The organism is Fimbriimonadaceae bacterium, assembly GCA_019454125.1.
GTDB lineage: Bacteria > Armatimonadota > Fimbriimonadia > Fimbriimonadales > Fimbriimonadaceae > JALHNM01.
Map to the genome: position 1 here is coordinate 1,485,352 of CP075365.1, position 114,530 is coordinate 1,599,881.

At 64.4% G+C, this 114,530-nt stretch carries 113 protein-coding genes and 2 tRNA genes (1 of these 115 running past the window's edge); 67 read left to right on the top strand and 48 right to left on the bottom strand.

The window, feature by feature from the left end; all coding sequences use genetic code 11:
• Together KF733_07360 and KF733_07365 are read left to right on the top strand one after the other, a co-directional pair.
• Window positions 1–440, top strand: the 3' end of a protein-coding gene (locus tag KF733_07360; protein ID QYK54822.1) for an SLBB domain-containing protein. It extends 823 nt beyond the left edge of the window; only the last 440 of its 1,263 coding nucleotides appear in the window; its start codon lies beyond the left edge, outside the window; the stop codon is at window positions 438–440.
• 22 nt (window positions 441–462) lie between these two features.
• Complete coding sequence (locus tag KF733_07365; GenBank protein QYK54823.1) at window positions 463–1,224, top strand: enoyl-CoA hydratase/isomerase family protein; 762 nt, start codon at window positions 463–465, stop codon at window positions 1,222–1,224.
• On the opposite strand, the gene KF733_07370 is transcribed toward KF733_07365, so the two are convergent.
• On the bottom strand, window positions 1,221–2,561 hold the full coding sequence (locus tag KF733_07370; protein ID QYK54824.1) for a dihydroorotase: 1,341 nt from the start codon (window positions 2,559–2,561) through the stop codon (window positions 1,221–1,223). The genes KF733_07365 and KF733_07370 overlap by 4 nt on opposite strands.
• Window positions 2,562–2,608: 47 nt before the next feature.
• Between KF733_07370 and KF733_07375 the strand changes: the two genes are divergently transcribed.
• Complete coding sequence (locus KF733_07375; GenBank protein QYK54825.1) at window positions 2,609–3,313, top strand: glycosyltransferase family 2 protein; 705 nt, start codon at window positions 2,609–2,611, stop codon at window positions 3,311–3,313.
• Here the strand turns inward: KF733_07375 and KF733_07380 are convergent.
• Window positions 3,283–4,113, bottom strand: coding sequence for an LmeA family phospholipid-binding protein (locus KF733_07380; GenBank protein QYK54826.1), 831 nt, complete (start codon window positions 4,111–4,113; stop codon window positions 3,283–3,285). The genes KF733_07375 and KF733_07380 overlap by 31 nt on opposite strands.
• A 27-nt stretch (window positions 4,114–4,140) precedes the next feature.
• Between KF733_07380 and KF733_07385 the strand changes: the two genes are divergently transcribed.
• On the top strand, window positions 4,141–5,136 hold the full coding sequence (locus KF733_07385; GenBank protein ID QYK54827.1) for a hypothetical protein: 996 nt from the start codon (window positions 4,141–4,143) through the stop codon (window positions 5,134–5,136).
• On the opposite strand, the gene KF733_07390 is transcribed toward KF733_07385, so the two are convergent.
• Window positions 5,121–5,492: a TMEM14 family protein gene (locus KF733_07390; protein ID QYK54828.1), complete on the bottom strand. Its 372-nt coding sequence runs from the start codon at window positions 5,490–5,492 to the stop codon at window positions 5,121–5,123. The genes KF733_07385 and KF733_07390 overlap by 16 nt on opposite strands.
• Before the next feature lie 78 nt (window positions 5,493–5,570).
• Here KF733_07390 and purF point away from each other — a divergent pair, with 78 nt between their 5' ends.
• Complete coding sequence (gene purF / locus KF733_07395) at window positions 5,571–7,037, top strand: amidophosphoribosyltransferase (protein ID QYK54829.1); 1,467 nt, start codon at window positions 5,571–5,573, stop codon at window positions 7,035–7,037.
• 12 nt (window positions 7,038–7,049) lie between these two features.
• Here purF and KF733_07400 read toward each other — a convergent pair whose 3' ends face one another.
• Entirely contained in the window at window positions 7,050–7,544 is a 495-nt protein-coding gene (locus KF733_07400) for an NUDIX domain-containing protein (GenBank protein ID QYK54830.1), read from the bottom strand.
• Window positions 7,541–8,074 (bottom strand): hypothetical protein, encoded by a 534-nt coding sequence (locus KF733_07405; protein QYK54831.1) that lies wholly within the window; start codon window positions 8,072–8,074, stop codon window positions 7,541–7,543. The genes KF733_07400 and KF733_07405 overlap by 4 nt, the downstream gene beginning before the upstream one ends.
• Before the next feature lie 54 nt (window positions 8,075–8,128).
• Between KF733_07405 and KF733_07410 the strand changes: the two genes are divergently transcribed.
• On the top strand, window positions 8,129–8,665 hold the full coding sequence (locus KF733_07410) for a DUF4446 family protein (GenBank protein ID QYK54832.1): 537 nt from the start codon (window positions 8,129–8,131) through the stop codon (window positions 8,663–8,665).
• Entirely contained in the window at window positions 8,662–9,252 is a 591-nt protein-coding gene (locus KF733_07415) for a sigma-70 family RNA polymerase sigma factor (GenBank protein ID QYK54833.1), read from the top strand. The genes KF733_07410 and KF733_07415 overlap by 4 nt, the downstream gene beginning before the upstream one ends.
• Before the next feature lie 725 nt (window positions 9,253–9,977).
• Here the strand turns inward: KF733_07415 and KF733_07420 are convergent.
• Window positions 9,978–10,994 carry a hypothetical protein gene (locus KF733_07420; protein QYK54834.1) on the bottom strand — a complete coding sequence of 339 codons (1,017 nt, stop codon included), beginning with the start codon at window positions 10,992–10,994 and terminating at the stop codon, window positions 9,978–9,980.
• 87 nt (window positions 10,995–11,081) lie between these two features.
• On the opposite strand from KF733_07420, the gene KF733_07425 reads away from it, so the two are divergent.
• Together KF733_07425 and KF733_07430 are read left to right on the top strand one after the other, a co-directional pair.
• Entirely contained in the window at window positions 11,082–11,711 is a 630-nt protein-coding gene (locus tag KF733_07425) for a sigma-70 family RNA polymerase sigma factor (protein QYK54835.1), read from the top strand.
• Window positions 11,712–11,812: 101 nt separating this feature from the next.
• The gene (locus KF733_07430) at window positions 11,813–12,895 is read left to right on the top strand and encodes an Mrp/NBP35 family ATP-binding protein (protein ID QYK54836.1); all 1,083 of its coding nucleotides are present in this window, start codon (window positions 11,813–11,815) and stop codon (window positions 12,893–12,895) included.
• Between the two features lie 8 nt (window positions 12,896–12,903).
• On the opposite strand, the gene KF733_07435 is transcribed toward KF733_07430, so the two are convergent.
• On the bottom strand, window positions 12,904–13,734 hold the full coding sequence (locus KF733_07435; GenBank protein QYK54837.1) for a M48 family metalloprotease: 831 nt from the start codon (window positions 13,732–13,734) through the stop codon (window positions 12,904–12,906).
• A gap of 155 nt (window positions 13,735–13,889) precedes the next feature.
• Here KF733_07435 and KF733_07440 point away from each other — a divergent pair, with 155 nt between their 5' ends.
• The 8 genes from KF733_07440 to KF733_07475 all read left to right on the top strand — a co-directional run bounded on the left by KF733_07440 (window position 13,890) and on the right by KF733_07475 (window position 20,870).
• The gene (locus KF733_07440; GenBank protein QYK54838.1) at window positions 13,890–14,252 is read left to right on the top strand and encodes a prepilin-type N-terminal cleavage/methylation domain-containing protein; all 363 of its coding nucleotides are present in this window, start codon (window positions 13,890–13,892) and stop codon (window positions 14,250–14,252) included.
• 77 nt (window positions 14,253–14,329) lie between these two features.
• The gene (locus KF733_07445) at window positions 14,330–14,791 is read left to right on the top strand and encodes a hypothetical protein (GenBank protein ID QYK54839.1); all 462 of its coding nucleotides are present in this window, start codon (window positions 14,330–14,332) and stop codon (window positions 14,789–14,791) included.
• Window positions 14,792–14,832: 41 nt separating this feature from the next.
• Window positions 14,833–15,381: a hypothetical protein gene (locus KF733_07450; GenBank protein ID QYK54840.1), complete on the top strand. Its 549-nt coding sequence runs from the start codon at window positions 14,833–14,835 to the stop codon at window positions 15,379–15,381.
• 59 nt (window positions 15,382–15,440) lie between these two features.
• A complete protein-coding gene (locus tag KF733_07455) occupies window positions 15,441–17,303 on the top strand; it encodes a hypothetical protein (protein QYK54841.1) in 1,863 nt (620 codons plus the stop codon).
• Window positions 17,304–17,328: 25 nt separating this feature from the next.
• Complete coding sequence (locus KF733_07460; GenBank protein ID QYK54842.1) at window positions 17,329–17,754, top strand: hypothetical protein; 426 nt, start codon at window positions 17,329–17,331, stop codon at window positions 17,752–17,754.
• A 59-nt stretch (window positions 17,755–17,813) separates the two neighbouring features.
• Window positions 17,814–18,572 (top strand): EI24 domain-containing protein, encoded by a 759-nt coding sequence (locus KF733_07465; protein ID QYK54843.1) that lies wholly within the window; start codon window positions 17,814–17,816, stop codon window positions 18,570–18,572.
• Between the two features lie 9 nt (window positions 18,573–18,581).
• Window positions 18,582–19,781, top strand: a complete 1,200-nt coding sequence (trpB, locus tag KF733_07470) for a tryptophan synthase subunit beta (protein ID QYK54844.1) — start codon at window positions 18,582–18,584, stop codon at window positions 19,779–19,781.
• Window positions 19,782–19,832: 51 nt separating this feature from the next.
• Entirely contained in the window at window positions 19,833–20,870 is a 1,038-nt protein-coding gene (locus KF733_07475) for an aspartate-semialdehyde dehydrogenase (GenBank protein ID QYK54845.1), read from the top strand.
• On the opposite strand, the gene KF733_07480 is transcribed toward KF733_07475, so the two are convergent.
• From KF733_07480 to KF733_07495, 4 genes are all read right to left on the bottom strand, one after another.
• Window positions 20,867–22,162: a DUF1501 domain-containing protein gene (locus KF733_07480; protein ID QYK54846.1), complete on the bottom strand. Its 1,296-nt coding sequence runs from the start codon at window positions 22,160–22,162 to the stop codon at window positions 20,867–20,869. The two genes, KF733_07475 and KF733_07480, sit on opposite strands and share 4 nt — an antisense overlap.
• Entirely contained in the window at window positions 22,153–23,556 is a 1,404-nt protein-coding gene (locus tag KF733_07485; GenBank protein ID QYK54847.1) for a DUF1800 domain-containing protein, read from the bottom strand. Before KF733_07485 ends, KF733_07480 begins: the two co-directional genes overlap by 10 nt.
• Window positions 23,553–24,068 (bottom strand): hypothetical protein, encoded by a 516-nt coding sequence (locus tag KF733_07490; protein QYK54848.1) that lies wholly within the window; start codon window positions 24,066–24,068, stop codon window positions 23,553–23,555. The genes KF733_07485 and KF733_07490 overlap by 4 nt, the downstream gene beginning before the upstream one ends.
• Before the next feature lie 130 nt (window positions 24,069–24,198).
• Window positions 24,199–24,275 (bottom strand) — tRNA-Met (locus tag KF733_07495).
• Window positions 24,276–24,386: 111 nt separating this feature from the next.
• Here KF733_07495 and folB point away from each other — a divergent pair.
• Window positions 24,387–24,779 (top strand): dihydroneopterin aldolase, encoded by a 393-nt coding sequence (gene folB, locus KF733_07500; GenBank protein ID QYK54849.1) that lies wholly within the window; start codon window positions 24,387–24,389, stop codon window positions 24,777–24,779.
• A gap of 26 nt (window positions 24,780–24,805) precedes the next feature.
• Window positions 24,806–25,753 carry a 4-hydroxy-3-methylbut-2-enyl diphosphate reductase gene (gene ispH / locus KF733_07505; GenBank protein ID QYK54850.1) on the top strand — a complete coding sequence of 316 codons (948 nt, stop codon included), beginning with the start codon at window positions 24,806–24,808 and terminating at the stop codon, window positions 25,751–25,753.
• Between the two features lie 4 nt (window positions 25,754–25,757).
• Here ispH and KF733_07510 read toward each other — a convergent pair whose 3' ends face one another.
• Window positions 25,758–27,200: a proteasome accessory factor PafA2 family protein gene (locus KF733_07510; protein ID QYK54851.1), complete on the bottom strand. Its 1,443-nt coding sequence runs from the start codon at window positions 27,198–27,200 to the stop codon at window positions 25,758–25,760.
• A 128-nt stretch (window positions 27,201–27,328) separates the two neighbouring features.
• Between KF733_07510 and KF733_07515 the strand changes: the two genes are divergently transcribed.
• The 3 genes from KF733_07515 (at window position 27,329) to KF733_07525 (ending at window position 31,808) form a co-directional block, all read left to right on the top strand.
• Entirely contained in the window at window positions 27,329–28,780 is a 1,452-nt protein-coding gene (locus KF733_07515) for a hypothetical protein (GenBank protein QYK54852.1), read from the top strand.
• Window positions 28,781–28,836: 56 nt separating this feature from the next.
• On the top strand, window positions 28,837–29,751 hold the full coding sequence (locus tag KF733_07520) for a ParB/RepB/Spo0J family partition protein (GenBank protein QYK54853.1): 915 nt from the start codon (window positions 28,837–28,839) through the stop codon (window positions 29,749–29,751).
• Window positions 29,752–29,825: 74 nt separating this feature from the next.
• The gene (locus tag KF733_07525; GenBank protein QYK54854.1) at window positions 29,826–31,808 is read left to right on the top strand and encodes an ABC-F family ATP-binding cassette domain-containing protein; all 1,983 of its coding nucleotides are present in this window, start codon (window positions 29,826–29,828) and stop codon (window positions 31,806–31,808) included.
• On the opposite strand, the gene KF733_07530 is transcribed toward KF733_07525, so the two are convergent.
• Complete coding sequence (locus KF733_07530) at window positions 31,805–32,158, bottom strand: hypothetical protein (protein ID QYK54855.1); 354 nt, start codon at window positions 32,156–32,158, stop codon at window positions 31,805–31,807. The two genes, KF733_07525 and KF733_07530, sit on opposite strands and share 4 nt — an antisense overlap.
• Window positions 32,159–32,211: 53 nt before the next feature.
• Window positions 32,212–32,760, bottom strand: a complete 549-nt coding sequence (locus tag KF733_07535) for a bifunctional (p)ppGpp synthetase/guanosine-3',5'-bis(diphosphate) 3'-pyrophosphohydrolase (GenBank protein ID QYK54856.1) — start codon at window positions 32,758–32,760, stop codon at window positions 32,212–32,214.
• A gap of 73 nt (window positions 32,761–32,833) precedes the next feature.
• On the opposite strand from KF733_07535, the gene KF733_07540 reads away from it, so the two are divergent.
• From KF733_07540 to KF733_07555, 4 genes are all read left to right on the top strand, one after another.
• Complete coding sequence (locus tag KF733_07540; GenBank protein QYK54857.1) at window positions 32,834–33,742, top strand: hypothetical protein; 909 nt, start codon at window positions 32,834–32,836, stop codon at window positions 33,740–33,742.
• Window positions 33,730–35,802 carry a polyphosphate kinase 1 gene (gene ppk1 / locus KF733_07545; protein QYK54858.1) on the top strand — a complete coding sequence of 691 codons (2,073 nt, stop codon included), beginning with the start codon at window positions 33,730–33,732 and terminating at the stop codon, window positions 35,800–35,802. Before KF733_07540 ends, ppk1 begins: the two co-directional genes overlap by 13 nt.
• A gap of 678 nt (window positions 35,803–36,480) precedes the next feature.
• Entirely contained in the window at window positions 36,481–38,238 is a 1,758-nt protein-coding gene (locus KF733_07550; GenBank protein QYK54859.1) for a WD40 repeat domain-containing protein, read from the top strand.
• Window positions 38,239–38,435: 197 nt separating this feature from the next.
• On the top strand, window positions 38,436–40,508 hold the full coding sequence (locus KF733_07555; protein QYK54860.1) for an elongation factor G: 2,073 nt from the start codon (window positions 38,436–38,438) through the stop codon (window positions 40,506–40,508).
• A 77-nt stretch (window positions 40,509–40,585) separates the two neighbouring features.
• Here the strand turns inward: KF733_07555 and KF733_07560 are convergent, their stop codons facing one another.
• The gene (locus KF733_07560) at window positions 40,586–40,927 is read right to left on the bottom strand and encodes a hypothetical protein (protein QYK54861.1); all 342 of its coding nucleotides are present in this window, start codon (window positions 40,925–40,927) and stop codon (window positions 40,586–40,588) included.
• Window positions 40,928–42,134: 1,207 nt separating this feature from the next.
• On the opposite strand from KF733_07560, the gene guaA reads away from it, so the two are divergent.
• The 3 genes from guaA (at window position 42,135) to KF733_07575 (ending at window position 44,919) form a co-directional block, all read left to right on the top strand.
• Window positions 42,135–43,661, top strand: coding sequence for a glutamine-hydrolyzing GMP synthase (guaA, locus tag KF733_07565; GenBank protein QYK54862.1), 1,527 nt, complete (start codon window positions 42,135–42,137; stop codon window positions 43,659–43,661).
• A gap of 75 nt (window positions 43,662–43,736) precedes the next feature.
• Window positions 43,737–44,492: a hypothetical protein gene (locus tag KF733_07570; GenBank protein ID QYK54863.1), complete on the top strand. Its 756-nt coding sequence runs from the start codon at window positions 43,737–43,739 to the stop codon at window positions 44,490–44,492.
• A gap of 13 nt (window positions 44,493–44,505) precedes the next feature.
• Complete coding sequence (locus KF733_07575) at window positions 44,506–44,919, top strand: 6-pyruvoyl tetrahydropterin synthase family protein (GenBank protein QYK54864.1); 414 nt, start codon at window positions 44,506–44,508, stop codon at window positions 44,917–44,919.
• On the opposite strand, the gene KF733_07580 is transcribed toward KF733_07575, so the two are convergent.
• Window positions 44,916–45,605 (bottom strand): hypothetical protein, encoded by a 690-nt coding sequence (locus tag KF733_07580; protein ID QYK54865.1) that lies wholly within the window; start codon window positions 45,603–45,605, stop codon window positions 44,916–44,918. The genes KF733_07575 and KF733_07580 overlap by 4 nt on opposite strands.
• A gap of 105 nt (window positions 45,606–45,710) precedes the next feature.
• On the opposite strand from KF733_07580, the gene KF733_07585 reads away from it, so the two are divergent.
• The 3 genes from KF733_07585 to KF733_07595 all read left to right on the top strand — a co-directional run bounded on the left by KF733_07585 (window position 45,711) and on the right by KF733_07595 (window position 48,097).
• The gene (locus KF733_07585) at window positions 45,711–46,769 is read left to right on the top strand and encodes a hypothetical protein (GenBank protein ID QYK54866.1); all 1,059 of its coding nucleotides are present in this window, start codon (window positions 45,711–45,713) and stop codon (window positions 46,767–46,769) included.
• Between the two features lie 6 nt (window positions 46,770–46,775).
• Window positions 46,776–47,528, top strand: coding sequence for an ATP-binding cassette domain-containing protein (locus KF733_07590; protein ID QYK54867.1), 753 nt, complete (start codon window positions 46,776–46,778; stop codon window positions 47,526–47,528).
• A 62-nt stretch (window positions 47,529–47,590) separates the two neighbouring features.
• Window positions 47,591–48,097 carry a hypothetical protein gene (locus KF733_07595; protein QYK54868.1) on the top strand — a complete coding sequence of 169 codons (507 nt, stop codon included), beginning with the start codon at window positions 47,591–47,593 and terminating at the stop codon, window positions 48,095–48,097.
• A gap of 84 nt (window positions 48,098–48,181) precedes the next feature.
• On the opposite strand, the gene KF733_07600 is transcribed toward KF733_07595, so the two are convergent.
• Entirely contained in the window at window positions 48,182–48,862 is a 681-nt protein-coding gene (locus tag KF733_07600; protein ID QYK54869.1) for a GNAT family N-acetyltransferase, read from the bottom strand.
• Window positions 48,863–48,880: 18 nt separating this feature from the next.
• Here KF733_07600 and KF733_07605 point away from each other — a divergent pair, with 18 nt between their 5' ends.
• Window positions 48,881–51,919: a tetratricopeptide repeat protein gene (locus KF733_07605; GenBank protein QYK54870.1), complete on the top strand. Its 3,039-nt coding sequence runs from the start codon at window positions 48,881–48,883 to the stop codon at window positions 51,917–51,919.
• A 36-nt stretch (window positions 51,920–51,955) separates the two neighbouring features.
• Window positions 51,956–52,031 (top strand) — tRNA-Lys (locus tag KF733_07610).
• 29 nt (window positions 52,032–52,060) lie between these two features.
• On the opposite strand, the gene KF733_07615 is transcribed toward KF733_07610, so the two are convergent.
• The gene (locus KF733_07615; GenBank protein QYK54871.1) at window positions 52,061–53,200 is read right to left on the bottom strand and encodes a polysaccharide pyruvyl transferase family protein; all 1,140 of its coding nucleotides are present in this window, start codon (window positions 53,198–53,200) and stop codon (window positions 52,061–52,063) included.
• Between the two features lie 366 nt (window positions 53,201–53,566).
• Window positions 53,567–55,291 (bottom strand): redoxin domain-containing protein, encoded by a 1,725-nt coding sequence (locus KF733_07620; GenBank protein QYK54872.1) that lies wholly within the window; start codon window positions 55,289–55,291, stop codon window positions 53,567–53,569.
• A 51-nt stretch (window positions 55,292–55,342) separates the two neighbouring features.
• Here KF733_07620 and KF733_07625 point away from each other — a divergent pair, with 51 nt between their 5' ends.
• From KF733_07625 to KF733_07635, 3 genes are read left to right on the top strand one after another with little or no spacing between them, the layout of a single operon-like run.
• On the top strand, window positions 55,343–56,086 hold the full coding sequence (locus KF733_07625) for an SDR family oxidoreductase (GenBank protein QYK54873.1): 744 nt from the start codon (window positions 55,343–55,345) through the stop codon (window positions 56,084–56,086).
• Between the two features lie 43 nt (window positions 56,087–56,129).
• On the top strand, window positions 56,130–57,218 hold the full coding sequence (locus KF733_07630) for an insulinase family protein (GenBank protein QYK54874.1): 1,089 nt from the start codon (window positions 56,130–56,132) through the stop codon (window positions 57,216–57,218).
• A complete protein-coding gene (locus KF733_07635; protein ID QYK54875.1) occupies window positions 57,215–58,342 on the top strand; it encodes an insulinase family protein in 1,128 nt (375 codons plus the stop codon). The genes KF733_07630 and KF733_07635 overlap by 4 nt, the downstream gene beginning before the upstream one ends.
• Here KF733_07635 and KF733_07640 read toward each other — a convergent pair.
• The 9 genes from KF733_07640 to rpsB form a co-directional block, all read right to left on the bottom strand.
• Entirely contained in the window at window positions 58,339–59,046 is a 708-nt protein-coding gene (locus KF733_07640; protein ID QYK54876.1) for a tetratricopeptide repeat protein, read from the bottom strand. The two genes, KF733_07635 and KF733_07640, sit on opposite strands and share 4 nt — an antisense overlap.
• On the bottom strand, window positions 59,007–59,357 hold the full coding sequence (gene rsfS / locus KF733_07645; protein QYK54877.1) for a ribosome silencing factor: 351 nt from the start codon (window positions 59,355–59,357) through the stop codon (window positions 59,007–59,009). The genes KF733_07640 and rsfS overlap by 40 nt, the downstream gene beginning before the upstream one ends.
• Before the next feature lie 7 nt (window positions 59,358–59,364).
• Entirely contained in the window at window positions 59,365–59,955 is a 591-nt protein-coding gene (nadD, locus tag KF733_07650) for a nicotinate (nicotinamide) nucleotide adenylyltransferase (GenBank protein QYK54878.1), read from the bottom strand.
• Window positions 59,955–61,223 carry a GTPase ObgE gene (gene obgE, locus KF733_07655; protein ID QYK54879.1) on the bottom strand — a complete coding sequence of 423 codons (1,269 nt, stop codon included), beginning with the start codon at window positions 61,221–61,223 and terminating at the stop codon, window positions 59,955–59,957. The genes nadD and obgE overlap by 1 nt, the downstream gene beginning before the upstream one ends.
• On the bottom strand, window positions 61,220–61,744 hold the full coding sequence (gene rimM, locus KF733_07660) for a 16S rRNA processing protein RimM (protein ID QYK54880.1): 525 nt from the start codon (window positions 61,742–61,744) through the stop codon (window positions 61,220–61,222). The genes obgE and rimM overlap by 4 nt, the downstream gene beginning before the upstream one ends.
• Window positions 61,741–61,980, bottom strand: a complete 240-nt coding sequence (locus tag KF733_07665) for a KH domain-containing protein (GenBank protein ID QYK54881.1) — start codon at window positions 61,978–61,980, stop codon at window positions 61,741–61,743. Before KF733_07665 ends, rimM begins: the two co-directional genes overlap by 4 nt.
• A complete protein-coding gene (gene rpsP / locus KF733_07670) occupies window positions 61,977–62,465 on the bottom strand; it encodes a 30S ribosomal protein S16 (GenBank protein ID QYK54882.1) in 489 nt (162 codons plus the stop codon). Before rpsP ends, KF733_07665 begins: the two co-directional genes overlap by 4 nt.
• Before the next feature lie 180 nt (window positions 62,466–62,645).
• Window positions 62,646–63,491, bottom strand: a complete 846-nt coding sequence (gene tsf / locus KF733_07675) for a translation elongation factor Ts (GenBank protein QYK54883.1) — start codon at window positions 63,489–63,491, stop codon at window positions 62,646–62,648.
• 3 nt (window positions 63,492–63,494) lie between these two features.
• The gene (rpsB, locus tag KF733_07680) at window positions 63,495–64,520 is read right to left on the bottom strand and encodes a 30S ribosomal protein S2 (GenBank protein QYK54884.1); all 1,026 of its coding nucleotides are present in this window, start codon (window positions 64,518–64,520) and stop codon (window positions 63,495–63,497) included.
• A 238-nt stretch (window positions 64,521–64,758) separates the two neighbouring features.
• On the opposite strand from rpsB, the gene KF733_07685 reads away from it, so the two are divergent.
• Both KF733_07685 and KF733_07690 read left to right on the top strand, forming a co-directional pair.
• Entirely contained in the window at window positions 64,759–67,200 is a 2,442-nt protein-coding gene (locus KF733_07685) for a diguanylate cyclase (GenBank protein QYK54885.1), read from the top strand.
• 29 nt (window positions 67,201–67,229) lie between these two features.
• Window positions 67,230–67,631 (top strand): hypothetical protein, encoded by a 402-nt coding sequence (locus KF733_07690; GenBank protein QYK54886.1) that lies wholly within the window; start codon window positions 67,230–67,232, stop codon window positions 67,629–67,631.
• Here KF733_07690 and KF733_07695 read toward each other — a convergent pair.
• Complete coding sequence (locus KF733_07695; protein ID QYK54887.1) at window positions 67,628–68,041, bottom strand: hypothetical protein; 414 nt, start codon at window positions 68,039–68,041, stop codon at window positions 67,628–67,630. The two genes, KF733_07690 and KF733_07695, sit on opposite strands and share 4 nt — an antisense overlap.
• 44 nt (window positions 68,042–68,085) lie before the next feature.
• Between KF733_07695 and aat the strand changes: the two genes are divergently transcribed.
• The 3 genes from aat (at window position 68,086) to KF733_07710 (ending at window position 69,838) form a co-directional block, all read left to right on the top strand.
• Window positions 68,086–68,700, top strand: a complete 615-nt coding sequence (gene aat, locus KF733_07700) for a leucyl/phenylalanyl-tRNA--protein transferase (GenBank protein ID QYK54888.1) — start codon at window positions 68,086–68,088, stop codon at window positions 68,698–68,700.
• A gap of 72 nt (window positions 68,701–68,772) precedes the next feature.
• A complete protein-coding gene (locus KF733_07705; protein ID QYK54889.1) occupies window positions 68,773–68,976 on the top strand; it encodes a hypothetical protein in 204 nt (67 codons plus the stop codon).
• Between the two features lie 16 nt (window positions 68,977–68,992).
• Window positions 68,993–69,838, top strand: a complete 846-nt coding sequence (locus tag KF733_07710; protein QYK54890.1) for a metallophosphoesterase — start codon at window positions 68,993–68,995, stop codon at window positions 69,836–69,838.
• A gap of 17 nt (window positions 69,839–69,855) precedes the next feature.
• On the opposite strand, the gene KF733_07715 is transcribed toward KF733_07710, so the two are convergent.
• From KF733_07715 to leuB, 3 genes are all read right to left on the bottom strand, one after another.
• A complete protein-coding gene (locus KF733_07715; protein ID QYK54891.1) occupies window positions 69,856–70,098 on the bottom strand; it encodes a hypothetical protein in 243 nt (80 codons plus the stop codon).
• 185 nt (window positions 70,099–70,283) lie between these two features.
• Window positions 70,284–71,669, bottom strand: coding sequence for a methylenetetrahydrofolate--tRNA-(uracil(54)-C(5))-methyltransferase (FADH(2)-oxidizing) TrmFO (trmFO, locus tag KF733_07720; protein ID QYK54892.1), 1,386 nt, complete (start codon window positions 71,667–71,669; stop codon window positions 70,284–70,286).
• A 23-nt stretch (window positions 71,670–71,692) separates the two neighbouring features.
• Window positions 71,693–72,763: a 3-isopropylmalate dehydrogenase gene (gene leuB, locus KF733_07725; protein QYK54893.1), complete on the bottom strand. Its 1,071-nt coding sequence runs from the start codon at window positions 72,761–72,763 to the stop codon at window positions 71,693–71,695.
• Window positions 72,764–72,864: 101 nt separating this feature from the next.
• On the opposite strand from leuB, the gene KF733_07730 reads away from it, so the two are divergent.
• Entirely contained in the window at window positions 72,865–73,503 is a 639-nt protein-coding gene (locus KF733_07730; GenBank protein QYK54894.1) for an HAD family phosphatase, read from the top strand.
• Between the two features lie 73 nt (window positions 73,504–73,576).
• Here the strand turns inward: KF733_07730 and dnaK are convergent, their stop codons facing one another.
• The gene (gene dnaK / locus KF733_07735; GenBank protein ID QYK54895.1) at window positions 73,577–75,487 is read right to left on the bottom strand and encodes a molecular chaperone DnaK; all 1,911 of its coding nucleotides are present in this window, start codon (window positions 75,485–75,487) and stop codon (window positions 73,577–73,579) included.
• Between the two features lie 275 nt (window positions 75,488–75,762).
• Here dnaK and KF733_07740 point away from each other — a divergent pair, with 275 nt between their 5' ends.
• From KF733_07740 to lysS, 3 genes are all read left to right on the top strand, one after another.
• Window positions 75,763–76,260 carry a fasciclin domain-containing protein gene (locus tag KF733_07740; protein QYK54896.1) on the top strand — a complete coding sequence of 166 codons (498 nt, stop codon included), beginning with the start codon at window positions 75,763–75,765 and terminating at the stop codon, window positions 76,258–76,260.
• 108 nt (window positions 76,261–76,368) lie between these two features.
• Entirely contained in the window at window positions 76,369–76,899 is a 531-nt protein-coding gene (locus tag KF733_07745) for a fasciclin domain-containing protein (GenBank protein QYK54897.1), read from the top strand.
• A gap of 50 nt (window positions 76,900–76,949) precedes the next feature.
• The gene (gene lysS / locus KF733_07750) at window positions 76,950–78,470 is read left to right on the top strand and encodes a lysine--tRNA ligase (protein ID QYK54898.1); all 1,521 of its coding nucleotides are present in this window, start codon (window positions 76,950–76,952) and stop codon (window positions 78,468–78,470) included.
• Between the two features lie 28 nt (window positions 78,471–78,498).
• Here lysS and KF733_07755 read toward each other — a convergent pair whose 3' ends face one another.
• The 4 genes from KF733_07755 to KF733_07770 all read right to left on the bottom strand — a co-directional run bounded on the left by KF733_07755 (window position 78,499) and on the right by KF733_07770 (window position 80,937).
• Complete coding sequence (locus KF733_07755; GenBank protein QYK54899.1) at window positions 78,499–79,104, bottom strand: DUF192 domain-containing protein; 606 nt, start codon at window positions 79,102–79,104, stop codon at window positions 78,499–78,501.
• Window positions 79,105–79,145: 41 nt separating this feature from the next.
• Complete coding sequence (gene leuD / locus KF733_07760; protein QYK54900.1) at window positions 79,146–79,751, bottom strand: 3-isopropylmalate dehydratase small subunit; 606 nt, start codon at window positions 79,749–79,751, stop codon at window positions 79,146–79,148.
• 94 nt (window positions 79,752–79,845) lie between these two features.
• Window positions 79,846–80,244 (bottom strand): cell division protein SepF, encoded by a 399-nt coding sequence (locus KF733_07765; GenBank protein ID QYK54901.1) that lies wholly within the window; start codon window positions 80,242–80,244, stop codon window positions 79,846–79,848.
• Between the two features lie 24 nt (window positions 80,245–80,268).
• The gene (locus KF733_07770) at window positions 80,269–80,937 is read right to left on the bottom strand and encodes a YggS family pyridoxal phosphate-dependent enzyme (GenBank protein QYK54902.1); all 669 of its coding nucleotides are present in this window, start codon (window positions 80,935–80,937) and stop codon (window positions 80,269–80,271) included.
• 11 nt (window positions 80,938–80,948) lie between these two features.
• Between KF733_07770 and trpE the strand changes: the two genes are divergently transcribed.
• Window positions 80,949–82,409, top strand: coding sequence for an anthranilate synthase component I (gene trpE / locus KF733_07775; protein QYK54903.1), 1,461 nt, complete (start codon window positions 80,949–80,951; stop codon window positions 82,407–82,409).
• A 3-nt stretch (window positions 82,410–82,412) separates the two neighbouring features.
• On the opposite strand, the gene secD is transcribed toward trpE, so the two are convergent.
• Together secD and KF733_07785 are read right to left on the bottom strand one after the other, a co-directional pair.
• The gene (gene secD / locus KF733_07780) at window positions 82,413–84,968 is read right to left on the bottom strand and encodes a protein translocase subunit SecD (GenBank protein QYK54904.1); all 2,556 of its coding nucleotides are present in this window, start codon (window positions 84,966–84,968) and stop codon (window positions 82,413–82,415) included.
• A 93-nt stretch (window positions 84,969–85,061) separates the two neighbouring features.
• Window positions 85,062–86,045, bottom strand: coding sequence for a sugar phosphate isomerase/epimerase (locus tag KF733_07785; GenBank protein QYK54905.1), 984 nt, complete (start codon window positions 86,043–86,045; stop codon window positions 85,062–85,064).
• Window positions 86,046–86,130: 85 nt separating this feature from the next.
• Between KF733_07785 and KF733_07790 the strand changes: the two genes are divergently transcribed.
• The gene (locus KF733_07790) at window positions 86,131–87,807 is read left to right on the top strand and encodes a PQQ-like beta-propeller repeat protein (GenBank protein ID QYK54906.1); all 1,677 of its coding nucleotides are present in this window, start codon (window positions 86,131–86,133) and stop codon (window positions 87,805–87,807) included.
• 68 nt (window positions 87,808–87,875) lie between these two features.
• Here the strand turns inward: KF733_07790 and KF733_07795 are convergent, their stop codons facing one another.
• The gene (locus KF733_07795) at window positions 87,876–90,068 is read right to left on the bottom strand and encodes a hypothetical protein (protein ID QYK54907.1); all 2,193 of its coding nucleotides are present in this window, start codon (window positions 90,066–90,068) and stop codon (window positions 87,876–87,878) included.
• A gap of 122 nt (window positions 90,069–90,190) precedes the next feature.
• Between KF733_07795 and greA the strand changes: the two genes are divergently transcribed.
• From greA to KF733_07830, 7 genes are all read left to right on the top strand, one after another.
• A complete protein-coding gene (gene greA / locus KF733_07800; protein ID QYK54908.1) occupies window positions 90,191–90,676 on the top strand; it encodes a transcription elongation factor GreA in 486 nt (161 codons plus the stop codon).
• Window positions 90,677–90,993: 317 nt separating this feature from the next.
• Entirely contained in the window at window positions 90,994–91,461 is a 468-nt protein-coding gene (locus tag KF733_07805) for a hypothetical protein (protein QYK54909.1), read from the top strand.
• 105 nt (window positions 91,462–91,566) lie between these two features.
• The gene (locus KF733_07810; GenBank protein ID QYK54910.1) at window positions 91,567–93,099 is read left to right on the top strand and encodes a DUF1800 domain-containing protein; all 1,533 of its coding nucleotides are present in this window, start codon (window positions 91,567–91,569) and stop codon (window positions 93,097–93,099) included.
• Between the two features lie 13 nt (window positions 93,100–93,112).
• Window positions 93,113–94,390, top strand: a complete 1,278-nt coding sequence (locus KF733_07815; GenBank protein ID QYK54911.1) for a DUF1501 domain-containing protein — start codon at window positions 93,113–93,115, stop codon at window positions 94,388–94,390.
• Window positions 94,391–94,700: 310 nt separating this feature from the next.
• Window positions 94,701–95,651, top strand: a complete 951-nt coding sequence (locus KF733_07820) for a hypothetical protein (GenBank protein QYK54912.1) — start codon at window positions 94,701–94,703, stop codon at window positions 95,649–95,651.
• 136 nt (window positions 95,652–95,787) lie between these two features.
• Window positions 95,788–97,221 (top strand): (E)-4-hydroxy-3-methylbut-2-enyl-diphosphate synthase, encoded by a 1,434-nt coding sequence (ispG, locus tag KF733_07825; GenBank protein QYK54913.1) that lies wholly within the window; start codon window positions 95,788–95,790, stop codon window positions 97,219–97,221.
• 147 nt (window positions 97,222–97,368) lie between these two features.
• Entirely contained in the window at window positions 97,369–98,556 is a 1,188-nt protein-coding gene (locus tag KF733_07830) for a hypothetical protein (protein QYK54914.1), read from the top strand.
• Between the two features lie 63 nt (window positions 98,557–98,619).
• Here KF733_07830 and KF733_07835 read toward each other — a convergent pair whose 3' ends face one another.
• Window positions 98,620–99,729, bottom strand: a complete 1,110-nt coding sequence (locus KF733_07835; GenBank protein QYK54915.1) for a glycosyltransferase family 4 protein — start codon at window positions 99,727–99,729, stop codon at window positions 98,620–98,622.
• Complete coding sequence (locus KF733_07840; protein QYK54916.1) at window positions 99,693–100,430, bottom strand: polysaccharide deacetylase family protein; 738 nt, start codon at window positions 100,428–100,430, stop codon at window positions 99,693–99,695. The genes KF733_07835 and KF733_07840 overlap by 37 nt, the downstream gene beginning before the upstream one ends.
• A gap of 47 nt (window positions 100,431–100,477) precedes the next feature.
• Between KF733_07840 and KF733_07845 the strand changes: the two genes are divergently transcribed.
• Both KF733_07845 and KF733_07850 read left to right on the top strand, forming a co-directional pair.
• Entirely contained in the window at window positions 100,478–101,440 is a 963-nt protein-coding gene (locus KF733_07845) for a carbohydrate-binding family 9-like protein (GenBank protein ID QYK54917.1), read from the top strand.
• 51 nt (window positions 101,441–101,491) lie between these two features.
• Entirely contained in the window at window positions 101,492–102,235 is a 744-nt protein-coding gene (locus KF733_07850; GenBank protein QYK54918.1) for a L,D-transpeptidase family protein, read from the top strand.
• Here the strand turns inward: KF733_07850 and KF733_07855 are convergent.
• A complete protein-coding gene (locus KF733_07855) occupies window positions 102,232–102,393 on the bottom strand; it encodes a hypothetical protein (protein QYK54919.1) in 162 nt (53 codons plus the stop codon). The genes KF733_07850 and KF733_07855 overlap by 4 nt on opposite strands.
• Window positions 102,394–102,611: 218 nt before the next feature.
• Here KF733_07855 and KF733_07860 point away from each other — a divergent pair, with 218 nt between their 5' ends.
• Window positions 102,612–102,974 carry a hypothetical protein gene (locus KF733_07860; GenBank protein ID QYK54920.1) on the top strand — a complete coding sequence of 121 codons (363 nt, stop codon included), beginning with the start codon at window positions 102,612–102,614 and terminating at the stop codon, window positions 102,972–102,974.
• Here KF733_07860 and KF733_07865 read toward each other — a convergent pair.
• Both KF733_07865 and KF733_07870 read right to left on the bottom strand, forming a co-directional pair.
• Complete coding sequence (locus KF733_07865) at window positions 102,922–103,809, bottom strand: hypothetical protein (protein QYK54921.1); 888 nt, start codon at window positions 103,807–103,809, stop codon at window positions 102,922–102,924. The two genes, KF733_07860 and KF733_07865, sit on opposite strands and share 53 nt — an antisense overlap.
• A complete protein-coding gene (locus tag KF733_07870) occupies window positions 103,806–104,444 on the bottom strand; it encodes a GNAT family N-acetyltransferase (GenBank protein QYK54922.1) in 639 nt (212 codons plus the stop codon). Before KF733_07870 ends, KF733_07865 begins: the two co-directional genes overlap by 4 nt.
• Window positions 104,445–104,493: 49 nt before the next feature.
• On the opposite strand from KF733_07870, the gene KF733_07875 reads away from it, so the two are divergent.
• A complete protein-coding gene (locus KF733_07875) occupies window positions 104,494–105,057 on the top strand; it encodes a pseudouridine synthase (GenBank protein QYK54923.1) in 564 nt (187 codons plus the stop codon).
• Here the strand turns inward: KF733_07875 and KF733_07880 are convergent.
• Complete coding sequence (locus KF733_07880; GenBank protein ID QYK54924.1) at window positions 105,054–105,650, bottom strand: DUF4230 domain-containing protein; 597 nt, start codon at window positions 105,648–105,650, stop codon at window positions 105,054–105,056. The two genes, KF733_07875 and KF733_07880, sit on opposite strands and share 4 nt — an antisense overlap.
• Window positions 105,651–105,802: 152 nt before the next feature.
• On the opposite strand from KF733_07880, the gene KF733_07885 reads away from it, so the two are divergent.
• The 3 genes from KF733_07885 to KF733_07895 are packed head-to-tail and all read left to right on the top strand — an operon-like array spanning window position 105,803 to window position 108,545.
• Window positions 105,803–106,486, top strand: coding sequence for a hypothetical protein (locus KF733_07885; protein QYK54925.1), 684 nt, complete (start codon window positions 105,803–105,805; stop codon window positions 106,484–106,486).
• 50 nt (window positions 106,487–106,536) lie between these two features.
• Window positions 106,537–108,177 (top strand): amidase, encoded by a 1,641-nt coding sequence (locus KF733_07890; protein ID QYK54926.1) that lies wholly within the window; start codon window positions 106,537–106,539, stop codon window positions 108,175–108,177.
• Between the two features lie 53 nt (window positions 108,178–108,230).
• Window positions 108,231–108,545 (top strand): four-helix bundle copper-binding protein, encoded by a 315-nt coding sequence (locus KF733_07895; protein QYK54927.1) that lies wholly within the window; start codon window positions 108,231–108,233, stop codon window positions 108,543–108,545.
• A 98-nt stretch (window positions 108,546–108,643) separates the two neighbouring features.
• On the opposite strand, the gene KF733_07900 is transcribed toward KF733_07895, so the two are convergent.
• Window positions 108,644–109,018: a VOC family protein gene (locus KF733_07900; protein ID QYK54928.1), complete on the bottom strand. Its 375-nt coding sequence runs from the start codon at window positions 109,016–109,018 to the stop codon at window positions 108,644–108,646.
• 31 nt (window positions 109,019–109,049) lie between these two features.
• Between KF733_07900 and KF733_07905 the strand changes: the two genes are divergently transcribed.
• From KF733_07905 to KF733_07915, 3 genes are all read left to right on the top strand, one after another.
• Entirely contained in the window at window positions 109,050–109,535 is a 486-nt protein-coding gene (locus tag KF733_07905) for a hypothetical protein (protein QYK54929.1), read from the top strand.
• Window positions 109,536–109,590: 55 nt separating this feature from the next.
• Window positions 109,591–109,812 carry a hypothetical protein gene (locus KF733_07910; protein QYK54930.1) on the top strand — a complete coding sequence of 74 codons (222 nt, stop codon included), beginning with the start codon at window positions 109,591–109,593 and terminating at the stop codon, window positions 109,810–109,812.
• A gap of 93 nt (window positions 109,813–109,905) precedes the next feature.
• Window positions 109,906–110,742, top strand: coding sequence for a hypothetical protein (locus KF733_07915; protein ID QYK54931.1), 837 nt, complete (start codon window positions 109,906–109,908; stop codon window positions 110,740–110,742).
• On the opposite strand, the gene KF733_07920 is transcribed toward KF733_07915, so the two are convergent.
• Entirely contained in the window at window positions 110,739–111,974 is a 1,236-nt protein-coding gene (locus KF733_07920) for an acyl-CoA dehydrogenase family protein (GenBank protein QYK54932.1), read from the bottom strand. The two genes, KF733_07915 and KF733_07920, sit on opposite strands and share 4 nt — an antisense overlap.
• Window positions 111,975–112,222: 248 nt before the next feature.
• Between KF733_07920 and KF733_07925 the strand changes: the two genes are divergently transcribed.
• The gene (locus KF733_07925) at window positions 112,223–113,128 is read left to right on the top strand and encodes an SRPBCC domain-containing protein (protein ID QYK54933.1); all 906 of its coding nucleotides are present in this window, start codon (window positions 112,223–112,225) and stop codon (window positions 113,126–113,128) included.
• A 74-nt stretch (window positions 113,129–113,202) separates the two neighbouring features.
• Window positions 113,203–114,384, top strand: a complete 1,182-nt coding sequence (locus KF733_07930; protein QYK54934.1) for a hypothetical protein — start codon at window positions 113,203–113,205, stop codon at window positions 114,382–114,384.
• Window positions 114,385–114,530 lie beyond the last annotated feature (146 nt).

Sequence of the window (114,530 nt, forward strand, 5' to 3'; positions counted from 1 at the left end):
TGCCGATGGTGACGATCGAGCGGGACGGTCGCGTCGCCGAAACCATTGATATGAGCCTTCCCAACACCGACGCCCCGCTCACGCCCGACGACCGGATCGTGGTGCCGATGCGCGAGCCCCGGGCCTATGTCGAAGTGAAGGGAGCGGTCCGCAAGCCTGGCTACCTCGTGCTCCAGCCCGGCATGATGCTGAGCCAGGCCATCCGCGCGGCGGGCGGGCTTTCCACCAAGGCGCGGCCCGACCGGGTCCAGATCATCTCCGCCACAGAAGGGGAGAAGCCGCGCACCGTGAACTTTGCGGAGATACAGCAAGGCTACATGGGCGACATTCCGCTCAAGCCCGGCGAGCAGGTCGTCGTGGCCGGGCCGCCGACCCGCAACGGGACGCCGCTCGCCATCATCGCCGGTGCGGGCGTGCTCTGGTACGTCATCGGTCGCTGACCGCGAAGGCCATACTGGAACGATGCTCCGTTCAGACCGACGCGGCCCCGTGCTGCACCTGACCCTCGACCGGCCCGAAGTCCGCAACGCATTTAACGACGAACTGATCGCGGCCCTTGCGGGCGCCTTCGATGGGCTGGATAGCGACGTCCGCGTCGTCGTCCTGGGCGGAGAAGGGAAGGCCTTCAGCGCGGGTGGCGACCTGGAGTGGATGCGTCGCGCGGCGGACTACACGGTCGAGCAGAACTATGCGGACGCCATGAAGCTCGGGGGCCTCTTTGAGGCTATCGCGGGATGTGCGGCGTTGGTGGTCGCCCGGGTCCACGGCGCGGCCTTCGGGGGCGGGTGTGGCCTGGTCGCGGCCGCAGACGTGGCCGTGGCGGCGGAAGGCACGCTCTTCGCCTTTAGCGAGGTCCGCCTCGGCCTAGTCCCGGCGACGATCTCAAAGTTTGTCGTGCCGAAGATCGGGGCGGGCCATGCGCGCGCGCTCTTCACCACGGGCGAGGCCTTCGACGCTGAGAGGGCGCTTCGCATCGGTCTTGTGCACCACGTCGCCGGATTGGACGAAATAGACGCACGGGTCGAAGAGGTCGTGAAGACGACGCTCAAGAACGGGCCGAGGGCCGTCGCCCAAGCCAAGCGTCTCGCCCAACAGTTGGGCGAAGCGGTCGAGATGGCGCCGCTGGCGCGTATGCTGGCCGAAGCGCGCGCCGGGGAGGAGGGCCGCGAGGGAGTCGCCGCCTTCCTGGATAAGCGCCCGGCGTCTTTCGTCGCGGAGGGCTAGCGGCCCTTCCACCCGAACTCGACCATGCGGCCGAGGCCGGGCTCCCCGAGCTCCCCCTCGCGCAGGGCAAAGCCTCCCCCGACGAGCGTGTGGACGGGGAGCCCCGTGAGTCGCCGTCCCTCGAAGGGGGACCAGCCGCACTTCGATTGCAGCCAACGCGCCTCCACTCCGAAGTCGGCCTTGAGGTCGACCGCGACGAGGTCTGCGTCGAACCCGGGGGCGATCTGGCCCTTGGTCGGGACTCCGAAGAGCCGCGCGGGGTTGAAACTCGTCATCGCGACGAGCCGCTCCAGAGTGAGCCCGCCATGGTGGACCGAATCGAGCAACACGGGCAGCATCGTCTGCACGCCGGGCATTCCGCTTGGTGAAGCGGGGTAAGGGCGCGCCTTCTCCTCGAGCGTATGAGGGGCGTGGTCGCTCCCGAAGACGTCGAAGAGCCCCTCTTGGACGGCCCTCCAGAGAGCCCGGCGGTGCCGCTCCTCGCGGATCGGCGTGTTCATTTGGATGCGCGAGCCGAGCCGCTCATAGTCCTCGGCGTTGAAGCTGAGGTGTTGAGGCGTCACTTCGCACGTCGTCCCCAGCCCGTCACGCTTTGCCTCGGCCAAGAGGGGGAGTTCCTCCTCTGTCGAGACGTGCAGCACGTGGATCGGCCGTCCCGTTTCGCGGCTGAGGCGAAGGATGCGCTCGGTGGCGAGCCGTGACGACTCGACGTCGCGCATGAGTGGATGCTCGCGGGCGTGGGTCGGCGTGCGCTCAGCCTTGATGCGCAGGAGCCGTTCCTCGTCCTCCGAATGGACCGCGACCGGCCGCGACCCATTCTGCAGGACCCGGCGAAGCGAGGCATCGTCCGCCACGAGCAAAGGGCCGGTAGAACTCCCCATAAAGACCTCGCCGATGCCCGGCGTGCCGGGCAACTGCTCTAACGCGGCCAGGTCGTCCAGGTTGTCCATCGAGGCCCCGACCCAGAAAGCGTAGTGGCACCAGGCACGGCCGGAGGCGCGAGCGAGCTTTTCTGAGAGCGCGGCGGCCGTCGTCGTCGTCGGGTCTGTGTTCGGCTCGTCAAAGATCGTCGTGACCCCGCCCGCGACCGCGGCGCGAGTGCCCGATTCCAAGTCCTCCTTGTGGGTCAACCCTGGCTCGCGAAAGTGGACCTGGCTGTCTATGACGCCCGGCAGAATGTGGAGCCCGGTGACATCGACGCGGTCAGCCGCCTCCGCTTGGCGCAAGTCCCCGACCGACGCGATCCGCCCGTCACGGATCCCAATGTCGGCCGCCCGGACACCGGTGGGGGAGGCAATGGCCCCCCCAAAAAGTAGGACGTCGAACCGGCCAGGCACCTCGCGAGGTTACCGAGAGTGGCAAGCTCATGTATCCTGTCGTGCCCATGGCGCAAGACCGCCCGGATGTGACCGTCATCATCCCCGCCCTCAACGAGGAGCGGACGATCGAGGAGGTGGTCCGGCGCGTGCTCGACGTGCCGATGACGAAGCAGGTCATCGTTGTGAACGACGGCAGCGACGACCGTACCCTGGAAATACTGCGGGAGTTCGGCCAGGAGATCGTGGTGCTCTCGAACAAGCGGCGGGGAGGTAAGGGCGCGGCGATCCGCCAAGCTTTGGGCTTTTCGACCGGCGTCGTCGTCGTGATCCAGGACGCAGATTTGGAGTACTTCCCGGAAGAGATCCCATCGCTAGTCGCGCCAATCTTGCGAGGCGAGGTCGGCGTCGTCTATGGGACAAGGTTTGCGAAAGGAATGCCTTCGGGAATGGCCCTTCCAAACCGCATCGTTAACAAGCTTCTCGTGTGGGCGGTGCGCATTCTATTTGGTCGAGAAATGACGGATGAGGCAACGTGTTACAAAGCGGTCCGGACGGATTTGCTTAAGAGCTTGGAGCTCGAATGCCAGCGGTTCGAGTTTTGTCCGGAGGTCACGGCAAAAGTGATCCGTTTGCGGGAGCAGATCCTCGAAGTGCCCGTAAAATATGTGCCGCGATCGGTCGAAGCGGGGAAGAAGATTCGGTGGACTGACGCCCCCGAGGCGTTCTACACACTTTGGCGCTATCGCAACTGGAAAGGGCCGGAGGATTGAGGGTCTACCGCCTTGGGGATGAGCGTCCTTCCGTTGAGGACGATCTTTCCGTCCTGCGTCGTCACTTTCTCGACGGTCAGCGCGCCGCCAAGCTGCAAATCCTTGTCAAAGTCCACGACCGGGTTCAGCGTGTCAAGCAGCGTTTTCGACGCGAACTCGTCGGCGGCAAGAAATCCGAAGAGGATCTTTGCGTCGGCAAGATAAAGCTTGGAACCGTCCTTTGCCACTAATCGGGCCACAACCTCGAAGTTCGTCTTGACGATGAGAAACTCACCGTAGCCCTTCACGCGAACGAAGCCATGGCGGGATTCGACCGTGACCTGCTTAATTTCCGGATATTTCCTTAAGATAAAAGAAGCCAGGTCTTTCTCATCGACCCTGACCCAACCTTGCCCCTCTCCGCTTCGGCTTAGCCGAAATTTTTTCTCTCGCCGAGCCAGCCCAAAATCGTAGCGACAAGCGGGGATTTGCGCCTCCAAGGCCTCCACCCGCAGACCCTTCAACTGGAAATTCTCGAGCCTTAGGACGAGCTGGGAACACCTGGCCGCCTGCGATCGCCACGGTTCCGTATAGAGGGGAAGCCCCTCGACCGAGAAGTCCCGCGCGGTGATCGTGGCGCGGTCCAGATGGCCCCACGGCCCGCCAAAGCCGTTCGGCTCGACGCGGACGTCCACCGATTTAGCGTCGCCTGAGAGCAACGACGCGATGTCCCGTCCGGCCGCGCGCTCGAAGACGTTGATCTCCCGCGAGCCCACGACCGATGCTCCTGCGAAAATCGCCAGTGCGACTAGGGGCCCCATGTTGCTGCCTTCATCTATTCACAATCGTTGGACACGCAGAAGGCGGCGCATATCGCGCCTTGCACGCTCATGCAGGCCTCCTCAATTTCTACGCCTCAAGGATACGACGAACTTCAGGGCTCTGCCGCGCTCGCCGAACCTAATTTGAAGCTGGTGACCCTCACCGGGGAAGACCGGAAGGGCTGGCTGCAAGGCCAGATCACCCAAGACTTGCTGCACTTTACGACCGGGTTCTCGGCCGACTCTTGCTTGGTCGCGCCCACGGGCCAGTTGCTGGGAATCCTGAGGCTTTGGGCCCTTCCTGACCGCATTGTTATCGTGACGGAGGCGCCCGAACCTTTGCTGGATCGGGCGAAGAAGTTCGTCGTGATGGAGGACGTGCGCGCGGAGCTTTCCGACTGGACGGTCGTGACCGTCCAGGGCCCACGCGCGACCGGAGTCCTGGGCGAGCTGGCCGCCCTGCCCGTGCAGGACGCGGGCGAGGCCGAGATCGAAGGGGAACGCACGCTGCTCCTTCGTTCGCGGCGGACTTTCGCGGGGGGCTGGGACGTGGCCCTGCCCGCCGGCTCGGCGGCGGAGAGGGCCCTGCGCGCGGCGCTTCCCGCCGCTTCGGAAGACGCGTGGTCGCTTGCCACCCTGGAAGGCGGGTTCCCCCTCTTCGGGGTGGACACCGACGCCAAGACCCTCCCGCCCGAGCTCGGGCACCGCTTCGAATCCCAACAAATTAGCTATACGAAGGGCTGTTACACCGGACAGGAGGTGCTCGCGAGGATCCACAGCCGCGGCCACACGAACCGGACTTGGGTCGGCCTCTTGCTGGAAGGCGAGGCCCGGCGGGGCGAGACGGTCTCCGTGCGTGACCGCCAAGACGCGGGCGTCGTCACCAGGGCTGCGCTCAGTCCGCGCTTCGGTTGGATCGCGGGGGCCATGGTGAGGAACGCCTACGCGGATCCCGGCACGATCGTGAAGGTCAACGGTCAAGAGGCCGAGGTCGTGGAGCCGCCGTTCTACGAGGCCGGGTGACTTGTCTCGCCTTCCGCGCGGCGCCGGCGCATCGCGGACATGTGCCCATAACCGAGAATCGCGATGACCGCCGCCGCAAGGGCGATGTTCATGCCGGAGATCATGACGGACTTGCCTTCGCCGGAAAGCTGGATGGTGCGGTAGATCCAGAAGATCAGGAGCAACAGGGAAAGGCCGGCCGCGCCGCGCATCCCGAAGCCGGGCTTCTCCTTCGAGACGATGCCCAACCCAAGCATGAGCAGCCCGGAGATGCCGCCCGTGAGGAGCGAGGCCATGCTCCCCGCCATGGCGTAGCCCATAACGCCACCAGCGATGAGGATGACGCCGTAGATCAAGATGACCGCCCTGTACAGCATTGCCCTATCCTATCGCGTCGCGGGAGGCGAACCTCTCGCATTCGGGACGAATGGGGAACGAACCGGTAGACTAGCAAGATGAAGGCAGGGCAACAAGAGTGGGTCGTCGACGACTCTCCCAAAGAGGAGTGCGGCGTTCTTGGGCTCTATATCCCAGGCACAGAGTCTGCGCGCCTCGCCTACTTCGCGCTCTATGCCCTGCAGCATCGGGGCCAGGAATCGGCAGGGCTTGCCGTTAGTGACGGGACCGTCGTGCGCATGCACAAGGGCATGGGTCTGGTCGGCCAAGTCTTCAACGAGGACATCCTGGGCACGCTTCGCGGCGAACTGGCGGTGGGCCATACCCGGTACAGCACGACCGGTCACAGCGAGCTCGACAACGCCCAGCCCGTTTTCTGCACGAGCGTGATCGGGGACGTCGCGGTCGCCCACAACGGCAACCTCGTAGACATCCACCTGTTGAAGGAAGACCTCCTCCGCAACGGCCACAGCTTCTATTCTTCCAGCGACTCGGAAGTGATCGCGCGGCTCCTCTCGAGCCACCTGGAGGAAGGGCCTCTGGCCGCCGTGCGAGCGACGATGGCGCAGATCCGCGGGGCCTACAGCGTCTGCGTCCTTGTGCGGAACAAGCTGCTCGCCTTCCGCGACCCGCACGGGGTCCGCCCCCTGGTCCTCGGCCGTGTCCGCGGCGGTTGGATGGTGGCGAGCGAGAGTTGCGCCCTCTCGCCCGTCGACGGAGAGTTCGTGCGCGAGATCCGGCCGGGCGAACTCGTTGTGATCGACGAGAACGGCCTGGAGTCGTTCCAGGCGATGGAGCCCGCAGCCCCCGCGCCGTGCCTCTTCGAGTTGATCTACTTCGCAAGGCCCGACAGCCGCATGGAGGGCAGCTCGGTGAGTGCGATCCGGACGCGGATGGGTGAGGAACTGGCGCGCGAGCACCCGGCCGAGGCCGACGTGGTGGTCCCCGTGCCGGACAGCGGCATCCCTGCCGCGCGGGGCTATAGCAAGGTCAGCGGCATCCCCTACGCGGACGGGATGATGAAGAACCGATATATCCACCGGACGTTCATCCAACCAGACCAAAGGATGCGGGAGATGGGCGTGCGTATGAAGCTCGCCCCCCTGCACGACGAGATCAACGGGAAGCGGATCGTGCTGGTCGACGACTCCATCGTCAGGGCTACGACGACAAAGCAGATTGTGCGGATGCTATTGGACCACGGGGCCGCCGAGGTCCACGTCCGCATCACCGCGCCGCCGATCAAGTGGCCGTGCTTCTATGGCATCGACATGGCTTCACGGAGCGAACTTGCCGCCGCGACCTTCACGGTCGACGAGATCCGGCGGCACATCGGCGCGACGAGCCTCGGCTATCTCTCCGTCAACGGCACGGTACAGGCGGCTGGGGGAGGCCCTCATTGCCTGGCCTGCTTCACAGGGAACTACCCGATCGATGTTTCGGAAGAGCACCGGATCGCAGCGGCCGCCCGCCCGCCGGACGTGGGCCAGATGACGACCGTCTCCTCGCCGGTGAAGGTGCTTTAAGCGCCGACACGCCTACGACTTTTCCAGCATGCCGAGAGTGGCCGCGTGGCGGCGAAGGACTTCGGCGGAGTAATCGAAGATCGCCTCGGTCAAGGGGTTCCAAAGGTGGTAGATCTCGGGGAGCTGGTCCACCGTGACGTACATCCGGCCCATGGACTCGAACTCGGCAGGGATGTCGACGAGTTCCTTGACCCGGGCCGCATAGACGTCGGCCCAGCGCACCTCGCCGCGCTCCGAGATGCGGTAGCAGCCGAGGTAAAGGATGTCCTGCAAGACAGCGCCGGCCTCTTCGCGGGCTTCGCGGGCGGCGGCCTCCAGGGACGTTTCGTTCGGCTCTACCCGCCCGCTGGGGATGCACCAGCCGCGGTCCTCGATGTTGCAAAGCAGCACCTCGTCGCCGCACCACGGGAAGACCAGGGCGGCAAAGGCGCGGAGCGGCGCTCGGAACGGAGCCGGGAAGAACTCGAGCAGCTGGCGGCCATACCTCCCGCTCGGGAACCGGCTCATCCGCTCTTCCCCCGGGAAGACCGGGCGAGCAAGGCTGGGATGGCGGCAAGGGCCAGACTGGTCCCGATCCAAGCGACACTGGTATAGACCAGCACGTCCACCCGGACGATCTTGCCGAGGACGGAGTCCTCCGGGAAGGGGCCGAGGACGCGGCTGTCCTCCGAGACCTCGCGATTGTCACCCACCAGGTAGATCATTCCCGCGGGAACCTTGTATTCGCCGTAGGCGAGGTTGTAATTGTCCGGCCGCAGGGCGAAGTCGAGCACGTCGCCGCCCATCCCCTTGATGCGCTTGATAAGAACGTCGCCGGTCTCCGGGTTCTTGGCGACGACGATGTCCTCCCGCTGGACGGGGCCGATTAGGGCGTAGGCGCTGCTCATAATCAGTCGCTGGCCCGGCTCGAACGTTCCCAGCATCGAGGAGCCCCTGACCTCCACGACTTGGAAATTCCGCCAAAGGAAAAATGCGAAGACCAAGACGGCGGCCAAAAAGAACCCGAAACCGGAAATCAGGGCGGTGCGCTTTCGCATGGGGTCCAGTAGTTCGTCGCGAGACAAACCAGGTTATACTTCATCATCGGTCGCTTGGCCGGTCTTTCAATGGATGGTCTCCTCCAGAACCTGAATCAGGCACCGGGCGCGGCGATCGGCGTCCTCGCTTGCGTGGTGCTGGTCCTCACCCTGGTGGTCGTGTTCCAGGCGGTGGCGAACAATGCCCTTCGCCGCCGGTGGTCTGGGCTCATGAAGGGATCGGACGGCGAGTCGATCGAGGGTGTCCTGGAACGGCACCTGGAAGAGCGGGAGCGCTTACGCGTCGAACTTGATGACGCAAGGGAGCGGGTAGACGTCTTAGAAAGGAAGATGCGCACGGCGAAGCGCTACATGGGCCTCGTCCGGTACGACGCCTTTGAAGACGTCGGTGGGGAACAGAGCTTTGCCCTCGCCCTCTACGACGAGGAAGGCAACGGCACCGTGCTGACCAGCCAGGTTGGCCGTACGGACTGCCGGGTCTATGCCAAGGCCATCGTCCATGGCCGCAACGACCGCCACCTTTCCTCTGAGGAGCAGTCCGCAATAGAAATTGCGGGTACACAGCGCACCCAGCCTCGAATCCATCCATGAGCCACGCCAGCGACGACGTCCTGATCCGCCAGTGCCAAAAAGGCGACCGAACCGCCTTCGACAGCCTGGTGAAGCTTTACGAGGAAAAGGCCTACCTTTACGCGTACCGGCTGACCCGTAACCAAGACGAAGCCGCGGACGTTGTCGCAGACGCCTTCGTGAGGGTCTATAACGCGATCGGCAACTTTAGGAGCCAAGCCGCGTTTGGCACTTGGCTGTACCGGATTCTCACTAACTGTTATCTGGACCTCAAAAAGAAGGACAAGAGCAAATACCACACCAGTCTAGAGGCCACTATCCCTGTGGAAGGGGGCGAGGTCGAGAGGCAGGTGATCGACGAGAGGCCGGGGCCTGACGAGGAAGCGGAGCGGAACGCGAGGGAAGCGGCCGTGCAAGACGCCCTCACTAGGATGCCGGAATACCAACGGGCAATGCTTGTGATGTACCACGTCGACAACCTGAGTTACGAGGAGATTTCTGAGGCCCTGGACCTGCCGATCGGCACCGTGAAGAGCCGCCTGAACCGGGCCCGATTGGCCCTGCGGGAACATCTTGCCCCAAACCAGGAACTTTTTCAAATTGGGTGAAGTCCAAGTCGGACAGGAAAGACTATGACTGCGGAAAAGGCGAGAGACCTGTTCTCTGACTACCTAGAAGGAGCGCTCGATGCCGGGCTGAAAGCCCAGTTCGAGCGCGCTTTGGCGTCAGACGGAGCCCTCCGTGAGGAGTACCGGCAGTTCGAAGCCGTCATCCGGCAGTTCGAATCCTTGCGGGACGAGGAGATCCCGGTGCCGTACGGCCTTCACGAGCGGATCATGGGCAACCTTGACCGCCATCTTGCCGAGGTCAAGTCGCGCCGGACCTTCTGGGACGTGGTGAACCAGTTCCGCATGCCCCTTATCGGCGGCGTCGCGGTCGCGGCGGTCGCCGCGTCGATCTGGGCGATCCTCCCCAGGACGGGCCCCCAGCCCGGCCCAGGGACCGTGGCCCAGGCGGGGATCGGCCCGGAAGTCCGCCCGCCGTCCTTCTCAGTCTTGCTCATCGAGGGGACCCTCCACGTGCGCCACGACCGCGAAGCGGGCGCCAAGGTGGAGATCGTCCGCGAGGCGGACGGCAAGGTCGTCCAGACGTTCGACGTTTCCAAGCGGTCGCTGGACGCCCCGCTCCGAAACACGGCTGAAGTCGCCCAGACCCTGAGCGCGAGGGCCGGTGGCAAGACCATCGTCGTGGCGTTGCCGGGCACCGGGCAGACGGCACCGGAACTAGTAGGGAAGGGGACCGTGATCGACTTTGCCGCTAAGGTCGCGGACGCTTATCGGACCGTGGTGTTCGTCGAAGTACCGGACGCCACGAAGAAAGTGGGCTGGACGATCGACTTGCGCGACCCGCTCGCCGTCAAATGCGAGCCGCCGCTCAGCATCGAGAGGCGCGACGACGGTTCGCTCTTCTTGTCCGAGTAGCCGAAACTGGCTTCCAAAGTCGAGAGGCGGTCGTAGAGCGCCTGTTCGGCATAACCGGCCATCCGCAAGTTTGAACTGATCGGAACCAAGTCGCCTGCACTCGCGCCGGCGACGTGGGCCACCTGTCGAGTCGCCTCGATCTGCTTGACGCCGGGGTTCCGGCCCGCAGTCACCAAGATTTGGTAGCTCTTCGCCAGGGAGGGGTCATAGACGTCCCCGCCGAACTCGATCAGTCGCCGGTAATGGGTCCGACGAATGTGGCAGATGATGGTTTCGAGCGACGGTCGCCGGGAGAAGCCTTTGCGCAGGACCGTGACGACCCCCTCGCGTTCTTCGGCTGTGAGCTCCGGCGCGATGCTGATAAGCTCGTCCACCATGCGGCCCTGGAAGCTGCCGAAAAAGTGCACGGCGGAAAAGTCGCAGTACTTCCCGATCTGGGCGACTGCGATCGCCTTCGCGAGGTTCCGGGCCGCTTGATAGGAACGCCCGGCCTTCCGCTCCTTACGGGCGAGGTGCACTCCGGCTTCCATGATCTTGCGTTTCGCCGACTTGATGTCCGCGGCCACACCCACGTTCGAAGAGGCCTGGAACTGCGGGTTGAGAATGTCGTGGAGCTTGCCGTCCTGATAATCGGCGATCCAAGCGTCTGCCACTTGGTCGAACTCGGCGACGGTGGGGTTCGGCTTCGCACCGAGCTCCATGGCATGGCGGACCGGCTTGATATAGGCGCGGATCCAGGCGTTGCCGACCGTCCCGTAGTCGTCGTTCGGGTCGGGCGGGGTGCCGATCCGCCCCAGGATCGCCACTCCAAGAAGGAAGAGGACCGGGCCACCGGCCATCATTCGATAAGCAAGCCTCCTTGCCGCCATGTCCCCTGGTTTTCGGCAGGGTTTTGCAGAAGGCTCAGGGTGGACATTTACGAGGGCCGGTCATGCTGACTTCAAAATATCTGAGGCATGGTCTTAGATATTTCGTCCTGGGACTGGGTGAACATTGCATATCATGAAGGCGTGGGCAAAATCCACTTAGAAGATCGGATTCCGGTATGGGAAGAACACTTGGTTCGACGCGCCCAGGCGGGCGAGTCGGTCGCCTTGGAAATGCTTCTGGACCAATACCGGCCTGCGGTACGTGCTCAGGCGATGCGGATGCTCCGAGACGCGGACGACGCTTCTGACGCGGTGCAAGAGACCTTCGTCAAAGCAGTCCGGGCCCTCGGAACGTTCGACCCTGAACGCCCCCTGCTTCCTTGGCTGATGCGAATCTGTTCGAACTGCTGCGTCGACCTGATGCGGGACCGACGCAAGGTCGGGGAGTCGCTAGAACCGCACGAGCACTCGCTGACCGACGACGGGGTCGACATCCAGCGCGGGGCGGAACGGGACCACGAGCGGGCCATCGTCGAGGGCGCCGTCACCCGGTTGCCGGAGCGCTACCGAGATATCATCGTAATGCGGCATTACCGGCACATGGACGTCAACGAAATCGCTACCGCCCTGGATAAACCAGAGGGGACGATCAAGAGTTGGCTGTTCAGGGCGCGGGCGCTGCTCCGGAAGGATTTGGACGTGGCATGCCTGGGGTAAACGTAAGCGTGACTTCGGCAAGAAGGCCCGTGCCATGGGGATCCACCCAGCACGGGCCTTTCGTTTGCGGGACTTCGCTCCAGGTTTGACAGAATGGTCTCATGGCGATAAGCCCGGAGGCCGTCCTGCAAGCGCTGAGGACCGTCCAAGACCCCGACCTTCACCGAGACATCGTTGCCCTCGGCTTCGTGAAGGACCTGGAGATCGAGGGCGAATCCGTGAAGTTCAAGGTCGAGCTGACGACTCCCGCGTGCCCTGTGAAAGAAGATTTGAAACGGGAGTGCGAGGAAGCGGTCGGGGCGTTGCCGGGCGTGGGCCGGGTCGAGGTAGAGATGACCGCGCAAGTCCGGTCGCGACCGGAGACCGCCCAAGACCTCATCCCAGGCGTGCGCCAATGCATCGCCATCGCCAGCGGCAAGGGAGGGGTGGGCAAGAGCACAGTGGCTGTGAACGTGGCCGTGGCGCTCGCGCAAGAAGGCGCCCGGGTCGGGTTGATGGACGCGGACGTCTACGGGCCGAGCGTACCCCTGATGATGGGGATTCCTGATGAACGCCCCATGGCCCGCGGCCAGCGCATCATTCCCATTGAGCGATTCGGTGTCCGAATCATGTCGCTTGGGTTGCTCTTGGAGGAGGGCCAGGCCGTCCTCTGGAGGGGGCCGATGGTGGCCGGCACGGTGCGGCAGCTCTTGGCCGATGTGGACTGGGGCGAGCTCGACTACCTCTTGGTCGACCTGCCCCCGGGGACGGGCGACGCTCCCATGTCCCTGGCGCAGCTTGTGCCCCTGGCGGGGGTGGTCATCGTGACCACGCCGCACCACGTGGCCGCGAACATCGCGGGGAAGGCGGCCAGCCTCTTCCGTCGCTTGAACTCGACCGTGATCGGCGTGGTCGAGAATATGGCGACCCACGTCTGCCCAGGGTGCGGCCGCGTCTCGCGGCTCTTCGCCGGGGCGACCGGCGAGGAGCTGGCGGCCTCGCTTGATGTGCCGTTCCTTGGGTCAATCCCGTTGGACGAGGCAGTAGGGGCCGCCTCCCTCGAGGGCCTTCCTTCGATCTTGGCGAGCCCGAACCGTCCCCAGGCGAACGCCTTCCGCCAGATCGCCCGCCAGGTCGCGGCGGGATCCAGCGTGCTCGCCATGGAACGCGAGGCGCGGGACGCAGCGAAAGCCGGAGGAGGCTAGAGCCCCCGCTACTTCTTGACCTTTTTCTTGGCTGCCTGGGCCTCTTCCTCGCTTGCCGAGATGGTCAGGATCGCCGAGGACCGCGAGGTCATCGGGGGCAGGTTGGCCTCGTTCGCGACCCGCTTCTTTAACTCATCGATGCGGTGGCCCGTGTTCGGGTGGGTGCTGAGGAACTCGGGCGTCCCGCCCCCGCCTCCTTTGCGCAGAACCTCGAAGGCATCGACCATGCCCCCCGGGTTGAACCCGGCCTTCTTGGTGAGGTCGTAGCCCCACTTGTCAGCCTCGGTCTCGTGCTTTCGACTATAGGGGAGGGTGTAGATGAGGGTGTCCGCCACGCTTGCGACGTCGAAGGCGGTGTCCCCAGCCCCGAGGAGGGTCAAGACGACCCCGATACCCAGGCGCCGCTTCTGGTTGTCGGCATAAGCGCTGGCCCAGTGCTGGTTGCGGACGTGGGTGATCTCGTGGGCGAGCACGCCGGCCACTTCGTCCTCGGTCTTAAACTTGTTGAGTAGGCCCGTATAGAAGAAGATCGGCCCGCCCGGCATCGCGAATGCGTTCAGGTCTGGGCTGTCGATCACGTCGAACGTGTATTCGAACGGGCGCTTTTTCTTCTCGTCCTGCGGAATAAGACCGACAAGCTTGTTGCCGATCCGCCGGAGCTCTTGCACCCGGGGGTCGGAGTCGCCGAGAACCTTCTCTTTCTTGCGGACGTCCGCCGCCCCTCGCTTGCCGAGGGCAATCTGGTCCTTGATGCTGGGACGGAAGAGGTCCGCCTGCGCTGGACCCGCCATCCCGATTGAAAGGGCGGTGGTACAGACGATCAGTCTCGATAGGGTCATAAGTAGGAAGACGATCTTCGCCAAGTCTATGTTTCCCCCAGGTCCTCCCCAATTACGGCATTCCTGCGGGTTAGACCGGCCGTTTGAAGTGGAACGACCGCCCCAGGAGGCTTTGGCCCCCAAACGGATCAAAAGTCCGGAGGATCTAACTAGATATGACTAAGCGCTCGAGCAAGCGAAAGGGTTTCACCCTCGTCGAGATCATGATCGTGGTCTTGATCATCGGCATCCTTCTGGCAATCGCCGTGCCGAACTTCATCACGGCCCGACAGAACAGCCGCGCCCAGACCATCATCGCCACGCTGCGACAGGTCGAGGCCGCCAAGGACCAGTGTGCCATGGACAAGGGCCTGACCACCGGTGACGACTGCGACGACACGGATATGGAAGAGTACATGAAGACTTATCCGCCGGAGTTCCCCGTCAACGGTACGTTCGAAAAGAACACGATCGGCAGCGATCCCACCTTCGAAAGCAAGACTGCTGACGAGTGGAAGACCGACAAGTCCGGCCTCTAATCTAGCGGCCAGTTCGACAACCACGGCGGACGGCCGGCCTCCAAGGGTCGCCGTCCGCCATGACCACTTATCCGACTATGAAACGTCTGCTGCGTAAGCGTCAAAAAGGCAGTGCCCTCATCGAGGCGATGTTCGCGATCTTCCTCGCGCTCGTCTGTGCCGTGATCTTCGCCGCGACGATGCCGACGGCAAACCGGAGCCGCGCGAAGGCCGACCTCAACAACCTTGCCCTGGGCCTGGCCCAGAAGCAAATGGAGGCCCTGAAAGGCGTCGATGCCGCCTTAAGCCCAGAGGCCCTCTTTGCGGCGCGCCTGATCGACAGCAAAGACCCGGTCGCCCCTAACACCTATAGTTTTACGAACGTCGACAGCGGCGTCTCGGACAGCCCATCCAGTGTTCTTCCCAATGGAACCGGACGCCTAAGGGTGGAAACCGTCGCCATAGAGCTCCGAAGGGTCACAGTGGAAGTCAACTGGACCGAGGAAGGACAGCCCAAGACCGTCCGACTTGGCACGCTTATCGCAGACCTGAACAACTAATGCCCGTGAAACGCCAGATACCCAGACGGCTGAGAGCCGGTATGACCCTGATCGAGGTGGTGACAGCGACGGCGGTGTCGTCGCTCGTTGTGCTGAGCGCGACGACCGTCTTTGTGACGGGAATGGCCACCTGGATGCGTGGGCAGCACAAGATCGAAGCCGAGACCCAGACTCTGCGGGCTGTCCGCACGATCAGCGACGAACTGCGCGAGGCGATGTCGGTCACAGTCGACAACGACGGCCTCGGCCTCACATTTGTCAAGCCCGACGTCGACGAGAACGGTGATTTTCGGGCCGACGGACTCGGCCAGCCGATTCCGGATGGCGTGAACCGCCGAATCGAGTTCGTGAACGGCTCCCTGATCTATCGGGACGGGGTTGGAGACCGCGTGATCGGACGCGACGTCGTGACGAACGACCCAGAGAACAACAACCAGCGGTACCGGATTTTCACGCCCGGGGCTGGAGCCGTCGTACGGCAGGTCGCCGTCCAGGTCGTCACGTCCACGCTAGACGATAAGGGCGTTGAGACCTACTCGCGAAAGCGAGAAGTTATCTACATGCGGAACCTAATGGAGACTACGCGTTAAGGAGGCGTAAAAAGTTGCGAACGAAAGCGAGAAAGAAGAAACTAGACAAGGGATCGGCATTGGTCACGACGTTCGGCGTCATGACTCTTCTTGCCGTGGCGGCAGCCAGCTATGTCGAGAGCTCCTCGGCGACGATCCGACAGTCTCGGCACGCCCAGCGCGACTTACAGACCACGCACCTTTGCGAAGCGGGCGTCATGTCCGTGCAGCGTGTTCTTTGGCGCCCCTTCCGACTGTCGCAGAAATTCACGGAGATCTCCGAGGCGTGCGCAGGCGCCAGCCTAGGCGACGAAAAGGCGGTCCAGTCCGGAGAGATCGCGTCCGTGGGCCGCTTCGTGGCCGGCGTCGTGGACTACCAGCAGGCCACCCCCTATCTGGCGGTGGTCACGATCCGCGCCGTGGGTTATCTGGACACCAACAAAAACGGCCAGCTCGACGAGAACGAGCCCTTCAAGGAAGTCCGCGCGGTGACCAGGTACGAACTGGCAAGAAGCAAGGTTTTCGATTACACCTACTTCATCAACAATTACGGGTGGATGGACGGCTTCAGGGAGACGGACCTTATCGTGAACGGCGATATGCGGGCCAATGGTAACTTCGACTTCTTGAACGGGTCGCCAACCGTCAACGGCTCGGTCTACGCAGCCGCGAACGAGAGGTTGGACCCGCCCGCTTCCGGCTTCATCAATACGCCGCCGGTCAAGTGGACCGACAACACCTATTCCAACGCCAGGAACAACAACGGCACTGCGTTCCGCGAGCGGTGGCGCCCGGTCTATAGCTCCGGTTCGCACGGAAGCCCAGGTGAAGCGAAGTTCGAGAAGTACCGCGACATGGTCTTCAAGTCGCAAGCCGCCATGCTCTCGAGCTACGAGGTGAACGGGGCCATGGTCGCTCCCGGCGCCTTCGGCGCGGTGGTCGCGGACGCTCGCGGTACGAGCGCCTGGAACCGCACTTCGACGAACTCCGACATCACCAAGACGGTGCTCGACTCGAAACCCACCAACGAGATCGCCATGCCCGATCTTTCCGACATCTCGCGGTACCAAGAGCTGAGCCAGAAGTTCAGCACGGAGCCTGGCACCTACCAGAAGCCGACTTATGCCGACGGCACGGCGAACCCGAACTACGGCCAGCCCGCTTACGTCGAGGTCTGGAACTCTTCGACCAATGCCTACCAGAGGCTGAGCAACTCCAACGGTCGCATCGCGGGTTCCGCGGTTTTGGTCGGGACGTCCGACCGCCCGATCAAGATCTACGGTCCGGTGACGGTAGACCAGGACGTCGTGATCAAGGGGTTCGTCCAAGGTCAAGGCACTCTCTACACGGGTCGGAACGTGCACGTCGTCGGTTCGGTCCGCTATAAGAACGGCCCGAACTTCCTGGGAGACCCCGAGGCGGCTGACCTGGCGAACGAGAAGCGCGACATGCTCGGCCTGGCTGCCCGAGGCTCCGTCATCATGGGCGATAGTACGCGGTTCCAGAACCCGTACCCGCTCTACTACATGATGCCGCCCTTCACCAAGGGCCGCTACGACGAGAACAACAACTACATCCCGCCCTATAACGCGATGGACCGCGATTCCACGGGCCGCATGAAGTACCAGAGCGTCGTCAGCGACGAGACGATCCGTAACTTGACCGAAGGCGTCAACCAGGTCGACGCGATCATGTATACGAACTTCGTCGGAGGAGGCAACGTCGGCATGAGCGGCGGAGGCTTCGCCTTGAATGGCACGATCGTCAGCAAGGACGAGGCCATCGTCGGCTGGAGCCTGCCCATCCGAATGAACTACGACAACCGCATCCGAGAGCGGGGCCCTGACCAGCCGCCGCTCATCGACCTGAACTTGCCGCGCCAGCCAACAACCTTGCGCAGCACGTGGCAGGACCGCGGGTTCCACGATGGAAGAGAAAGCTAAGGGGAGAACAAGGGAGGTGAATGCCATGAAGAACACCAAGATCCAGGCTCTATTGGCCGTGATAGTGCTGGCGGCGAGCGCGAGCGCGTTCGTCGAAGACAAGCCGAAAGGTGCCCAGTTCCAGCCGGAGCACAGCCAGGAGGCCGTCGCACAACAGCAGAAACTGACCGGCACCGTGCCGATCGTCGGCGAAGTGGGCGGGGAAGTCAGCTCGGAGTATGTCCTCGAACCTGACGCGGGCTTCGGTGCCGCGGACCTGAACAAGGCGGGCAACGAAACGGACAAGGCGACCTTGAAGAAGGCGCAGAACCGGGCGAAGCCGCAAGGCGGCCCCCCCGTATGGTTGGGGTTCATCGCCCTCGGCGTCAGCCTCACGGCCGTGTTCGCCTTCCGACACTATGCCAACCGCGTCGTGCCAGAAGTCGCTCGACGCCGGACGCGGAACAAGTAGGGGCCTGGTCGGCCCGATAGGCGAGCCTCGCCCTGGGAGCAGAATCCAGGGCGAGCTTTTTGTTCGCGCCCTGCGTAACGCCCGCCGCCCCCGTCCTGTACCTGCCAAGAGAGATGCCGACCATGCTGCGCGCCTTCCTGCTGGTCTACCAAGACCGGACCCTGCGCTCTTATGTCTGGCGCCCCCTCCTATTCTCGGCCCTTGCCTACTTGGCCCTGTTGCTCGCCGGATTTGCGGTGCTGGTGCCTTGGCTCGCACACCTGGCCGAGACCTCCGGCCTGCCTGGCGCCGTCGGTTGGATCGGAGGCACGGTCGTGCTCGGGGTGGCGTGGTTCTTCCTTTCCGGGCCGATCTTCTTAGTGATGGCGAACTTGTTCTCGGCCTTTCTTTGGGAACCGCTCAGCCGTCGCGTGGAGGAGAGGCTCTATGGCCGGGCGGAAGGTGCCGCCCCGACTTGGCCGATGCTCCTTCAAGACCTTGCCTTCCGGATGCCGACCACGGTCATGGCGGCTTTGGCGGTGGCCGTCTTCGGCACAGGCTGCTTCGGCCTGGTGGCGGTCGTGGTCGCAGGTTGGATGGGTCTGAACGATTACACTTCGCCGGCCTTTGCCCGGCGGGGGGTGGTCTTCCCGCGGCAGGCGTTCGCCGCCCTGCGCTGCCAGAACTCCTGGACTCTCTGGCTGCTCGGCGGGGCGTCGAGCCTCCTGCCGTTCCTGAACGTCTTGCTCGTCCCTGGCTGGGTCGCGATGGGCACGGTGATGTGCCGAGAGTCGGCCAACCCCGCAAGTCGGCCGCCCGTCCTCCCGCCAAGGCCGTAAAATCGGGCTATGTTCGAAGGCGAGCCCCTGAACGGAAGGTTTGGCGAGTTTGGCGGGCGGTATGTGCCCGAGACCCTCGTGCCTGCCCTAGAGGAGCTTGCCGAGGCCTTCAGGAAGGCCTGGAACGACACGGGCTTCCGGGCCGAGTTCGACCGGCTGGCCCACGACTACGTTGGTCGTCCGACGCCCCTCACCGAAGCCCCCCGCATCAGCGAGGCCACCGGTCTGCAGGTCTCCGTGAAAAGGGAAGACCTCTGCCACACCGGCGCCCACAAAATCAACAACGCGGTCGGCCAGTGCCTCCTGGCGAAGCGAATGGGCAAGAAGCGGATCATCGCGGAGACCGGGGCAGGGCAGCACGGCGTCGCCACGGCCACGGTCTGTGCCCTCTTCGGGCTCCAGTGCGAGGTCTACATGGGCGAGGAGGACTGTGCCCGGCAGGAGCTCAACGTCTTCCGCATGCGGCTCTTAGGGGCCGAGGTCGTGCCGGTCTCGAGCGGCACCAAGACCCTCAAGGACGCCCTCAACGAAGCGATGCGTGATTGGGTGACCAACGTTCGGGACACCCACTACGTCATCGGGACGGCCGCCGGGCCCCACCCTTACCCCTGGATGGTCCGGGAGTTCCAGGCCGTGATTGGGAACGAGGCCCGCGCCCAGTACCTGGAGCGTCACGGCCGGCTCCCGGATGTCGGGATCGCCTGCGTCGGGGGCGGCTCGAACGCGATCGGCTTCTACCACGCCTTCGTGCCGGACCCCGTCCGGCTTCTGGGCATCGAGGCTGGAGGGCTCGGGGTCGCCACCGGCAGCCACGCCGCGCCCCTGACCGCGGGCTCCCCCGGCGTGCTCCACGGCTCCTACAGCTACATCATGCAGGATGAAGACGGCCAGATCCTGCCCACCCACAGCGTCTCCGCCGGCTTGGACTACCCCGGGGTCGGGCCGGAGCACTCGCACCTGCGCGATACCGGCCGGGTGGAGTACTCGGCGGTCACCGACGAGGAAGCGCTCGACGCCTTCCAGCGGGTGGCGCGGCTAGAAGGCCTCATCCCAGCGTTCGAATCCTCCCATGCCTTCGCCCCCCTTTTCCGCCCCGGCTTCTTGCCCGCAGGCAGCCGCGTCCTCGTCAACCTGAGCGGGAGAGGCGACAAGGACATGGAACGCGCGGCCCAGCTTCTCGGCTACGGGCACTCCAAACGGGCCGACTAATCCCGCATTCGGTTTCCACGAATTGGGTATCCCCGCAGGGTGCAGGCGGGTTTGGACGTCGCCGTCCTTGGCGTGACGGGTGCGGTCGGTCGAGAGTTTCTCGAATTGTTCGAAAGACGACGTTTCCCTCTTCGGAGGCTGGTGCCGCTCGCCAGCGCCCGTTCTGCGGGATCGAAAGTGACCTGCGCGGGGCAGGAGTGGACCGTCCAAGAGCCATCTGCAGAGGCGTTTCGCGGCATCGACGTGGGCTTCTTCTCGGCGGGGGCGTCCCGCTCCCGTGAGTGGGCGCCGGTCGCGGTGGGGGAGGGGGCGACCATCGTCGACAACTCCAGCGCCTTCCGCATGGAACCGGATGTTCCGCTGGTCGTGCCGGAAGTCAACTTCTGCGCGATACCCGATGGTTGCCGACTCATCGCAAACCCGAATTGTTGCACCATCGTGCTCCTTATGGCGGTGGCCCCGCTTTGCCAACTCGGCCAGGTTCAACGGCTCGTCGTGAGCACCTATCAGAGCGCTAGCGGGGGCGGCGCGGCCATGATGGAGGACCTCGTTTCCCAAACCCGAAGGAGCCTTGACGGTGTGGATTCCACACCGAGTTTCACCCGCCATCCCTATGCCTTCAACCTCTTCAGCCACGACTCCGCAGTCCGGCCGGACGGCGAGAACGAAGAGGAAGCGAAGATCGTCGCGGAGACTCAGAAGATTTTGGGCCGCCCCGACCTTGGCGTCAACGTGACGTGCGTCCGCGTTCCAGTGCTCCGCGCCCACACGGAGTCCGTCACGGTCGAGTTTGCCGAGCCTGGCCCTACTGAGGACCAGGTTCGCGAGTGCCTGCAGAACGCGCCGGGAGTCCGCATCGTGGACGACCGTGAGAGAAACCACTTCCCAATGCCGGTGGAAGCGAGCGGGATCGACGAGGTCTTGGTCGGCCGTATTCGGCGCGATCCCAGCCATCCCTCCGCGATGCGTTTCTTGGTGTCGGGCGACCAACTCCTGAAGGGTGCCGCCCTGAACGCAGTCCAGATCGCCGAAAGGCTCCTGGCCGAGGGCCGGCTCCGGTCGGGCGCGCTTAGCGGGCAGGGAAGCTAGGCGAGCAGGCCGATAGGCTTCGGATCGAGCCCGGGGAAGACGGTCTGCATTGGCACAGGCCGTAACCTGCCCCGGACGACCTCGGCGAGCACGTCCCGATAGTCGGTCGTCACCAGCAGGTCTCCCGGCTCAGTCTGTCGGCTCTTGGCCAGCCCCGGCCAGGTCCCATGCACGCGCCCCCCGGCCAATCGGTCGCCGAAGAGCAGCATGCAGCCCCCGCGCCCGTGGTCGGTTCCAAAGCCGGAGTTCTCCTCGATCCTGCGGCCGAACTCCGACATCACCACCGTTGTGACCCGGATCGATTCCCCTCCAAGATCCTTGTGGAAGGCGGCAAGCGAGGTTCCGACGTCCTTTAGGAGTCCGAACAGCCAGCCCTCCGATGTGCCTTGAGTGATGTGGCTGTCCCAGCCGAGGGACTCCAGACAGGCGACCTCCAGCCCGAGCCGGTTCTTGACCAGGAACGCGACCTGTTTGAAGGCGCGGCCGAGGTCGGTTTCTGGGTACGGCGCCTCGGGCCGATAACCGTGGGGATCGGCCGCGCGCAGGGCGTCCAGAACCGCTAACGTTTCTCGGCCCGCCTCCGAGATGGCATCGCTGCCCATGGCATAAAGTCCACTGAGGGCCTTCAGAAGGCGTGTGCGGTCCACACCCTCCGGCGTCGCCATGCCGTATTCGGCGAGGTTCGGGATGGTGACCGCAGAAGGCGCGCCGGCAAGCATGTCGGGCCGCGTGCCCGAGAACGCGACCGCCCGCAAAGGCGAGTCTGAACCTCGGGTGGACTCAAGGTATCGGGCGATCCAGCCGCCGCGAGCCGAGTCCGCGTTCGCGAAACTGCCGCTTTCCATGAGGCTCATCGCCTCGAAATGGGAGTGGGTCGAATCGCCCGAGCCTGCCGCGTGGACCACCGCCATGCGCCCTTCACGAAACTCAGGGAGCAGGGGCTCCAACGCCCGGTTCATCCCGAAGAATCCGTCCAGGTCCAGCAGCCGTTCGCCTTCCGCGTGGCCCCGGTCATTCGGGTTCCTAAGGGCCAGCGACGGCCTCGCGCGGAAGTACTCGTCGTCACCATAGGGAGCGATGACGTTGAGCGCGTCGGCCCCGCCCCGAAGGAAGAGGACGACGAGGACATGGCCCTCTTCGCCACCCTTGCGGAAGGCGGCCTGGGCGAGCCCGCTTCGGGCCGTGAACAAAGTCAGGCCGGTCAGGCCGAGGGCAAGCATGTCGCGACGGGCCAGAACGGGGCGGTCCAGCCGTCCATAACCGTCGCAATAGCAGGGGCCGCCTATTTCCATTGGAACTCCGGTGAGGCGAGGCAAAGGGCCACGGCCTCGGCGTCAGCCAGGCCGTGGGAGGAGAGATCGACCGCGGCGTCTGGCCCCAGGATAAGGTCGGTCCAGGGAGCGTGGCCCGTCCGCCGGGCGAGCCGTGTCAAGTCCACCGAGCAACCCGCCACTTTGCCATGGGCGAGCTCGATCGCGAAGTTCCAACGGGCGAGGAGCGTCCCGCTCCAGGAACCGGTGTCCAAGGGGTAGCCGTCTGGCATAGGCCAAAGGAATGGCGACTGCCCCATCTTGGCCAGGTGGTCGAGTGCAGCGGTGCCCTCGACCGAAGCGTCGAGAGAGCGCAATGCGCTCGCGACGTAGTCGAAAGGCCGCTTCAATACGGGCATCGCCGACCAGAAAGGTTCCGAGTCATAGACCGCGCGGACCAGGGCCTTGGTGTCGCCGTCCGACCGCAAGAACGCCTTCTCCACAGCAGGGGCCACCTCTGGCCAGGCATCCCCGCAGAAGTAGCGGGCGAACTTCCGGGAGACGTTGCGGGCCGTGGCGGGGTGGCGCACCAGGATCTCGAGGACGCGGTCGCCATCGGCGATGCCACCTCCGGCGGGAACCACCTCGCCCAGAACGCGCTTCTCGCCGTCGTCATGGAGGGCTTCGTCGAACTTGAACGCGCCCTTGGGGCGGAGGAACCCGCGCTCTTCGGTCCAGCCCGTGAAGCACCGGGCGACCTCCATGACGTCGCGCTGCGTATAGCCGCCGTCGACGCCGAGCGTGTGGAGCTCAAGCAGTTCGCGGGCGTAGTTCTCGTTGGGGTGGCGCGCGTTGCTGGCTTGTTGGTCCAGGTAGACCAGCATCGCGGAGCTGCGGGCGCTGGCCCGGAGGAGGTTCCCGAAGCTGCCCAGCGCGTTCTCCCGGACCACCGTCCGATCGTCAAGAGGCTTGCGATAGGCGCCGAGGCCCTTGTCCGCATTGATGTTGAAGTGGTCGCTCCAGAACTCGGCGAGCCTTTCTCGGAGCTGCCAGGGCGAGTGGACGGCCCGCACCAGGGCGGCGTATTGCATCTGTTGCAGGATCCGCTTCTTGGGCCAGTCGCGAAGCTCCCAGGGGCCAAGGTGGAAGATCTCCAGCCGACCGATCCGTTCCGCGACGGCGCCCTCGTCGCCCAGGGGCGCGGCAAGTTGCCCCTCGAGCCACGCCTTTTCACCGCCCTTACGCATTGCTGCCAGCTCGCCTGGACGTGCGCCAAACCCGAACCTGTTGGCGAGACGGACGGCGCGGTCGTCTTCCCGGGTCGGTGGCTTGAGGGGCGTCTCCGCCGTAAGCCATTCGCCGGCGCGGCCACAGCCCGCCGCGAGCAGCCCTGCGCCGCCGAGCGTGGCCAGTGCCTGCCGCCGAGAAAGGCTCAACTCGCCTCCGGGACCGTTCCTATGGCCGAGACTTTCGGCACAAGCAAGGCCTTCAAAGCGGCTCCCACGCCTAAGAAGAGCATGAACGGGGTGAGGAGCATCCAGCCAATGAAGGGAACGCCGAGCGCGCCGATCAGGGCCGACCCGGCGATGACGGTCGCGCCCAGGGGCGAGAGTCCAGGGTTGGCGCCCCGCACCCGGGCCGCCACGACCCGGACCAGGCCGCTCAGGCCGAAGACGGCGAGCAGGAACCAGCCGATAACCAGGGCAGCGCCCAACGCGCGGGCGACCGGCAAGGGCAGGTTCGCCACGACGATAGAGAGCAGAAGCAGCGGACCGCCCACCAGCAGGCCGGTGAAGAAGGTCTGCCAAGGCCTGTTCTCCATGGCTTGGGCAGCCACGGCCGTCCGGGCAGGGGCAAGGAGCGTCGCGGCGACGAAGGCCGCCAACAGGGTCGCGGCGGTGCCGAGGATCAGCAGCGCGGTTGCGAAAACGTCGCCAAGGGTCAACATCGGTTTGGCTCCTTAACGAACGTGATATGCGACCTGGACCGCGCCAGCAAGACCCAATCGTGCGCAATGGGCCGGTTGGAAGCCGAAATCGGGCCGAGGGGCCCAGGCCGCATCCCGGAGGGGAAGGGAGTGGTAGCGACGCGCGGACTTGAACCGCGGACCTACCGGGTATGAACCGGTCGCTCTAACCAACTGAGCTACGTCGCCTTGCCGAGCCCTTCATTGTGACACGGGGACTGGAATCTCATTTCGGTCCCTCCCGCGGGTTCACGGGCAAGGACTGCCTCGCCGCACGGTCGCGACGACCATAATGGGGCGGTGGCAGAGGTCTTCGTCCGCGGTCTTGAGTTTTATGCGTTCCACGGCGTCAGTGGGGCAGAACAGGCGATCGGCCACCGGTTCCGGGCGGCGGTGAGCGTGAAGTTGGAACCGAACGCGGCCGTGAGCGACGACGTTCGGGAGACGGTGGACTACGGGGCCCTTGCCGCCTTTGCCTTGAAGTTGAGCGCGGAGAGCCGTTTCCGAACCCTTGAAGCCTTCGCCAACGCCTATTGCGACGCGGTCCTGGAGGCTTTTCCCGCCGTCGAGGAGGTCGACATCGAGATTGAAAAAGTCGCCCCGCCCCTGCCCGTCATCGCCGAATCGGTAGGGATTCGGATGGGGAAAAAGCGGCAACAAGCCCGCCCGCAGGTGCCGGACGACATCGTATGAGCTTCGCGGCACGTAAAGGAAGGGGAGTGGGCAAGATTCTGCTGGCGGCGCCGAGGGGCTTTTGTGCCGGGGTGTCCTACGCGATCGAGATCGTGGATTTGGCCTTGAAGGCACACGGCGCGCCGATCTATGTGCGGCACGCGATCGTCCACAACGAATGGGTCGTGCGCTCGTTTGAACAGCGCGGGGTCGTCTTCGTCGAGGACATCGGCGAGGTTCCTCCCGGGGCCGTCGTGGTCTTTTCCGCCCATGGCGTCTCGCCCACCGTCCGACAGGAAGCGCAAGAGCGCGGCCTGAACATCATCGACGCCACCTGCCCGCTCGTCACGAAGGTCCACAACGAGGCGCGGCGCTTCGCGGAGAAGGGCTACCTGATGGTCTATATCGGCCACGCGGGCCACGTTGAGGCGGAGGGGACAATGGGCGAGGCCCCCGACCGCATGGTGCTGGTCGAAACCCCTGAGGATGCCGAACGGTTAGTGCTGCCTCCCCACGACCGGCTCGCCGTCGTCACCCAAACGACCCTGAGCGTGGACGAGGTGGACGCGACGATGGCCGTCCTTCGCCGCCGATTCCCGCACATCGAGACTCCCGGCAAGGAGGATATCTGCTACGCGACCACAAACCGCCAAGCCGCGGTGAAGGCCCTGGCCCAGGAATGCGGGCTCGTCGTGGTCGTGGGATCCCAAACGTCTTCGAATTCGAACCGGCTTCGCGAGGTGGCGATGCAGTGCGGCGCGGAGGCGGTCCTCATCATGCAGCCGGACGAGCTTCAGCCCGAACTGGTGGCGCGGCACGAGGTGATCGGCGTGACGAGCGGGGCCTCGACGCCCGAGTCCCTGGTCGAAGCCATCGTCGGGCGGCTCATGGAACTGAAGCCGGGCTCGGAGCTTGGCGTGCTGGAAACGGTTCGAGAAGAAGTCGAGTTCCGCCCTCAACGAACGCTGGTCCAGCTCGCGATGGCTAAGAGCTAAAGGCTTAGACCTCGGTATAGGTCTCGAACGGATCGGGCATCTCGATGTAAACGTGCCGGTCCAGGGCCACGCCCGACCAGTCGAACATATAGACTTTTCCCGGCCCGCGTTCTAGCACGCGCTTGACCAGTTTTGCCCTTCCCGCGGCACGCGTGTCCTTTGGAGGTTCCACCATGCCGTCCAGGATGTCGAGGTCTTCGATAAAGCGCTTGCCGGGTTGGGCGTAAAAGAGCGACTTGTCAGGGTCAATGTTGTGGTATTCCAGGTCGACCGAGTGCAGGGCGTCGTCGCCCCATTCCAGCCCTTCTTGCTTCCGGTATTCCTCGACGATCGAAAGCTTGTTGACCCAGTCGATGCGGTCGGCAAGGTCCAGCGGATTTTTCTCGAGCCCATCGAGGATCGAGGCCCACTCGTCCAGCGTCCAGTCCGTGTCGTCACTGTCGCCCCGGTAGCGCTCGGCCATCTCCAAGTAGCGGCGTTGGACTTCGATGGCCGTCGTGGCGGATCCGTCGCACATCGTGACGGGCCACTCGTAGTCCTGGTCGCGGCTCACTTCCCGCAGGGCCGAGACCGGATCGGCCAATTGCCAATCCTCAGGGACCAGCCCGTCTTCGACGAGCCGCAAGACCAACGAGGTCGTGCCGACCTTTAGGGCATAAGCAAACTCGTTCTGGTTCGATTCGCCGAACAAGATGTGGAGTCGGTGCATTCCCTCGTGAGCATAGAAGTGTTCCCACTTTGGATTGATGATTGCGCGGTTAAATCGCACGCGCGAAGCAATCGTTTTTAAGATATGGTCGGCCCGCTGGCTTAACTGGAAACGGATCCCCGAGTCGCTATAGACGTTATAGACTTGGCTGACCCAAATGTAGTCGATCGGGTTCTCGTTCATATCCCGGACTTTCGGCCGTCCTCCCGGCGAAAGCACGTGGCCCCCGACCCGCCCGACGCCCGCGAAGATTTGGCGGGTCACAAGGAAGGCGTAAAGAAGCGGGGCCTTGTGGCTAAAAAAGTCCTCGCTCATCCGAACGAGATAGTTCTCGTGGCACCCGAAGGTATGGCCTCCGAAGTGGTCCACCGAGTTGTTGTAGACGTCCACCTCGTCCTGCAGTCCCGTCTCGCGGACGGCCCGCACGATGATCCGCTGGCCCGCGCGGTCGTTGGCGACGATGTCCTTCAGTCGTCGGCACTCGGCCGTCGCATATTCCAGGTGCGAGCCGACCGCATCGATATAAAGCCGCCCGCCGTTCAGAAGGAAGCCGCCGGACTCCGCCGGCTCGAAGACCTCGTCCCTCGAATGGAGGTCGATGGCCCCAAGCCGCTGTTCGAAGAAAACGTGGTCCTTGACGGCTTCGACGACGGTCTCATAGGTCCCGACGCTCGACGCGGCCAGGGTCCCGAACTCCGTCTCCACGCCGAAAATTCGGTCGCCAGGGCGCCACCCCATCTAGCCTATTCTACGTCGGATCGCCGGAGAGGTGCGAGAGAACACGGCTATTGTTCTTTCCACATTCCGCCGAAAATCTCCCTAGCCTAGGGGCTTTATGCCTCTATCTTAACCTGGAGACAACGACCGTGAGCCTTCGGATCAACACGAACATCCCTGCTCTGACCGCCATGCGCCACCTCGGGATGACGGACGCCATGATGCAGGATTCCGTCACTCGACTTTCGACGGGGCTTCGGATCAACTCGGCCGGGGACGACCCTGCCGGGCTCATCATCAGCGAAGGTCTGCGCACGCAAATCAAGAGCATCGAACAAGCAGCGAGGAACACCCAGGACGCCGTAAACATGACTCGGACGGCCGAGGCGGCGATGGAAGAAATCTCGACGCTGTTGCGGGACATCCGCTCCCTGGCCGTCCACGCGTCCAACACGGCGACCGTCGACGCCGCGCAGCTAGAAGCCGACCAGAGTCAGATTCGCTCGACCATCGATTCGATCAACCGCATCGCCAGCCAAACCTCTTGGGGCACGAAGAAGCTGCTGAACGGCAGTGCGGGCATTAGTACGAACGTGGTCCGGAACGACCTCGTTTCGAGCCTCTATATCGGCAGCGAGTTCGGTGGGGAAGTGGTGCGGACGGGCGTGGTCAACATGAACCAGACGACCGCGGCCTCGCAGACCACGACCGGCCCGCTTTCCCAGACCTTCGCCGGCACGGGCTCGACGCTCGCCGCAGGCACGTTCGTCATCAACGGCTATGGCTTCAACGTGCAAAACGGGGATACGCTCTCGAACGTCGTGGCCATGATCAACGTGGCAAGTAATAATACGGGTGTCTCGGCCTCGCTAGGCGCTGGTAACGCGGTCGTCCTGACCTCGACCAAGTTTGGCTCAAGATTCCCGATCAACTTCATGGACGCCAGTCCCGGCCTGCTGAACGGAGGCAACAGCGCAACCCCCGCGGTCGGAGCCGACGCGGTCTATGACGTGACGGTCCCGATCGAACCCACGGGCACGAAGACGGAGACCTTCACAGGCGGCCTTGGCACCCTAGACGACGGCCTTACGCTCACCTCGCCGTCTGGAAACCGAATGGTCGTCACTCCTGCGGGGAACGCGACCGCAGCCGCGACCGACATCGGCCAAGTCTATGTCGGCAGTATGCGCTTCCAAATCGGGGCGAACGCCAGCCAAGGCGTCACGTTCTCGATCCCGAACGTCGCCGCCGACCGCCTCGGGGTCGGCATCTTTTCCGGTGAGAGCCTCGCCACCCTGGACGTCCGTAGCCAGCAAGGCGCCCAGCGGGCGATGCAGATTATCGACACGGCCATTCAGCAGCTTGCCTCGCTGCGCGGCGATCTCGGTTCGTTCCAGAAGAACTTTCTGGAGTCGACCACGCGGTCCCTTGCGGTCTCGAAGGAGAACGTGACGGCGAGCGAAAGCGAGATCCGCGACGCGGACATCGCGAAGGAGATGACCGAGTTCACGAAGGTCCAGATCCTGCGCCAGAGCGGCATCTCCGTCCTCGCGCAGGCCTCGCGCGCGCCCCAGAGCGTCCTCCAGTTGCTGCAGCAGTAACCGCCGAAATCCCCGCACGAGACCGTTAGCGTTCCGTATAATGGACGTGTGGTCGCGTGGGGGGATTTTTCGTGAGAAGGGCTCTGGGCAAGGGCCTTTCCCAATGGCTGGAAGAAGAGCCGAGGCAAAAGGCAAAGCCCGCCAGTCCAAAGAAGAAGCCCGCGACAGAACAGGTTAACTCGGCAAACGAAGTATCCGTAGACCTTATTAAACCCAACCCTCGCCAGCCTCGGCACCACTTTGACGAGGCGGCGCTGCTGGAGCTCGCTTCTTCGATAAAGGAGCACGGAGTGGTTCAACCGCTCATCGTGCGGCCGATGCCGGAAGGCAAGTTCGAGCTCATTGCGGGCGAGCGCCGTCTGCGTGCGGCGCGTCTCGCGGGCCTCACTCGGGTGCCCGTGGTCACTCGCACGGCGGACGCCAAGCAGTCCCTCGAGATCGCCCTGATCGAGAACGTCCAACGTGAGGACGTGAACGCGATGGAGTGCGCCCGCGCCTACTACCAACTCGTCAACGAGTTCGGTCTGACCCAAGAGCAGGTCGGGCAGCGCATCGGCAAGACGCGTGCCGCGGTCGCGAACACTCTGCGCCTCTTCAAATTGCCGCCCGAGATCCAGCAGGCCATCGAGGCTGGGACGGTCAGCGAGGGGCACGCCCGGGCCTTGCTCATGGTGGAATCCCCCCTGCGCCAGGCCGCCCTCTTTCGGAGGATCGTCGCGGAAGGGCTGAGCGTGCGCCAGGCGGAACGGCTCGCCCGGGGCGAAGCCGAGCCTCCGACCGAACCAAGGGCCCCAAAGCCGCGGTCGGGCAGCTCGGCCGAATGGGTCGCCTTAGAAGGGGGCCTGCGGGAGTACTTCGGCGCCCCTGTGAACCTGGAGTCGAAAGAAGTCGGGGGCCGGCTGGTGGTCGAGTTCTACTCGGACGACGACCTTGCCCGCATCCTGGACATCCTCGGGCTCTCCTTGCCATGAGCCTCGGCATGGGCCGCAACGAGCGGGCCGGGCGTTAGGACGCCCGCCCGGCGGGGGCATACTCACAAGTCCCCGTGCTGCTCGGCGTCAACAACGTCCGCAAGCTTTTCGCCGCCGAAATCGTGCTCGACGGCGTGTCCTTTCGCATCGACCGGAAGGCGAAGGTGGCCTTGGTGGGTCGCAACGGGACGGGCAAGACAACGCTCCTCAAGATCATCACGGGCCAGTACGAACCGGACGGCGGTTCGGTGCATTTGGCACGGGGCGCGAAAGTCGGCTACCTGCGGCAGGAGCACGCGGTCGACGAAACGCGGACCGTGATCGAAGAAGCGCAGTCCGGCATCGCTGACCGTCTTGCCATGAAGGCCCGCCTGGAGGAACTGGAGGAGAGAATGGAGGGCGGCGCCAGCGAAGAGGACCTCGAAGAATACGCCCTGCTCCACGAGCACTTCCTGGAGAGCGAGGGTTACTCGGCGGAGACCGACGTCCGTGTGGTGCTCCAGCGCATGGGCTTCGAGGAGGCCGATTTTGACCGCAGCACGGCGGGACTGAGCGGGGGGGAGAAGACACGCCTCGCGATCGCACGGCTCCTCCTGGAAGAGCCCGACCTCCTGATCTTGGACGAGCCCACGAACCACCTGGACCTGCAGGCGACGGAATGGCTCGAGAGTTGGATCCGCCGCTATCACGGCGCTGTCCTGCTTGTGAGCCACGACCGCACATTCTTGGAGAACACGGCGGACGAAGTGGTCGAGATGCGGGACGGAAGGACCAAGCACTATCCCGCTGACTTCAAGAAGTACCTCCAGCTGCGGGCGGAGGACGAGGCGCGCCAGGCAGAAGTCGCGGCGCGGCAAGCCCAGGAGATCGCCAAGCTCGACGAATATGTCCGGCGGTTCATGAACAGCCAGCGCACGGCCCAGGCGCGCGGGCGGCTCAAGCAGATGGAGAAGCTGGCCGCCAACCAGGTCCACGCCCCGAAGCAGGAGAAGGGCATGGCGGCGGGCTTCGGCGCCACCCGGCGCTCGGGCGACGTCGCCATGGAGGCCAAGAACCTCGCCGTCGGCTTTCCGGGCGTGCAGCTCTATGGCGGCCTGGACTGGACGGTCCGATGGGGCGAGCGGTGGGGCGTGGTGGGCGAGAACGGGGCAGGGAAGTCGACCCTTATCAGAACCATGCTCGGGCTCCACGAGCCTTTAGGCGGCGAGTGCCGCCTCGGGGCGAACGTCGTCGTCGGTTACTTCCACCAGGACGTGAGCGACCTCGACGTCGAGATGACGCCGCTCGAGTTCATGGTCTATGAGTGCGGGATGGAGAGCCAGCCCGCGCGGGACCTGCTGGGCCGTTTCCTCTTCAGCGGGGACGACGTGATGCGCCCGATCCGTACCTTGAGCGGCGGAGAGAAGAACAAGCTGGTGCTCGCGCGGCTCACTCGCCTGAACCCGAATTTACTCGTCCTTGACGAGCCCACGAACCACTTGGACATGGCGAGCCGAGAGGCGCTGGCCGAGATCCTGCAGGAGTACAAGGGCACCCTGGTCCTCATCAGCCACGACCGGTGGCTGCTCACCCACGTGGCGGACCGCATTTTGGACGTTCGGCGGTCGGGGCCGCTGCTTTACCCGGGCGGCTTCGCCGATTATCGCAAGAAATCCCCCCTCCCCAAGCTTGGGGAGGGGGCAGGGGGAGGGGTTCGGAAAGCCCCCTCCCCTGGCAGGGGGGAGGGGGCTGGGAGTGGGAGTTCGGGTCTTACCACCGAACCGGACGCTCCGCGGCAGTTAACCCCCCGCGAGCTGAGCAAAGAGATCGCGCGGCTCGAGAAACTCGTCTCCGAGCTCGAAGACCAGGTGGCAGAAGACGAGACCGAGCTGAAGTCCATCGAGAAGCAACTCGCCGACTTGCCACCGACCGCCGACGTCTTCGACCTCTCCCGTCGGTACGAATCGCAGACAGAGCGGGTGGCGGCCAGCCTCTCCGCGTGGGAGGAGCAGTCCGTGCGCCTAGAGGCGTTGAAGGAGCAACAGGGCGTCGGCGTCAGCTTCCGGCCTCGGGACTAGCTCCCTTCGACGATTCCGAAGTACGCCTTGACTTCGGGCTTGAACCACGCGGCAAGGAGAGGGATGCAGACGGGGGCCAAGACGAGGCTCGCCGCTCCGAAGGCGATGTTCGCCATGTGGACCGACCAAGATTTCTTCGTCGCGGGGAGCCGCGGCAGGAAGAGCGTGGTGAATCCGAAGAAGAGGCCGACCGGCACGAACACCGCCCCGGTCAAGGCGGCGACAATCTGGGTCTGCGTCTCGAAGCCCTTGTTCTGGTAGACCACCAGCACTCCGATGGCGACGAGGGCGAAGTTCAGCGCCGCCAAGAGCACGCAATACGCTCGGTACCATCGGACGGCGGCAGGCACGGCCATAGTTTATCGTCGGCCCAGGGCTTCTAGCGCCTCTTTTTTCGGGGCCCTTAGCCTTGTTCCATCTCTCGGACCGTCCGCTCCAGTTCTTGCCACAGGGGCCGGTTGACGGAGGCCGGGATGGCTTCCAGAATGCGGCGGGACTGGCGGACGTAGCGGTCGAGCTTCTTTCCTTTCTTCGCCGTCTTGGCCTCGAGCAGGTTCGAGATCCGGTCGCTAAGCTTCACCTGTTGCGCCCGGTCGCTCATCTCTTTGACTTCCGCGAGAAGCATGTCCGCCCGGAGCTGCCACACCTCGTCCTTCGTGAGGCCGTCGGTCTGCCCGGGGCCGGGCTCTTCGCGCGTAAGCTCGCGGACGAGGTCGGAGACATCGCGACCGAACCTTGCTTCGATCTCCTCGTGGCTGGTCTCGGTCGCTTCGACCACGTCATGGAGCGCGGCGGCGCAGAGCAACGCCTCGTCCGTGACCCCGCCCGTGTGGCGCAACCGCCGCAGCACGTCGATCGGGTGCTCAAGGTAAGGAAGCGGGGTTTCACCGTCCCGCCACTGGCCAAAGTGCCTTTCTGCGGCAAAACGCACGGCTTCTTGAAGACGATCCATCCTGAGCTAAGCTTACGAGGGTCGCACGCCTCCGGGCGGGACGCATTTTGTTGCCGCCATACTCCAGCAAAGGATGCCCAAGATCCTGGCCGCGGCGGATATCGGCAGCAACACGGTCCACCTTCTGGTCGCGAGCGTGGGCGAGCGCGGCATTACGCGCCTCGACAACCTGAGCGAATGGATGAGCCTGGGGCAGGTCGTGAGCCGCGAGGGCCGCTTGCCCGACCCCCTGGTCGAAGCCCTAATTTCGACGATTATCGACTTCCGTCGCCGCGCAAGCGCAAGCGGAGCGCAGGGTCTCTACGTCTTTGCCACTGAGGCCATGCGTCGAGCGCAAAACCATGACGAGGCGATGCAAAGGATCCAGGAGCGGACCGGCGTCGAGATCCAGATTGTCCCTCCTTTGCGCGAGGCCGAGCTCGGGCTGCGCGGGGCGATGACGGATTGCGAGGTGGCCACTCCCTTCTACCTCGTGGAAGCGGGCGGGGGCAGCGTCCAGGTCTCGCTCTGCCACCGGGTCGAGGAGATCGGTTGCTCCGAGTCCCTCCCGCTCGGAACGGGAGTCCTTACCCAGAAGTGCGAGATCGAGCACCCCGTCGACAGTAAGACCTTGGAACGGGCGAGGAAGAAGATCGACAAGGAGCTGCGGCGGCTGGAACCAAAGAAGTCCGAGCGCATGGTCGCTTGCGGCGGCGTGGCGCGCGGCTTCCTCCGGGCGCTGCACCGCGACAGCGACCGGCTGGTCCACCGCCGGGAGTTGGAGTACCTGGTGTGGGCGACCGCCCGCCTCCCCGTGACGCTGGTCGAGTCGCGCTTCGGTGTCAGAATGAAGCGGGCAGTGACGCTTCTGCCCGGTGCACTGGTCTACCTTGCCATCATGGACAGACTTGGCCACGAAGAGATGCTCGTGAGCGAACACGGCGTCCGGGAAGGCGCGATCCTGGAAATGGCGGACGGAAGGATCCAACCGTGTCCGCTCTAAAGCCGCTCGCACCGGGCCTGACCTGGGTCCAGCACAGCCGCTACGTGAACCGGGAGTTCAGCTGGCTGCAGTTCAACGCCCGGGTCTTGGGCGAGGCGGAGAACAAGGCGAACCCGCTGCTGGACCGCGTCAAGTTCCTGGCGATCTTCGAGAGCAACCTCGACGAGTTCTACATGGTTCGGGTCTCGGGCCTGCACGAGCAGGAGGAGTCGAGCATCCAAGAGCCGACCCCGGACGGCCTCACGCCGAGCCAGCAGCTCGCCATGATCAGTGAGGTCGCCCGGCCCCTGCGTCAGAAGGCGAGCGACATCTGGCAGAACGACCTCGGCCCCGCCCTCGCGCGCCACGGCGTGCACGTCACGACGTTCAAGGAGCTCAGCCCCCGCGACCAGGCCGACCTCAGCGGCTATTTCGAGCGGTCGGTCTTCCCGCTTTGCACGCCGCTGATGATGTACCCCACCACCACCTTCCCGTTCATCTCGAACCGGTCGTTGAACCTGGCGGTCGAGCTTCGAGACGCGGGTGAGACGAGGTTCGCGCGGGTCAAGGTGCCGCCCAACCTCAACCGCGCCGTGCGGGTGCCGGGTTCGCGCGAGACCTTCATCCTTCTGGAAGACCTCATCGCCTCGCACCTGGACAAGCTGTTCCCAGGGGTGACCATCATCGGGGCGCACACTTTCCGCGTGATCCGCGACGCGGACATCGAGATCCTGGAGCTCGAGGCCGCCGACTTGATCCAAGCCGTGGAGCAATCGTTGCGCCTGCGCCGCATGGGCGACCCCGTGTTGCTCGAGGTGTCCTCGGGCTTGGGGGCGGGGCCGACGAGGATCATCCGCCGCGGCCTAAACCTGGACGAGCAGGACGTCATCAGCATCTCCGGCCTGCTCGGCATGGACGTCATGTGGGAGCTCGCGCGTCTGGAGAGGCCCGCCCTCAAGCACGTCCCATTCGTTCCCTTCAGCAACGAGAAGCTGGCCCACCACGGCACCCTCTTTCCCGAGATCGCCAGCCGCGACGTCTTGGTCCATCATCCCTACGACAGCTTCCGCTCCGTCGAAGAGTTTGTGGCCTCGGCCGCGGAAGACCCCCGCGTCATCGGGATCAAGCAGACGCTCTACCGCGTCGGGACGGAGTCACCGATCGTCCAGAGCCTGCTGCGCGCCGCCGAAGCGGGGAAGCAGGTCGCCGTCATGGTCGAGCTGAAGGCGCGGTTCGACGAGAGCAACAACCTCCTTTGGGCGCGGGAGTTGGAGCGCGCGGGCGTCCACGTCACGTACGGCTTCTCGGACATGAAGGTGCACTGCAAGCTGTGCCTGCTCGTCCGCGACGAGCCCACCGGCATCCGCACCTACGCCCACATCGGCACGGGGAACTACAACCCGGACACGGCCCGCCTCTATACCGACCTTGGCCTCTTCACCTGCGACCCCGAGGTGTGCCAGGACATCACCGAGCTTTTCAACTACCTCACCGGATATAGCCGCCAGACCAGCTACCGCAAGCTCCTCGTCGCGCCGCTGAACCTGCGGGAGGCGATCCTGGAACGCATCCGGCGAGAGACCGCCGCCCACCAGGTGCACGGCAACGGCCGCATCCTCTTCAAGCTGAACTCACTGGTCGACCCCGAGGTGATCGACGCGCTCTACGAGGCGAACCAAGCCGGGGTGGAGATCGGGCTCGGCGTGCGGGGCATCTGCTGCCTGCGGCCGGGGGTGCGCCGGGTCAGCCAGAACATCCGCGTCGTCAGCATCGTCGGACGCTTTCTGGAGCACAGCCGCGCTTACTATTTCGAGAACGGGGGAGAGCCGGAATGCCTCATCGGCAGCGCGGACATGATGCGCCGCAACCTCGACCGCCGCATCGAGGTGCTCACCCCGCTCCGCGACCCTGCGCATATCGAGTACGTCCGGGAGAAGGTGTTGCTGGCGAGCTTCCGCGACAACCAGAAGGCGTGGAGCCTGCAACCAAACGGCACCTACAGGCGCGTTCGCCCCAAACCGGGCGAAGAGCCCATGGAGCTGCAAGCCTGGCTCATGCGCCACCCCGCTTCGTTCGATTGAGCCGGAGTTCGTCTAACTCCTGGCATCCCCCCTCCCCAGGCTTGGGGAGGGGGCTAGGGGGAGGGGTTTGCGCCCGCCCGCCAGGCCCGGGAACGTTTGTGGCTCCTGGCCCTTCTCCCCCCTCCCCAGGCTTGGGGAGGGGGCCAGGGGGAGGGTCGGCGCAGGCTCCCTCTCAGCACGGGGAACGATCCCCCTCCGCCCCTGCGGGGCACCTCCCCCGAAGCAGCGGGGGAGGGGGTTAGGGGGAGGGTCGGCGCAGGCTCCCTCTCAGCACGGGGACCGATCCCCCTCCGCCCCTGCGGGGCACCTCCCCCGAAGCAGCGGGGGAGGGGGCTAGGGGGAGGGTCGGCGCAGGCTCCCTCTCAGCACGGGGAACGATCCCCCTCCGCCCCTGCGGGGCACCTCCCCCGAAGCAGCGGGGGAGGGGGCCAGGGGGAGGGTCGGCGCAGGCTCCCTCTCAGCACGGGGAACGATCCCCCTCCGCCCCTGCGGGGCACCTCCCCCGAAGCAGCGGGGGAGGGACGGCGGTCGTGCTTCGCGGGGGCTAGGGAGAGGGGTTGGCGCCGCCATGTGCCGCCTGTGAGACCCGCCCTGTGCCGCTCCAAGACTGCCGGATCGTGTCCTAACTTTCTGGAAAACAACCGTCTCGATCCGCAGTTTAGGCGTGTAAGCTAAGACATGCCTAAGGCAATCACTCCCATCATACTCATCCTTTGCGGAGCTTCGGGCGCGTTCGCCCAGCGCGTCGTCCAGCACGCCTGGGCGGTCGCGAACCAAAGCCTGATCGTCGACCTAGCCCAGGGCCTGGACGGCAAAATCCTTGTTCCAGGCACACGCTCGCTGAAGGCCTTCGACCGCGACGGCGTCTTTCAGTGGGCCTCCCCCCGCCAAGGCGCCAAGCGTGCCGCCGTCAGCCCGGACGGCAAGGTCTATTCCTCTGCCGAACCTCGGTTCGTCACCGAACAAGACGGCGAAACTGGCGCCACCGTGCGGCGGATCGGCCCCTTCGACTCGCCGATCAACGGAACGGCGGTCAGCCCGGACGGGAAGGTCCTCATTGTCGGGTTACGGACGGGCTATTCCTTCGTCGACGTGGCAACCGGGTTCCCCTTCGCCGCGTGGTCGTCGGAAGGGTTTTCGGAGTGGTTCCGCCATGCGTTCGCGCCGGACGGTTCCGTCTTCCTGGCAAACAATGCCTCGCTAAGGCATTTCGAAGTTTCTAGCGGCCGACTTCTGGAGACCGTGGATACCGAACCCGTCGTGGAGGTCGGCTTGTCCTCGGACGGGAGCCGGCTCTACTATGCCCGGAGCGGCCACGACAATCCCCAACTCCGTTGCCTCGACACGGCCACGCGTCAAGTTGTCTGGAGCGACCCCAGTTTCGTCGAGAGCCTGCGGTTGGGCGCGAACGGCGACAGCCTGGTCGCTGGGGGCTACGCCATCTATCGGTTCGACCCCCAAACGGGCGCGCGCGAGGAGTACGCCTCGTCGAGTCTCGCACCCATCTGCGGCCTAACGGAGACCGGCGGCGGCAAGGTCCTCTTCGGCTACATGGACGGCCAAGCCGAGTACCGGCAACTCGACGACCTTAGCCGTCCGGTCGGGCGACTCATGCCCGGCAGCGCCGCCTACGAGGTCATCGGCTATTGCCGGGATGCCGCCTCCTGGGTGGTGAGGACCCTCCCGGACAAAGCGATCTCGCTGCTCGATGCTGAAACGGGCCGGTTCGGTGCGACCTTGAGCGTCCCAGGTGAGTTTGACTTCTCGCTCTCCCCGAACGGCCGGTACCTCGCCTCCCGCAAGGACGGCACGGTACGGCTCTACGACCTCGTGTCCAAGACGCTCGTTGGCCAAGCAGCCTATAACGGCACGCCCGTGCCGTTGAACGATGGCCGGCGGGTCATCGTGTGCTCCAACAACACGATCGAGGTCGACGTGCCCACGGGAACGATCTTGCGGTCCATGACCCCGACTGGCGGGCCCCAGTTGAGCGAGGACGGCGAAAGGCTGGTCTTGAGCAAGTTCGACCGAGTCCTCGTTTACCGCACTTCGGACTTCGTCTTGCTCGGAGGTTTTATCCACGCGTCCGGAGTGGAAAGGGCGGTTTCGCCCAGCGGCGATTACATGGCGATCGTCGAGAGCCGGGTCGTCAAGGTCTATGAGTCGAGGACCGGCCGTCTCGTCGGCGCGATCGCTTGGCCCGTGGCCGCGGCGAAGTCCACGTCCCTGCAAAGGTGGAACTGGGTGTCGGGCGACCTGCTGGCGATGGTCGCCTATCAACCGGTGGTCCGGCTGGTGACCCCGAGCGGGCAACAGGTCGATTCCTTCCGGACGGAATGGCCCGAAAACCCGCAGTCGCTTGCCGCTTCTCCGGACGGGTCGCGCTGGCTGATGTCGGCGGCGGACGCCTCGCTGGTCTCGCTCCGCGTACGCTAGGGGCCCTCCCACCCTGCCTGCAAGCGCCAGCTTGTAGGCAGGCGGGGAAGGGCACGGGGAAGCGGCGACGAGGGCCAGCGCGGGCGTGATCGTGCAAGAGAGGGGCGCGTCGAACCTGCAGACCGTGCTATCCTGGATGGATTCGGCCCTAGCGGGCCAACCCGGCCCAGACACCGCTGTCTGGAAGGTACGCGCAGGTGAAGAACTACACCCCCGACCAGATTCGAAACGTTGCCATCGTCGGCCATGGAGGGTCCGGCAAGACCATGCTTGTGGAGCACCTGCTCTACACCGCCGGTGCCACAGACCGGGTCGGCACGGTCGAAGCCGGGAACACGCAGAGCGACCACGACCCGCTCGAAGTGCGCCGCAAGATCAGCGTCAGTGCATCGATCCTCTCCCTTGAGTGGCACGACCACAAGATCAACTTGATCGACGTCCCGGGTTATCCGGATTTCATCGGCGACCTGCACGCGGTGGCCCGCGTCGTGGACGCCATGGTCATCGTCTGCGAGGCGAAGAAAGACCTCGACGTGGGCTTTGACCTCGCCTGGGAGGTCGCGGAGAAAGCCGGGCTCGCCCGTTGCATCTTCGTCAACAAGCTTGAGCGCGACAACGCCGATTTCCCCGGTTTCATGGAGACGCTGCACGAGCGCTTCAGCAACCGCGTGGTGGAATGCCAAATCCCGATCGGCCATCAGGCCGCCTTCAGCGGCGTCCTCGACCTGCTGAACATGAAGGTCTATAAGGGCAAAGACCGTGGCGTCGAGATCGAAGAGATCCCCTCGGGCTACACCGAGGAGGCGGAGAGGCTCCACGACAAGATGATGGACGCCGCCGCAGAAGGCGACGACGAGCTCATGGAGAAGTACCTCGGTGGGGAACAGCTCACCGAAGAGGAAGTGGAGCACGGCCTGATGTTCGGCGTCAAGGAAGGCCGCGTGGTGCCGGTCTTGATCGGCTCGGCGGCGAGCGGCATCGGCGTCGCCACTCTGCTGGACCGCATCGTTGGCGAGCTGCCGTCGCCGGTCTACCACCCGTTCACGACCGTTGAGGGCACGAAAATGGAGGAGGACCCCAACGGGCCGCTCGTCGGCTTCGTCTTCAAGACCACCGCCGACCCCTATGTCGGCAAGATCAACTATGTGCGCATTTTCAGCGGGTCGCTGAAGGCGGACGACCACGTCCTGAACGTGAACCACGAGAAGGACGAGCGCGTCCACAACCTCTTCTTCCCCCACGGCAAGGCGCAGGAGGCCGCGACCCTCGTGCAGGCGGGCGACTTCTGCGCGATCGCCAAGCTCCAAGACACCCACACGGGCGACACCCTGACGACGGCCAAGGACCGGATCCAACTCCCGCCGATCGACTTCCCCGAGCCGATCTACCGCGTGGCCGTGAAGCCCGCGACCAAGGCCGACGAGGACAAGCTCGGCGGCGCGATCCAGCGGCTGCTGGAGGAAGACCCGACCCTCCACTACACGCGCGACACGGTCATGCACCAGGAGCTGCTCGAGGGAATGGGCGACATTCACATCGAGACGGCGGTCGAGAAGCTGAGGTCCCGATTCGGGGTGAACGTGGAGCTGGTCGAAGCGAAAGTCCCTTACAAGGAGACGGTTCGCGTGAAGGGCGAGGCGCAGGGCCGGCACAAGCGCCAGACGGGCGGCAAGGGCCAGTTTGGCGACTGCTGGCTCCGACTGGAGCCGCTCCCCCGGGGCACGGGCTTCGAGTTCGGCAGCGAGGTCGTCGGGGGCGCCATCCCCAAGAACTTTATCCCCGCGATCGAAAAGGGCGTGCGCGAGACGATGGTCTCCGGCTTTCTCGCCGGCTATCCCGTCGTGGACGTGAAGTGCGTGGTCTATGACGGCAGCTACCACGACGTGGACTCCAGCGAGCAGGCCTTCAAGACGGCCGCCCGCATCGGGTTCAAAGCTGCCGCTGAGAAGGCTCAGCCGACCATCCTGGAACCCGTGCTCAAGCTCGAGGTCGACGTGCCGGACGAGGCGGTGGGCGACGTGGTGGGCGACCTGAACACCCGCCGCGCCCATATGCAGGGCATGGAGCCTTGTGCGCCGGGGAAGACCCGCATCAGCGCCACCGTCCCGATGGCGACCATGATGCGCTACGCGCTGGACCTGCGGTCTATAACCAAGGGCCGCGGCCTCTTCCGCGCCAATGTCTCGCACTACGACGAAGTGCCGCAGAACGAGCAACAGAACCTTATCAAGGAGTACCAGGCGCACCGCAAGGAGGACGAGGACCACTAGCGTGGAACGGGCCCAGGGTTCAGGCTCCTGGGCCACCGCCTGTGCCGGACAGGAGAGCCTGGCCCTAACTGAGCGGTTTAGGGGCAGGGGACTTCACGGCTGCCGTAGGGTACGTCGGCCTCTATCTTCCAGACCGCTTCGGGCATCGGCGCGTCCGTGAGGAGCGGCCAGATGAAGGAATAGCCGACCATGTGTCCCTCCCGGTCCAGATAGCACTTTTCGGTCATGTTGCGATTGACGACCGATCCACTCTTTAGGGCTACCAAGACCTTGCCCTTGCGGTTGAACAAGGGCGACGACGGCCCTCTCGTGTGCACCGTGTGCATCAGGCAATAGACCACACCATGGTTAGGGTCGGCGTTCTGAAGCGCTTCGAGATACTTCCCGTCGCCTTCGCTTGGGACGGGCCAGTAACTCACCGAAAACTTTGAATAGCGCGTAGCTGCTTCGTTAGCGCCCTTGGCGTAATTGTCTTCCGGACATTTCAGAACGCGGGAATCCCCTGTGTAGCGTGCCAGGACGGACCAATCCGTCAAGAGAGTCTTTGGATAGGCGTCCCCGCCGTTGTCTGTGTTGTATTGCTCCAGCGCGGCAGAAATCTGATGGAGGTTTGATCTGCACACGGTTTCCTTTGAGGATCGAAGACTGGGCCCGAGAACCGAGAACACGATGCCCATCAGAACAAGCACGATGCCCACCGCGACCAGCAGCTCAACGAAGGCTTAATCCGCGCGAGAGAGAACGAGACGTTCTCAACCTTGTTCCCCCAAGTACGCATGGATTTTCGATCCTATGGCACCGACGGCCGTCCCGACCAGAAGACCCTGCACCGTCCCCATTATCAGCGGGGCCACGTTCCCCCCGAAGAAGGCCAGCGCTGAGCCAAAGTAGCACAGAAACGCAGACAAGAAATAGAGGTGGGAGGGTTTCATAGAACCACTTTTTTGACGCCCTAGTGTTACGATCAACCAGGACAGCAGGCCAGCAGCCATACAGACCGTCAACCAGAAAGAACTCGAATAAGTGTTCACGACGCTCGTCAGCCAACGATCCATGGGGCCGGGCCCGCCGGAAGAACCCTCTCGGCCCGCTGAACCCCCTCCGCCCCTGCCGGGGCACCTCCCCCGAAGCATCGGGGGAGGAGTGGCTGTCGTGCTTCGACGAAAGCCCCTCCCCAGGCTTGGGGAGGGGGGCAGGGGGAGGGGTGGCGCAGGTTCCCTCCCGGTACAGGAAACCCCCTCCGCCCCTGCGGGGCACCTCCCCCGAAGAATCGGGGGAGGAGTGGCCGTCGTGCTTCGACGAAAACCCCTCCCCAGGCTTGGGGAGGGGGCAGGGGGGAGGGGTGGCGCAGGTTCCCGCCCGGTGCAGGGAAACCCCCTCCGCCCCTGCGGGGCACCTCCCCCGAAGCATCGGGGGAGGGGTGGGTTCCCTGTCTCGGCCCGGGAGCACCCCCTCCGCCCCTTCGGGGCACCTCCCCCGAAGCATCGGGGGAGGGGTGGCGCAGGCTCATTGCCTCGGTACAGGGAAACCCCCTCCGCCCCTGCGGGGCACCTCCCCCGAAGCATCGGGGGAGGGTGGGCCGGGCTGTTGCCCGCTTGACTGTGCTAGACTCGCCGCTTCCCCGGAATGCGGCACGAACTCGTCTTAGTCATCGATTTCGGCGGGCAATACGCGCAGCTCATTACGCGGCGTGTCCGCGAGCTGGGCGTCTTTAGCGAGATGGTCGCTTGGCCGCACGCCGCCGACGCGGTCCGCGAGAAGAAGCCGGACGCGGTGATCCTGAGCGGCGGGCCGAAGTCGGTCTTGGCCGAGGGCGCCCCCGACCTCGACATGAGCGTGCTTCAGGGCATCCCCGTCCTGGGAATCTGCTACGGCCAGCAGCTTATGGCGCACCGCTTGGGCGGGGAAGTCGCTCGGTCGTCCGACCGTGAGTATGGGCGGCGGCACTTGAAGAACGTGCGGGCCGGCGCCCTTGTGGACGGGTTGCGCGACGACCAGGTTTGGATGAGCCATGGAGACCAAGTGATCACCTGCCCGCCCGGCTTCGTAGCGACCGCCTCGACCGAGACCTGCCCTGTGGCCGCCTTCGAGAACCCCGAGGCGCGCCAATACGGCGTCCAGTTCCATCCGGAAGTCAGCCACACCCCGGACGGGCAGACCGTGCTGCGCCGCTTCCTCTTCGACGTCGCCAAGCTCCGCGGGGATTGGACGAGCGAGCACTTTATGGAGGACGCCATCGAGCGGGTCCGCCAAGAAGTCGGGAGCCAGCAAGTGGTCTGCGCAGTCAGCGGCGGCGTGGACAGCTCCGTCGTGGCGGCGCTCCTGAACCGGGCCATCCCGGACCAAGTGACCTGCGTCTTCATCGACCACGGCCTTCTGCGGAAGGGCGAGGCGGAGCAGGTGGTCGACACCTTCACCCGGATCGTCCACGCCAAGCTCGTCCACATCGATGCTTCGGAGCAGTTCTTCGGCGCCCTGAAGGGCGTGACCGACCCCGAGCAGAAGCGGAAGGTGATCGGCGCCGAGTTCGTCCGGTGCTTCGAACGGCACGCAGGCGAGTTCAACGACTGTGCGTATCTCGCCCAGGGCACGCTTTATCCCGACGTCATCGAGAGCGGCTCCGGCACCGCCTCCAAGATCAAGACCCACCACAACGTCGGCGGTCTGCCGGACTGGATGAAGTTGAAGGTCGTCGAGCCCCTCAAGTGGCTCTTCAAAGACGAGGTCCGCGACTTGGGACGCCGGCTCGACCTGCCGGGCGAGGTCGTGGACCGCGAGCCTTTCCCGGGCCCCGGGCTAGCCGTCCGCATCCTGGGAGAAGTGACGCCGGAGCGCGTCCGGGTCGTCCAGGAGGCCGACTGGATCTTCCGCAGCGAGATCCGGGAGGCGGGCTTGCACCCCGGCATCTGGCAGTCCTACGCAGCCTTGCTGGACGTCCGCAGCGTCGGGGTCATGGGCGACGAGCGAACCTATGAGCACCCCATCGTGTTGAGGGCCGTCCAGAGCGAGGACGCGATGACCGCCCAGGCGTTCCCGTTCGATTTCGGGTTCCTGGAGCGGGTCGCCAGCCGGATCGTGAACGAGGTGGAGGGGGTCAACCGAGTTCTCTACGACCTCACCAGCAAGCCGCCCGCCACGATCGAGTGGGAGTGAGGCCGGGCAAGAGTGCCGCAATTCCGGTAGGTTAGCCGGGCCTACAGGCCCTGGCGCTTCCAAGAATTTTCCTGGATGCGCACCGACCGAGCCGTCTTGTTCTGCCTAGCCTTGCTTGGCGGCGCGATCTCGCAGTCCGCGCTTTGGTCGCCGGATTCGGTGCCCGTCCTCACCCGGGTCACTTTCGATACGTTCCCAGAGTCCTGGCGGGGCGGGGACATCGCCGCAGAGGGCCAGTCACTGGCCGAGGGAGAGGTCGCCCGCTCGAAGGCCCTGGTCGCCAAGGCGGTCGCCCGCTACCCGAAAGCGCTCATCTCCCAAAACCTGGCGCGGATTTACGTGCTAAGGAGCATCACTTTTTATGGGTTAGAGTACGGTGGGACCAACTCTCTCGATACCGTCTACCTGACGAACCAAGGGGTGGAAAGGGGATATACAGACCGGTACATCTTGGCGAGTTTCCACCACGAATTCTCCAGCATTCTCCTGCGAAACTATCCGGAGCGATTCGACGAGGACGAGTGGGTGGGAGCGAACCCGCTCGGGTTCTCCTATGGCCATGGGGGCACCGAAGCGCTTCGCGACGGCAGCAGCGACGTCCGCTATAACAGCTGGCACATCCAAAGAGGGTTTCTGAACCAATATGCGACGGCCAGCTTGGAGGAAGACTTTAACACGGTCGCGGAAGGCATGATGACGGGAAGCCCTGAGTTTTGGGCCGCATGCGAAAGCTCACCTATGCTCAAGAAGAAGCTGGGCCTCGCCGTGAAGTTTTATCGCAGCTTCTGGCCTGGTTTTGACCCCAGGGACGCCGCACCGGCGGAAGAGTAAACTGCCGCTCTTGGTGCGGATCGCGAAAGAGTTCTCCTGGGAGATGGGCCACCGCCTGCCAGGGCACCCCGTCTGCCAGAACGTCCACGGCCACTCGTACCGGATGGTCGTGGAACTTGAGGGCGAGCCCGATAGGTCCGGCATGCTGCTCGACTATGGAGTGGTCTCGGACCTTGTCCGGCCCATCCTTGCCGAGCTCGACCATTCGTTCATGGTCGATCCGGACGACGAACTGATGGGCGGCTTTCTGACCTCCAGCGGCCTTAAGGCCACGCGGGTCGGTTTCCGGTCCACGGCCGAGAACATCGCCAAGTGGATCCTAGAAAAACTTAGCCCCCGGTTCTTCGAGACACCGGGGGTGCAAAGCGTGACTGTGCGGGTCCACGAGACGACCCGTACGGCCGCCGAGGCTACTGCCCGGCGCTAGGACCTCGCCCTGGATTTGATGACGATGTGGCCCTCGGCCTGCATCCCCTGGATCGTGGCGTTCACGAGGACGGCGTCCAGCTTGACAAGCTCGCCGGTTTCGACTTCCAGCCAGATCGTGCCCTTGCCACCCATGGTCGGCTCCTCAAGGAGGGTGTTCTCGAACTCGATCACATAGACCTTCTTGCCGTCCATCTCCTCGATGCCCTTGAGGGTGCCCTTTTGCTTGGTCTTCGGCGCCTTGGTAGCCTCGTTGGCGGGCTCTTCGAGCTCCCAGGTCTCACCGACCGCCACTGCTTGGGCAGGGGCGACGAAATCGATGGCGGCGCTCATCCGGGCCGAGTTTTCGTCTGTCTCCTCGCCCTTCCGTTCTAGGACGCGCCCCCGCTTGTCGCGGGTCGTGCTCCGCTCTCCACCGGCGTCTTGGGTGGATTGCTGGTCGTTCATCTTCTGGACGGCCTTGGTCACCTTGGTGATCTCGACGAAGGTGCCGTCCGGGTTCACCTTGGTGATCGTGGACTCGGCTTCCGTCTCGATCTTGATCTCCATGCCCATGATCTCGATCTCGGCATTGACGCTGGTGAACCTGGATGAGCCCTCCTTGGGCTTGACGATAATCTGGTGTGTGTCCTGGGCGTGGACGCCAAGGGCGAGTGCAGCAAGGGTGAGCGCGAAAAGCGAGCGCATGTGGACTTTACTAACGCGTGGCAATGGGGTTTCGCTTCAAAGGCATTAGGCCCGGTGAACCTGGTGCGGGCCCAGGTGGAACCTGTCACCGGTACACTCGGCCAGGTGACGCGGTTTGCCTTCTTGCTCCATCCGCTGACGGCACGGCAGGCCGCAAGGAAGTATGCCTGGGCCCGCTGGATGCCCGAGGGGTGGATCGAGCGGTTCCTAAGGATGACGAAACCCACTTACGTCAGCCACATCACCGGGGTGAAGTCGATCACCGGAGTCGAGACCGAAGGCTGGTTCTTCGGAGTCCCCCTGACCCCGCGAATGATGACGGGCAGCGTGCCCGTTGAGGAGAGCTATGCGCTCATCGTCGAAGCCGCCCGCATGGCGGCGGACGTAGGGGCGGAGATCATGGGCCTCGGCGCGTTCACGAGTGTGGTGGGCGACGGGGGTATCACGATCGCCGAACGGAGCCCCATCGCGATCACGACCGGGAACAGCTACACGGTCGCGACGGCGATAGAAGGAACTCTTGAGGCGTGCCGCAAGGTCGGGGTGCAGCCCTGCGAGGCGACGCTGGCCGTGGTCGGCGCGACCGGTTCGATCGGCAACGCCTGCGCGCGCGTCCTCGCCCCAAACTTCGCCAAGACGTGGCTGGTGGGGCGCGACGAGGCGCGGACCCAGGCGGTCGCGGACCAGATCCCAGGCTCGCACGCGACGGTAGACCTCGACGTCCTGCGGCACGCTGACGCGGTCGTCACCGTGACCAGTGCGGGAGGCGCGATCGTGGAGCCGCACCACTTGAAGTCGGGCGCGGTGGTCTGTGACGTCAGCCGCCCCCGGGACGTGAGCGTGAAAGTCGCCGAGAAGCGACCGGACGTTCTCGTCATCGAAGGCGGCGTGGTGAAAGTGCCGGGCGCGGTCGACTTCGGCTTCGACTTTGGCTTCCCGAAAGGCACGGCCTATGCCTGCATGTCCGAGACGATGATGCTTGCGCTGGAGGGCAGGGCCGAAAGCTACACGGTCGGCAAAGAAGTGCAGGTGGAAAAGGTCGAGGAGACCCGGCGGTGGGCCACGAAGCACGGATTCCAACTTGCCGGCTTCCGGAGTTTCGAGCGCGAGGTGGACGAAGAGACGATCTCCCGGATCCGCGCGATCCACGCCAAGGCTGGCTAAGCGCTTATGGTGGAAGTCCAAAGTCTCGGCCGCGCCTTCGAAGGGCGATGGGTGCTTCGAGAAATCGACTTCGCGGTCGAACCTGGGCAGGTGCTCGTGATCATGGGTTCAAGCGGAGGCGGGAAGACGACCTTGCTGCGTTGCATCGCGGCCCTGCTCGATCCGTCCGAGGGCGACGTCCTCGTCGATGGGCGGAGCGCGAAGCGCGAGCCAGAAGCGGTGCGCTCGGCCATCGGCATGGTCTTCCAGTACGCCGCCCTCTTCGACTTTTTGAACGTTTCGGAGAACATCCTCTTCGGGGTCAGACGACGGCGGCGGCTCAGTTCGGGCGAGGCCAAGTCGCTCGTGGCGGACCGGCTGGCCGAAGTCGGGCTCTCGGGGACGGAGGCGATGATGCCGTCGGAACTCAGTGGCGGCATGCGCAAGAGGGTCGGCTTGGCCCGCGCGCTCGCCATGGACCCGCAGGTCTTGCTCTACGACGAACCCACCAGCGGCCTCGACCCCGTGACCGCGTATTCGATCGACCAACTCATCGTAGAGACTCGGGACAGGACCGGAGCGACCAGCATCGTCGTCAGCCACGACGTGAGCTCCGTGATGCGGGTGGCCGACCGAATCGCCTTCTTGGAGAAGGGAAGCCTGGTCTTCATGGGCACGCCCGACGAGTTCCGCAACGCAGAGAACCGGGCGATTAAGGACCTGGTCCAGAAGGCTAGGGCCGAATCCCTAGACACTTTCCACCCCGGGCCGGCCGTATGAACTCTGTCGAGCGAGTTTCGTCGTAACCAGCGAGGCCCTTGGCCAACTACGGACTTACGTTCATGAAAAACAAACTTTACGGCGCGCTCCTCGCCGCCATCGTGCTCGCCTTTGGCACGACCGCCTTCGCTCAAAAGGCCGGACCGAAGGGCGGCGCTCCCCAGATGGGCGGCCCGGGCGGTGGCCGCATGATGATGGGCGGCAAGATGCAGGAGGCCCACAAGAAGGTGCTTGGCGAGCTTGGCCTGAACGCCAATCAGAAGACCAAGATCACGCAGCTCGACCAGAAGCGCGAGAACGAACTGAAGGCCCTTCGAGGCAAGGCGGGCAAGCCCGGTCAGCCCGCTTCGCAGTCCGATCGTGAAGCAATGCGCGGCAAGATGCAAAAGATCCAGGCGGACTATCAGGCCGGCATGAAGGCCACTCTGACCCCCGCGCAGTTCACCAAATACGAGGCGCGGATGAAAGAAGAGATGGCTAAGCTCCGCGCCCAGCGCGAAAAGGAAGGCGGCCGACAGGGTGGCGCAAAGGCGGGCGGCGGCAAGCCGGCCGGTAAAGGCAAGCCCTGAACCTTGAGAGTCGCTTCTTACGCTTGACCGCGGGACCATCGCCGGGAGGATTCCTCCCGGCGGTGTCTTTTTGGGGCCTCCGGGTCACGACGTGAGGCTCAGGTACAGCCCCCATTCGGGGCTGTCGTCGGGGTCGTCGCAGACACGGTCGCCAACGATCTGTGCGCCCAGGCGCTGGTAAAGCCGATGGGCCGCGTGGAAGCGCTTGTCGCTCCAAATCTCCATGGCGGTTCGGCCCCGTTCCACGGCCTCGGAGATGACCGTGCGGCTGAGGGCCTCGCCGATTCCTTTGCCGCGCGCCGCGGGGCGGACGTAGACACGGACGATCTCGCAATCTGTGGTCGCGACCCGGACGGTGCCTTCGACGACGATCGTGCCGCCCCGGTCACCGGGGAGCGGCTCGAAAACGGCCAGTCCAGCGCAACCGACGACCTCGCCGTCAACTTCCGCGACCCAAAACCCGTTCTCGGGAAAGCCGTACTCCTCCTCGATCGTGAAGAGGTCGGCGTGGTACTCCTCCTCGTCCCAGGTCAGGGAGTACTCATCGTAGACGACTCGCACCGTCTCGACGACCGCGGGCGTGTCTCCTGGGCGGAAGGGGCGGATCAGCACGCCCGGGAAGATACCGCGCCTCCCGCAACCGAACCCAGCTCTCGGAAGGGCGAGTCGCCGCCCCCCGGAGGGAATGGATGCCGCCAAAGCGCTCAGGGCGCGGGGAACCTGGAATGTTTCCAGGGTCGGCACGGCCCGGAGTAAGATGCGCACGTCCGCAGGCACTCGCAAATGTGGCAAGGTTCGATCAATGTCCGGCTCTTCGGGAGGCTCACGGTCGCCGTGGGCGAGACCGAGACCAGCCGTTTCCGGACCGAGAAGACGGCCGCGTTGCTGGGCTACCTCGCCTATCACCTGGGAAGGCCCGTCACGCGGGAGTCGCTCATCGACATGCTCTGGCCGGACTCGTTCGGCGAGCAGGGACGGCAGAGCCTCCGCACCGCACTAAGCTCGCTCCGCAAGCTCTTGGACTCGCCTGACGGCAACGGCCTCCAAGCGGACCGGGACTCGGTCTGCCTGAACCCCGACCTCGTTTCCACGGATGTCCGCCAGTTCGAACGCCTCCTGGAGGCGGCGGCCGGGGAAACCGACGCTGGAGTCCGGGTGCGCCAAAGGGAATCCGCCCTCCAGTTGGTCCAGGGGCCGCTGCTGCAGGGCCAAGACGAGGACTGGATCATTCCCCAGCTGCTAAAACTGGAGGAGCAGTGGGTGGAGGCCACGCTCGGCCTCGTCGCCGACTACCGCCGCCTCGAAAACCTTTCCTCCGCGGTGATGGCGGTGAAGCGGACCATTGCGGTCGCCCCGCTTCGGGAAGACCTCCACGTCGCCCTCATCAAGCTCTATGGCGAGGAGGGGAGAAGCGCCGAGGCGCTCCGCCAGTTCGAGGAGCTCGAGCGGCTTCTGGACTCGCAGTGGGGAGAGGCTCCGTCCGCCGCCGCGGTCCAAGCCTTGGAGGCCTCCGAGCGCGACGGGGACGTCGAAGAGCAGATCCAAGCCGTGAAGAAGCGGCTCGCCGCTTCGATCCGTGAGGCTCCAGGCCAAGCGGAGCCTGCCGGGCCGCCCTCGCACGCCTCGAGGGCCAACTTGCCGGCAGAGCTCTCGAAGTTCTTCAACCGCGTGGACGAGATCGCGAGGATCGTGGACCTGCTCTCGCCGGAATCGACCGACCCGGGGCGGCTGCTGACGGTCGTCGGGTTCGGCGGCTGCGGCAAGACGCGGCTCTCGATCCGGGTCGCATCCGTGTTGGCGGAGGCTTATGGTGGGCGGGTCTGGTTCGTGCCGTTGGCCTCGCTCCGCGACCCTGGCTTGCTGCCGTACACGGTCGGCTCCGTGCTGATCGGCAACCAGGCGCAACAGGGCGACCCTTGGGTCAGCATCCGAAACACTCTCGCGGGCGGCCCTTCTCTCCTCGTCTTGGACAACTATGAGCAAGTCGCCGAAGGAGGCGCCCCTTTCGTCCAAGACTTGCTTTCTGCATCGAGCGACGTGCGGATCCTCGTCACTTCAAGGACCCGGTTGCATGTCGAGGGAGAAAGGCTCTTTAACCTAAACCCGCTCGTGACCCCAAGCGTTGCGGCGAGCCTCGCCCAGATCTCCCAGAACGACAGCCTGCGCCTCTTTGTCGACCGGGCCAAGGCGGTCCGGCAGGACTTCGAACTCACTGTTGACAATGTCCGGCCCGTCGCCGAGATTTGCGCGCGGCTCGATGGCCTGCCGCTCGCCCTCGAACTGGCGGCGGGCCGAGTCGGACTGGCCAGCCCCGCGCAGATCGTCGGGCAGCTCGCCCACCGTCTGGACGCCTTCGCCACCAAGCGCCACGGTCCGGACGGACGCCACCGAAACCTGCGCGCCTGCATCGAGTGGAGCTATGACCTGCTACACGACGAGACGCGCCCCGGCTTCGCCGCCATGAGCGTCTTTCGGAACGGGGCCGCGCTTGAGGCCATTGCCGCCGTCACGGGGACGCCCGGGCCGGAGACCCTGCTCGAGGAGCTTGTCGAGGACTCGCTGCTCCAGGCGGTCGAGACGCCGGTTGGAATGAGGTTCCTGATGCTGGAGACCGTGCGCGAGTTCGCCCGCGAGCGACTCACCGAACTCGGACAGGACAGGGCACTGAACGCCCACGCCGCCTATTTCGCGGCCCTGATCGAGGAGGCGGTGCCGAAGCTGAACAGCCCGGACCAGAAGGAATGGGCGGCCAAGTGCGCTCCCGAGCTGGACAATTTTCGCGCCGTCTGCGACCGTGCCATGCGAGGCGCGGTCGCGGTCGAATACGGCCTCCGCGTGGTGGGCAGCATCCCGCAATTGGTGATGCTGAGCTCGAGCGCAGGCGAGTGGGCAGAGCGCTGCCGCGCGCTCCTTGCGGCCGCACCGGAGGCGGACGTCACCTTGAAGGCGAAAGCCTGGGGGGCGCTCGGCATCTACTCGACGTTCCAGATGCGTCTGCCGGAAGCCATCGAGGCGACCCGCAAAGCCTACGAGTACTGGCGACAGACCGACGATCGAGTCCGCACCGCCGGCACCCTGTGCAACCTGGGCAACATCCTTCTTAGCGCGGGCCGCTTGGACGAAGCGGAGGAAGCGTTCAAGCAGGTCGTGCTCGAGAACCATGAGTTGAAGAACCCGCGCCTTGAAGTCATCGCGCGCGTCAACCTCGGCCGTTTCTGCGATTTTGCCGGCGACCTCGCGTCCGCCGAGGACCACTATCGGACGGCCGAGCCGCTCGCCGAGGAAGTCGGCGACCGCCGCCTGCAAAGCATCCTGCTGGAGCACCGCGCCCTCATCGCGATAGCGGAGAAGCGCCTCGAGGACGCCGACGCCCTGCTGCACGAGTCGCAACGGATCAATTCCGACATCGCCTATTCCCGAGGGACGGCCTTCAACCACCTCAACTTCGGCTCGCTTGCCGCCCTCCGCGAAGACTGGGACGAAGCCTGGCGTCAGACCCTCGATGGGATCGAGGCCCTTTGGGCGGGGCAGTGGTTCGACGGCGCGGACTCGGCCGTGGCCCATGTCGCCTGCTTGGCGGCGGCCGTCGGAGACTTCGTGGGCTTTGCCCGGCTGGCCGGCTACTTCTCCGAGCGCGACTCGCCCCCGCTGGTCACCACCAGCATGCGCAGACCCTTCGAAGAGGCCGTGGCCACCGCGTCCGGCGCGCTGGGCAACGCGGCCTATAAGGCGGCGACCAGCACCGGCAGCAGATGGTCGAACGAGCAAGCGGTCGAATTCGCCCTCGGCCTTTGCCGCGACCGCGCCGCGCCAAAGTCCTAAGCAGGCCGATTCACTGGCTTCATAATCCGAGGCTCTGGACCGTTAGCTCAGTTGGTAGAGCAGCTGACTCTTAATCAGCGGGTCGTAGGTTCGAGCCCTACACGGTCCACCAAGATCTATGCCCGGCTCCGGGCTACGCTCCTAACCAAGCAAAGCTTTGCGCAGGTGTTTAAGGGCGGTGTGGCGTTCTTGGCGGATGCGGAGTGTGCCTTCAGCGAGGAGGGCGGAGAACGCATGGCGGTCGTCCTTGATGCGCGAGAGGGAGTCGAGCACGCCTTGGGCGTCGTCGAGCGCATGGCAAGGCAGGGTGTAGCGCAGGAGCTCGTGCAGGCCGCGAGTCTTGTGCGTTCCAGAGGGGAGCGAAACGAACGGCGTGCCGACCGTCGCCGCCTGGATCGCGGTGTGGTAGCGACCGCCGACGAGCGCGAAGGACTGCGCGAGCAGAGCACTCACGTCGCGATAGCCGATGCCTGGCTTCGGCCTCAGGGGAGGGAGACCGCCCACCTTGGCCACAACTGATTCCATCTCGACCGCGACGCTCGGGTTCCAGGTCAGCGCACACACTTGGAGCCCATTGTCGCGGGCAAAGGCGGCGGCTGCCTCCATCGGGGGGCTTTGGTGGAGTCCCGAGTGCCCACCCGAACCGGTCAGGCACAGAAGCGGCCCGAGGACCTCCCCAGCGACCAACTCGGCCAGCGGCATTTCGCTTGGCTCGGTGCGGAACGCGGAATCCGCGAAGAGGAACGCCTCCGAAAAGCCGAGCTCCCGCATGTACGCGAGCGAAGCGGGCTCTCGGAGCGCGACCATGCGGAACTTCGCATAGGTCGCCCGCATTGCGGGCTCGAAGCCCGGGGCCGCGGAAAAGACGGACTGGTTGAGGCTCAAGACGGGCTTCCCCATCTCTGCGGCGAGCCAAGGCAAGAGCAACAGCCGCGAGCCTTCGAAGAAGTTCAGCCCGGTCATGGTGCCCTCGGCCATGAAGACGACGACGTCTGCCTGCCTGAGCCGCGAAAGGAGCGCCTCGCCATAGATCGCTTGGCCCGCGAGGGTGACGAGCCCGGGGCTCCCGCGTCCGGCCAACGAGCGGCGCAACCAGGGGTCGAGCAGGCGGACCCGCCTGTCGGCGGCGACCTTCTCCCCCAGCGGGACGAAGTGGAACTCTACGGGGGCTTCGCCGAGAGCTTCGCGCAGATCGTCCAGCAGTCCGAAACTGGTGGCTTGGCACCCCCAGTTCGGGCGGTCGCCGGTCCAGTTAAGGATGGAGATCCGCATCGGGCGCACACGCAGATGTTAGAAGACGGGCGGCAGCGGCCGCTTGCCGAGGGGCAAATGGTGTGCGGCCCTAACTCGGTCGCGAGCTACGGTGCTTCGGTTTCTCGGCATCAACGCGAGTCTAGCCCAGCCGCGCGCCCCTCACCCTCTCCCCCGGAGGGGCGAGGGGGCTCCGGATTCCTCAGCAACTCGACTAGTTTCTGCGGTTTAGAGCGGCTTTTGGCACGGTCGTTGGCATGGCCTTGTCACAGATCGGCCGCAGATGAGCAATAGGCCGGTACCAAAGCGACCAAGCCAAGGGTCGTAAGCAACTTAGAAACCACCCCACAATCACCTCAGGCGGGCCGTCTTCCCGACGGACCCGCCTCTCTTTGGTCAGAAGTCTGCTTCCTTCCAGCCGTCCTGGCCCCGGACGGAGATCGCGGCGACCAAGAGCATCATCTCGTCGGTCGTCTGCTCGCCCCAATGCAACGTCTTAGGCGGATCGTTCGGATTGTTCGGGTTTCCGGCTGAATTGTCGTAGACCGCCTCGACCACGATCTTCGAGCCCTTGTCGATGTCCAGGGGGCTTCGGAGCTGGTACATCAGCTGCCAGTTGAAGTCCCACGCGGGGATGTCGATGAGCGGAAGCTCCGAGCCGTCCGGCTTGACCAGGGTCGCCCGCATGGATTTTCCGGTGAGGTGCATGTGCGGCATCAGGGAGTAGAGGCGCACGTCGGCGGGGATCGGGATTGTCTGCTTCACCCTGTGGTCCGATTCGCCGGCTGGGATGCGGATCAGGGGGTTGGCGAGCCAAGCGATCTTGACCGAGTTCTGCACCTTGCCCTTGTTGAAGTAGAGCGCGACCTTCGTGAGGTCTTTCTCGGGTTTGCCGCTCTTGTTGTAGTGGACCTGGAGCACGATGTCCGTCCCCGGTTTCAAGAGGAAGCCGGCGTCCTCTGGGAAGCGTGAGGGGACGAGGCCGGGCGCCCACCCGCCAAGCGAGTTGTCCGGCTGGACGCCAATGCCCCCGCCGGACGTCTTATAGCCGCCGGATCGACCTGCCGCAGCCATCTTCCTCGCGCGGCCGCTGGAATCGAGGAAGGCTATCACGTGATGGACGACGCGCCGGTTGCCGGGCTGCACGTCCATCGCCTGGATCCAGACCGGCTTCTTAATGTCCGGCGTGATGACGAAGTTCCAGTATTCATCGCGGCCGTCTGGGCCAAGGTCGAAGCTCTCCGGCATCGAGACCACCATGTCCGGCTTGCCCAGCGCCCAGTCGCTCTTGAAAGTGGGCGGCTTCGGCGCCTTCTTCGGGTCGCCTTGCGGCGCGCCCGCCTGCGCCCATTGCCGAAGGACGGCGACCTCGCGGTCGGAAAGGCGGTTTTCTTGTTTGAACTCGCCGACGCCCGGCGCGGCCTTCCATGGTGGCATGGTGCCCTTGCCGGTGACCTCGGCGATCATGTTCGACCAGTTCTTCGCGTTCTGGTAGCCGACCATCGAAAACGGCCCGACCTGCCCTGGGCGGTGGCAGGTGACGCAATGGTCGTTCAGGATCGCGGCGACATGTTCAGAGTAGTTGACTTCCTTCAAGGTCGGGACAGGCGGGCCAGGATCCATGATGCAGCCGACGGGCTTTGTCTCCGCCACTGTTGGGCTCTTGCCGTTGGCCACCGCGAGCAACGCTTCGCGCAGATAGGGTCTGCGGACGGCGTCGGCGTATTTGGAATCGTCGATCGCGCCCCGGTAGAGCAGGGCCCCGTCCGCCGACCGAACGACGACGGTCGGGACGATCTCGACTTTATTGGCCCGGGCCTTCTCTCCGCCTAAGTCCAATTCGGCGGAGAAGGAGTAGTTCCGCTCGCGGACATAGGCTTCGACCTTACTCCGACTGTCGGCCGCGTTCGGAAAATACGAAGCGAACTGGACCCCTTTCGGCTTGAACTCCTCGACGAGGCTGTTGATCCGCGGCGTATAAGCGGCCGCGACCGGGCACTCGGTGCTGAGGTAGAAGGTAACAATCGCCGTCGGATTCTTCGGCTGCTTGGCCCCGACCATGCCAAAGGCGAAGAGGCCGAGCGCGCCGGCCACCGGCAGAAATCGAAGGATTGGGTTCATAGTGCTCAACACCAGGGTCAGACGCGCCCAGTCAAAGGAGTTTACAAGGGAATGGCGAAAACGGTTCTTGTCACGGGCTCTTCGAAAGGGATCGGGCGGGCGGTGGCGCTGCGCTTGGCAGAAGACGGATGGCGGGTGGCCCTGCACTTCGGGGCCGATCAGGCGGGCGCAAACGAGACGGCCCGGCAGCTTGGCGAGGCCTGCGCGGGCATGGTGCAGGCGGACCTCTCGAATCCTGCGGAGGTCGGGCAGATCGTGCCCGAGGCGGTTCGCCTGGCCGGTTCGCTCGAAGCCCTTGTGAACAACGCTGGAGAGTATGTGAAGCTGGACTTTCTCGGTTCGAGCCAGGAGGAGTTCGACGCGGCGTGGCGACGGGCGATGCAGGTGAACTTCTTCGCGCCGGTGGCGCTCGTCCGGGCGGCCGCGCAGCACTTTCTGGAGCGGGGAAGCGGCGCCGTCGTCAACGTGGCGAGCCGGGTTGGGCACCGCGGTGAAGCAGGCGCCTCTCCATATTCGGCGTCAAAGTCGGCCCTTCTCAATTTGACGAGGGCGCTTGCCGTCGAGCATGCAAAGCTCGGCGTGCGGCACTTTGCGATCGCCCCGGGCTGGGTCGAGACGGCGATGGCACGCGAGGGGATGGAGACCCGCCTGCCCGAAATCCTGCGCGACATCCCGCTCGGGCGCATGGCGAGCCCGGCTGATTGCGCGGCGGCGGTGGCTTTTCTCTTGCGCGACGAAGCCGCCTACCTCAGCGGCATCGTCCTCGACATCAACGGCGCCAGCTACTTGCGCTGAGGGGTACCGGGCCGGGCACCGCCCTTCTCGGTACCCTGGTGAGATGCTTGTGGCAGCCCTGCTCCTTGGGCAGATCGTCGCCTCCCCTCTGCAGCGGGCGACTTTGCCAAACGGGGCGCGGGTCAGCGTCGAGGGCACGGGTTCTGGCGACGCGGTGGTCGTGCTCGCTGTGGGAGCGGGGGCCGCCCCCGATACGCCCGAGACCCACGGCTTCCGCCACCTTTGGGAGCACCTTGTCGCCAAGCGGATCGGACCCGGAATAGAGGCGGCGGGGGGACGGCTCATCGCCGAGACCACCCGCGACGCGACTTTCTTCACCATCCTGATCGACCCCGACAAGCTTTCTGTCGCTTGGGAGAGCGTCTCCCGCGTGGCCGCCGGACTTCCCCTCGGCCCAGGGGAAGTGGAGAGGGAGGTCGGCATTATCGGACACGAATACGCGCTTCGCTCGGAGTACGACAAAGCTTCGGCCGAGGCATGGGCCGTTTATGGAGACCGAGGGTTGGACGGTTACGGTCCCGAAGGGACGATCAAGGGTGCGGACGCGGACGCCCTCCTTAGGCTCCACGAGCGGTCGATGGTCGGCTCGAACATCGCTCTGGCCGCTGTCGGAGACTTCGACACGGGCTCCGCCCTCGCGAGCGCGCGAAGCGCGCTCCAGGGAATCCGGGAGGGCGAGGCCAGGTTCCAACCCAGGCCCGTGGCGGAAGGAGAGGGCCGTTCGCGCACAGGAAGGGCGGCTTGGACGGCCGCGCCTTCCATCGAGGAGCCTGCGGGGCTGGCGCTACTCGGCGTAGGGCTCGTGCTGGCCCAAGACGGATCGGGGGGGCTGGTCGTCATGCCGAGCCCCACCGCCGGAATGGTGACAGTGGCCACCGCTTCTCTCATGAAGCCCGTCGCCGAGGCAGACCGGCCTTTGGTGCGGCAGCGCGCCCGCAACCTCGCCGCCCGTTATTGGCAGCGGCTCGCCACCGATCAAGTCGAACTCGCGAAGGCGCGTGCCCTTTGGGGTTTGGCGGGACGCAGCTTCAACCCGATGGAAAGGGCGGCGTGGGCGGAGCGGCTAGACGATTCGTTGCTTGACGAGGCGATCGGCCGGTGGAACCTGGCAATCGAAGGGGGCTCGCGGTGACGGCGGCGCTCGCGCTGCTGGCGCTGGTCGGCCCCAGCCTTGGGCTTAAGGTGCTCGAAGCGCCGGAAGAATCGCCGAACGTCGTCGTGCAGGCCGTCGTGCGCGCGGCACCGCTGGAAACGGGATACAAGCGCGCGGTCTGGCGCGTGCTGGCCGAAGCGCTCTGGGAAGGCACAAGCCAATTCACGACGGAGAAGATGCGCAGCTATGGCCAGCAAGCGGGCGTCCCCATGCTCATCAACCCGGGCGACGGCTTCATCAGGATCCAGATCGTCGAGCCGGAGAACGGTTACGACGTGGCCGCGCAGATCCTGGAATCGCTCGTCGAAGAGGCTCGCCTGAGCGACGAAGGGATCGCCAAGGCCAAGGAGCGGCTGCAAAGCCGCATCACCGATCCGTGGGTTAAGGCGGTCAACGGGCCGCAGCCGGACGTCTCGGCGGTGAAACCTGAGGCCGTCCGCGAGTTGTACCGCCTCTCCTTCCAGCCCGCCAACCTTCTCGTCGTGGTCGCCGGAGCGTTCGAGCCCGGCGCGCCGGCCAAGGACTTGGGTCGCAGGTTCCCGGCGAGGCCCGCGCCTCGGCCGGAGCGCTGGCGCGAGGCCGAGTCCAGGCTCGTCGCCCCCGATCTGGAATCGCACGAGATCCGCCTCGGGGAGCCCGGCGACATCGGGCCGAACGGGTTCGTGGCGGCCTATGCGCTGGGCACCGGGCAGGGATCGCTCTTGCACGAAGTGCTGCGCGAGGACATGGGACGGAGCTACCGGCAAGAGGCCGTGCTCTGGCCGACCGCGCAGGGATTCTCGCTCCGCCTTGTCTGGGCAGGCCCGGCGAAGGGCGGGGAGGTCTTGGAGGCGCTCCGCGCCAAGAGGTTCCCGGTCGAGGCGACAATCGCCAGGGCGCTCAACCTTGCGGAGGCGTCGCTGCGCTTCGAAGGGAGGCTGAGCCCCGTCTGGCTGGACGCGCGCTCGCCTTGGAGCGGGGGGCTTGCCGACCGGGCCGCGTTGCTCGCCCTGAGTTCGCTCGGGTCACAGCCGAAGCCGATCCAAATCGAGGTGCTCCGGAGCGCGGGGCCGGGGGGCGAAGACATCGAGGGCGCCTTGCAGCGCGCCAAAGTCGTGCGTTAAATCTCGAAGTCTTTGTCGACCGGCGGCGTCGGGCGTTCAAATTTTTTCTGTTCGACGCGGCCCGCGGCCTGGCCCGCGTCCAAGATCGACCAGATCCACGCGATCGCACTGATCCCCAGGGGCAGCAGGACAAGCGGCTCGAATCCCGGCCCGCGGCCGGTGAAGAGGGTCGTCAGACCCTTCATCCCGTTCGGCACCAGGAACGCAAGGATCCAGCCGACGAGCCAGACGCCCATAAAAGCCGCGCCCTTCGCGCGCAAGCCGTTGACGATCTGGCCCAGGCCGGGGACCAAGAAACTGAGCACGACCGAGGCCTTGCCGCTCGCATAGGTGCCCTCCCCGCTCCCCAGGAGCAGGGCGGGGTTGAGGGCGGTCTCGATGGCGAGCACGGTCTCGCCGTACTTGCGCTCCGCGCTCGCGTTGGTGGCGTCGAGCTCCACCGCCTGCCTATACGCCTCACGGGCTTTGCGGGTCTGACGCTGTTCTAGGTAGACGTCGCCCAGGGCTTCGTTCGCAGGAGACGAGTGTGGCGCGAGTTGGACCGCCTCCAAGACGAGCCTCTCGGACAGATCCGCCTGGCCCCTCACTTTGGCAAGGTTCGCCTGGCGCAAAAGGTCTTCGACCCGGAGCCGCTGTTCTTCCGTGAGCTCGCGGGGGGCCTCTGCTACGGCATCAGGTTCGGATCGTTCTGCATCGTCCGCCATAGCGTCTCCAGATCGTAGAACTGTCGCTTCTCCTCCAGCATCACGTGCAGGACCACGTCGCCAAAATCGTAAAGGATCCACCCGCCCGCTTTCGGGCCGGTGGTGGAACGGAGGGCACGCTCGCCGATCGCCCTCATCTTTTCCTCCACCTTTTCGGCGATGGAGTTCGCGTGGGTGTCCGATGTGCCCGAGCAGACGACGAAGAAGTCGGCGACAGACGTCTTCGCGCGGACGTCGATGACCTCGATGTCCACCGCCTTGATGTCGTCCGCGAATTCGCGGATGCGGTCGGCTTTCTCTTGCGAGTTCAATGGTCGTTCAGTCGAGATAGAGTCCCTCTCGCTCAATGTACTCCCGAAGGGCGGCGGTGAGCCACCTATCGGTAGGCCGTCCCCTCGCGACGTCCTCCCTGATCTTAGACGAGGAAACCGGGTGGTTTGGCATTTCGACGACGTCGACGACCCTGCGCCACTCACGGTCGAGCTCGTTGAGGACGCCTTCTAAGCGCGTCCCGGTGCGGGCGACCACGGCGACTCGGCAGAGCCGCAGGAGCTTGGCCGGCTCTCTCCATTGGGGCAGCGACGCGAGGGCGTCCGCCCCCATAACGAACCAGTAGTCGCCAGGGCGCGAGTAGGTGAGCTCCTCCATCGTTTCTAGAGCGTAGCTCGGCCCCTTGCGGGTGAGTTCGATGTCGCTCACCGCGAGCCAGGGCCGCTCGTGGGCGAGCAATCCGCACATGGCGAAACGCTGGGCGCCCGTGGCTGCAGGCTGCCGCCGTTTCAGCGGGTTCTGGTAACCGGGTACCAGCAACACCTCGTCCAGCTGCAAGGCATCGTGGGCCGCTTCCGCCAACGCCACGTGCCCCAGGTGGGGCGGGTCGAACGTTCCTCCTAAGACGCCGTAACGCATTACCAATCCATGAAGGCGAACTCGTAGTTGCCGATTTTCACCGTGTCGTTCTCTTCGATACCCATGTCGCGCAGTTTCTGGACGACGCCGATCCGCTCTAGTTTGCGGTGGAGATACCGGACGGCCTCGCTGTTGCCGAGGTTCGTCATGGCGACGAGCCGCTCGATCCGTTTGCCCGTCACGATGTACTCGCCGTTCTCCACCAGCACGCCCCAGTCTCCGGGGGTGCGCTCGACCGCGACGGGACGAAGCACGACTTCGGGCTGCTCGCCCTCGCTCTCCTTCAGCAGGGCCAGCGCGCGAAAGAGCATCGGTTCGAGGCCTTGGTTCGTCGCCGCCGAGGCCAGGAATGTTTCGACTTCAATGCCTCTGAACGGCTCGGCCGCCGCTTCGACCATCTCGGGCGTTCCCAAGTCCGTCTTGTTCAAGACAAGCAGACGGGGGCGCTCGGCCAGTGCCGGGGAATACCGTTGCAGCTCGTGTTCCACCGTCTTATAGTTCGTGAAGGGGTCGGTCTCGTCGATGGGGAAGAGGTCGACGACGTGGATCAGCACCCTGGTGCGCTCGACGTGCTTCAGGAACTGGTGGCCTAGGCCGACGCCCTCGCTGGCGCCCTCGATGAGGCCGGGCATGTCTGCCATTACGAACGTCTCGTCGCCGACGCTGACCACGCCCAGGTTCGGGACGATGGTGGTGAAGGGGTAGGCGCCGATCTTCGGTTTGGCCGCAGAGCAGGCTGAGATCAGCGTGCTCTTGCCCGCATTGGGGAGTCCGACCAAGCCAACGTCCGCGAGGAGTTTCATCTCCAGCTTGACCTGGACGGCTTCGCCAGGGGCGCCCTTTTCGGCGAAGGTCGGTGCTTGGCGGACGCTGCTCGTATAGTGCAAGTTGCCCCGGCCCCCGCGCCCGCCCCGGGCGACCACGAACGACATGCCGTGCGCCACAAGGTCCACAAGGGGCTCTTCGTCGCCGACTTCCGTCACCTGGGTGCCGATCGGGACGCGCACCGTAATGGACTTTCCGTTCTTGCCCGCCTTGTTGTTGACCGCGTGCGTACCGTGGTCGGCGCGGTAGTGGTCCTTGAGCTTGAACTCGTACAGCGTGCGCATCCCACGCTCGGCCTTCAGGATGATGTCGCCGCCCTTGCCGCCATCGGCTCCGTTCGGCCCGCCGCGGGGGACGTGCTTCTCCCGGTGGAAGCTGGCGGCCCCGTTCCCGCCACGTCCGGATTCAAACGTGACGACCGCCTCGTCGATGAAGCCGCTCATTTCTCCTGCTTACCCGGTTCTTCCGGCAACATTCCGGGAATCACGTGGACGGTGATGCGGCGGGAGTCGAAATCGATGTCGCGGACGAACTCGTTGACGGCGGGGATCATGACCTCGCCGATCCGAAGGACGTCGTGGGCGGGGAAGGGCATCACCTCGTCCAGCGGCCCGATTTCAAGGCCTTCGGTGGTGACGACGGTCATCCCGACCAAGTCGCGCGCCAGGAACTCGTCTTCGTCAAGTTCGGGGCGGTCCTCCTCGGGCACGCCAAGATACTTCCACTTGAGGGCCTCGGCCGCCTCCATGTTGTCGACGCCTTCCAGCTTCATGCGGGCTTGGCCTTTGTGCCAGTTCAGAGAAAGGACTTTGCGCGGCTCGCCGTCGAGGAGCAAGGTCTCTCCCGGCTCGAACCGCTCGGTGAAGTCGGTGAGGACGTTGACGCGCAGGCCGCCCTTGACGCCGTGGGTGCCGACGATCTGGCCGACGGCTACGATCTCCGGCTCTGGACCGTCCGGTTTCACTCGGTGACGACTTTTACGACCGTCCGCTGCTTGGCTTTGGCCCCGGCGGCGCTCACCAGTTGGCGGATGCAGGTGATGACCCGGCCGTCCTTCCCGATCACGCGGCCGACGTCGTTCGGCGCGACGCTGACCAGGTAGATGGTGGCGCCCCGGTCGGCAGACTGCTGCACCGAGACCGAGTCCGGCTCAAGAACGGTGAGTTCGACGAGGCGCTGGACGAAATCGCTTAGGCTCATTCGGCGGGAGTTTCCTCAGCGGTCTCTTCGGCGGGGGCTTCCGCGGAGGGCTCGGGAGCGGCCTCGGCGGCGGGCTCCGGCGCGGCTTCGGCGACCGGCTCAGATTCAGGAGCGGCGGTCGGTTCCGGCGCTGCCTCGGCGGCTGGCTCATCGGCCGCCGCGACCGTGGCGGAAGTGGTCGGGGCCACGCGCTTGTCCAGGAACTTGTAGTCCTTCTTGGAGTCCGGCCGCTGCTGGAAGAACTCGTCGAGCACGCCCTGCTTCTTGAGCAGGTAGGCGACGGTCTCCGTCGGCTGGGCACCGGTCATGAGCCAGTGCAGGGCCCGCGGCCCCTTGATTTCGATCTGCTTGGGCTGGGTGATCGGGTTATAGGTGCCCAAGACCTCGATAAAACTCCCGTTTCTGCCCGCGGTGCTCTTGGCGACCACGATACGGTAGTAGGGCCTGTGTTTGTTGCCCATTCGGCGCAGACGAATCTTGACCATAGCTTCTGTGAGTGACGGACTATACCCGCCCCACGTGGGATTGAAATAGGCTAGGGCATACCTGCCCCAGACAATTGTGGCTCGCGGCCCCGGTTGGGCCGCCGGTCTGGTGTCGGCGGAATAGAAATCCCTCCCTGCCACTGGGGCGGGGAGGGTTTTGCAGTGAGGAAAAAGGCGCGTTCAGGCGCTCATCCCGACATAGATCCGCTCGTAAGAGCGGACGCTGATCGGGCCGCCACCGACCTTGCCCTCTTCCTGGAGGTACTGGGTGACACTCTTCTTCTGGTCCGTGTACATCGGCTGCTCCAGCAGCACCTGGGACTGGTAGAACTCTTTGTTCACCCGGCCCTGGGCCGCCTTCTCGGCGATGTCCTCGGATTTGCCTTCGTTGATCGCGCGCTGCTTTTCGATCTCGATTTCCCGTTCGATAACCTCTCGCGGCACGTCGTCTTTCTTCAGGAAGCTGGGGGCAAATGCCACGGTTTGCACCGCAACCTGGTAGCCCGCGTCCTTGATGTTGCTGGCCGTGCCTTCGAGCTCGACCATGGACGCCTGCTTCCGGTTGTGGTGGTTGTAGACGGCGATGGTGCCTTCGGTCCGGTGGAACGTCGCTTTCTTCAGGACGATGTTCTCGCGGATAACGGCGACAGCCTGCTCGATCGCGGCGGCGACAGGTTCGCCGTCGACCATCACCTGGGCCGGGTCGGACGTCTCGGCCTCGAGGAACGCATTCGCGACTTTGGCCACAAGCGCCTTGAAGGTGTCGTTTCCGGAGACGAAGTCGGTCTCGCACTCGATCACGACTCCGGCGGCCTTTTTGCCGTCGGCGCTCGTGACGTAGTGGGCGATGCCTTCGCTCGTCGTGCGGTCCGCGCGCTTGGCGGCGGCGGCCTTACCGGTCTCTCGGAGGATCTGCCGAGCTTGGTCGAAGTCGCCCCCCGCCTTCTCGAGCGCGTTCTTGCACTCCATCATGGGCGCGTCGGTCTCCTCGCGCAGTCGCTTTACGTCCTTGGGGTCAATGGCCATCTTTCAGCTTTCCTCGCCTTCCATTTTGGGCTCGGCGGGGGTTTCGGTCTGGGGCTCGGCGTTCGTTTCGGCAGGGGCCGCCTCGGCCTTCTCGGATTCATTGAGGCCATGGCCGGCTTCGGCGGCGGCAACGGGTTCCACCGTCTCCTCGGCCTCCGGCGAGCTTGTCGAGGGCTCGAATTTGGTCCCGGGGACCGGACTGGCGAAGGGCGAGGCCCTCTCGCCGTCGTGCGATTCGCCGAAGGCGCGGAGGAACTCCTCCTCGACCTCGCCGAAGGCGACCGGCGCGGTCTCTTCTTCCTGCACCGTCTCGCCTTCCGTCATCGTCCCCTCGGTCATCGCTTCGTCATAGGGCTTGACTTCAAGGACTGCGTCGCTGATCTTGCTCGTCACGAGCCGGATCGCGCGGATGGCGTCGTCGTTGCCGGGGATCACGTAATCGGCCTCGTCAGGGTCGCAGTTCGTGTCCACGATCGCGACGACGGGGATCTTAAGCCTCTGGGCTTCCTTGACCGCGATCGACTCCTTGTTCAGGTCGACCACGAACATCAGCTTCGGCATCTCGCTCATGTGGCGGATGCCCTCCAGGTAGCGGTTGAGCTTGTCCCGCTCTTCCTCCCTCTTCAGCTGCTCCTTCTTCGGGAGGCGGCCAAGGTAGCCTTCCTCCTTCATCCGGTCGAGCTCCTTGAGCCGGGTGATGCGCTGCTGGATCGTGTCCCAGTTGGTCAGCATGCCGCCGAGCCACCGCTCGGTGACCCAGTACTGGCCGCTGCGCTGGGCCGCTTCGCGGACAGCCGCCTGGGCCTGCTTCTTGGTGCCGACGAAGAGCACGGTACCGCCGTCGGAGACGACGCGCTGGACGTAATTGAGGGCGTCCTCAAAAAGCTTGATCGTCTGGTGCAGGTCGACGATGTAAATCCCATTGCGGGCACCGTAAATGTAACGCTTCATCTTCGGGTTCCACCTTCGGGTCTGGTGACCGAAGTGGACGCCCGCCTCCAGAAGCTCTTTCATGCTGAGCTGGGGCATATTCTTCTCTGGGTTTTTTCCGCCGGCCCAGGCAATCCCCGCCAACCCTTCCGTAGAAGACCCTTGATAGCGGTACCGGAACCGTGTGAATTGACCCGGTTTCCCGGGCGGAAGTGAGGATACCAGCCGAAAACGAGGGCGGGTCGGGCCCAAAAAACTTAGGCGCTCGGCCTAACCGTTCCCCCCTTGCTGAACCGAAACTTTATAGGGGCCCCTAAGGGTGCCTCGGGTTGCGTGCGTGAAGCAAGGGTCAAGGAGGTCAGGGATAGCGTCGCTCGCGGACCGGTCGTTCGTCTCGGACGTCCTGCGCTTCGGCGTCGTCGGCGCCCTCATGCTTGGCGCCCTCATCGGCTTTATCGTCCTCTTGCCGACCGTCCCTCTCCATACGAAGACCGTCGCCGTCCACGTGCTCATCGGGTTGGGCACGTGCGTCGTGCTCAGCGCTTTCTATTTCGCCCGGAGCAGGCTGCCGATCGGGGGAGCCTTGGAACCTCGGGGCTTCTCGACCGCGCTTCTCGCCGTCGGCGCCCTTGCGGGGGCGACGGTTGAGGCCGTTGGCGCGTTCGTGCCCTCCTTCGAAGAGCACGCCCTGAACGGTCGCCTTTTCTGCCACCTCCTGATTGCCCTGGGCGTGGTCTTCGTCCCCAGACGGCTTGATTCCGGGCTGGCCCAGTTCCGGGCTATCCTGGAAGCGCTCCTCGTCAGCGCGTCGGTGGTCGTCGTCGGGTGGTACTTCCTCATCGGCCCCGTCTGGTTGAACCCCCCGTTCACGGGGGTCGACCTGTCGCAGCTTCTTCGACTGCTGGCCTGCGACCTTGTCTTGACTTCGGTGGTGCTGGTCTATATCCAGCGGGGTGCGATCGATGCCCACCGGGCGCCGATGTGGGTCCTGGCGCAAGTCGCGTTCTTCCTCTTTGGGACCGACCTCGCCTACTTCTATTTCGTGACGGGAGGCAAGGTGCCGCCGGTCTCGCTCTTGGACGCAGGTTCGGGCGTAGGTTATGTGCTCACCGGCATGGCTGCCTTTGCCGTCCGGTTCGGACCCTCCCGGAATGCGGACGCGCCCTTCCGGCTTCCCTCGCTATGGCAAGCCTCATTGCCGTTCCTCTCCTTGCCGGTGGTGCTGGGCATCCTCGTCCGCTCGGTCGGGAGCGGCGACGACGTGCGGCTCTCGACCGGTGTGGTCATCGGGGCGGTCACGTGCTTCGCCTTGGTGCTGATCCGCCAGGTCGCCTCACTGCACGAGAGCCGCACGCTTTACGGGAACCTGGTCCGAGCCTTTGACCGGTTGGAAGACCAGACCAACGAGATCGAGGCCCAGAACGAGGAGCTGCGCGAACTTAACGACCAGCTGGACCAAACGACAAAGCGGCTGGCCGAGGCCAATGTGTTGCTCCAGCGGATGGCGACAACCGACCCGCTCACCGGACTCGCCAACCGGCGCTCGCTCCAGCTTGAGTTCAGGCAGGCGGTGGACGAATGCAGGCGGCTCCGGGTGCCGATCGCGGTCGCCATGATCGACGTCGACCACTTTAAGAAGTACAACGACGCCCACGGCCACGCCGCGGGCGACGAGGCGCTCAGGCTGGTCGCGGACGCCATTCGCGAAGCCGTCCGCGCGGCCGACATCCCGGCCCGCTATGGAGGGGAAGAGTTCTCGGTGGTCTTGCCAGGGGCAGACGAGGCGGACGCGGCAACGGTCTCCGAACGGATCCGGATCGCGGTGCGAGACCTTGACCCCCCGCTCCAGAAGATCACGGCCAGCATTGGCTATGCCGTCATCACTTCCGAATGGGACATGGACCCCTCGAAGCTCTTCGTCCTCGCGGACGAGGCCCTCTATCGAGCCAAGCGTGAAGGGCGCGACCGCGTGGTCTCCTGGAACGAACCCGAGCGTAAGGGAGCCAAAGTCGAGCCCGCTCCGCCGCCGACCCTTATCCCGGTCTCCAGCGGAATCCGTCAGGAGATCGCGATCGCGATCGAGGCGGCCGTCTCCTTGGACGAGAACCGCTCAGTCCGCGACCGTGACCGAAGGAGCCTTGAGGCCCTCCTAGCCACGCTCGAACTCCGCGACACGGAGACGGTGGGCCACGGCGAACGGGTGATGTGGACCACCCTGCTCCTGGCGACCGTGATGCACGACACGGGGCTCTTCGCCCTCGACGTGAACTGGGCCAGGAAGCTGGCCTTTGGCGCCTTGCTCCACGATATCGGCAAGATAGGCGTCACCGACGTGATCCTCCGCAAACCGAGCAGCCTCGACGAAGTCGAGACCGGCTTGATGCGGCGACACCCCATGCTCGGCGTGCGCCTGGTCGAACGGTTTGACAACCTGGCCGATGCGCTCGACATCGTCCGAAGCCACCACGAGCGGTGGGACGGGCGAGGCTATCCGGACGGGCTCTCGAAGGAGGACATTCCCTTGGCGGCCCGGATCTTCGCGGTCTGCGACGCTTACGACGCAATGGCGAGCGTGCGGGCCTACCAAGGGGCGCAGCCGTATGACCGGATCTGCGAGGAACTGCGTGACTCGTCCGCCATCCAGTTCGACCCTGAGGTCGTCGAGTGCTTCCTTCGCATCCCGAAGACAGACCTCGACCTCATTGCGGAGGGCAGCGTCCAATGGGTCTTGGACGCGGTGTGGCGGCGGGTTTCGCCAGATGCCGCGATTTCGGCTTAACGTTCTGGCTTTTCGACTAGAATAGACTGATGGGACGAGCCCTCGACACGCGCTCTGGCCCGTGGGCCGGATTTTGGATCCAAGGCACTGTGCGAGGCACGATGCGGCTCACGCTTCGGTTCAAAGGCGGCCTCATCGCGGGCGACGGCGAAGACCGAAGCGGATCGTTCGCCATGCGCGGCACCTACGATCCGGACGGGAAGGTCGAGATCGCCAAGCTCTATGACCTGGCGTCGATCGTGGGCAACTGGGCGTGCCCGAAGCTGGAATACATCGGCACCTGGGACGGCACCCTCATCTCCGGGCTCTGGGAGGACGCGAGCCAGCCCCTCAACTGCGGCGAGTTCGAGATTTGGCCTGAAGTCGAGGAGACCGCGATAGCCCACGTCCTTGAATCGGAAGCGAGCCTCGAGTCCCTCTCCGCCCGCTAGTGGTAGATGGAATAGGGGTCCCAACCGCCCAGCGCCACCCGCAGCGTCGCCATCTGGCCGACGTGGTAGGTGTCGTGCAAGACGAGGTACTCCTTGGCGTCCATCAAGACGTGCTCCTCGTCCGAGGCGGCCGCCTCAACGGCCTTGGCCCGGGTGGTCCGCCAGCAGTCCAGGCGTTCGGCCAGGGTCGAGCCCGTGGGCTCCAGCGAGCCCCATTCGTGCTTCCTGCCCTCCACGTGGGCGAGAAAGGCGACGTAGGCTTCAGCCAGGTGGTGGAGGGTCTCCATCGGCGAAAGGGCGCTCGGCACGGCTTTGGCGTCCTTCTGAGCTTCCTCCAGACCCTCAAATACCTTCTCGACCTGGTACCCCGTCTCCTCCAAGAGGTCCGTCATCAATTCGCGGGCAGTCACCCTGCGAGGATAGCGGATCGGTAACCTGACGAACACTCCGTCCCATGCTGGGAGCCGACCTGACCCCGGACATCGTCCTGGACGCCTACCTCGCGGGGATGTTCCCCATGGGCGAGGAAGACGAGGTGTTCTTCTGCACCCTGCCTCCCCGGGCGGTCGTGCCCCTGGACGGGTTCCGGGTCTCGAGGTCGCTGCGCAGGCGCATCCGCTCTGGGCGGTTCACGGTCACGTTCGACCAGGCCTTCGCCCAGGTCATGGAGGGCTGCGCCCGTCCGGAAGGCACCTGGATCACCCCGGACATCCACCGGGTCTATGGCGAGATCCACCGAATGGGGTGGGGGCACTCGGTCGAGGTTTGGGAAGGCGGGGAACTCGTCGGCGGTTGCTACGGACTCGCCCTCGGCGGGGCCTTCTGCGCGGAGTCCATGTTCCACCGCCGTAGCGACGCCTCCAAAGTCGCTCTCTGGGCGCTGGTGGAGTGGTGCCGGGGTCTGGGGTTCGTCCTCTTCGACGCCCAGCAAATGAGCCCGCACCTGAAGAGTCTCGGGGGCCAGGAAATCGGCCAATTCCGGTATTTACGCAGGTTCTATCAGGCTGCAAGGGTCTGCACCCCTTGGAGCCTGGACCTTCGCCGCCTGATCGCGGCGGAAACCCAGTGAAGACTCGGGGATGGCGGCCAAGTCGATCCCCGAAGATCACCTTGTGCCCACGGACTGGGCCAAGGGTCAGGGATGGCAAAACGTCAGTTGAAAGTGGTCAAGCTCATCGAGCCCGACCTGTGCATGGAATGCCGGTTCGCGCAGATGGCCTCTGTCGAGATGCGGGATGGGAGCGTGCAACGGATGATCCACTGCAAGCGCCTGGATTGCGACAACTGGGACTATGCGACCGCGGAAGCGGCGAAGGGCGTCAAGGTCGAAGACGACGCCGGCTGAGTGTCACAATACAAAAGTGGACCAGGCCGGCTCTCGGCGCGACTTCCTAAAAAAAGCGCTTGTGGCGGGCGTGGCCGGTGCCGGTGCTTACGCATTCCTGGTCGAACCCGGCTGGCTCGCGTTTGAGCGCCTGACGGTTCCCATCCAAGACCTCCCCAAACCCTTCGAGGGCTACCGCATCGCCGTCCTCTCGGACATCCACTATCCGATGCGGATCTCGGCGGAGTTCGTCCAGGCGGCTTGCCGCTTGGCGATGAGCTTCGACCCGCACCTGGTGCTGCTGCCCGGCGACTTTGTGCACGGCCATTCGCGACCGAAAACGATGCCTTCGTTCCGAGGGCTGCTCGACGACCTGAACCCCCCAGACGGGGTGCTCGCGACCCTGGGCAACCACGATATCGCGATCGGTGAGGAGGCGGTGCGCCGGGAGCTCGGCCGCACGACCCCCGCCCGCATCATCGATAACGCGCACGTCCTGATCGAACGCGGTGGGGAAGCGCTCTGCATCGCTGGCGTCGGCGACATGTGGTACGGAGTCGTGGACCCAGACCGTGCCCTTGCGGGGGTCGACCCGGGGATACCGCGGATCCTCATGTCCCACAACCCCGACTTTGCCCACGACATGCCCCCGGGCCACCGCGTCGACCTTCAGATTTCGGGGCACACCCATGGCGGCGAGGTTTGGTTCCCCTTCTTCGGGGACCGCGTGATCCCGAGCAAGTACGGGGACACGTTTCGGCAAGGACTTGTCCAGGGCAGGCGGAACTTGGTCTACGTCACCCGAGGGATCGGCAGCCCGCGTGGGGCCAGGTTCTTGGAGCGTCCCGAGGTCACGGCGATTACTCTTACGCAGGCAGGATAGAACTTTGCCGGCCAATGCTACGGGAGGATGAACGCTCCCCACTGTCCCCCGTCGGGGGTCAGAAGATAGAAGCTATAGATGACGTTGCGCTTCACTTCTACGGATGAGACTTGGTCGAAGAAGGCCCTCGCCTCGGATTCCGAACGGAAGTCTCCGCCCACTGCTCCTACGTCTCGCATAACCGCTTTCATAAACATTTCCTGAAGGCGTGGGCTCACTGAGCCGCGGATGTAGTTCTCAGCCTTGGAAAGGTCGGACATGTTCCGGTCGCTTATCGGTAGCAAACTGAAAAGCGCATCTCTTTCCTGGTCCGGCCTCCCAGCATAAGTGTCCCAGTAAAAGTGCGTGATAGAAGAATCTTTCCTATAGGTATCGGGCTGGCGTGTTGCGACTTGGAACCCGCCAGGCCGGTTCCCGTTGCCGCCGGTGTTGAACCAAATGCCAGTTAGGGCACTGCCATCCATGCTTGTGCGGCATCCCGGGCCAGTCGCACCTTAAGGGCTCGACGACTTGCTTTGTCCTTGACTTGTGGCTCAAGCTCGGGGAAGAGGCCCCAGTTGATGTTCATCGGCGCGAAGTCGCGCTCGGTCGTGTCCTGCAGGTGCGCCAGCAGCGAACCCAAAGCTGTGGCGCGGGGCGGAGGCTCAACTTCCTGTCCTTTTGCCCGGGCGGACGCGACCAGACCTGCCCAAATGCCCATCGCGGCGCTTTCTACGTAGCCCTCGACCCCGGTGAGCTGCCCCGTGACGAGGACCCCAGGGGTCTCGCGCAGCTCCAGCCAGGGAGTCAGGACGCGGGGCGCGTCAATGTAGGTGTTCCGGTGGATCACGCCATAGCGGACGAACTCGGCGTTTTCCAGCCCCGGCACCATCTGGAAGACGCGCTTTTGCTCCCCAAAGCGGAGGCGGTTTTGGCAGGCCACGAGCGAGTAAAGGGTCTTCTCGCGGTTCTCCGGCCGTAGCTGCAGCGCGGCGTACGGCCGTCGTCCTGTGCGCGGGTCGGTGAGACCGACCGGTTTGAAGTTGCCGAACGCAAGCGATCGCTCTCCTTTCTCCGCGATGACTTCGATGGGCATGCACCCCGCGAAGTACTTCACCTTCTCGATGAATGCCCCCTCTTGGTCTGCCGGTGAAGGTTCTTGCCCGGTAGGAGCGGTGCGGTTCCCTCCCGCCTCGAAGGCGTGCAGGGGCACCCGCTCGGCTGCCACGAGCGCCCGCACGAACGCGGTGTACTGGTCCTTGTCGAACGGGCAGTTGAGGTAGTCGTCGCCTTCGCCTTTGTCGTACCGGCTTTGCGCGAAGACGACGTCTCGGTCGAGCGTGGCCGCGTCCACGGTCGGGCTGACCGCGTCGTAGAAATGAAGGTGCCGCCGGCCGGTCCTCTCCGCCAACCACTGGGATACGTGGTCGGTCGAGAGCGGGCCCGTGGCCAAGACGAGGACTCCGCTTGGGGCGAGGGTTAGGGAGGGGGGCCGCCATTCCTCGCGCACGACCTCGATGAGAGGGTGTGCCTCGATCGCCTCGGTCACCGCTCGCGAGAACTTCTCGCGGTCGACGGCGAGGGCCTGCCCGCCAGGGACCGCATGCTCGGCGGCCTTGGTCAAGACGAGCGAGCCAAGGGCCGCCATCTCTGTCTTCAGCTGCCCGGCCGGGGAGTCCGGTGCCTTTGACTTCAGGCTGTTCGAGCAAACGAGCTCGGCGAACCACGGCGTGGTGTGTGCGGGCGTGGTCGCTTGCGGCCGCATTTCGTAAAGTCGGACCGCCACCCCGCGCTCGGCGCAGGCCCAGGCGGCTTCGACCCCTGCGAAGCCTGCCCCGACGATCGTTACCACGCCCCTATTGTGATCCCCTTCGCTCAGAGCATCTTTGCGACGACCGCGTCGCCCATCTCGCTCGTGCTCACCAGTCGCGTGTCCTTCTCGAAGATGTCGGCCGTTCGCAAGCCCTCGGCCAGCGCAGACTCGACCGCGGCCTCGATCCGGTCGGCCAAGGCGGCGTCCCCGAAGGAATAGCGGCACATCATCGCGGCGCTGAGGATCGCGGCCAGGGGGTTTGCGCGGCCCTGGCCGGCAATGTCCGGTGCGGAACCGTGGACGGGCTCATAGAGACCGAAGACGCGGTCTCCCTTCGGAGCGCCGAGGCTCGCGCTGGGCAGCAGCCCGAGCGAACCCGTGATCATCGAAGCCTCGTCCGAAAGAATGTCGCCGAACATGTTCTCTGTGAGGATCACGTCGAACTGGCCCGGGTCGCGGATGAGCTGCATCGAGCAGTTGTCAACGAGCATGTGGCTGACGCTGACGTCCGGGTTCTTCGCGGCGTACTCGTCCACCACTTCGCGCCAGAGGCGGCTGGTCTCAAGGACGTTGGCCTTGTCCACGCTCACGATCTGCCGCTTGCGCGCGCGGGCGATCTCGAACGCAGTCTGGGTGATGCGCTCGACCTCGTAGCGGTGGTAGACGCAGGTGTCCACCGCCTTCGTGTTGTCCTCCGAGCGGATGCGCGGCTCGCCGAAATAGATCCCGCCGGTGAGCTCGCGCACGACCACCAGGTCCATCATGCTGCGGCCTTCTTTCAGCGGCGACGCGTGGACGAGGGCCCTTAGGGTCTTTGCGGGCCGCAGGTTCGCGTAAAGGTTCAGCTCGCGGCGGAGGGGGAGGAGGGCGCCGATCTCCGGCCGCAGGGAAGGCGGGTCGATCTTGTCCCACTTGGGACCGCCCACCGCGCCCATGAGGGCCGCGTCCGAGGCTTTGCAGAGGTCGAGCGTGGCTTGGGGCAGGGGGTGACCGGTCTCGTCGTAGGCTGCGCCTCCGAGCAGCGCGTACTCGAACTCGTAATCCGCGTGTCCTGCCCGCAGGACCTTGACGGCTTCGTCGATGACTTCTGGGCCGATGCCGTCGCCCGGCAGCACCGCGACCTTGTGGGGCATAGGGCCGATTATGGCAGTGACGCGCGCGTCCCGGCTTCGCCCCGTGGTTCTCGGCCCGGACTGCCAGCCGGTAACATGCGGCGCGTTCGCCGAGTGAACCGATGCCGACTGCCTACCTCCTCGACCTCGACGGGACACTCATCGATTCCGAGCCCTACTATAAGCGGGTGGAAGTCGACGTGCTGCAAAAAATGGGCGTCCCCATGACCTTCGAGGAGATGGAAGGCTACACCGGGACTCCCCTGGTGGACTGGCTCGCTCGAGTCGAGGAGAAGCACCGCGTCGCCCTCTCTCCGGCCGCCTTCGTCGAGGCCTACGCGCCCTTGATGATCGACCACGTGCGGCACGATGTGACGCTCTTTCCCGATGCGGAGCGGCTGCTCGAGCGGATCGAGGGCCCTGCCGCGCTCGTCACATCGTCCATGGGTTGGTACGTGCGGGCGGTCCTGGAGCGCTTTCCCCTCATCGGGGAGAAAGTTGAGGCGGTCGTCACCGCGGACGACGTTTCGAAGGGCAAGCCCGACCCGACCCCCTACGCCCAGGCGGCAGAACTCATCGGGGCTTGGCGTAGCGACTGCCTTGCCTTCGAAGACTCCGTGAACGGAGTGGCCAGCGCGGCGGGGGCGGGGTGCCGCGTGATCGGTGTCGACCGCGACGGCCTCGGCCACTTGACGGGGGCACACCGGGTCGTGCGCTCGCTAGACGAGTGCCTCACCGGAAGTCCCGCTTCGGCAAACTGAGGAACCTAGGAACAGAAATTGCCAGGGGCGAGTTGCCCCTGGCAGGTGAGGGAAGAGGCGAGACCTCGCGGCCTTACTTTTCTTCCTTGAACTCGGCGTCGATCACTTCTTCGCCGCTGCCTTTGGCACCGGCTCCGACCCCCGCTTCGACCTTCTCCTCGGCGCCCGGCTGTCCCGTGTTCGCCGATTCGTAGAGCTTCTGCGAAAGGGCGTGGCTCTCCGTCTCGAGCTCTTGGAGGGCGGTCTTGAGGCCGTCGAAGTCGTCCCGCTCCTTGGCTTGCTTCACCGCGTCGAGCTTCTCCTGGATGCGTTGGCGGTCGGCGTCGCTCACCTTGTCGCCGAGGTCGCGCATCGATTTCTCGACGGTGGCGCTGAGGCGGTCGGCCTCGTTCTTGGTCTCGGCAGCGTCGCGAACGCGCTGGTCGATCTGGGCGTTCTGCTCGGCTTCCTTCACCATGCGCTCGATCTCCTCCTTTCCGAGGTTGCCGCTGCCGGTGATCGTGATCTTCTGCTGGTTGCCGGTGGCCTTGTCCTGCGCGCTCACGTGGAGGATGCCGTTCGCGTCGATGTCGAACGTGACCTCGATCTGTGGCACACGGGCCGGGGCGGGAGGGATGCCGCTCAGGTTGAACTGCCCGAGGCTCTTGTTCTGGTTGGCCATCGGGCGCTCGCCCTGCAAGATGTGGATCGTGACCTCGGTCTGGCTGTCGACCGCGGTCGTGTACGACCGGCTCTTCTTGGTCGGGATCGTCGTGTTGCGGTCGATGAGCTTGTCCATGACCCCGCCCTGGGTCTCGACACCGAGGCTCAACGGGGTCACGTCCAAGAGGACGACGTCTCGGACGTCGCCGCCGAGGACGCCGGCTTGGATCGCCGCGCCGACTGCGACCACTTCGTCCGGGTTCACGCCCTTGTGCGGATCCTTGTTGATCATCCGCTTGACCAGGTCTTGCACCATGGGCATGCGGGTCGAACCGCCGACGAGGATCACCTCGTCGATCTTGCCGATGTCGACTTTGGCGTCGGCCAGGGCCTGCTTCACCGGGTTCTCGACGCGTGCCAGGAGGTCGCTGCAAAGCTCCTCGAACTTGGCGCGGCTCAGGTTCATCTCCAGGTGCACCGGCTCGTTCTCGATGGCCGTGATGAAGGGCAGGTTGACGTCCGTCGTCACCTGGCTGGAGAGCTCGATCTTGGCCTTCTCCGCCGCCTCGCGCAGTCGCTGAAGGGCCTTGGTGTCCTTCCGCAAGTCCACGCCGTGCTGCTTCATGAACTCGGTGGCGGCATAGTCGACGATCTTCTGGTCGAAGTCGTCACCGCCCAGGTGGCTGTCGCCGGCGGTGGACTTCACTTCGAAGACGCCGTCGCCCACGTCCAGGATCGAAACGTCGAACGTGCCGCCGCCCAGGTCGAAGACCAGGATGCACTCGTTCGTCTTTTTGTCCAGGCCATAGGCCAGGCTCGCCGCGGTCGGCTCGTTGATGATGCGGAGCACCTTCAGGCCCGCGATCTCGCCCGCGTTCTTGGTCGCGGTGCGCTGGCTGTCGTTAAAGTACGCCGGGACGGTGATGACCGCCTGGTCAACCGGCTCCCCGAGGTACGCCTCGGCGTCCGTCTTCAGCTTCTGGAGGATCATCGCCGAGATCTCCTCCGGCGTGAAGTCCTTCTCGACCGCAGGGATGTGGACGGCAACTTGGCCGTTCTTGCCCTGGACGACCTTGTAGCTCACGCGCTTGGCCTCTTCCGCGACCTCGCTGAGGCTGTGGCCCATAAAGCGCTTGATGCTCGCCACGGTGTTGCCGGGGTTCGTGACGGCCTGGCGCTTGGCAGTGACGCCGACAAGCCGCTCCCCGTTCGTCTTGAAGGCGACCACGCTTGGAAGCGTCCGCGTGCCCTCGGCGGTGGCGATGACCTTCGGTTCGCCCCCTTCCATCACGGCGACGACGCTGTTCGTGGTGCCCAAATCGATTCCGACGACTCTTCCCATAATCTTCCTAGTTCGTTAGCCTTAGGCTCAGTTGACTTGAGCGCTACACGCTCATGTTCTAACGCGGATGATACCAGATGGGTTCCAGGAGAGGGGCCGATGACAGTCGCGAGGGTGGGCTGGGCGGGACCGCTGCCCCTGGAAACGGGCGGAAGTCACGATGACCGACTGGGCCGTAAGGGCCATATCACCGATTACTGATAGGACTTGGAACATTCATTAGCGGCCCCCCGTAGTGTGCCGTGACGGGCGACCGCCCGGTTAAACGGAGAAAAATGACTAGCTTCAACAAGCTCGGGGCGACCTTACTCGCCGTCGCCGCCATCTCGATGAGTGCCACCGCGATGGCCCCGAACAAGGACATTGTCGACACCGCCGCAGGGAACCACGATTTCTCGACGCTCGTGAGCCTGGTCAAGGAGGCCGGCCTCGTCGAGACGCTCAAGGGCAAGGGCCCGTTCACTGTCTTTGCCCCGACCAATGAAGCCTTCAAGAAGCTGCCGAAGGCCACCCTCGAGGCGGTCAAGAACGACAAGCAGCTTCTGAAGAACGTGCTCCTCTACCATGTGGTGCCGGGCAAGGTGACTGCCGACCAGGTCGTGAAGACCAAGTCTGCCGGCACGGCGCTGGGTGGCGGCGCGACGCTGAAGTTCACGGTGAAGAACGGCAAGGTCTTCATCAACGACAAGACCCGCGTCGTGAAGACGGACGTCATGGCCACGAACGGCGTGATCCACGTGATCGACAGCGTCCTCATCCCGCCGAAGAAGTAAACCGGCTTCGAGCGATGATGGTGGTGGCCGCCCCGATTTCACACGTTTGAGATCGGGGCGGCCCGACTTTTTGCACGCCGCTTATGGCCTCGTTCGTAAAAGTCCGGCATGAGGAACCTCCGAAGATCGGTGCTCAGCGGCGCACTCGTTTTGGTCGCCGCGAACGTGATGGCCCAAGAGGAGACGAACGACGGCACGCTGGCTCAATACATCGCCCGCACGCACGAAGTTTCGACGTTTGGCAAGCTTGTCGAGGACGCGGGGTTGCTCCAGCAGCTCACGAGTGCAGGCCCCTACACCCTGTTCGTTCCCAGCAACGACGCCTTCGAGCGGCTCGAAGCGGGGAAGCTTAACGCCTTGCGTAATGACCGGGAGGGACTGCGCCGGCTCCTCTTGTACCACGGGGTGCCAAGCTCGGTGGACTCGTCCACCCTTGGCGCCAACCGGGAAATGGAGACTCTGATCGGCCCCACCGGTCCGAAGCTCCACGCGGTGATGAAGGATGGCAGGATGCTCGTGAACGGCAAGGCCATCGCGACCACGACTAACATTCGGGTCGGGAACGGCACGATCCACATCATTGACACCGTTCTGACGCCCCCGATCCCCACCACGGGCGCGGACGGTGGCGGCGGGTAGCTCTCTGACCTAGTAACTGAAAGCAAGCGAGCGGATATCATCAGGCGACTTTGGCCGAAGATATCCGCTCACTCCGCTTGGAAAAGCTCGCGCGATTGCGCGAGCTTGGCTTTGACCCGTTCAGGATCGAACGGTGGGAGCGGACCGACACGGCAAAAGGTCTCCAGGAGCGGTTCGAAGAGCTCGGGGGAGAGGCGGAAGACGTCGCCCAAAAGACGGACGTCTGTTTTGCCGGACGGCTCGTCTCCATGCGCGTGATGGGCAAGGCGGCCTTCGCTCACCTGAGCGACGGGGACGAGAAGATCCAGGGCTATTTCAAGAAGGACGACCTTGGCGAAGACGCCTGGCAAGCGTTCCAGCTCCTCGATATCGGGGACCACGTCGGCGTGAAGGGCTATCTTTTCCGCACGCGGACGGGCGAAGCCTCGATCCACGTTCGCGAGATGGCGCCACTTTCCAAGTCGCTGCAGGTCTTGCCGCTGGGGAAGGAGAAGGACGGCCAGCAGTGGTATGGCTTAAGCGATGTTGAAGAGCGGTACCGCCACCGGCACCTGGACTTGGTGTGCAACGCGGACGCCCGGCAGGTTCTGCTCGTGCGGTCCCGGATCGTCTCGGCCGTAAGGCGGTTCTTCGAATCGCGCGACTTCATCGAAGTCGAGACGCCGATGCTTCAGCTCGAGGCGGGCGGCGCAGCCGCGCGCACCTTCAACACGCACTTCAACGCGTACGACATCGACGTCAAGCTCCGCATCTCGCTCGAACTGTATCTGAAGCGGATCATCTGCGGTGACGTGCCGAAGGTCTTCGAACTCGGCCGCGTCTTCCGAAATGAGGGCGTGAGCAACCGCCACAACCCGGAGTTCACGCTGCTCGAATGGTACGAGGCGTACGCGAACCTGGAGGACGTGATGGCCACGGTCGAAGACCTGTTCTCGTTCGTGACAAGCCAGATCGGCATCGACCCCGAGGCGGGCGGCCCGGACTTCACCAAGCCCTGGCGGCGGGTGCAGTTGCTGGAGGAGATTGAGAAGCATGCGGGCCTGACGCCGGCCGATCTTTCCTCTCTAGAGTACGCCAAGAAGGCGCTCGGAGAACGGGAGATCGTCAATCCCGCGACGGGGAAGCGGATCCATGTCGGCGAGGAGGCCCACCTTGGCGGGTTGATCGAAAAGCTGCTCGAAGTCTTCGTCGAACCGACCTTGATCGAACCAACGTTCGTGGTCGGATACCCGATCGAGACTTCGCCCCTCGCGAAGAAGGATCCGGCCCGGCCCGGGTTCACGCGGCGGTTCGAGGGGTACGTGCTCGGGCGCGAGATCTGCAACGCGTTCAGCGAGATCAACGACCCGATTGACCAGCGCGAGCGGTTCGAGGCGCAGGTCCGCGAGCGCGCCCGCGGGGACGACGAGGCCCACCCCATGGACGAAGAGTTCCTTTACGCGCTGGAAGGGGGAATGCCCCCCACCGGCGGCTGCGGCATCGGGATCGACCGCATGGTCATGCTCCTCACCGGGTGCGACCATGTGCGCGAAGTCTTACTCTTCCCGATGATGAAACCGGTGGAGGATTAGCGCCTTTCTCTTGATGCTAATTCGGCAATCAGTTTTGCGCGACGACGGTCGCCGGGATGATCCACTTGTCGCCGGCCTGGATGCCGTACTTCTTGAGCGTGCCCGGTTTGAGCTCGATCACGTACTTACCGGCCCCTTTTGAGGAGTAGTCGGTGGTCGTGTCGAGCGCCTTCATCGTGTATCCGTTTAGCATCTTGCCGTTCTTGTCGATGTAGGCGATGTCCAAGTCCACCAAAGTGTTCTGCATCCAGAAGCGCAGCGGTTGCTCCTGCAGGAACACGAAGATCATGCCTTCGTCCGCCTTGTAGTCGCTGTCCTTAAGAAACATCATTCCCTCTTCGCGCTTGCGGCTCGTGTCCATCACCCAGAGGTTGAAGGTCTGGTCCTTGACCTTCACCTTCGCGACCGCGAGGTCGTCCAGCTGGAAGAGGCGGTCCTCAACATGGCGGTGCTGCTTCTCGTCCTGACCGGCGCCGGCCGAGGCGGCCTCCTGCTGTTCGGGAGCCGGGTTTTTGTCCAGCTCGGGGGTTGGGGTCACGATCTTATACTGGGGGGAAGGCGCGGCCGAAGTGGCCTGCTCCTGGTTCGTGCATCCGACGGCGAAGAGAGCGGCGGCAAAAAGAATGGGGGCCATGGTTCTGCTCCTGGACATCCGGTCTTTGATTCTGACGACCATCAGGGTGAAACGGCACGGGATGCCGGTGCAAATGAGTCCCAACGCTGCTCGAACTGGTCGATCGCCCCGCCGTGGACGAGGGTGGTCCCGATCAGGTCGAGCCCGGCCATCAGCTGTTGCCGTGTCGTTTCGTTCATCGAGAAGGGGAAGGACTGGCCGGCGAGTCGGACCTCGCGAGCCTGGAGGTCGACCGTCGCCTCAGCGCCGGAACCGGCCGCCACCAGCTGGGCGTGGGAAGCAGGGTCGAGCTCCACCAGGCACAGCCCGCAGTTGCCCGCGTTGCTGCGAAAGATGTCGCTGAACCCGGCGGAATCCGAATCCTTGCGCGCCACCACGGCCTTAAACCCCGCTTGCTGGATCGCCCAGACCGCGTGCTCGCGGCTGGATCCGCAGCCGAAATTGGTACCCGTGACCAGGATCGTGGCGCCTGCCGCTGCGGGGTGGTCGAGGGGGAAGTCAGATCCGCGGACATCCTTAAAGAGGAGCTCGCCATATCCCGACCGCTCGACTCGGCTGAGGAAGCGCGCGGGGATGATCCGGTCTGTATCCACCTGGTCGGCGTCATAGACCGCCAAGCGCCCCGTGTGGCTGAGGAAAGCCTGCACACGCCGATTTTACTTGAGGCGGGCACGACAATTTAGCCCCGTGCGCGACCGCCCTCATTGCCGGTCATCGCGACGGGGCCTTGCTAAGAGAGGTTCAATTCCTTTGGGCTTGCATCCGGGGGGAAGGCGGGGCGACCTCGACGTTCGCCATGGCGGGAGCGAGCAGGTAGACGTTCTCGCCGATCTCCTCCCAAGTCCCCTCGGCCGCATAGTTGACCCCGCACATAAAGTCCTTGATCTTCTCACGGAGCTCGGTGGAGGCCATCGCCAGGTTCAAGACCTGTTGCTCGCCGCGCTTGATGCCGTCGGCCGCGGCGACCGCGTCCTGGAACGAGACGATCTGCCGGCGCACGGTGATGGAGTAGCGGTGGGTCGTGTGGACCCGGAACGTGTTGCCGGTCGGGGCCTCAATGTCCTCGAATTCTTCTTCCTCGCGTCGTGCGAAAGCGAACAGCCGCGTGAAAAGGCCGGGCCTTTCAATAGTTTCTTCCATGATTCCTTTGTCCTTCCTTGGTCGCTACCGTTCGCCAAAGATCGCGGACCCGACTCTCACGTGGGTGGCTCCCTCTTGGATCGCCACGTGAAGATCCGCGCTCATTCCCATGCTCAGCCATTCAGCGTTGTGGCTCCTGCCCAACCGCGCCAATTCGCGGAACACCTTACGGCTTTGCTCAGCATCGTCTGCCAAAGGACCGATAGTCATTAGGCCACGATAACGAACGTCCTTGCATTCTAGAAGACGCTGGACCATCCTGTCAAGAGTTTCAGGCAAAACACCCGCTTTTTGCTCCTCGCGACCTACATTGACTTCGATAAGACCGTCGATTGTGCGTCCACTTTTCGCCAATTCTCGGAGTTGCGACTCGTTTTCCAGCGTATGGACCGCGGTGAAAACCTGGCCGACTTTCTTCGCCTTGTTGGACTGAAGGCGGCCAATGAAATGCCACCGCACGTCCGCAGGCAGCCGGTCGATCTTTGTGAGCGCCTCTTGAAGCCGGCTCTCGCCAAAATCGCGGAGGCCTAGCGCATAGGCAACGCTAATATCCTCCGCGCTGACGGTCTTGGTGACGGCCACTAAAGTCACGGAGTCCCGAGGGCGGCCAGCCGTGCGGCACGCATCGGCCACGCGCGCTTCGACCGCTGCGAGCCGTTCCCGGATCTCCTCGAACCGTCCCTCTTCGACCATAATTCGCTCCGGTGGTCAACCCGAGTCCAGAAGAGTATCGTCGTCGGGCGCTTGCGGGGTTGCGGGTCCCGGTTTGGATCGATCTTCTGGCCGATGTCGAGACGCCGGTCGGCGCCTATTGGAAGCTTGCCCAGGGAGAAACCCACAGCTTTCTGCTGGAAAGTGTAACGGGCGGCGAGCAGCTTGGACGTTACAGCATCATTGGCGTCCGCCCGCGTGACGTCGTCCGCGTGAAAGGTGGAAAGGTCAAGAGTTTCGCGGGTGAAAGGCCGCTTGATGAAAAGGAAGACCCGTTGGGTTGGCTTCGGGGCGAAATTCCAGAAGTCGAGCTCTTCGGGCTCGGGGCGATGCCGAAACTTATTGGTGGCGCCGTCGGATTTATCGGCTACGACTATGTGCGATCCATCGAGCGATTGCCGCAGAGTGCGACCGACGACCTGGACATCGACCTCGTCGCGATGATGCTTGTCGATTGCGTCGTGGTGTTCGACCACGCCAAGAACCGCATCCGTATCGTTTTTCTGGCGGATGGAACTGAGCAGGGTTATCAGATTGCGATCAAGGAGATCGCCAGGATCCGAGCGCTTCTTGAGGGCCCGCTTCCGCCCCTCCCACACGAGGGCCAGGCGCCGAACGAAGTCGTCCAGAACCGCACGCGGGAAGACTACGAGGGCGCAGTGCGCCGAATCGTGCAGTACATAGAAGCGGGCGACTGCATCCAGGTCGTGCCTTCCTTAAGGTTTAGCACAAAGATCGAAGCGCAGCCGATATCGGTTTACCGAGCGTTGCGGTCCTTGAACCCTTCACCCTATATGTTTCTTATGAGGTTTGGTGACTTCGATATCGTAGGTGCATCGCCGGAATCCCTCGTCGGCCTGGAGGACGGAGTCGCAAGGGTCCGGCCGATTGCGGGGACGCGTCCGCGCGGAGAAAGCGAGGCCGAAGACGCGCGCCTGGCCACCGAACTCCTTGCAGACGAGAAGGAGCGTGCCGAGCACGTGATGCTCGTCGATCTAGGGCGTAACGACCTCGGCAAAGTTTGTGATATCGGAAGTGTCGATGTCGACCAACTTATGGTGATCGAGCGGTATAGCCATGTCATGCACATCGTCAGCAACGTGACGGGCACTTTGAGCAGTGGCCTGGACGCGGTCGACTTGGTGCGCGCCGTTTTCCCGGCGGGCACGGTGAGCGGCGCGCCAAAGGTGCGCGCCATGCAGATCATCGAAGAATTGGAACCGACCCGGCGCGGGCTCTATGCGGGGGCGGCCGGCTACTTTTCGGCGGGTGGCCACATGGACCTTGCCATTGCCATCCGCACAATCCTCATCAAGGACGGCACCGCACACGTGCAGGCTGGTGCGGGCATTGTCTACGACTCCATCGCGGAAAGGGAGTACGACGAGTGTGTGAACAAAGCGAGGGCCTCGCTGGCCGCGCTAGAGCGCGGCCAATCCGGCAATCTCGTCTGAGGGTCAGTCCTCGTCGTCGTCAAGGATCTGGGTCGACTTGTCGACGACGCCAGAGCGCCTCTTAATCTGGCCATAAGCGCCGCCGCCAGCGGGCGGAGTGGCCTCGCGCGGTGCCTGTGCCGGTTGAAGCGGGGCCGCGGCCGTGCTGGGCGCGACTCCGGCTGCGATCTGGGCCTGCAGCTTGTTCTCTCGCGTCGCCTCGGCCATGAGGCCCGCGCTCTCTCCCTTCGCCTTGATCGTCGCCTCGTTCCAAAGGTAGAGGATCGGTGTGGCGTTCAAGATCGAGGAGTAGGTGCCGATCGCGATGCCCAGGAACATGGTGAGGACCATGAACTTGAGCTCAGGGGTCGGCGTTCCGATGAAGAGCAGGATCAGCAGCGGGATCAGCGCGGAGGCGCTGGTGTTGATGGACCGGGCCAGCGTCTGGCTCACCGAGACGTTACAGAGGTGCTCGAAGGTCCAGCCCTTGTGGGGCTTGCGCAGGTTCTCCCGGATGCGGTCGAAGATGATAATGGTGTCGTGGACGGAGAAGCCGATGACGGTCAGCATCGCCGTGATGAAGAGGGCGCTGATCTCCCAACCCAAGGCGAAACCGACGATCGCGGCTGTGCCCACCACGAACAGAACGTCGTGAAGGAGCGCGATCACGGCGGAGAGGCCGAACTTGACGCCGTTCTTGAACCCGCCGACCGAACTGCCGAATCGAATCGCCAGGTAGACCATGATCAGCAGGGAGGCGACGAGGACGCCAGAGATCGCGTTGCTGACCGTCTCCCTTGAGACCTGCGGGCCGACCGCGTAGAAGCTGCTTCCCTCGGTCGAGAGCCCGGCCGCCTGGGCGATTCTCTCCTTGGCCGTCGGGTCGGAGGCGGAGAGCCCTTCCGTCGGAGGAATGGTCAGGTAGACCACGCGGCCCTTGGAGGAGTCCGCGAACTTGACGTTCACGTTCTTGACGCCCAGCGTGGAGAGGCCTTGGCGGATCTGCTCCGCGCTTTTGCCCTCGGGCAGGAAGTACGAGGCCTCGAAGCCGCCTTGGAACTCGACGTTCGGCTTGATGCCGCCAGCGGCCAGGGCGATGAGGCCGGGCAGAATGAGCGCGGCCGAAATGAGGAAGAACCGCTTGCTGTTCTGGACGACCTTAAGCGGCTTCGTCTCGGCTTCCCGCTCGATCTTCTCGCCGAACCAGTTGCGGTTCAGGGCGTAATGCTTCAGGTTCGTTCCGATCCCGAGGCTCACGAGGCCTTGGATCATCGCCCGGGTCACCACGAAGGCGGTGAAGAAGGACAGGGCGACGCCGATCGCGAGGGTGCTCGCGAAGCCTTTCACCTGCCCGGTACCGAAGTAGAACAAGACCAGACACGTGATGATGGTCGCGATGTTCGAGTCGATGATGGACGAGAGAGCGCGCTTGAACGCGATCTCGATCGCCCGCATCAGTTCGCGGCCGTTGCGGATTTCCTCCTTCAACCGCTCGAACACCAGGATGTTCGCGTCGACCGCCATGCCCGTCGAAAGGATGAACGCGGCGATCGCGGCGAGGGAGAAGGTCGCTTTGGTGAGGATGAGGACGGCCAGCGTGATGACCCCGTAGAGGATCATCGCGGCCGCGGCGACCGCGCCAGGGAAGGCGTAGTAGACGATCAGGAAGATACAGATGACGGCCAGCGAGATGAGGCCCGCCGTGACCATCTCGTTCAGGGCCTGGACGCCAATGGTCGGATCGACCTTTTGGCTCTCAAGCTCTATAAGCGGAACCGGCAGGGAGCCGGCGCGGATCAGCTCCGTGAGCTGCTGGACGTAGCGCGGAGGGAAGTCGCCGTCGATAAAGGCGTTGTCGCTGAGGATCGTCCCGTCTTTGACAGGGGCGATGCTCAGAACCTTGTTGTCCAGGACGAAGGCGATCTTCTCGCCCCGGTTCATGTACTTGCGGCTCCACGCCTCGAGCTTCCTGGCACCGGACGAGCTGAAGGTGAAGTAGGGCTGTGTCCGGCTGCCGTTGACCTGGGCCTGGGCGTTGGCGACGTCTTCGCCTTCCAGGATCACCTCCCATGTCTTGATCATGTCGACATAGGCGGGGTCGCCCGGGCCGAACACCTCATCGCCAGCGCGGCGGCCGAACGTCACATAGGTGACGTCATTGATCACCTTGTCGCCCGCTTCCTTATACCGGCGGTTCGGGGCGTCCTCGGTGGAGACCGTCTTGGCCCAATAGCAGACGACCTTCGCCGTGTTGCTAAGGATCGAACGGGCCTCGTCCTCGTTCGTAAAGCCGGGGAGCTCGATGATGAACTGGTCTTGACCCTTGGCCGAAACGCTCGGCTCAGAGACACCGATCGCGCCCGAGGCACGATTGGTGAGGATCGTCTTCATCTTCGATTGGAGTTCACCGAGCCGCCCTTTTTGTTCGGCGGAGATCTCGGAAGTGTCCATCTGGTACGTAAAGCGGACACCGCCTTTGACGTCGAGACCGTAGCTGACCTTTTGGGTAGCTAGGACGAAGCCTGAGGCGACTGCTAGGACGAGGACAACGAGTAGGAAGAGGGCGCCGCGCGACTGCAACGAAGGGTCTCCAAAGTTCGCCCAATTTAGGCGAAAGGCGAGTATACCGACGCAAAGCTAAACTTGCGTCCAAGGCCCGTTTGCGGGCCCAGTTCAGTCCCGAGCCCAGAACATCGGCCCGGAGGCTTCCGAGACCACCGCTTGCCGCAAGGTGTCCACCGCTTTCGCAAGGCCCTCGCCGGTCGACATCAGGCTGTCCTCGTGCTCGATGCTCAGGACGTCGTCGTAACCGACCGTGCGCAGCACGGTGACGAACTCCCGCCACCAGTCCACTCCGTGGCCATAGCCCACGCTCCTGAAGACCCACGACCGGTTCAGGACGTCGCCGTACGACTTCGTGTCGAGGTTCCCGTTCCTAAGGGCGTTGGCGGGCTCGACCCGGGTGTCCTTCGCGTGCACGTGGAAGAGGGCGCCGGCGAGGCCGAGCTCCCGGGCCGCGACCAGGGGGTCGATGCCCTGCCACCAAAGGTGCGAGGGGTCGAAGTTCGCTCCGATCCACTTGCCGTGCTCGCCGACCTCGCGGCGCAGCCGGAGCAGGGTCTCGTTGGAATAGACCACAAAACCGGGGTGCATCTCGATGCAGAACCGCACCCTGTGCTCGGAAAGGAAGGCGGCTTGGTCGCGCCAGTAGGGCACGACCGCTTCCCGCCACTGCCAATCGAGGATGTCGCGAAACTCGTCGGGCCAGGCACAAGTCACCCAGTTCGGGTTCTTTGCGTCCGGGCCGTCGCCGGGACAGCCGCTAAACCCGTTCACACGGTCGATGCCGAGGAGGGGGGCGAGCTGGACCGCAGTCCGGAAGGCATCGTGGTGGGCTTGGGCGATCCCTCGGTCGGGGTGAAGCGGGTTGCCGTGCACGCTGATGGCGCTGAGTGCGAGCCCTCGGGAGGCGATTTCATCGAGCCAGACTCGTCGCGCTTCCTCGTCGTTCAGCAGCCTGCCCGCGTCGAGGTGCGACGAGCCGGGATAGGCGCCGGCCCCGATCTCCACCGCCTGGACGCCTGCCGCCTTCGCCGCGTCGAGGGCCTCTGGCAACCCGCGGTCGCCGAACAGCGCAAGGAACAGCCCGATCTTCACCGCACCGATATACCCGGGAGGCGGCCCCCAAGACCTGGCAAAAGAAACTGCCCAAACTGTCCAGCCGGGCCTGTAGAATCGCACCGTGAGGATCTTGGTTTCACTTGTCTTGCTGGCCTCTTCGGTCGCCTGGGCGCAGCTGGCCGATTGGCCGGTCGCCGTCGGCGGCAATCCGTCCCGGAACGGGCTGTCGGCGGTGGACGGGCCGACCGCTCCGAACCTCGTCTGGACGGGCGGCCTCTCCGCCGTCATAGCCCAGCAGGGAGTGGCGGAAGGGGACAACTTCGTCGTCGCGCGAATTTTCAACCTGAACGACGTGCTCCAGGGCACCGCGATCTGTTGCTACCGGGTCAGCGACGGGACCCAGCTCTGGCAGAAGAGCCTCCCCGTCGACAACGCCGCGACCGACTGGAGGAACAAGGTCAGCGCCGTCCGGAACGGGGTCGTCTACGCCACTCGCGCGGGGAACACGAACGGTTCGCCCCTCTATGCCCTGCGCATCAGCGACGGGAGCGTCATCTGGAGGTCTGCGGACCTCGTCGACGAGTCATCGACCGAGAGCCTTTCCTTTACGCCGGACGACGACATCATCGCAGGAAACTTCACAAACGTGAAGCGGATCCGCGCGAGCGATGGGACGACCGCCTGGACGATAAATCGGGCCTCGCCGACCAGCGACGGGTCCAGCGTGGCCGTCTTCGGCAACCGGGGCTATACGTGGGAAGCCGGTGCCCAAGGCCCGAGAGTCGTGGCGCTGGACCTGGCCAACGGCACGATCCGCTTCCGCTCGCCCGGGATCGTCGGGGGCATCGTCCAACAGGTCGGCCTCTTTGTGGGCCGAGACGGAACCGTCTACGCTCCCCGGACGCAGAACAACCCCGTGACCGACTTCCTGGTCGCCTTCCAGGACACGGGCTCTGACTTCCTCGAGAAGTGGCGGTTCCCGATGGGCTATGCCCCTTTCGCAAGCCACGCGGTCGGCCCGGACGGGTCGATTTATGCCTATGCCCGGTCGAACCCGCCGACCATCGTCCGCCTGGACCCGACTTCCGGGGCGGTTCTCTCGGCTTCGCCCGCCATCAACACCGACTTCTTCCAGCCCCGGATCGCGGTCGATGCGGCCGGCCGTGTCTTCTTCACGAACGGAGGCTTTAGCCAAGGGGCGGTGTACTCGTTCAACCCAGACCTGAGCCTGCGCTGGACCGCAGCGGTCCCGAACGTGAACCTCGGCGGGCCGGTCATCTGTGCCGATGGCACGCTCATCGTCTGCGGAACTGGGACGAACATCCGCGCTTATCGCGACCCGCAGGACACGCTTCCAAGCGAGTTCCAGATCTTTCGCGGGGCCTTGGAGTCGGGCGGCCTCCAGGAGCTGTTGCGTAGCGACGACACTTATCTGACCGTTCGGAACGGCCCCGTGCTGAACTTGCAGGAGGCCCCGATCGCCGTGGACGTCCGCTCGGTCTCGCCGAGCGCCAGCCCCTCGTCCTTTGAGTTCACTCTCGAGACCCGCGTCTCGACGACCGGTCTCCTCCAGGAAACCTTGCTCTACGATTGGTCTCAGGGGCGCTTTGTGCTCCTGGACAGCAGGGCGGCAACCGCCGTCGACACCGTCGTGACCGTTCCGGTCGCGAACCCGGCGCCTTATATCGAGGCAGGGACGAGGCGGATCGCCGCCCGCGTCCAGTTCCGAAAGACGGGCCCGACGCAGGCCAACGCGTTCCGGGCGTTCTACGACCGCCTTGCGTGGCGCATCCGGTAAGGGCGGCCCAAATGAGAACGGCCCGGCGCTTCTGCCGGGCCGGTTCTTTGCTTTGGCGTTGCGGCGGCTTACGGGTTGATAGCTCCGCCGCGCCCACCGCGCTGGCCGGGCCCGCGCCGGTCGCGACGGTCGTTTGACGCCGCACCGTTGTTCCTCTGCTCCGTCCTCTGCTGGATCCTCTCGCCAGCCATCTTTGAGTACGAATCGACTTCGTTCCGGAAGCTCTCCGGCAAGGAGTCGTAGCCGACAAAGCTCGCCTTTGCGTCGACGACGACCTCGGAGAGGCTGCGCTCGAGGGTCACGCCCTGCGCGAGTGTCCAGACGAACCTGTACTCGTTCCGCGTGGCGGGCTGGTAGGCGTCGAGCCGAGGCGGGGACTGCTGTCCTTGGACGGGGTTCGCGGCAAGCGCTTGGGCGAAGCCCAGGCTTCGGGCGTCATAAGCGCGTGGGACGCTTTCGCCGCCCGCTTTCGCCATGACGATCGGCTGTTCTTGGACGATCAGCGACAACGTTGCGTTGGTCGGCACGCCGTTCGGCAGGATCTCGGTCCGCTCTGTGCGCATGTCGTTCGCTCGGCCGAAGCGTCCTCCGGGGCCTCCCATGCCGCCTCTGCCTTGGAACCGGCCCTGGGCGCGGGCACCGACGGCGTCTGTAGCCGCGGTCTGGCCCTGAGTCTGGACCACCACCCGCGGACCGTCGAAGGAGTCATAAACGGCCTTGGCGGTCAGCCCGGTCGCCCACCCGCCGAGACTGCCCACCGTAAGGGGCCTTCCCGATCGAAGCTGGCCGAGCTGGGGGGCAGAAAGCTTGCCGAGGACTTGGAGGGCGTCACGGTCCGGGCCGTAGACTTGGGCGACGGACATGGCCGCCGTCGGGTTCACCAGGGCCAGGTACATCACGTCCAGCGAGCTTCGCGAGAAGCCGCTCGGCGCAGTGAGCGAATAAGCGGCGAGGTCGGCGAGCCGCGGCTGCCCCTTTGTCTGGACAGCGCCCATGAGCTTCGCGACGGCAAGGCGGTCGACGCGGGCCGCGCGGTTCTTGGCGGTGGAAACGGGTTTCACCAGGATCGCGTCATCGGTCTCTTCCACCGTCAGGCCCTGGCTGCGCAGGTTGTTGAGCACCGCCTCGGGTGTGAATTGGCCGGCGACGATGCCGGCGAGCCGGCCGAACGAATCGTCCGGAACGTTGGCGAAAAGCGCCTTGCCTTTTGCCTTTGCGACTTCGATCAGCGCCGGGCCCACGAAAAGCGACAGGGGCTCGTTTTTGCTCGGGTCCAGTAGCTCCTTGGGGAAGTCGGCCATGTTGAGGGGCGTTGCCGCGCCGAACGCGCCCGGTCCGCCTGGGCCGCCCGGCCCCCCAGGGCCGCGCTGCCCGCGCTGGCCGCCGATCGCGGTGGCCGCCTTCAGGGCGTCGCCCTCGAGCCTCAAGCCCGTGCTCGGGGTCCCGGAAGCAACCTGCTGGGCCTGGGGCCGCACGCGCTGGAAGTCCGAGGTCAACTGGGCGCCGCCCCGGGCGAGCACCTGGCCTTGGGCGTCGATCGCGACCGACTGCACCTGGATGCCGAAGTCGCTGGCGTTGACGATCAAGTAAACGTCCGCGATCTTCGCGTTCGCTAGCGTGGTCGCGCGGTCGAGCGGGCTCGGCCGACCGTTCCCGGTGTTCTGCTCGCCGGTCTGGGGCCTTGCGGCGGCAGCCTCAAGCCGCCGTGTCTGCTCGTCGATCATGCCCTGGGCGATCTTGAACGCCTGCGGGTTCAACTGGCGCTGCATCTGGGTGGGCGACGTGCTGAAGACCACGCGCTTTCCGTCGGGGATCGCGGCGATGTTCTGGGCGCCGATCAACTTGACGAGTTCGAGCGTCGCCGGGGAGCCGGGGCCGCCTTGGGGGCCGCGCCGGAAATTTTCGTCCTGCTCGTCCGTGTTCGCGGGATTGGCCTGGGGATCGAGGGCCCGCTGGATCGCGGCGAGGCGGTCGGCGGAGTCCTTGGCGGCTTCCGCTTGCTGGATCGCGGTGTCGAAGGTGAGGTAGGTGCCTTCGGTCTGCTTGACCCATCGGGCTCCCACGACTTGCGCGAGCAACTCACGGTTGCGGGCGACGTCCTCGGTGGGGAGGATGATCACCACATCGGAGGCGAACCCGGGGACAGTCCGGGCTTCACTGCCGAACTCGGCTCCGTGCGCCTTCAGCAAGGCGTCGATGGAACCGGTGAACCCTTCGGGCGCAGGGGCGACAAGGGACAAGAAGGCGGTAATGAGAGTCATGTGCAGGTTCCCCAGTGGTAAGTACGAACCAGAAGTTTGATTGTTCACCTGGTCTTCCCTTGGTCGAGTCGAAGGTTCCCGGCGGTTTAGGCTCCTCTGGGCGGCGGTGTCAGAATGGCGGGATGGCGAACGACGTGACCCTCTCCCGGGAAGGCTACGAACGGTTGAAGGCAGAGCTGGAAGAGCTGAAGTCGGTCGAGCGCGCCCGGATCGCGGACAACATTCGCGAGGCCAAGAGCCACGGGGACCTGCGCGAGAACGCAATGTACCACGAGGCAAAGCTCAACCAAAAGAGGCTGGAGGGGCGGATCGCCGACCTCGAGCACGTGCTTCAGGTCGCGAAGGTGGTCGATACGGGCGAGCACGACTCAGACGTCGCCCACATGGGTTCGAAGGTGACGGTCAAAGACCTTGAATGGGGCGATGAGATCCAGTTCACGCTGGTCGGCGCCTTCGAGGCAGACCCTGCGAACGATCTGATCTCGGTCTCCTCGCCTCTGGGCGAGGCGCTGGTCGGCCACCCAGTCGGGGCCGAAGTCCAGTTCGAGACCCCTGCCGGCCCCCAGAAGTACAAGATCCTGGCGATCGAGCCCGCCAGCGCAGGCTGAGCGCTCTCCCGGCCCCTGAAAATTGTGCCGGGCTCCCATGACTAGGGAAACCTTTTGTCCGTTCGGACCGTTGGTATCTGTGGCGCGGAACCAGTTTTCGCGTCAAATCTTAACCGCTAGGAGGTGGTGCCGTAGAATGAGTAGTACGAAACGCCGCCAGGGAGGAGCGGGGTTTTAGCGACCCTGTCCTGAGACTAGGTTCGTCATGAACCGCGGTCTCCCTGGTTAGTCCAGTAGCCCCGGCCCCTCCGGCCGGGGTTTAACTTTGTCTGAGGCGTCTCCCCAGGTTTCGGCCCTGCTCCAGCTACAATCCCCGTGTGCCGGCCTGGCGGAATTTCAGCATTTGGCGAGGAAAGCTGCCGCATTGGCGCGCGGACGGCGTGACCTATTTCGTCACGTTCCGCCACCGCCGGCCCCTCAGCGAGGACGAGCGGCAGGCCCTCTTCCTCCAGCTCCTGAGGGCCAACGGCCGAAAGTGGAACCTAAGCCTGCTCTGCGTGCTCTCCGAGAAGACCGACCTGCTCGTGACGGTCGGGGAATCCCCGGGGGGTGAGCCCTACGAGCTCAGCGACGTGGTCGAGAAGGCGAAGACCAAGGCGGGCAAGGCCATCATCAGGGCCAGTGGCGAGCGTTACCCGCCTTTTTATGGGGAAAGTTACGACCGGATCGTCCGCGACGACGAAGAGTTCGAGAAGTTTTGGCTTGAGATCGTCGACGGTCCCGAGCGGCACGAGGGCGCAGACGTGGACGAGTACGAGTTTCTTTGGGCCGATGGCGCTCCCTAGAAGCCTTACCTAACCGATTGCCCCCTGGTGGGTGGAACGCAACACGTGAACGGGTCCGCAAAGCCCGTGGCCAGGTTGCCGATGACGCCCGAAATCATAAACGGATTGGCCAAAGGCCTTGAGAGCCTTCACGACTCCTCCGAGTCGCAGGGCGAGATGGGCCGAAGACGACTTTTCTCGATGGGAGCCCTGGCGGTGGGCTCCTCAATCGCGTCGGCCATGGGCCGCGAGGATCCGGCCCCTGCGCCGGCGCCACCCCCTGGGACGCCGAACCCGGGAGTCTACAAGAACTGGACGGACCCGGCCCTGCGCCTCGCACGCCGGATCACCCAGGGCATGGACGCGGACACGGCCAGCCAGGCCAAGCAACTTGGCTACGACCGCTTCTTGAGCCAGCAGATCAACTTCAGCGCGATCGACGACAGCGCGTGCGAGAACGTGGTGAAGCAGAAGTGGCCGCGGGTCCTCCTGCCGATCGGCGCCCTGAAGAACTTCAACGATGACTGGGTGACCAGCCAGCAGGTCGCCGAAGCCACGATCTACCGGTCGATCTATTCGAAGCGGCAGCTCTTCCAGCGCATGGTGGAGTTCTGGGTGGACCACTTCAATGTCTGGATCGACGCGGTGCCCGGCCCGATCTTTGCAACATACAATTACGACCGGATCCGCCGGAACGCGATGGGGAACTTCAAGACCCTGTTGCGCTCTGTGGCGTTCAGCCCGGCGATGCTGCACTACCTGAACGCGGACCGGAACTTCTGCAGCAATCCCAACGTCAACTTCGCCCGCGAGCTCATGGAGCTGCATACGATCAGCTCGAGCGGGGGGTACACGCCCCAGGACATCGTGAGCGTGGCCCTGGCGTTCACCGGCTGGCGCTGGGAGTGGGACAGGAACAAGAAAACGTACGGCACGTTCAAGTTCGAAATGGACGCCCACGCGATCGGCGCGAAGGTCGTCCTGGGCGAGGTCATTCCGGGAGGCATGCGCGAGGAAGGCGAGCGCGTCTTGGACATCCTAGCCGCCCATCCCAACTGCGCCAAGTTCATCACGGCCAAGCTGTGCCGCTGGTTCTTGGGCGAGGACGCGCCACAAACCGTCCTCGACGCGGCCGCGGCCGCCTTTACGCGAACCGGCGGGGATATCAAGACCGTGCTGCGAACGATCCTTGCCCAGGACAACGTGGTGAGGTCTGCGCCGCGCTATAAACGGCCGTACCACCTCTTCATCAATGGTTTGAGGTCCAGCAAGGCAGCCCTGACAGGCGATATGTGGACGTTCCGGGTCGGCCACCTGGAACGGGCGGGCCACGCCCCCTTCCAGTGGGAGACGCCCGATGGCTACCCAGACCGCTTTGAGTTCTGGTCGGACGCGGCCCTGCCGAGGATCAACTTCGCCCTGAACCTTGCGAACAACCGCATCTGGGGCATGACGTGCGACATTCCGGCCATGATCGGCGCCGATCGAGACCCGGACAGGGTCCGCGACATTTTGAACTTCGCCTACTTCGGCGGGGAGATGTCGACCGTGGACCGCGACGCTCTCGAGCAGTTCCTGCGAGGCGGGCTGCTCACAGACGAACGGCTTCGAGGCGCCGCCGCGCTCTGCATGGCGAGCCCGAGTTTCCAGTGGTACTAAGGAGGCACCCAGATTGAGCCAAGGCTGTCAAGACTATCACCTCACCCGCCGCCAGGTTATTGGCGGCGCGACGGCCGCGACCGTCGCCTCGATGCTCGGCGTCTCCTGGCTGCCCCAGGTCGCCTATGCCCAAAGTGGCCCGACCCGTGACGTGATCATCTCCGTCTTCCTGCGCGGCGGGGTGGACGGGCTGTCGATGATCGTGCCGTACGCCGACCCGAACTACTATGTCCTGCGCCCGAACATCGGCGTGCCGCGGCCCGACGCGAACACGAACCGCAAGGCGGTGGACTTGGACTCCTTCTTTGGGCTGCACCCTGCCCTCGGTGTCCTGCTGCCCGCCTATATGGCGAGCGACCTTCTCTTCATCCACGCGATCGGCGCGGCCAACTGGAGCCGGTCCCACTTCGACGCGCAACGCTGGATGGAGGTCGGGTCGCCAAACGACTTCACGTCCATGACAGGATGGTTGGGGCGGCACCTCGCCACGACCGCGCCCGTGAAGAGCAGTTCGCCTTTGCGGGGTGTGAGCCTGACCTACGGGCTCCAGCGGACGATGAACGGGGCGCCGAAGACGCTTCCCATCCGCGACCCAGGAAACTTCGACTTCGGCGGTAATTTCAGCAACGAGGCGGAGATGAGCCTCTGGGTCGGGCGGCAGTACAACCGCGTCAACGACGCGACGACGGCCGCGGTGACGAACACGCGGAGCACGATCGCCATGCTGGACCGCATCAATTTCAGCGGGTACCGCCCGGCTGGCGGCGCGGTCTATAACTCGGACGGGTTCGCGAACTCGCTGAAGGCCACCGCGGCCTTGCTGAAGGCTGATGCAGGCGTGGAGGCGGTCCACATCGACCTTGATGGCTTCGACACCCACTCCGAACAAGGCGTGGTGAACGGCTACTACGACCAGCTGATGCGGGTCCTCGGGAACGGTTTGTCCGCGTTCTACACGGACATGAAGGCGAGCAACAAGATGCGGTGGACGCTCGTGGTGCTCAGCGAGTTCGGGCGGACCGCACGGGAGAACGGCGCGCGCGGCACCGACCACGGCACCGGAAACTGCATGATGGTGCTCGGCGGCGGCGTGAACGGGAAGCGCGTCCTGCGGCAATGGCCCGGCCTTCGGCGCGACCAGCTCTACCAGAACGTGGACCTGGCGGCGACGATCGACTATCGCGACGTGCTCGCGGAGATCCTTTATAAACGGGCCGCGAACCGCACCCTTTCGACCGTGTTCCCGGGCTACACGCCCCAGTTCCGCAACGTCGTGAAAGCTGCTGCCTGATTATCTGTTTCACCGATTCAGGTGCGCTAGGAACGTCCCCAAAAAAACGCCGGGGACGTTCCGTCACGTCCCTGGAAATAGACAACTTAGCTCGGTTTTCCCAGGGTGTTCCCCCAGGTGCCTCGGAGTGGTAAGCCTGTAAAAAAAGCACCCTTGGGGCGGGCGTTAGGCCCTAATTCCACCCCGCCTCACGCAACTTATCAGGTTTTTTTCCTGGAAAACCTAAAGAAAGAAAATCTGTTCGCCGAATCTTGCCAGTGATAGTCCGGGCGGCAACCCCGTCCAGCGACTTTTCATACCGGGGGACACCTTGGCGAAAATTAACTTTCCGAAGAACGAGAACACTTTCGACGCTTGGTTCACGAACTTCCAGCAGGCGTTCAACGCCAACGCTCGCAAGTTCGGGTTCACGACTACTGACGTGAAGACCGTCAACCAGTTCTTCAAGGCCTGGCAGACGTGGACGACCACTGTCCAGGACTGGAACGAATTCAACACTTCGTTCACGAAGTTCCAGAAGGCGCAGTTCACCAGCTTCCAGAGCTTTGTGATGGGCTACTGGAACGAGATCGTGACCAACCCTGCCTTCAACGGCAACGCTAAGGCCTGGTTTGGCAACGGCGCCCCGAACAAGTCCTTCGCTCCTAAGACGCGAAAGACCACGGGTCGCAATACCACGACCGCGAAGGCCACGACCACCAAGTCGACGACTCGCAAGTCGACCACGGTGAAGTCGACCGTTAAGCCGACGACCCGCAAGTCGACCATCAAGGCGACGACCGGCACCCGCAAGACCACTTCGCGCGGCATCACGGCGACCCGCGGTACGACCACTTCGATCTACTCCAACGGTCGCAGCACCAACGGCGTTTACACGAACGGCAGGGCCACGACCAACAAGACCACGAACAAGACCACCCGCGGTCGCACGACCGCCAAGAAGACGGTCAACGTGCCGACTTCGGTCCCGTTCGTCTGGTTCAGCAGCTACAAGAACGGCAGCGTCAACGTTTACGTCGGCAGCACCGTGAACGGTGGCTTCCAGCTCCCGGCCGGCGCCAGCGGCGCCGCCATCCAGTACCGCTACGGCCGCCAGTCCTGGCGCAAGCTGACGCAGGGCGCGACCTTCCCGTTCGTCCACAACACCAACAGCATCGACGCGAAGAAGATCACTTATCGCGCCTGCTGGGTCTACGGGAACAAGAAGGGCCCCTGGAGCGCGACCTTCAACTACAACATCAACACGCTGAAGGCTGCCTAAGCCTCCAGAGACAGACTCAAAAACATGGGGCCGGCGGATCTTTCCGCCGGCCCCAGTCGTTCTTGTGAGCCGGTTCTTTGGGGCCCGACAAGGACGTCCGCGCCGCCGGGTGCCCTTTGACGTAAGAATGGGGGCAGTGGCCGTGTTCGAGAAGACTTACCCCCGCAGACTGACGAAGCCGTGCCGGATCGGGTCCGTATCCATGGGCAGCGGACATCCAGTGGTCGTCCAGTCGATGATAACGGAGGAGACGCGAAACGTAGAGGCTTGCGTCGAGCAGATCATCGCCCTACACCAGGCGGGCTCCGAGATCGTCCGCGTGACCACGCCCACCGTTGCCGAGGCGCAGTGCCTGGAAGAAATCAAGGCCAAGGTGCGCGAAAGTTACAAGGAGGTCCCGATGACCGCAGACGTGCACCACCAGGGCACCGAGATCGCCGTCCTCGCGGCTAAGTACGTCGACGAGATCCGCGTGAACCCCGGGCTTTTCGTCTTCAAGCGGCACGGCAGCCGGGCGAAGGAGAAAGCCCCCTCCTCGTTTTTGCCCGATGATAGTGCGGGCGAAAATGAGGAGGGGGTTGGGGGTGGAGACTCCGGATCTCCCTTCCCAACCCCTCCCTCAGTTTCGAAGGGCACGAACCATCCCTCCAAAACCGAGGGAGGGGCTTCCGGAGTCGATTTGCGGGGCCGCGACGAGGAGGAGATCGACCGCCTGCGAGCCGACCTGGCCTACACGCGCGAGGAGTGGGCGGAGGAATTGGCGGAGATCGAGGAGAGCTTCGTGCCGGTCATCGAGGCGTGCCAGCGCTACGACCGCGCGATGCGGGTCGGCGTCAACCACGGCTCCCTTGCCGAACGCCTGCTCGTCACCTATGGTGACACCCCCGAGGGGATGGTCGAGAGCGCGCTCGAGTACCTTCGCATCTGCGTCCGGCACGGGTTCGAGAACGTGAACGTCAGCGCCAAGGCGAGTCGGGTGCCGATCAAGGTCGCGGTGAACCGCCTGATGGCCCGACGAATGGACGAAGAAGGACTGAACTTTCCGTTGCACCTTGGCGTGACCGAGGCGGGAGACGGCCAGTACGCCCGCGTCAAGTCCACCGCCGGCATCGCGACCCTTCTCATGGAGGGGATCGGCGACACCATCCGCGTGAGCCTCGCCGAAGACCCGGTGAACGAGATCCCGGTCTGCTACGAGATTCTCCAGGCCCTGGGCCTGCGCAAGACCCGGGTGGAGTACATCGCCTGCCCTAGTTGCGGCCGCACGAAGTTCAACCTTCCGATCGTGCTGAACCAGGTTCGCGACGCGACCAAGCACTTGGTCGGGCTTGACATCGCGGTGATGGGCTGCATCGTGAACGGCCCGGGCGAGATGGCGGATGCGGACTACGGATACGTCGGTGCGGCCGGCGGGAAGATCACGCTCTACCGCAAGCGCGAGCCGGTCAAGCACGGCATCCCGCAGGAACGCGGCGTGGAGGAACTCGTGAACCTCCTCAAGGAGGACGGCGTGTGGGTGGATCCCCCGGAGGACTCGCAACTCAAGGTGCCGATCAGAGTCCTCTCCTGATATGAGCTTTCTGAGCCGTTGGTAATACCAGAGTCCGTTCGGCCGCTGAAAGATTTTGCCGGTCGGGGTGGACTCTGCGTGTATATTAGGGGCTTGCGGAGGCAACCCTTCATGAAAGTGTCGAGAATCCCTATACTGCTTGCCGGCTTGCTGGTCGGGGGCTTAGCGTCAGCCCAGGACGCCTGGTACCGAGTGAAAATTTCCGTTCCGGACGAGGCCACCATGAGCCGCGTCCTGGACTCGGACCTGAGAATCTTGGACTGCGTCCCCGCTCGCGACCATGTGGACGCCGTGATCGGCCCGGGCGAGGCGTTCAAGCTTGTCCGGCTCGGCCTTCGCTATGAGTACGAGCGGCAAATCCCGCCGCCCACCCCTGGCGTCCCCGGTCTCGCGGCCAGCGGTACCGCCAACTTCCAGGCCGAGGACTATCGCACCCGGTACTTCAACGCCGACGAGATCATCGCCTTCTTCGAGACCCTGCGCTCGCAACACCCGACCTACGTCACGCGAAGGACGATCGGGACCTCGATCAACGGGGAGACGATGTACGCCTATCGCCTTGGCCGACCTATCCGCACCGGCGCAAAGCCGGAGGCCAGCTTCGTCATCCTTGGCCTGCAGCACGCCCGCGAATGGGTGAGCGGCTCGGTCATCATGCACGTCGCCAAGAAGACGGTCGAAGGCTTGACGACCCCGCAGTCGACGCCCTTCCTTACGAACCAGTTGGTCTGGATCGTGCCGATCACCAACCCGGACGGTTATCGGTACACCTGGACGAACGACCGCTATTGGCGAAAGAACCGCCGGAACACGGGCAGTGGCTTCTTTGGCGTCGACCTGAACCGAAACTGGTCGGTGGGCTGGGGTGGGAACAACGGCAGCAGCGGGAGTCGCGGCTCCGAGACTTACCGCGGCACGGCCGCATTCAGCGAGCCCGAGACCGCGAACGTCCGCGACTTCGTGGCGACGCTTGAGCGCGTTCGTGGCATGATCGATTTCCACAGCTATTCGCAGCTCGTGCTCTGGCCGTGGGGCTACCAAACCTCCCAGCCCCCCACGCGGAACGTGCTTGAGCCGCTCGCGGTGAAGATGGTCAATTCGATGAACTTCGGCGCCCGCTATTCCCAGGGACAGACGGCGACGACGCTCTACATCGCGTCGGGCGTCGCACCGGACTTTATGTATGAGACGTACAACCGCGCGCCTTCCTATACGATCGAGCTGCGTGACGAGGGACAGTTCGGCTTTGAACTGCCGCCGAGCCAGATCAGCCCGACGCAGGACGAAGCGTGGGCCGCCTTCAAGGTGATGCTCACTGAGCTTCCGGGCTACTAAGTCCGGCTTCTCGCGATAAAGCGGCCTGGCTCCTTTCGAGCCGGGCCGCTTCTCTTTGCGATGCTAACGGGCCTGGCGATAGGTCGAGAGGACGGCCCGGTAGACGTCGATCGTGCGCGTCGTCATTCGCTGGACCGAGTACTCCGAAGCGGCGCGATCCAGCGCGGCCTGGCTCATTGCCAGCATCCGCGTGCGGTTCAAGAGCAGTTCCAGGATGGCGTCGGCCAGCGAGACCGGGTCAGCCGGCGGGACGAGGACGCCGGTCTCGGGCGTGACCACCTCTGGCACGCCCCCGGTCCTCGAGGCGACCGTGGGCAGTCCCACCGCCATCGCTTCGATAAGCGAGATGCCCATGGCCTCGCGCAGGGTCGGAAAAACGAAGAGGTCCATACCTGCGAGGATCGGGAAAACGTCGTTCCGGTAGCCCAGGAAGTGGGTCTGGTGCTCGATCTCGAGCTCCTTTGCCAGAGTCCGCAGGTTTTGCTCCAGCTCCCCGTCGCCCGCGATCACGAAATGGATGTCAGGTCGCTCGTCCAGCACGCGCCGGAAAGCGCGAAGGGCGTGCTGGACCCCCTTGAGCGGCGTCAGCCGCGCGACCGTCCCAAAGACGAGACTGTTCTCCCCGATGCCCAGTGCCCGCCGCGTGGCGCCGCGCCATTCCGGCTCGATGCGGGGAAGGGGGATGCCGTTCGGCACGATCGAAACGCGCGAACCGTCGATCCCTTGCTGGATCATGTGGTCGCGGACCGACTCCGAGACCGCGATCAAGTGGGTCGAGGCGAGGTAAGAGAGCTTGCCGCTGAGGCCGTGGACGGTCGCAACGGACGGCTTCTTCGCCAGCCTCGCGGCCAGCGACCCGTTCACAGTGGAAGTCGACAGGTGGGTGTGGACGAGGTCCACCGAAGAACGGCGCAAGAAGCTCGCGATCTGCAGCACCGCCAGGGGGTCGACCTTCGTGCGGATTTTGAACGAGACCGTTTCGAAACCGCTCTCCAGCGTCGCCGTTTCGAGCCCACGCCCTTGGAAGGTGCCAAAGACGACGTCTTGACCCTGCAAGCGGAGTTCTCCGGACAGGTTCATCATGCTGGCGACGGCGCCATAAACGGCCCGCCGCGCGGAGCAGAACTGCAGGACTCTCAGCGCGGGGCGGCGTCGATCTTGGCCTGCCGCCAAAGCTTCCAGATCAAAATCGCGCTCGAAGTGTCGCTCCGAACGTTGATTCGTTTCAGTCGGTACGGGTCCGTCCAAGGGTGGTTCCAGCCTTTGTCAACGCTACAAGCTGCCGTGTACCCCGCATTCGCAACCGCCCCACGGACCGTCTCATCGTTGGCCCCATAGGGATAGCAGAAAATGTCGGCCTTCTGACCAAGGACGGCCTCAAGCCGGGCTTTGGCTTCGCTGACTTCGTGGTTCAAGGCCGCGGGATCTAACTCGGTCAGGCGGGCATGGGTCATCGAGTGGGAGCCCACCTCATGGCCAGCCTTTGCCAGGTTCGAAAGGCTAGGGCCATCGAGCAAGGGCTCGGGCGAGTCGCCGAGCTGCGCGTCCCATTCGTTGGTCTTCCCGAGCAGGCCCGCGACGGCGAAAATGGTGCCCCGCATGCCATGTCGCTCGAGGATCGGCGCTGCGTGGTCAAGAAAATCCTGGTAGCCGTCATCGAAAGTCAGGCAAATATACTTGCCAAGGCTCGCGCCCGTCGAAAGGGCTCGCACGAGACCAGCCACGCTCACGCTGGAAAGGCCCAGCCGCCGCAGGGTCTTGACCTGCGCCTCGAACTTTCGGGGCGCGACGTAGTGGCCCGGCACGTGAGTCCGCTCTGGGCGCAGGGCGACCTTGTGGTACATGAGGATCGGGATCCTCGGGGTTTGGCTCATCGTCGGCCTGGCTGGCGAATCCCAATCTACCCGGGTAGATTTCGCACGTGCCCTTTCCCCATCCGCGCGGCTATGTTTGTCCTATGTGCCCGGAGCCGCCGACCTTCGGCCTGGGACTCGAGGATGGGGCTTGGGCGGATGCGCCGTGGAGCGAAGACTTTCTCGACATCGAAGGGCCAGAAAAGTCCAAACCTCGCTACAGAACACGGGTAAAGATGCTTTGGGACGACGCATACTTCTACGTCGGGGCCGAGTTGGAAGAACCACACTTGTGGGCTACGTTTACGGAACATGACTCCGTAATCTTTCAAGACAATGACTTTGAGGTCTTCATTGATCCGGACGGTGACAACCACCAATACTATGAGTATGAGATTAATGCTTTAGGGACGGATTGGGACTTGAGGTTGGTCAAGCCGTACCGGGACGGGGGGCCGGCCTTGAACCCATGGGAGATCCCCGGCCTGAAAAAACGAGTCACCCTGCACGGCACCTTGAACGACCCGCGTGACACTGACGAGGGTTGGACGGTGGAGCTCGCCTTTCCGTGGGAAGTTCTGGCCGAATATGCGGGGCGTCCGGCGCCGCCCGTGGTGGGGGACCAGTGGCGGGTGAACTTCTCGCGGGTGCAGTGGCAACTGGCCGAGACGGAGCACGGCTATGAGAAAATCCCGGGCATCCCCGAGGACAACTGGGTCTGGTCACCGCAATGGGCGGTAGATATGCACCGGCCGGAACTCTGGGGATATGTCCAGTTCGAAAGAGGCCATAAGCCATTTAGAAATGATGAAGACTGGGGCGTAAAGTGCGAGCTTATGGAACTCTATTATGAGCAAAAGAGGTTCCACAAGCTGCACCGCACTTGGGCTGAAATCACCGAATTAACGAATACGATGAATGGGTCTGTTCGCCTAGCGGTGGACGGCGCAGGGTTTCGGGCGTCGTTAATAGGGAAGCATGGGGTCTATACGGTGGGCCAAGATTCGCGGCTTGCCTTCCGGCGACACTAGTATTCGGCGATGGTCTGGAAAAACGGCGCAGAAATCCCATAATGAAGGAGCGTGGTGAAGGCAATTTGGATAGTCGTCGGCGTGGTGCCGACCTGGGCTTATGGAGACGATCAACCGGCCCTAGACGCGGTCACGTTCTACGGTCGTCCGGGCAACCTCTACGTGAGCCTGCGGCCGGCGGCGAAGGCGCTCGGCCTCGACGTCTCGTGGTACGACGACACCCAAGAAGTCGGCCTGGGCGAAACGCGCTTTTCGAAGAAGGACTTTGTCACCCTTTTCGACGGGACAAAGCTTCTGAGCTTCCAGCAACTAAAGCGGCTTGGTGTAAACGTTGAGTTCGACGCGACGACCAACACGGCGAAGGCGGTCCTGAAAGACAAGTCTTTTGTGGCCCGTCCCGGCGAAAAGCGGGTCGAAGTGAGCATCCGTGAGCAGAAGCTAAAGGCTTGGCAGGGCGAGACGCTGGTGATGGAGACCAACATCAGCAGCGGCCGGCGAGGAAACGCTACGCCGCAAGGGAAGTTTAACGCTGGGCCGTACCGCTCCCGCATGCACTATTCACGGCTTTACGACAACGCCCCGATGCCCTATTCGGTGCAGATCAACGGGCACGTCTTCATCCACGGATATTCGAGCGTGCCTCGCTACCCGGCCTCTCACGGCTGCATCCGCATGCCCCTCTATGGGCGCAACGCGGCAAGGTACTTCTACGAATGGGTGGACGCCGGAACGCCAGTGGCCGTGCAACCGAAATTCAGCGATTACACGGCGAAGAAGACCGAAGCGACGGACTAGCAGAGAACGGTCGCGAAGCCGCCCGCGAACTGCCGGGTCTGGATCAACCGGAGGATCAACGCCCATGCGAACCGGGCCAGCCGGATTATCGCCTCGACCGAGGCGATGATCGCCGCAAGGCTTGTCAGGAAGCTGACGATTTTGGCGATGAGAGCCATTATCAGTTAGACACCGGATCCTTCACTTGAGTTGCGTTTCTCGCATGACTCGGGCCCTTCTACCGGGGTGCGAGGGGCAGAAATTCTCGATCGAACCATAATAAGAGATCGTGACGGGTCGGCGGGCATTCCTCCTAAGTACTTGGATTTTGGTACTTTGTGGCGCGTTGATTGGGGGTTGCGAGAGGCCAAGTCCCGTCGCCTCCAAAGAGGTCTTGATGCCTGCGCCGCCGCGCCCTGCCTTGCCCGCTCCGCGCAACGCGACCGAGCTTCTCGCCTTAGGCGTCACCATTTTTCCGGGCACGGAGATCAATCTAGAGAAGGCCAATTCTCAAGTGGAAGAGATGACGTTCCACCGCATCTATTCCCTTAAGATGTACTCGCCTGGGACGGTCGAACAAGTGTCCCTCCACTACGCCAACTCCTTACGGAACTCGAAGGTTCATGGCAGCCTTGACGAGCGGCAGGTGACGGGCAACACGGAGGACGGCAACAGTGTCGACGTGCGGATGAGCCCTGCGGCCGATCCTAAGAAGACGATGGTCTTGATGTGGATCTCGCAATCCAAGTCGGACTACTAACCCGCCAGTCGCCGCGATCGCGGTCGTCCCAGTTCCTCACATCTCCGCTGCTTCGCGCCTCGTGCAAGGCATCGAAGTCCAGGTCGGCCAGGGCCACCGCCTCCTCGCCCATCGGCGTCTCCGCCAAGATCGCGGACTCGTGGAAGGGTTCGACGCTTGGGCAGAGAATCGCGCTCGAACCGAACGTGGTGGGAACGGGCTCCCGCCCCAGCGAGCCGACCAGTGAGGCGTGTGCCACAAAGATCTGGTTCTCGACCGCGCGGGCGTGGCAAGACCACCGCACGCGTTGGAACCCTCGCCGGGTTTCGGTGAAGGCGGGCACAAGTTGGAGGAGGACGCCGGCCTCGGCCAGAGTCCGGCCCGATGGCGGAAACTCGGCGTCATAGCAGACCGTGAGGCCGACGCGCCGGTCGGGAAGGGCCCGTAAGCCTGCGCCGGCGCTGACGCCCCACTCGACAGATTCGAACTGGGTCATCACCACCTTCGGCAGGTCCAGGCTCGTCTGACCGCCCGGTGTGACGAGGTGGGCCGTGTTCAGCACCCGGTCGCCCTTCCGGACGAAGGTCGTCCCGAAGACGATGTGCTGATTCCGCTCAACGGCCAACTCCGCGAAGGCATCGAGACGGTCGGCGACGAAGTCGGCCAAGAGCCCGGGCGCCTCTTGACTCGTGGCTTGGGTAAAGCGGGGAGCGGAGAGCAGCTCGAGCGAAAGGCACTCGGGGAACAGCACCCAATCCGCCCCATCGGCTCGGTCCAGGCACTCGGCCAGGTGGCTAAAGTGGTCGTCAGGGCGGCCCAGCGGACGAATCGCGTAGTTCACGACGGCGAGCCTCACGGGTTCCACTCCAGAAGCGCGGCGGCGTTGCCCGATTCGTCGTCGTCCATGTAGTCCTCGATCACGCCGCGATAGGCCATGCCCATACGCAGCAGAGGGGTGAGCGTCCGGTCGCGGGCGTCGCCGCGGACCACGGCCAGGCAATAAGCCTGCTTCAGAGTATCGCGGTTCGCCACCGACCATTCGCGCCAATCCGGGATGCGGCACGCCGTTCCAAAGCGCCTGAGGCCGTTCGCCTTTACGAGGTTAAAGCGGGCTTGGTAAAGGGCGCGGCCGACCCCCTGGCCCCGGGTTTCGGGATGGACGCTGATGTCCGCGCCGTAGAGCGTCGAGCCTTGCGGATCGTGGTTTTGGAACTCGGTCCCGCCCGTGGTCTCCATCCAGTCCGCGTGGGATTCCCACCCCTCCTCGGAGACGATGAGGTTGCTGGCGCTTCCGATGACCAGCCCTGCGCGCTCCGCGACGAACTGCCCCTCGGGAAAGACCGTGAGGTGGGCGCGGATGTGCCCCTCAAGCCAGTGATAGTCCTGCGGGAAGGGAGGGGGGAAGCAGGCTTTCTGCAGGGCCACGACTCCGGAGACGTCGGCGAGCGCCATCGGTCGAACGATGAAGCTTTCGTCGGTGCGGTGAGGCACGGCGCGAAGGTACCTGGCCGGCAGGGGCCGCTCGGCGGGAAAATGAGTCGTGCCGACACTCCGTCTGTGGAAGCCTTTTGGCGTCCTTTGCCAGTTCCGCGAGGGATCGGGACGCCCGACGCTGGCGGATCTCGTGGACGTCCCCGACGTCTATCCGGCCGGCCGACTGGACTTCGACAGCGAGGGTTTGGTCGTGCTGACCGACCAGGGTTGGCTGCAGGCGCGGCTCACGGAGCCCAAGTTCCACCACGAGAAGGAATATTGGGTGCAGGTGGAAGGCGTGCCGGGAGAGCAGCAGCTTGCCGCCCTTCGCACGGGGGTGGAGCTGAACGACGGCATGACTCGCCCGGCGCGGGCCGAGGTCTTCGCCTCACCGCCTTTGCTTCCGCCCGGGGCGCCGGTCCGAGAACGCGCGGACGCCCCGACGTCTTGGCTCAAGATCGTCTTGACCGAAGGTCGGAACCGGCAGGTGCGACGGATGACCGCGGCTATCGGCCACCCTACGGTGCGGCTCGTCCGCTGGGCGATCGGGAATTTGGACCTGCGCGGATTGGAGCCGGGAAGGTGGGAGGAGGTGCCGCCCGCGCTCATGAAGCGGTTGATGGGCGGTTAGCGCACGACGACTTTCTTGTCGGTCAGCTTCGTGAGGAGCGAACCGACGACCCGGCGAGCCTCGGCCGTCGCTTCGTCTTCGACCCCGGCCGAGCGGGCCGCCTGGACAAACCGCGCGCCTGCTTCCTGCTGCGCCCGGAGGCCGAGGTTCGCATCGTTCCAAAGGAGTCCAGACGTGCTTGTGTGGACTTTGGCGGTGACCACCGGTTCATAAACGCGCGGCTTCGGCAGGGTGACGACGATCGTGCCCTCGACCACCTCGATCTGAGCCTTGCGCAGGTCGATGCCTGCGTCGACCGTGCCGGTCGCGGTCACGAGCGCCTTGTTCCGGGTCAAGCTGCCGACGAAGTCGTCGGAAGCCGGGATCCACGCCGCCCAATCGGCCGCCCGTCTCTGAGTGCCGTATTCGAAGACCTGCTCGTACTGGTGGCGCACCGTTCGGAGTTCACCAAGCGCCTGCACTCGCTGAAGTAACACTGGAGTCGGGACGACCTTCGTCTGGACTGCGGGGACCGCTACAAAAAAGACGTAGACGGCCGCGGCGCCTAGCGCGGCGGCGAGGATAAGGGTCAGGGGCCCGCGGTCGTTCCGCACATGGCATTCGACGCTTTTCAGACCCTGGGCACTCCAAGTCCTAGGTACGAATGTCCACCAGTCCCCGGCGTGAATCACTTGACCCCTTTCAGTAGTAAAGTAAGAGTGTCGGGTACTGCTTTCGCAACGCTCGGCCCAGGACGGTCTCAAAGATGCCCACAGTTCTCGTCGTCGCTTTGGTGGTGTTGGGTTGCGTCGTTTTTGCGAGCGTCATCGAGGGGCTCTTCCACCGCTACATCCTGCACACGCCTCAGAAGAAACTCCTGCGAGGGCTGCTCATCCCTTCGTACATTTCGCACTCCGTGGAGCACCACCCCGCCTATAGGGGCGAGGACTACCACCGAGACGCACCCGAAACGGAGCAGCCGATCAGCCTTGGCCCCATGATGTGGCCCGCGACGATGCTCGTCACCTCGCCGATCACGATCGCGGTCTGGCTCACTCTCGGCCCCGCCGCGGGAATCGCCGTGCCCGCTACGTTCACGCTCTACTACATCGCGTACGAGTTCCTGCACTGGCACATGCACTTCACGCGGCCGGACGGCGAGCCGCGTTGGTACCACTCTTGGCCGCCCTCGCGCCAGCTCTTCCAGTGGTTCGACAAGCGGCACTATATCCACCACATGGACGACAGTCGCAACTACAACGTGGTGCTGCCTTTCTACGACATTTTCACGGGCCACTATTCGCTAAGCGAGGAGTCCGTGCCGTGGGGGATCCGCCGCCGCAAGGCGAAGGCGATGGCGAAGGCGGCCAAGATCCGGGCGGAGCGCGCTGCCCGCGCGATCGTGGAAATGGCCCAGCCGGAAGAGCGCCAGCCCGTCGCCAAGAACTGAATTCAAGAGGACTGGCGAGCGAGCCGGTCGCGCATAATTCGGGGTCAACCATGGGCATCGACCCCGTCCTCACGCGGCAGGCGCTCCTGCGAGCCGGCCTCAGCCTGCCGTTCCTCCCCGCTTTGGCCCGTGCCCAGCAGATCCAAGCGGAGCCTGCGGCGACCGGCGTGATCTCCGAGGCGGACCTCGCCGTGGCTGACCGTCTCGGCGGGGTCTCGTTCTCCCCGGCGCAGCACAAGCTCGCATTGGGCAGCGTTCGAGAGCGGGCCGCCTCTTACTCTGCGGTCCGTGAGATGGACCTCGCCAACAGCGTCGAGCCCGACCTCGTTTTCCAGCCTTACGGGCGCAAGCCCGAACGCGAGCCGGTCGTGGCCGCGAGCCCGGTCTTTCCCATGGAGGTGCCCTCCGGCCGGGAACTCCTGAGCAAGCCGGTGGCCGAACTCGCGTTCCTCTTGCGGAGCGGCGCGCTGACCTCAGAGCGGCTGACCGGTGAAGCCATCGCCTGCTTGAAGCGGCTGGACCCCGTGTTGAAATGCGTGGTCACGCTGCTCGAGGAGCAGGCCATGGACGAGGCGCGGCAGGCCGATGCCGAGCTCAAGGCGGGCGGGTCGGAGAAGCCGCTGCTCGGCATCCCCTATGGCGTGAAAGACCTCTTTGCGACCAAGGCGGGCAAGACGACATGGGGCGCGGAAGCGTTCCGCGACCAAGAGTTCGACTTCGACGCGACGGTCGTGCGAAGGCTGCGCGAGGCGGGGGCAGTCTGCACGGCCAAGCTCACATGCGGGGCGCTCGCCTATGACGACGTCTGGTTCGGCGGACAGACGAAGAACCCCTGGAACCTGAAGCAAGGTTCGAGCGGGTCTTCTGCAGGTTCGGCGAGTGCGGTCTCGGCCGGCATCCTGCCCTTCGCGATCGGGACGGAGACGCTCGGCTCTATCATGTCGCCCTCTTTCCGGTGCCGCGTGACCGGGTTACGGCCTACCTACGGCCGCGTCAGCCGGCACGGCTGCATGCAGCTCAGCTGGACGAACGACAAAGTCGGGCCGATCGTGCGGCACGCCTCGGACGCTTTGCTGGTCCTGCGAGCCATCGCCGGCCACGACCCCGAAGACCGGGCGACGCTCGCGCAGCCGATGGAAGAACCCTTCGCCACGGGGGCTCGCGGCGGCAAGATCGGCTGGTTCTCGGACGAGGAGGGGGCGGAACCCGTTTTCGTTGGCCATCTTAGGGAACTCGGCTACCAGGTCGACAGGATCAAACTGACGCCTCCGCCGGACGCGGTGCTCACCTGCCTCTTGGTGGAAGCTTCGGCCGCCTTCGACAAGGTGACGCGCGGAGCGGACATCGAGAAGATCGGGAAGTTGTGGCCGCCGGAGTTCTTGGCCGCCCGCTACGTGCCCGCGGTCGAGTATGTCCAAGCGCTGCGCGTGCGTGCGGTCGTCGCCCGGCGGTTCGAGGAAGAACTCGGCGACTTCGACGCGGTGGTCGCCGAGGATACGGGCGGCTCGCTCCTTATCACGACGAACAACACCGGTCACCCGCAGATGATCATTCCCTGGGGGACAAATGAGAAGGGGGCGCCGAAGGCGGTCAGCATCGTGGGCCGGCTCTACGACGAAGCCAAGGTTTGCGAGATCGCGGGTGCGCTCCAATCGAAGGCGCACTTCCACGAGATGTTGCCCCCTCTCTAGAGGCACAGGGCCAAAGGGGCAAGCGACCGCCTCAAGGGGCGTATTGCTCCCTTATGGAAAACCTACAGGCTTGCGTCGAGGCTTGCCGGACGTGTGCGCAGGCGTGCGAGAACTGTGCCGAGCAATGCCGAGGGCAGCAGGGCATGGAAGAGTGCGTGCGGACCTGCGAGCAGTGCGCCGCAACGTGTCGGTCCTGCGTCGATGCCATGCAGAACGGCTCGACGAGCCAGTGCCAGACGTGCGCGGAGACCTGCGAGCGTTGCGCGGCAGAATGCGACAAGCACGACAACGACCATTGCCGCGAGTGCGCCCAGACTTGCCGAGATTGCGCGGACGGGTGTCGCGAGGTCGCGACCGTCAACGTCTAGTCTCGACCAGGACAATTTTCCGGCGTCGCAACCTGGTTCTCCGTCATTGGGCTGGGCAGGTTGCGGCGCCGCTTTTTTCATGTAGGTTGCGCTCTTCGTCAAGATTGCCAGATCGCGAAGAATGCCCCGGCCGGATCGCGGAAGAAAGCGACCCCGCCTTCTTCGAAGCGGCGGTCCTCGATGAGCTCGCCCCCGTTCTCCAGGGCCGCCGCGATGCTGGCGTCCAAGTCGGCGACGATGAAGTAGGGCATCCAGAACGGGGGAATGCCCACGTTCGGGCCGCGGCTGTGGCAGATCCCCGCCACCCCGTCGTCGGAACCGGGCGGCATCATTGAGTAGTCGGCATAGTCCTCCACCGGGACTTCCTCTGACTGCCACCCCACGACTTTGGAGTAGAAGTCGCGGAGCGCCGAAGCGTCTGGGACGGTGAGATCGAGCCAGGCCAGGCTACCGGGTGCCGGGGCGTCTTCCATGGCCGATTATTGTAGTCCCGATTCTTTCTTGGTGAGCAACGAAAATGGGGGGCTGGGACGTAGCGAAAGCATGCGCAGGATCACCGCCGCACTCACGCTGGCCGTCGCCAGCCTGGCCCTGGCCCAGCAAGCCTCCGTCGTCGGCACTTGGAACGGCAAAGTCGAACTCAAGGTCCCGGACGAGATGAAGGCTCAGATGAAACAGGCGCCGCCCATGCCGAGCCTGAAGCTCGTCTTTGACAAGGCCGGCACCTACGTCGCCACCCAGAAAATGCCTAACGAAAACACGGAGCACAAGACCGAGGGGACCTGGAGGGCTTCTGGCAACAAGGTCGTCCTGACCCCCAAGAAACGCGACGGCAAAGCGGTGAGCGGGGAAGGAGCAAAGGAGCGGACTTACATCCTGGCTAAGGACGGCAAGACCATGACCATGGATTTGACGAGCCAAATGGCGAAGAATGCCGGCGGCCAGGCGCCCAAGGGGATGAAGGTCACCGTTATTCTAAAGAAGGCATAAGGCGGGCCGTCTTTCCGGCCAATGGTGGAGATCTTTGCCGGGTGGGCTCGGCGCAATGCGGCGCTTACTCCAGCAGTTTTACGAGCTTTTCGCCGCGATGCGGAAGTCCACCGTAGTCGCCGTCAAGACGCCGAAAGCCGACTTCGCGATGTACGTGGACGGGGTCGAGTCGGTCGTGGAAATCTCGGACACGGCGTTTGAACCGCTGCCTGAGATCCTACGGCACGACGTCTCAAAGGTGGTGACGCACGTCGCACACGCGGTGAAACCCTCTTGATCCGCCTCGACCCCCTTGCGCTAGTGGTCGAACTTGGCCTTGCCGCAATCGACGGCGAAGCAGCGGCCTAAGGCTTCGGGGCAGAATCGGGGCATGCCCTATGCCCACTTGGTCGACGGCAGCGCCAGCATTGACCTGAAAGCGGTGAACACCCGCGACGATTTCGGGCTCGAGAAGAAGCAGGGCGAGGAAGAGGCAGACCGCCTCGGAAAGGAGTTGGGCGAACTCGAAGACCTCCTTTATTACGCGAACCAGAACTCGTTGCTGATCGTTTTGCAGGGCATGGACACGTCCGGGAAGGACGGCCTGATCCGCTTTCTTCTAAATTCGATGAACGCCTTGGGAACGGACGTGGTGCCGTTCAAGGTGCCGACCGAGGAGGAACTTTCCCACGACTTCTTGTGGCGGGTCCATTCCAAGGCGCCCCGCCTGGGGCACGTCGCCGTCTTTAACCGCTCGCACTATGAGGACGTCCTCGTTGTTCGGGTGCACTCGCTGGTCGCGGAGCCGATTTGGCGCCAGCGCTACGAGCACATCCGGGCGTTCGAGCGGTTGCTTCTGGAGTCCAACACCATCGTGATCAAGCTCTTCCTGCACATCAGCAAGGAGGAGCAGGAGACCCGCCTTCTGCAGCGAGAGGCCGCGATCGAGAAGGCTTGGAAGCTGAGCGTCGGCGACTGGAAGGAGCGCGCCCATTGGGACGAATACCAGGCGGCCTACCAAGAGGCTATCGACCGTACCGCGACCGAGGAGGCGCCTTGGCACGTGGTTCCCGCCGACCATAAGTGGGCGCGGAACCTGGCTGCCGCCGAGGCGATCGTCAACGCTCTCCGACCTTACCGGCACGCGTGGCTGGAATCCCTCCGCGCCTATGGCGAGAGGGCGAAGGCGGACCTGGTCGCCTACCGCGCGGCGGCGGAGAAGGGCTAGCCCCCGAGCTCGCGTGCGTCCCACTTCGGCAGTGTGTGCTTGAGGGGCTTGTCCGTGCGGTAACCCAGCTCGTACTCGGCTTGCATGAGGGTGTGGATCTCGTGGGTGCCCTCGTAGATCATTGCCCCGCGGCTGTTGCGGAAGTAGCGCTCGACGGGGAACTCGTCGCAATAGCCGTAGGCGCCGTGGATCTCGACCGCTTTGTTGGCGGCGTCGAAGGCGGCGGCGCAATTCGTCCACTTCGCCATGCTGCACTCCCGGGTGTGGCGGAGGCCCACGTTCTTCATCCAGCCCACCTTCTGGTAGAGCAGTCGACCAATCTCCCGACCCTGGACCATTGAGGCGATCATCTGTTGCACCAGCTGCTTTTTGCCGATCGGCTCGCCACCGACCATGCGCTCGTTCGCATACTTTACGCTGGCATCGAGGCAGGCCTGGATGAGGCCGACCGCGCCGGCCGCCACTGTGTAACGGCCATGGTCGATCGCGCTCATCGCGACCCGGAAGCCGTCGCCTTCCTCGCCAATAAGGCAGTCTGCCGGCACGCGGACGTCCTCAAAGAAGAGCTCGCCCGTGTTCCCGGCGCGGACGCCGAGCTTGCCCTTGATCGGCCTGCTGCTGAAGCCGGGCAGGGTGCGCTCGATGATGAAAGCGGCATAGGACGGTCGCGTGTCCGAAGTGTCGCCAGTGGTGGACGCCTTGTCCGCCGGGGGCACGAGGCGGGCCACCACCAAGAACTGGTCGGCGTAGTCGCTCAGGCTGATCCACGCTTTCTGGCCGTTCAGCACATAGTGGTCGCCGTCGCGTCGGGCGGTGGTCTTCAGGTTCGCGGCGTCGCTTCCCGCGCCGGGTTCCGTGAGCCCGAAGCCAGCGATGGCTTCGCCCGTCGCGAGCTTGGGCAACCACCGTCGCTTTTGTTCCTCCGTGCCCCATTGCAGAAGGGTCATCGAGTGGAGGCCTGCATGGACGCTCATGACCACCCGGGCGGTGGAGTCCGCCCGCTCGAGTTCTTCGCACACGATGCCGAGCGCGATATAGTCGGCGCCCATTCCGCCGTACTCTTGCGGGATGGAAACCCCTAGGAGACCAGCCTCGCCCATCTTTTTCAGCACGCCGGGGTCGCTCGCGTGGGCGCGGTCCCGTTCCGCCAGGCCGGGCAGGTACACGTTTTGGCCGAACTTATAGGCGCTCTCGCGGATCAGGTCGTGTTCAGGGGTCAGGGCGAAGTCCATTCCTGTCCCAATTCTGCCTGAGTCGCCTCGGTTGGAACCGTGACGATCCAACAAGGAGCGGTCCTTAATCCTTAACGAGGCCCAACCGACAGCAACGATCTTGCTTCAACGACGGATTTCATCTGGCTGTCGCAGACCTTCTGGGAAGAGATAGAACGATATATCAGTGATAGCGCTCGAAATAGCTCGTGAAACGCAGAGGGCCCGCTTCGTTACCGGGTATCAATAAACTCTATCAGGTTTAACGTATGGCGTCCCGTAAGTTTTTAGAAGTCTCCCGCCTCTTTGATGCAACCCCGAAAGAAGTTTACGAAGCGTTCTTAGATCCCGCCCGGGCCCAGTTTTGGTTCGCGTGGAACCCGAACGACGAGCGGACGCTCGCATCGTTCGAGCCTCGCGCGGGGGGCCGCTTCGCCGTCCAGGCCAACGGCTCGTCGAACGGAGCTTGGGGTGTGTTCCGCGAGCTCGAGTACTCGACCAGGATTTTGTTCGACCATGCCGAAATCGTCGGGGCCGACCCAAACGAAGTCACTGTCCACTTTGAGGGGGCGGGGCCCGCTACCCGGCTCCTTTTAAACCAGGTTTGGACAGGGGACGCTTTGGCGCTGAACCGGGCCAGGGAGACTTGGCTGGCGCGCCTCGACCATCTGGCAAGCTTTGTGAACAAGAGCGAGCCGATTATCGCGATCGAGGAGATCGCAACCGGCGTAGAACGCGTCTTCGCGGCTTTGGCTGACCCGCGCGCCATGGAGTACTGCCTGGCGGCGGACGAGACACGCGCCGTGAATTGTGAGCTCGACTTTCGCGAGGGCGGGCTGATCGATTACCTAGTCAAGATGCAGGACGGCACCTTCGTGCGCTATTCGGGAACGTTCGAGTCGATTGTGCGGCCCTGGCGGGTTTCCATGACGAAGGCCTTGGTCGGACCAGACGGCGAGGATGCGAAGCACATCGTCGTGGAAGACTGGCCCCGGACGACGCTCGTCATCGCCACAATAGAGGGTGACGAGGCAAGATCCAAGCTGACGATCCGACAGGAGCCGGTCGCCCCGACAAACGAGGCACGAGAGGGGTTCGACGTCGGCCGCGAAGGAGCGACCGAGTACTGGCGGCTCGTCGCTCGGCGGCTTGGATTCTTCCTAACCGACTTCTAAGAGGTGTTTCATCGGTACCTTTACTGTTGCCTGGCTGGACAATTAAGGGTGATAATGCACCGTCAGAGGACACTATGACCACTCGAATTTTTCACGTGCTGCTTTTCGGCGCTTGCTTGGTTCCGGCTTCTGCCCTCCCGGCCCGCGTCTACGTCATGTCTAGCGGCTACAACGTGCAGGACCAGATCGTCCTGAGCTCGCTTGCTGCGGCAGGCCACTCCGGCGTGATCGGAGTCTCGCACGTGCAGTTTGACTCGAGCGTCAATCTTGTCGGGTTTGACGCCGTCATCATGCAGGCGAACTACAACTGGACTGCGGGCGACATGCCTCCGGACGGCCAGTTCCTGCTCACTTCCTACGTCTCTGGTGGCGGCGGGTTTGTCACCTTCGAGTGGACGCTCTGGCTCGCGTCGGCAAGTCAGGCCTTCACGACGTTGAAGAACATTTTCCCTGCCGTACCCACCACGAGCTTTAACGGCGATGCCTTCCACCACCTTGTGCGGGAAACGCCCGACCCGACCATCAATTCCGGCCTTCCGAACGAGTTCGACATCCCCGGCGACAACGTGGCCGGCAGTGAGACGAACGTTCTGGATGTGCAGCCCGGTGCGATCGTCTTCTACCGCACGACGAACCAGGGTAATTTCGTCGGCCTTTGCGGTTGGAACGTGGGCCAGGGACGTGTCGCCCAGTTCTCCCAGACCGTGGGCGAGCAGCACATGACCGACCCCTTTGGGTTCCGACTCCTCGGTAACGTTGTCGAGTGGGTCTCGCAAGGCGCGGGCGCCCAGCAGATCAACCCGAACCTGGTGACGATCCGCGTCGGCCGTGCGAACGGAGGCGGCCTCGCCCAGATCGCGGACATCGACGGCAACGTGATGCAAGTCTGCAAGTTCATCGTGCCGAACCAACAGGTCGCGCCGATCACGGTGGAGATCGAGGGGACGAGCCCGATCAACAACCCCTCGTCGATGCAATTCCGCACATACTCCAAGATGGAGAACGCGGGCGCCTTCTCGACGACCCTAGACCTCTTCGATTGGAACCTGAACAACTTCAGCCCAACCGCAGTCTCGACGACGACGATCAGCACGAGCTACAAGCCGGTTGGGGTCGCCGCCAATGCCCCGGTGGGACGCTTTGTCGGCGCCGCAAACAAGGTGCGAGCCCGCTACCGCATTCGCCAGACGGGCCCATCGAGCGGTGCGATCTGGTGCAACAGCCTCGACCAGGCTGTTTGGTTTGTCCGCCCGTAAACCAGAGGCGGATCCAGAAAGAGCCCCTCCTTCTCATGAGAGGGAGGGGCTCTCTTTTCCGACTAACGGACGGCACTCGAGCTCGGATCTCCTCCCCCAACCCCCCTCCTCAGTTTCCGGGCACAAGGCATCCCGAAAACCGAGGA

Coding starts and splice junctions, on each gene's coding strand:
- KF733_07365 (QYK54823.1), top strand. CDS start 463: ATGCTCCGTTCAGACCGACGCGGCCCCGTGCTGCACCTGACCCTCGAC.
- KF733_07375 (QYK54825.1), top strand. CDS start 2,609: ATGGCGCAAGACCGCCCGGATGTGACCGTCATCATCCCCGCCCTCAAC.
- KF733_07380 (QYK54826.1), bottom strand. CDS start 4,113: ATGGGGCCCCTAGTCGCACTGGCGATTTTCGCAGGAGCATCGGTCGTG.
- KF733_07390 (QYK54828.1), bottom strand. CDS start 5,492: ATGCTGTACAGGGCGGTCATCTTGATCTACGGCGTCATCCTCATCGCT.
- purF (QYK54829.1), top strand. CDS start 5,571: ATGAAGGCAGGGCAACAAGAGTGGGTCGTCGACGACTCTCCCAAAGAG.
- KF733_07400 (QYK54830.1), bottom strand. CDS start 7,544: ATGAGCCGGTTCCCGAGCGGGAGGTATGGCCGCCAGCTGCTCGAGTTC.
- KF733_07405 (QYK54831.1), bottom strand. CDS start 8,074: ATGCGAAAGCGCACCGCCCTGATTTCCGGTTTCGGGTTCTTTTTGGCC.
- KF733_07415 (QYK54833.1), top strand. CDS start 8,662: ATGAGCCACGCCAGCGACGACGTCCTGATCCGCCAGTGCCAAAAAGGC.
- KF733_07420 (QYK54834.1), bottom strand. CDS start 10,994: ATGGCGGCAAGGAGGCTTGCTTATCGAATGATGGCCGGTGGCCCGGTC.
- KF733_07425 (QYK54835.1), top strand. CDS start 11,082: ATGGTCTTAGATATTTCGTCCTGGGACTGGGTGAACATTGCATATCAT.
- KF733_07430 (QYK54836.1), top strand. CDS start 11,813: ATGGCGATAAGCCCGGAGGCCGTCCTGCAAGCGCTGAGGACCGTCCAA.
- KF733_07435 (QYK54837.1), bottom strand. CDS start 13,734: ATGACCCTATCGAGACTGATCGTCTGTACCACCGCCCTTTCAATCGGG.
- KF733_07440 (QYK54838.1), top strand. CDS start 13,890: ATGACTAAGCGCTCGAGCAAGCGAAAGGGTTTCACCCTCGTCGAGATC.
- KF733_07445 (QYK54839.1), top strand. CDS start 14,330: ATGAAACGTCTGCTGCGTAAGCGTCAAAAAGGCAGTGCCCTCATCGAG.
- KF733_07450 (QYK54840.1), top strand. CDS start 14,833: ATGACCCTGATCGAGGTGGTGACAGCGACGGCGGTGTCGTCGCTCGTT.
- KF733_07460 (QYK54842.1), top strand. CDS start 17,329: ATGAAGAACACCAAGATCCAGGCTCTATTGGCCGTGATAGTGCTGGCG.
- trpB (QYK54844.1), top strand. CDS start 18,582: ATGTTCGAAGGCGAGCCCCTGAACGGAAGGTTTGGCGAGTTTGGCGGG.
- KF733_07480 (QYK54846.1), bottom strand. CDS start 22,162: ATGGAAATAGGCGGCCCCTGCTATTGCGACGGTTATGGACGGCTGGAC.
- KF733_07490 (QYK54848.1), bottom strand. CDS start 24,068: ATGTTGACCCTTGGCGACGTTTTCGCAACCGCGCTGCTGATCCTCGGC.
- KF733_07510 (QYK54851.1), bottom strand. CDS start 27,200: ATGGGGTGGCGCCCTGGCGACCGAATTTTCGGCGTGGAGACGGAGTTC.
- KF733_07535 (QYK54856.1), bottom strand. CDS start 32,760: ATGGATCGTCTTCAAGAAGCCGTGCGTTTTGCCGCAGAAAGGCACTTT.
- KF733_07540 (QYK54857.1), top strand. CDS start 32,834: ATGCCCAAGATCCTGGCCGCGGCGGATATCGGCAGCAACACGGTCCAC.
- KF733_07550 (QYK54859.1), top strand. CDS start 36,481: ATGCCTAAGGCAATCACTCCCATCATACTCATCCTTTGCGGAGCTTCG.
- guaA (QYK54862.1), top strand. CDS start 42,135: ATGCGGCACGAACTCGTCTTAGTCATCGATTTCGGCGGGCAATACGCG.
- KF733_07570 (QYK54863.1), top strand. CDS start 43,737: ATGCGCACCGACCGAGCCGTCTTGTTCTGCCTAGCCTTGCTTGGCGGC.
- KF733_07580 (QYK54865.1), bottom strand. CDS start 45,605: ATGCGCTCGCTTTTCGCGCTCACCCTTGCTGCACTCGCCCTTGGCGTC.
- KF733_07590 (QYK54867.1), top strand. CDS start 46,776: ATGGTGGAAGTCCAAAGTCTCGGCCGCGCCTTCGAAGGGCGATGGGTG.
- KF733_07595 (QYK54868.1), top strand. CDS start 47,591: ATGAAAAACAAACTTTACGGCGCGCTCCTCGCCGCCATCGTGCTCGCC.
- KF733_07605 (QYK54870.1), top strand. CDS start 48,881: ATGTGGCAAGGTTCGATCAATGTCCGGCTCTTCGGGAGGCTCACGGTC.
- KF733_07620 (QYK54872.1), bottom strand. CDS start 55,291: ATGAACCCAATCCTTCGATTTCTGCCGGTGGCCGGCGCGCTCGGCCTC.
- KF733_07625 (QYK54873.1), top strand. CDS start 55,343: ATGGCGAAAACGGTTCTTGTCACGGGCTCTTCGAAAGGGATCGGGCGG.
- KF733_07630 (QYK54874.1), top strand. CDS start 56,130: ATGCTTGTGGCAGCCCTGCTCCTTGGGCAGATCGTCGCCTCCCCTCTG.
- KF733_07640 (QYK54876.1), bottom strand. CDS start 59,046: ATGGCGGACGATGCAGAACGATCCGAACCTGATGCCGTAGCAGAGGCC.
- nadD (QYK54878.1), bottom strand. CDS start 59,955: ATGCGTTACGGCGTCTTAGGAGGAACGTTCGACCCGCCCCACCTGGGG.
- obgE (QYK54879.1), bottom strand. CDS start 61,223: ATGAGCGGCTTCATCGACGAGGCGGTCGTCACGTTTGAATCCGGACGT.
- KF733_07665 (QYK54881.1), bottom strand. CDS start 61,980: ATGAGCCTAAGCGATTTCGTCCAGCGCCTCGTCGAACTCACCGTTCTT.
- rpsP (QYK54882.1), bottom strand. CDS start 62,465: ATGGTCAAGATTCGTCTGCGCCGAATGGGCAACAAACACAGGCCCTAC.
- tsf (QYK54883.1), bottom strand. CDS start 63,491: ATGGCCATTGACCCCAAGGACGTAAAGCGACTGCGCGAGGAGACCGAC.
- rpsB (QYK54884.1), bottom strand. CDS start 64,520: ATGCCCCAGCTCAGCATGAAAGAGCTTCTGGAGGCGGGCGTCCACTTC.
- KF733_07690 (QYK54886.1), top strand. CDS start 67,230: ATGGGACGAGCCCTCGACACGCGCTCTGGCCCGTGGGCCGGATTTTGG.
- aat (QYK54888.1), top strand. CDS start 68,086: ATGCTGGGAGCCGACCTGACCCCGGACATCGTCCTGGACGCCTACCTC.
- KF733_07705 (QYK54889.1), top strand. CDS start 68,773: ATGGCAAAACGTCAGTTGAAAGTGGTCAAGCTCATCGAGCCCGACCTG.
- KF733_07715 (QYK54891.1), bottom strand. CDS start 70,098: ATGTCCGACCTTTCCAAGGCTGAGAACTACATCCGCGGCTCAGTGAGC.
- leuB (QYK54893.1), bottom strand. CDS start 72,763: ATGCCCCACAAGGTCGCGGTGCTGCCGGGCGACGGCATCGGCCCAGAA.
- KF733_07730 (QYK54894.1), top strand. CDS start 72,865: ATGCCGACTGCCTACCTCCTCGACCTCGACGGGACACTCATCGATTCC.
- dnaK (QYK54895.1), bottom strand. CDS start 75,487: ATGGGAAGAGTCGTCGGAATCGATTTGGGCACCACGAACAGCGTCGTC.
- KF733_07740 (QYK54896.1), top strand. CDS start 75,763: ATGACTAGCTTCAACAAGCTCGGGGCGACCTTACTCGCCGTCGCCGCC.
- KF733_07745 (QYK54897.1), top strand. CDS start 76,369: ATGAGGAACCTCCGAAGATCGGTGCTCAGCGGCGCACTCGTTTTGGTC.
- KF733_07755 (QYK54899.1), bottom strand. CDS start 79,104: ATGGCCCCCATTCTTTTTGCCGCCGCTCTCTTCGCCGTCGGATGCACG.
- KF733_07765 (QYK54901.1), bottom strand. CDS start 80,244: ATGGAAGAAACTATTGAAAGGCCCGGCCTTTTCACGCGGCTGTTCGCT.
- KF733_07770 (QYK54902.1), bottom strand. CDS start 80,937: ATGGTCGAAGAGGGACGGTTCGAGGAGATCCGGGAACGGCTCGCAGCG.
- KF733_07795 (QYK54907.1), bottom strand. CDS start 90,068: ATGACTCTCATTACCGCCTTCTTGTCCCTTGTCGCCCCTGCGCCCGAA.
- greA (QYK54908.1), top strand. CDS start 90,191: ATGGCGAACGACGTGACCCTCTCCCGGGAAGGCTACGAACGGTTGAAG.
- KF733_07840 (QYK54916.1), bottom strand. CDS start 100,430: ATGAGCCAAACCCCGAGGATCCCGATCCTCATGTACCACAAGGTCGCC.
- KF733_07855 (QYK54919.1), bottom strand. CDS start 102,393: ATGGCTCTCATCGCCAAAATCGTCAGCTTCCTGACAAGCCTTGCGGCG.
- KF733_07860 (QYK54920.1), top strand. CDS start 102,612: ATGCCTGCGCCGCCGCGCCCTGCCTTGCCCGCTCCGCGCAACGCGACC.
- KF733_07885 (QYK54925.1), top strand. CDS start 105,803: ATGCCCACAGTTCTCGTCGTCGCTTTGGTGGTGTTGGGTTGCGTCGTT.
- KF733_07890 (QYK54926.1), top strand. CDS start 106,537: ATGGGCATCGACCCCGTCCTCACGCGGCAGGCGCTCCTGCGAGCCGGC.
- KF733_07895 (QYK54927.1), top strand. CDS start 108,231: ATGGAAAACCTACAGGCTTGCGTCGAGGCTTGCCGGACGTGTGCGCAG.
- KF733_07900 (QYK54928.1), bottom strand. CDS start 109,018: ATGGAAGACGCCCCGGCACCCGGTAGCCTGGCCTGGCTCGATCTCACC.
- KF733_07910 (QYK54930.1), top strand. CDS start 109,591: ATGCGGCGCTTACTCCAGCAGTTTTACGAGCTTTTCGCCGCGATGCGG.
- KF733_07915 (QYK54931.1), top strand. CDS start 109,906: ATGCCCTATGCCCACTTGGTCGACGGCAGCGCCAGCATTGACCTGAAA.
- KF733_07920 (QYK54932.1), bottom strand. CDS start 111,974: ATGGACTTCGCCCTGACCCCTGAACACGACCTGATCCGCGAGAGCGCC.
- KF733_07925 (QYK54933.1), top strand. CDS start 112,223: ATGGCGTCCCGTAAGTTTTTAGAAGTCTCCCGCCTCTTTGATGCAACC.
- KF733_07930 (QYK54934.1), top strand. CDS start 113,203: ATGACCACTCGAATTTTTCACGTGCTGCTTTTCGGCGCTTGCTTGGTT.